Origin of the sequence: Roseospira visakhapatnamensis, assembly GCF_014197915.1 — a bacterium.
In the GTDB taxonomy this organism is placed as follows: Bacteria; Pseudomonadota; Alphaproteobacteria; order Rhodospirillales; family Rhodospirillaceae; genus Rhodospira; species Rhodospira visakhapatnamensis.
Map to the genome: position 1 here is coordinate 1 of NZ_JACIGK010000019.1, position 88537 is coordinate 88537.

An 88537-nucleotide genomic window follows, 5' to 3' on the forward strand; every position below is an offset into this window, starting at 1 on the left:
TCCGGGCTGCCGTAGAAGCGGTCTCCCATCAGCACCGGCTTGACCCCGTCCGGCAACCAGGCGGCGACGCGCTCCAGCAGGACCTTCTGCTCGGCAAAGCCAAGCGCCCCGCTCGTCTTGCGCACAATCCACGTCAGCGGAAGCGCCCGCTCCCCCAGCCGCACCGCCACCATCAGCATCTCGTGGCGATGCAGCCGTGTCGCCTGGCTCTGGTCGATGATCACGATCGGTTGAACGCCCCCCGCGCTCGACCGCTCCAGAACCTCGCGGGCATACGGCGCCATGACCTCGGCGGGATCGATCAGGCCGAGGCAGGCGAGACCGGGCAGCAGGACCGGCTCCTGCGGGGAGGATTTCGGGCCGCTCAGCCAGGAGAGATCGGTGCTGACCACAGCCTTGCGGACCTCGACGCGACCATGATCGGCGTCCGTGGTCTCGGCCGCCGGCAGGTCAGCCGCCACATCGGGCGCGGCGAATGACCCGGCGACCATCTCGTGCTCGGCGACGTCAGTAGGCCCGTTCCACGCTGAAGTCGACGATGCCGACCAGGACGTCCTTGGCGTCACCATCCGGGAAAACGTCCAAGGCGCGCCGCGCCGCCTCGGCGTACTCGTGGGCGCGCCGGACCGTCGCCGCCAGCGATCCGTGCTTGAGCAGCAGGTCCATGGCCTGGGCGAGATCGGCCTCGCCGTCCTCGTCGCTGAACGCCTGCTCTTCCAGGCAGCGCACCCAGAAGGCCCGCTCCGTCTCGTCGGCCCGGGCAATGGCATGGATCACCGGCAGCGTCAGCTTGCCGTCGCGGAAGTCGTCGCCGATGGCCTTGCCCAGGTCGGCCTCGCGCGCCGAATAGTCCAGGAAGTCGTCGGCGATCTGGAAGGCGACGCCGAGGTTCCGGCCATAGGCCTCCAGGGCATCCTTCTCGGCCTCGGGGCGGTCGGCGACCACCGCGCCGACGCGTGTGGACGCGGCGAACAGGGCGGCGGTCTTGGCGCCCACGACCTCAAGATACGCCTGCTCGGTGGTCGAGATGTCGTTGGCGGTCAGGAGCTGGTGGATCTCGCCCTCGGCGATCACGCCGGACGCCCGCGACAGGATGGCCATCACCTCCAGCGACCCGTCCTCGACCATCAACTCAAACGACCGCGAGAACAGGAAGTCACCCACCAGAACGCTCGGCTTGTTGCCCCACAAGGCATTGGCCGTGTCGCGCCCACGCCGCTTGTTGCTTTCGTCGACCACGTCATCATGCAGCAGCGTGGCGGTGTGCATGAATTCGATGGAGGCCGCGAGCCTGACGTGGCGGTCACCCTCATAGGCGCACAGCTTGGCCGCCCCCAGCATCAGCAAGGGCCGCAACCGCTTGCCGCCGGCCGCGACCAGGTGGCCGGCCATCTGGGGAATCAGGGCGACCGGGCTGTGCATGCGATCGACGATGGTCTGGTTGACGCGCACGAGGTCGCCTCCCACCAGGTCCAGCAGGGCATCCAGGGCCGCCTTTCCAGACGACGGCGCGGTCCCTCGGTCGGCGCCCGGGGCAGGGATGTTCGAGGCATTCACGGCGGTGACCACGGTGGCGGGCTCTCGCAAGCGGCGGGGAACAGGAGCCAGGGGGGATGCCCCGGCACGGCGACGGGAGCATAGGAGCGCGCTTGGATCCGGGTCAAGCGCCATCGCCGCGCGTGCCGGACCCCAACTTTTGGCAACCAGTCCGCCCTGTGAACACGCAAGACCACCCGGACTTTTGGCGGTGTCGGTCCCCGGCCTGACGGACCCGTCCGCGCGACCGCCCCCCCTGTCTTCCGGGCACCGTCGCCCCGGGGTCCGGCCTCGTCGCCCGATGCCCCCCGGAGACCGGCGGACGCGGGCTGGACCCGTGCCGCCGCGCCCCTTACTTTAGAGGCCTCGAATGTTCGAATCCCTCACGGGACCACCCCCGTTCCCGGCGTCGCGCGCCCGCGACGCCCCACGACCAAAGGAGAGGATATCCATGTATAAGGACTGGCCCGCCTACACCAAGACCCTGTCCGGCGCGATGCAGGGTGCCCGCGAAGGCATCCCCGACACCTGGGCCGCGTTCTCCAAGCTGGCGGCGGAATCCACCAAGACCGGCGCCCTGGACCCCAAAACCAAGGAACTGACCGCCATCGGCATCGCCATCGCCGTCCGCTGCGACGGCTGCATCGCCTTCCACGTGCGCGCCGCGGTGCGTCATGGCGCCACGCGGGACGAAATGCTGGAGACCATCGGCATGGCCATCTACATGGGGGGCGGCCCGGCCTCCATCTACGGGTCCCTGGCCCTGGAAGCCTACGACCAGTTCGTGGCCGCCAAGAAGGGCTGACACGCGGGTCTCGACTCCTACGGTCCTCTCACGGCGGTCCAAGGCCGCGCGCCGGACATCGGAGCCGATGAGGACACCGACACCTCCACGACTGTGATGTGTGTTCGGACGTGACGGTCCTTGTCCCCGCCGGAGCGGACGGCGCCCTGGGCGGTCACGTCCGGTCCCGATGCGGCGGACCGGGACCGCCCGTCCGCCCGCCGGCATCGCCCCCCGCCCCCACCGCCGCCGTCCCTGCCCCTTGGCGCCGCCTCTCCACCTCCCTATGATTGCCAAACCTCGCGCGGTCCCCAGGCGCCTCCCTCGGGCACGCCCCTTGGCGCTCCCTCCTGGACGACCCGCGCGCGGAGCCTGACGGGTGCGTCGATCCACCGTCGGGAACCTCTTCCTCCGGCTCGGGGATGACAGGGATCTTGCTGTTCGCGGTCGCGGCTGACGTTCACATGTGGATCACGTTGGCGCTCACCACGATCGTGGTGGTGCTGTACGTGACCGAATGGGTATCCCTGGAAATGACATCGCTGGGCACCCTGGCGGTGCTCCTGGTGTTGTTCCAACTGTTCCCGGCGATCGACGCCGCGACCGGCGAACGGCTGGTCACGGCGGCCGACCTGCTGGCGGGCTTCTCCAATCCGGCGCTGTTGACGGTGCTGGCGCTGCTGGTGGTGGGCGAGGGCCTGATCCGCGCCGGCGCCCTGGACAGCGTCGCCGAATGGGCGACGCATCCCCGGCTGTCGGCCTGGGTCTCCGTCCTGGTCATCATCGTGCTGGTGGCGGTGCTGTCGGCGTTCCTGAACAACACGCCGGTGGTGGTGATCTTCATCCCCATCCTTCAGGCCATGGCGGTGCGCCTGAACGTCAATGCCAGCCGGGTGATGATGCCGCTCAGCTACGCCGCCATCCTGGGCGGCATGACCACCCTGATCGGCTCATCCACCAACCTGCTGGTCTCCAGCGCCTTGATCGACCTGGGCCTGGAGCCCCTGTCGTTCTTCGAGATCACGCCCGCCGGCCTGCTGATGGCCGGTCTCGGCCTGTGCTACGTGATCCTGGTGCTGCCCCGGGTGCTGCCGGAACGGGCCGGCATGGCCAGCCGCATGACCCACCACGGCAAGCAGTTCATCTCCCAGATCGTGGTGCCCTCGGACTCCCATCTGGTGGGCGAGAAGGCCGTGGCCGGCGCCTTCAAGTCGCTGCCGGACATCACCGTGCGCATGATCCAGCGCGGCGAGCACGCCGAGTTGCCGCCCTTTGACGACTATGCCGTCAAGCCCGGCGACACCCTGGTGATCGCCGCCACCCGCGCCGCCCTGACCGAGATCTCCAGCCGTCACCCGGGCCTGCTGCATCCGCCGCGACGGCTGGGCGTGGACCGCGCCCGCGACCGCCTGCGCGACGGCGACACGGACACCGGCGACGCCAACGCCAACGCGCGCCGCGAGAAGGATCGCGACAAGGACCGCGACGGCGGCAAGGACCTCCAGGACCAGGAGGTCCTGGTGGAGACCATGGTCACCCCCTCGTCCCGCCTGATCGGCGCCAATCTCCAGCAACTGGGGTTTCGCCAGCGCTACCGCTGCCTGGTGATCGGCATCCAGCGCCGCGCCCGCATGATTCGCGCCAGCATGACGCAGATCCGCCTGGAGGCCGGCGACAACCTGCTCATCCAGGGGCGCTGGGCCGATACCGAGGCCCTGGGTCGCGAGCGTGACCTGGTGGTGCTGTCGGGCACCACCGGCGTGCTGCCCCGGCGCCACAACGCCGGCCTGGCCGCCGGCATCTTCATCACCGCCGTCGGCCTGGCCGCGCTCGGCATCGTGCCCATCGTGGTCGCCGCCATCGTCGCCGCCGTCTTGATGATCGCCGTGCAGGCCGTCAACCTGCGTCAGGCCACCCGTGCCCTGGACCGCAAGATCCTGCTGGTGGTGGTGGCCGCGCTGGCGCTGGGACAGGCGCTGGAAAACACCGGCGCCGCCGCCGTCGTCGCCAACACCGCCCTCGGCCTGTTCCAGGACCTGGGGCCGGCGGTGATCCTGTCCCTGTTCTTCCTGATCGTGGCCGGCTTCACCAACGTGCTGACCAACAACGCCACCGCCGTCCTGTTCACGCCGGTGGGAATCAACCTGGCCGCCGAACTGGGCGTGGACCCGCACGTCTTCGCCATCACCACGGTGCTGGCCGCCAACTGCTCGTTCGCCTCGCCGGTGGGCTACCAGACCAACCTGTTGATCATGGGACCGGGGCACTACACCTTCAGCGACTACACCCGCGCCGGCCTGCCACTGCTGCTGCTGGTGTGGGTGGCCTTCAGCCTGTTCGCGCCCTGGTACTGGAGCCTTTAGCCGCGTCGGACCGGGTCACCCCCCTGGCCTCCACCTCCGCGACACGATATCGTTGACGCCTCGGATCTGTCGCCGTGATCCGCGACACGGGCGGATAGCCCCGCCCTTCCCCTGATCAGGAGGCCGCCATGGATACCCTGGACACCTTCGGCAAGGCCGTGCTCATCACCGTGCTGCTGGCCAAAGTGTTCATGGCCTTTCAAACCGGCGGGCCGGCGATTTAGCCGGCCGGCCGCCCGTCCCGTCGATCTGCCCCGCGGAGTCGCCTCATGCCCCAGTTTCAGCGGACCAACCTGGGAATCCTGGCCGCCCTGGCCGTTGCCGGCGTCCTGGTGTTCACGGTCACGGGCGGGCCGCGCGATCGCGCCACCGCCGGGATCACGCCAACCGCGACAGCGACCACCGCACACACCCCGGCCGGCGCGGTGGTCGCCACATCGGCCATGGTGGCGGCCGCCAACCCGTTGGCCGCCGAGGCGGGCCGGGTCGTGCTGGCCGCCGGCGGCTCCGCCGCCGACGCCGCCGTGGCGGTGCAGATGATGCTGAACCTGGTGGAGCCGCAGTCCTCGGGCATCGGCGGCGGCGCCTTCGCCGTGATCTGGGATCCGGCCGAGGGTCGCCTCACCACGCTGGACGGGCGCGAGACAGCCCCGATGGCCGCCGACGACACCTATTGGCTGGACGAGGACGGCGCGCCGCTCGCCTGGTGGGACGCCGTGGTCGGGGGCCGCTCGGTCGGCGTGCCCGGCACCCTCAAGCTGCTGGAGACCCTGCACGCGCATCACGGCCGGCTGGCCTGGCCCGACCTTTTGAAGCCGGCCATCGAGACGGCCGAGACGGGCTTCGCCATGTCACCCCGCCTCGCGGCCAGCATCGCCGCCGCCCAGGACAAGAAACTCGACCTGTTCGAGGCGACCCGGGCCTACTTCTTCAACGCCGACGGCACCCCCAAGACCGCCGGAACGGTGCTGCGCAACCCGGTGTTCGCCGACACCCTGCGCCTGATCGGTCGTCACGGCTCGGCACCGTTCTACGAGGGCGAGATCGCCGCCGACATCGTCGCCGCCGTCCGCACCAACATCAACCCGGGCATCCTGACGCCGGAGGATCTGGCCGCCTACACGGTGGTGGAGCGCGCGCCCGTCTGCGTGCCCTACCGCGCCTACGAGGTCTGCGGCATGGGACCGCCCTCGTCCGGCGCCCTGACCGTGGGGCAGATCCTGGGTATGCTGGCGGGCTTCGACATGCCCGGCCTCGGCCCCTCACCCGAGGCATGGCACCTCTACGCCGAGGCCGCCAAGCTGGCCTACGCCGACCGCGCGCTGTACATGGCGGATTCGGACTTCGTCGCCATGCCCACCCGGGGGCTGGTGGATCCGGCCTATCTGGCCGACCGCGCGACGCTGATCGATCCGGCGGCGGCCATGGCCACCCCGGCCGAGGCCGGCACGCCGCCCTGGGACGAGGCCGCCCGTCTGGCGCCCGACACCCAGCCGGAACGCCCCGGCACCAGCCATTTCGTGATCGTCGATGCCGATGGCCTGATGATCTCCATGACCACCACCATCGAAACCGGCTTCGGCAGCCGGGTGATGACGCGCGGCTTCCTGCTCAACAACGAACTGACCGACTTCTCCCGCGCGCCCGAGGCCGGGGACGGCACCCCCATCGCCAACCGGGTGGAGGGCGGCAAACGGCCCCGGTCCTCCATGTCGCCGACCATCGTGTTCCGGGATGGGACACCGGTGCTGCTGATCGGCTCGCCGGGGGGCTCGCGCATCATCCACTACGTGGCCAACGCCCTGGTGGCCATCCTGGACTGGGGGATGGACCCGCAGGCGGCGCTGGACATGGGCCACGTGGTCAACCGCAACGGGCCCACCGAGCTTGAGGAGGGCACCGAGGCCGAGACCCTGGCCGGCGCGCTCAGCGCCCTGGGCCACGAGATCACGGTTCGCCCCCATGTTTCGGGTCTGCATGCCATCCAGATCCGGGACGGCCGCCTGATCGGCGCCGCCGATCCACGCCGGGAGGGCGTGGCACTCGGGGAGTAGAGGACCGAGGGGCGTGGACCGGTGCCGCTGGTATCACACCACCGCCAGCACCAGCAGGCGCGCGCCGGCGACCAGCAGGCCGGCGCGCACCAGGCGGCGGAACATGGCCTCGTCCACCCGCCGGCGCACCGCCCGGCCCAGCGGATAGGTCCCCAGCAGCACCGCCGCCAGGGGCACCGAGGCCACCAGCAACGGCCCCGTCAGCACCGCCACGGCGCCGAAGGCCGCCAGCGTCATGACGTTGGTCAGGCTCCACAAGGTACCGATGGCCGCCACGTAGGTCCCCTTGTCCAGGCGCAGCGCCGTCATGTAGGCAACGATGGGCGGGCCGAAGATGGTGGTGGTCCCGGCCAGCAGCCCGGCCACCGCCCCCACCAGGGCGCCGGTCACCCGCTCCTGGCGGGGCCGCAGGCGCAGGCGCGGCACCCGGTCGCCCATCAGCGAAAAGGCCACGACCACAAGCCCCAGCACGGCCAGGATGGCGCGCGTGGGCACGCTGGCCAGGATCAGCGCGCCGACCACCAGACCGACCCCCTTGGCGGCCAGCAGCGGCCAGAAGCGCGCCAGGATGGCGCCAACCCGGCCGCCCTCTCTCATCATGATCAGGTTGCCCGCCAGCGCCGGCAGCACCGTGAGCGCGATGGCCTCCTTGACCGGCAGCACCAGGGTCAGCACCGACAGCGTGACGATGGGCACGCCGAAGCCGATCGCCCCCTTGATGACCCCGGCCAGGGCGAAGGCCAGCACCATCACGCCCCAGTGCATCGGGGCATAGTCCGGCCAGGGGACGTCCATCACGACGGTCATCCTCGGATCAGGGGCCATCCGTGTCATGGCCCTCTTGCAACCTTCTATCCCGATCCCCTACCGTATCCGGGTGCGCATGGCCAGCCGACGCATGGCGGGGACGGCCCCGGACGCCGTGATCGCGTGGTCACGCCTGGAGTTTGTTTGCCATGGTCCTCGGGCGTTGGCCCGGGGTCATGGTTCTGGACCAGGGGCGGCGCCGGCTTCGCGCCCACCGAAAGACCGGCGTAATCACGACGGTGGCAGGCCCGGCCTGGAGTCCACGACACCCATGACCCCCGATCGCATCTCGCGGACCGCCCGTATCCTGGTGGTGGATGACGAGCCGGCGAACGTGACGCTGTTGCGCGCGGTGCTGACCAGCGCCGGCTACACCGCCTTGCGATGCTGCACCGACCCCCGCGAGGCGGTGCGCCTGCACCAGGAAGACCGGTTCGACCTGATCCTGCTCGACATCCGCATGCCGGGCATGGACGGGTTCATGGTCATGGAGACGCTGGCCCCGCTGCACAAGGACGACTTCCTGCCGGTCATCGTGCTGACCGCCCATGACGACCGGGAGACGCGGCGGCGCGCCCTGTCGCTCGGGGCCCGCGACTTCGTGACCAAACCGTTCTCCATGGACGAGGTCTTGCTCCGCGTGCGCAACCAGCTTGAGGTGCGCGCCCTGCACCAGTCCCTGGAGGAGCGGGTGCGGGCGCGCACGCAAGACCTGATGCTGGCGCAGCACGAGGTGCTCCGCCGCCTGGGCCGCGCCGGCGAGTACCGGGACAACGAGACCGGCGCCCACGTCATGCGCATGGCGCACAGTTGCCGGTTGCTGGCCCTGGCCGCCGGGCTGGGCCAGACCCACGCCGAGAACATCTTCCAGGCCAGCCAGATGCACGACATCGGCAAGATCGGCGTGCCCGACTCAGTACTGCTGAAGCCCGGCCGCCTCAGTGGTGACGAGTGGGAGATCATGAAACGCCACGTGGCCATCAGTGGCGAGATCCTGGCCGAGCCCACCTCCGAACTGCTGAAGCTGGCGCGGGTCATCGCCCTGACCCACCACGAGCGCTATGACGGCTCGGGCTACCCGGAAGGGCTGGTCGGCGACGCCATCCCCATCGAGGGGCGCATCGCCACCATCTGCGACATCTTCGACGCCCTGACCTCGGTCCGCCCCTACAAGGCAGCGTGGTCCGCGCCGGACGCCATGGCCTTTCTCCGCGAGCACGCGGGCGACATGCTCGACCCCACCCTGGTCGCCCTGTTCGAACAGATCCTGCCGCAGGTGCTGGCCTTGCGCGAGCTGTTCTCGGACTGATGACCGAGTCCCCGGCCCCGTCCACACAGCCCACCCCGGACTCCCCCGGCGCCGGTATCGCCGCGCGCGCCGACCGGCTGGCGTCCGCGCGGATCGACCGGCCCCTGCGCCTGATCACCTGGAACGTGAACTCCCTCCGCCGCCGTCTGGACCAGGTGTTGCGGCTGCTGGAGGAGCAAACGCCGGACCTGCTGTGCCTGCAGGAAACCAAGGTCATCGACGCCCTGTTTCCGGCGGCGGCGCTGGCCGACGCGGGCTATCCCCACCAGGCCGTGCATGGCATGCCCGGCTACAATGGCGTCGCCGTGGTGTCCCGCTGGCCGCTGGAGGGCATCCGGACGCAGGCCGTGCGCGGCCGGGCCGACGCCCGGTTGGTGCTGGCCTGGGTACCGGCCTTCGAGGTGGACGTGCATTGCCTCTACGTCCCGGCCGGGGGCGACGTGCCCGATCCGGACACCAATCCCCGCTTCGCCGACAAGCTGGCCTTCCTGGACGACCTGGCCGAGTGGTACGCGGGCTGGTTCGGCCGCATCGACCGCATCATCCTGTGCGGCGATCTGAACGTGGCCCCCCTGGAGCGGGACGTCTGGGACCATCGCCGCCTGTCGCGGGTGGTCACGCATACCCCGGTGGAGATCGCTCACCTGGCGCGGTTGCGCTCCAGCTTGTTGTGGGCCGACGCGGTGCGCGATCTGGCGGACCCGGACACGCCGGTGTTCACGTGGTGGAGCTATCGCACGGCCGACTGGCGCCACGCCAACAAGGGCCGCCGCCTGGACCACGTCTGGGTGACGCCGCCGCTGTCCCCGGCGATCGCCGGATTCGAGGTGTTGTCGGAAACCCGCGACTGGCGCCCGCCGTCGGACCACGCGCCGCTTCGGGTGACCCTCGATCTGACGCGCGCGGGCGTCGCGCCGGAGCGGTCCGGAAAGACGGCCCTCAGTCCTCGTTGAAACGCCGCAGCAGGTCGGCGATATGCTGGCCGTCGGGCTGCCCCAGGATCCGGTGCGCCAGGTGGGTCGCCGTGCCCACGTCGAGTCGCCGCACGCACTGCTTGACCCCCGGCAGGGCGTAGGTGGCCATCGACAGTTCCCGCAGCCCGAGGCCCACCAGCAGGGCCGTCAGCCCCGGATCACCGGCCATCTCTCCACAGACCGAAACCGGGATCCCGGCCGCCTGGGCCGCGCCGGTCGCGAAGTGCATCAGCCGGAGCACGGCCGGGTGCAGCGGATCGTAAAGATGCGCCACCGACTCGTCGGTGCGGTCGATGGCCAGGGCGTATTGCGTCAGGTCGTTGGTGCCGATGGCGAAGAACTCGGCCTCCCGGGCCAGGGCATCGGCCGACAAGGCGGCGGCCGGGACCTCGATCATCACCCCTAGCGGCGGCAGCGGATCGGGCAGCGGCCGGTTCGCGCGCCGGAACGACGTCACCACCTCGGACAACACCGCGCGGGCATCCCTCAGTTCGTGGATCGTGCTGACCATGGGCAGCAGAATGCGCACCGGCCCCAGCACCCCCGCCCGCAGGATGGCGGCGAACTGCGTGTACAGCAGGTCCCGGCGGGTCAACGACAGCCGCACGGCCCGCAAACCCAGGGCCGGATTGGCGCTGGGCTTGAGCTTCAGGGCATGGCCCAGCTTCTCGCCCCCCAGATCCAGCGTGCGGATGGTCACCGGCCGGCCGTCCATGTGCCGCACCAGATCACAGAAGGCGTTGGCCTGTTCGTCCTCGCCCGGCAGCGAGTCGCGGTTCATGAACAGGAATTCGGAGCGCACCAGGCCGATCCCCTCGGCGCCCACGTGATGCACGGAGTCCACCTCCGAGGGCAGTTCCACGTTGGCCTGGAGGTGCACCGCGACGCCGTCGCGACTGATCGACGGCACGGTGCGCAGACGCAACAGGTTGCGGCGTCCGCGCAGGAACGTGGCGCGGCGCGCCCGGTACCGGGCCAGGGTGTCCTCGTCGGGATTGAGGATGACGACGCCCTCGGCGCCGTCCACCACCACCGGGTCGCCGGCGCGGGCATGGTCCAGGATGGCCCCGGCGGCCACCACCGCCGGCAGCCCCAGCGACCGGGCCATGATGGCCGTGTGGCTCTCGCGCGCGCCGAGGGCCGTGACCAGGCCACCCACGAGGCGCGGATTGAGCAGCGCGGTATCGGCGGGGCTCAGTTCCTCGGCGATGATGACCGACCCCCGGGGCGCCCCGGAGAGCCCCTGCGGCCCGGGACGCTGCGTCAGGTTGCGGATCAGGCGGCGCCCGACCTCGCGGATATCGCCGACGCGGGCCGCGAGGTAGTCGTCTTCCATGGCCGAGAACGCGGCGATCAGCTCGGCCATTTCCGCGCGCACCGCCGCCTCGGCGTTGACCCGCTGGTCCAGGATGCGCTGGTCCACCCCGCGCAGCAGGCGGGACCCGCTCAGCATGCGCTCGTAGGCGTCCAGGATGCAGCTCAGTTCCTCGCCGGCCACCCCGGGCAGTTGGCGCGCCCGATTGCCCAGCGCGCGCAATTGCTTGGTCGCGCGATCGGCGGCGGTGGCGAAGCGGAGTCGCTCGTGCTCCACCAACCCGCTGTGGATGCGGTATTCGGGAATCGGCGCGAGGCCGACGTCATGCAGATAGACCACGCCGATGCCGACGCCCGGACCGACGGCCACGCCACGCAGCCGCGCCATCTCCGGGCGGGGCGGGGGCTCGTCGCCACCGTCGCCCCCTCCCCCGGCGCCGCCGCCACGACCGCCGCCAGGGACGGCGGCCTCCTCGGCGCCGGCCGGATGGGGCGAGTCCGCCGCCGTCCTGCGTGTCCTAGCTCTCATCGAACCCCGCGGCGATCAGCGTGGTCAGCGCCGCCAGGGCGTCCCGCGCCTGACGGCCGTCGCAAACGATGCGGATGCATGACCCCTGACCGGCGGCCAGCATCATCAGTCCCATGATGGAATGGCCGGACACCTCCTGGCCACGGTTAAACACCGTGACGGTGGCCTCGAACACCTCGGCGGTGCGCACGAAGCGGGCCGCCGCGCGCGCATGCAGGCCCCGCTGGTTGACGATTTCGCATGTGGCCGCGACGGGACCGTCGGCGGAGTCGGCCGCCCCGTCATCCCCCTCACCAGGACTGGCGTCCGCCATGGTGCTCCCGTGCTGTTGTCCAGACATGAATTTGTCCCCCACCCAACCGACCGGGCCCCCACGGGGCCCTCCTTGGCGTCCAACCGGCCCACCGGACACACTCCGGGCGGCATGCCGTGTGGAATCGAGCCACATCATTTTACGGTTTTCGTGGCTTTCCAGACGGGCCTCCGGCCCCGGACACCCGGACGTCTCTAGTCTTGCGTGAGAAGACGGGAAGCCACGTTAATATACTTGCGCCCCGCCAGCTGCGCGCTGGTCACGGCTTCCGCCAGGGGTTCGGTGGTCCGCACCGATGCCAGCTTGATGAGCATGGGCAGGTTGACGCCGGCGATCACCTCGACGCTGGCCCGGTTCATGATGGAGATGGCCAGGTTGGACGGCGTGCCCCCGAACATGTCGGTCAGCACGATCACCCCGAGACCGGACTCCACGCGCCGCACCGCCTCGACGATGTCCTTGCGCCGCTGTTCCATGTCGTCGTCAGGGCCGATGCAGATGGTCGCCACGTTCTGCTGATGTCCGACCACGTGTTCCAACGCCGCCAGCATCTCCTCGGCCAACCGGCCGTGGGTCACCAGAACCATGCCAATCATGCGCACCCGTCCCCAATCATGGACCGCCTACCGGCCGGCCCTTACGCCTAAACCCGTCCCCCGCGGTCCAGATCGCGGTGGCGCACGGTGGCCCGAACACCGTGTTCGTTCAACCACACCCCCAACCGGTCCGCCACCCGCACCGACCTGTGCCGTCCGCCCGTACAGCCGACGGCCAACGTCAGATAGCTTTTGCCCTCGCGGTGCTGACGCGGCAACACCACCTCCAGAAGCCCCGTCAGGCGCGCCCAGAACCGAGGAAAATCCTCGTCGGCCTCCACGTAGGCCGCCACTCCGGGATCCTGTCCGCTCAGGGGCCTTAACTCCGGCTCATAGTGAGGATTACGCAGGAAACGCGCGTCGAACACAAGATCGGCCTCGCGGGGCAGACCATGCCGGAAACCGAATGACACCACATTGACCAGCGTATGCTCGGCCCCCCCGGCCAGACCCAGGTGGTCCTCCAGCCGCTGCTTCAACTCGCCCAGGGTCCAGTGCGCGGTGTCGACGACCACGTCGGCGCGCTCCCGCAGGTGCCGCATGCGCTCGCGTTCCAGGGACAGGCCATCGCTCAGGGGCCGGTCCAGGGCCAGGGGATGGCGCCGCCGCGTCTCCGTGAACCGCTGGCGCAGGATGTCGTCGTCGCAATCCAGGAACACCAGCCGCACATCCAGCCCCGGGTGGGCGCGCAACTGCTCCAGGATACCCGTCAGGCGATCAACGGCGAATCCCCGGGTCCGCACATCGATGACCACCGCCAGCGGCCGATCCAGCGCGCCACCGGCGACCATGCCGTCGAGCAGGGCCAGCGGCAGATTGTCCACGGCCTCGTAGCCCAGATCCTGCAACGCGGCCAGCGCCGAGGACTTGCCGGCGCCGGACATGCCGGTCAGCACCACGAGTCGTTGCATGGCCGCGCCCGTCGGCGCAGTCGGAAGCGTCTCGTCGTGGGTTGACGAAGACACGATGGCCGGCCCCCCTCCGCCGGTGATCTGAAGAAGACGCACCGCCACGGCATGTCCGCCATCCGGGTCAAGGTCATGGCGGATATCCCGGGCCGGACGCTCGGCTGCGGCAGACAGTCCGCCCTCCAGGAACCTCAGCCGTCACCGGCGGCCCCCCGCGTCGCCCTCAATGGGCGGCGATTATAGCCCCGGCGGCGACGGCGGCGGCAAGCCGAACCTTGGCCGGCGCGCTGGCGGCGAAGGGCCACAGGACGAAACGCCGAAGCGGCGTTGCCGGTGCGCCACAGTGCGCGATCCCCTCGCGCATGGGATGAACCCAGACGGGCGCGGGCACACGCGTCTCCGCCTCCGGTCCGTCCACCAGATCGACCACCGCGACCAGCGGCGCGCGCGCCACCCAGCGCCCGGTGTCCAGGGTGAGAATGCCCACCCCGCGCACCTCCAGCAGCCCGCGCAGGGTGGCCGGGCCGGCGGCATACAGACGGTCGGTGTCGGCGTCCTGCGTCACGATCACCCGGTCGTCCGCCACCAGGCGCGCGCCCGGGGCCTCCAGCAGGCGCAAGGCAAGGTCCGACTTGCCGGATCCGGGCGCCCCCCTGAGCAGCACCCCGCCCTCCGCCAGGGCGACGCAGGTGGCATGGATACTGCGCGGTTCGGACATCGGCATGGGTGTCTGGTCCCCGTGGTCCCGGGGTCATGGTCCCGAGTTGGTATTCGTCAGTTTGCGACGGGACGGGCCAGGCGCATAATCCCCCTCCTTCTCCGTCCCTCGCCCCGTCGGGCCGCCGGCCGGCCGCTGCGGCCCGCGCGCCCCACGCGCCTTCATAGCACCCCAGAGATCATGATTTCAGCCCTCTTCGCCGTCATCGCCCCGGTGTTCCTGATCGCCGGCATCGGCTACACATGGGTTCGGCTCGGCTGGCCCTTCGACACCGACATGGTCGCCCGCCTGTCGACCACCGTGGGCGTGCCCTTCCTGGTCCTGCATGTCATGACCCGCGTGGACCTGGCGGGCGCCGCGCTGGCCACCATGGCGCTGTCGGCCGTGCTGGCCGTGCTCATCATGGGAGCCGCCGGGCTGGTGCTGCTGCGGCTGGCGCGGCTGCCCCTGCCGCCCTACCTGCCCGCCCTGACCTTCGGCAACGCCGGCAACATGGGCCTGCCGCTGTGCCTGTTCGCGTTCGGCGAGCCGGGCCTGGCGCTGGCCGTCGCCTTTTTCGTGGTCACCGCGATCCTGAACTTCACCCTGGGCGTGGCGGTGGCCTCCGGGCGGTTCGCGCTACGCGCGCTGGCACGCACGCCGGTGATCTGGGCGCTGGCCGTCGCGCTGGGACTGAAGGCCACCGACATCCCCCTGCCCGCGTTCCTGGCCAACACGGTGCAGCTTCTGGCCGGGTTCACGATTCCGATGATGCTTCTCGCCCTGGGCGCGGCCCTGGCCAACCTGCGCCCCGGCGGCCTGACGCGGGCCGCCGCCCTGTCCGCCTTCAAGCTGGGGGTGGGCCTGGGCGCCGGACTGCTGGTGGTCTGGGCGCTGGGCCTGACCGGTGCCGTCCGGGGGGTGGTGCTGATCGAGGCCGCCATGCCGGTGGCCGTGTTCAACTACCTGTTCGCGGAACGCTACGGCAACCGGCCGGAGGAGGTGGCCGGCATGGTGTTGATCTCCAGCCTGATGATCCTGGGGCTGCTGCCCGGCATTCTCTGGCTGGCCTGGGACGGCATGCCGCCGCCGCTTTAGGGACAGGCCGCCGGGGCATGCCGAGTCGCCGGGACCCAAGAGGGCCGGCCTCGTCGCGCCAGCCCGCCCGTGACGGCGGGGCTTACATTACGGAGCATGAGACCCAATCTTTCCCGACGGGGTCCTTGGCCTCCAGAGTCGGGACCGGGCCTCGCGACGCTGCGCAACAGACGGGATCAGGTGATGGGGCGACCCCGGGAGTTCGATGAGGCCCAGGCCCTGGAGCGGGCCATGGATGCCTTCTGGCGGCACGGCTACGCCGGAACGTCGTTGCCCGACCTGCTGACCGCCATGGACATCGGCCGCTCCAGTTTCTACGAGACCTTCGGCAGCAAGCGCGCGGCTTTCGAGGCCGCGCTGGAGCTTTACGACGCCCGCGTGACGGGGCGCGTGCGCGATGCCCTGAACGCGCCCGGTCCCGTGCGCGCGGTGGTCGAGGGGGTGCTGTCCGAGCTGGTGACACGGGCCCTGTCCGGCGAGGTCCGCGGCTGCATGGTGGGCAACACGGCGGTGGAACTGGCGCCCCACGACCCCGCGATCCGCGCCCGCCTGGCGGCCAGCATGGCGGGGGTCGAGGACGCCTTCGCCAAGCGCCTGACCATCGCCCGCGATGCCGGCGAACTGGCCCCCGAGACCGATCCCCGCGCCCTGGCGCGCACCTTCCTCTCGGTGATTCACGGCGTGCGGGTCGTCGCCAAGGCGCGACCCGAGAAAGAGGTTCTGGAGGACATCACCCGCACGGCGCTGGGGATGCTGGGGACGGATCCGACCGGACGAACCGACCCGCCCCCGGCACATTCGCCGTTTCCCTGACCGACCCGCCTGTGGCAGAACTCCGGCGGTGATGGGTCGGTCGAGGATCGGGCATCGGCCCTTGTCACGCCTCGCGCGACCGACCACATCCGCCCTACCCGGCCGCCGATCGCCCCGCCGCCGATCGCCCCCGCCGCGCCGCGTCGGTTTGCTGGCCCGATGTGCTCGTATGCCTCTGACCTGAATCTGGAAACCCACTCCATGGACGACCGTCTTTCCTCCGCCCCCGCCGCGTCGACCGTCGCGGCGGCGCAGTTGGCTCTTGGCTTCGGCATCGCCTTCGAGGACCTGTACGACAAGACGGGTCTGGGCCGGGTGGACGCGGCCTTCCTGGAACACCTGCGTGGCGCCGATCCCGCCCTGACGGAGCAGTTGATCGACGCCCGCCGGGATCCCGACGCGCTGGACGCCAAGGCCGAGTCCGCGCTGATCCTGGCCGCGGCGCCCCATCTTCAGGACTTCCTGGGCCTGCTGTTCGGCATCGGCGCCGAGATCCGCGCCAAGGCCACGGAGCACCATGACCTCGCCGTGCTGTTCGCCTGCAAGCGGTTGTTCGTGCAGCGCCTCGCCTTCAAGAAGATCAAGCCCGACGCGGCCGCCACCCTGGACGGCCCGGCGCTGGAGGCCGACCTGTCGGCCCACCTTGGCGGCCCGGTGACCGAACACCGGTTCGCGGATCAGGTCATGGCCTGGATGGAGGACGAGGCGGCCCATGCCGACGCCCTGGACCTGGCCCGCCGCTACGCCGCCTGGGCCGGCCTGACGCCCGCCGGACACGCCCGGTTCCCGGACGGCGTGCTGTTCCGCCAGCCGGGCAAGAACGATCCCATGGCGCTGATCCCGCTGGCGACCGACGACGCCGGCCCCCTGCCCCGGGTGCGGCTGCCCCAGGATCACCTGCGCCGCCGCGAGGGCTTCGACCTCACCGATCCGGGCGCCGATCTGGTCCACGGGCTGGACGAGGCGCATTACTGCATCTTCTGCCACCACCAGGACAACGACGCCTGCTCCCACGGGCTGAAGGACCGCAAGACCGGCGCCATCCAGGTCAACGCCCTGGGCCGCGAGACTCTGGGCTGTCCGCTGGAGGAAAAGATCAGTGAGATGAACGAGGCCGAGACCAGGGGCGTCTTCGTGGGCGCGCTCGGCATCGTCACCATCGACAACCCGCTGTGCGCCGGCACCGGCCACCGCATCTGCAACGACTGCATGGTCGCCTGCATCTACCAGAACCAGAAGCGCGACCCGGTGAACATCCCCCAGGCCGAGACCCGGGTGCTGAAGGATGTGCTGGCGTTGCCCTGGGGCTTCGAGGTCTACAGCCTGCTCACCCGCTGGAACCCGTTGAACCTGCGCCGGCCGCTACCGCGCCCGGACACGGGCAAGCGGGTGCTGGTGGTCGGGCTGGGGCCGGCCGGGTACTCGCTGGCCCATCACCTGATGAACGACGGCCACGACGTGGTGGCCATCGACGGCCTGAAGATCGAGCCCATGAACCCGTCCGTGTCGGGCGTGGACATCGTCGGCCACCGGGTTCCCTTCCAGCCCGTGCACGATATCGAGGTCCTGCGCGAGCCCCTGGGCAGCCGCGTCATGGGCGGGTTCGGCGGGGTGGCCGAGTACGGCATCACCGTGCGCTGGGACAAGAACTTCCTGACCCTCATCCGCCTGCTGCTGGAACGGCGGGCGGAGTTCGCCATGATCGGCGGCGTGCGCTACGGCAGCGCCTTGGCGCCCGAGGATGCCTTCGCCCTCGGCTTCGACCACGTCGCCCTGTGCATGGGTGCCGGCAAGCCCACCCTGGTGCCCATGGAGAACGGCCTGGCCCGGGGCGTGCGGCAGGCGTCCGACTTCCTGATGGCCTTGCAACTCACCGGCGCGGCGCGGTCGGACAGCGTCGCCAACCTCCAGGTGCGCCTGCCGGTGGTGGTGATCGGCGGCGGCCTGACCGCCGTGGATGCCTGCACCGAGGCCCTGGCCTACTACCCGATCCAGGTGGAAAAGCTGCTGGCGCGCCACGACATCCTGGTAGCCGAACGCGGCGAGGACGCCGTGCGCGCCGCCTGGACCGAGGAAGACCGCGCCATCGTCGACGAGATGCTGGGCCACGCCCGGGCCATCCGCGCCGAGCGCGCGGCGGCCGTGATCGAGGGCCGCGCCCCGCGCATCCGGGAACTGCTGGACGCCTGGGGCGGCTCGGGCATCGTCTACCGCCGCCGCCTGACCGACTCCCCGGCCTACCGCAACAACCACGAGGAGGTGGACAAGGCCCTTCAGGAAGGCATCTTCATCGCCGAACTGTGGAGCCCGGTCCGTGTCGACCTGGACCGCTTCGGCCATGCGGAAGCCCTGCTGCTGGAACACCGGGAGACGGGCGAGCAGCGCACCATCCCGGCGCGCACCATCATCGTCGCGGCGGGCACCGTGCCCAACACCACCCTCGCCCGCGAGTATCCCGGGTCGTTCGCCCTGGACGGCCGGTTCTTCCAGGCGGTGAACGAGGACGGCCAGCCGGTCAGCCCGGAGCGGCGCTCCAAGCCGGTCAACGCCGACGTTCTGATGGCCGTCCACGAGGACGGCACCTCCATGAGCTTCCTGGGCGACCTGCATCCGTCCTTCGCCGGCAACGTGGTGACGGCCTTCGGCTCGGCCTTGCGGGCCTATCCGGTCATCAGCCGCGCCCTGGCCCGCCGCCCGGCCGTCCGGCGGGACTCCCGCGACGCCCTGTTCGCGCGCCTCAACGCCGACCTGCGCCCGACGGTACACACGGTGCGGCGCCTGACGCCGACCATCGTCGAGGTGGTGGTCAAGGCGCCGCTCGCCGCGCGCCGCTTCCAGCCCGGCCAGTTCTATCGCCTGCAGAACTTCGAGCGGCTGGCCCCGCGCGTCGACGGGACCCTTCTGGCCATGGAGGGGCTGGCGCTGACCGGCGCCTGGGTGGACCGCGACGCCGGCCTGCTGTCGATGATCGTGCTGGAGATGGGGGGATCCTCCGACCTGTGCGCGCTGCTCAAGCCCGGCGAGCCGGTGGTGGTGATGGGCCCGACCGGCACCCCCACCGAGACCCCCGCCGACGAAACCGTCCTGCTGGTGGGCGGCGGGCTGGGCAACGCCGTGCTGTTCTCCATCGGCAAGGCGTTGCGGGAGGCGGGGTCCAGGGTTCTGTACTTCGCGGGCTACAAGGCGCTCCGCGACCGCTTCAAGGTCGCCGAGATCCACGAGGCCGCCGACGCCATCGTCTGGTGCTGCGACGAGGCGCCGGGCTTTGTCCCCGAACGCCCGCAGGACCGGACCTTCGTGGGGAACATCGTGCAGGCCATGGTCGCCTACGGCAACGGCATGCTGGGCGAGACCACGCTGTCGCTGGGCGACGTGGACCGGGTGATCGTCATCGGCTCCGACCGCATGATGCAGGCCGTGGGCCGGGCGCGCCACGAGGTGCTGGCCCCGGTGCTCAAGGCCGCGCACACCGGCATCGCCTCGATCAACAGCCCCATGCAATGCATGATGAAGGAAATCTGTGCCCAGTGCCTGCAACCGCATGTGGACCCCAAGACCGGCACGCCGTCGGTGGTGTTCACCTGCTTCAATCAGGACCAGGACCTGGACACCGTGGACTTCGCCGCGCTGCATGAGCGTCTGGGTCAGAACGCCGCGCAGGAAAAGCTGACCAAGGCCTGGATCGACCATTGCCTGCGCACGCTGGGCGCGCGGGGCGTGGCCGCCGAGTAGTCCCGTCCGACGGCCAACCATGACAGTGTGTGTCGGACGGACGGCGCCACGGCGCCGGCGCCGCGATATGGCGTATGCCTTTATTCCATTGGCGGATGAGTGTTACTCATCCGTCCTGGGACGCGATGCAGGCGCCCCAACTCACAAGGACGGGCACCACGACGCGGAGCCTGGACCGTATCGGTCATGGTCGATGACCGTTGGTATGATGTCCGTGCCTCCGACGGTTTCGGGGTACGGATGTCCAGAACGACCCCGCCGAGGCCGGGCACCGTCGGCCGGCGGACGCGGGGCTCTTGACGGGCGTGGGCCTCGGGCCGCCATACCGGTATGGCTCGACCGACCCTGTATCGCGCGCCCGGTGTCTCAAGCCAGGGGGGTTCCGTTCCCATGCGACACCCGTTGCGTTCCATCCCGACGCTGGCCATCGTTCGGTGGGTCGGCGTCATCGCGGTCATGGCTGTGGGCCTGGCCGGTCCCCTCACCCGGGCGCACGCCCAGGACTCGAGCGCCCGCGTGCTTGTCGGCGACATCACCACCACCGGGCGGATCGGCGAGCCGGCCCTGTCCTACCAGCGGGGTCGAGACCTCGCCCTGGGCTTCATTTCCATGGCCGGGGGCGTCATGGGCCACCGTCCGATCGAGGTGGTGAGCATTGATCCGCAGGGCGATCCGGCGGCGGCGGCCCGGGCGGTGGAAGACCTGAAGGACCAGGGCGCGGTGCTGTTCATGGGCGGCATGGTGGCCGACGTCACCCTCGCCGCCGCCCGCGCCGCCGGCGACACGCCGTTCCTGGCGGTCGACGCCCGCCTGCCCTCCGCCATGGTCGAGCAACAGCCCAACCTGTTCCAGCTCGGCCCCTCCGCCGAGGCCCTGGGGCGCGCCCTGGCCTCCGAGGTGGCCGCCAGCCCGGCGACCCACTGGGGCGTGGTGGCCCAGGACGACTACTTCGGGCGGGCGCTGGCCCATGCCTTCTGGAATGCCCTGACCCGCGCGCGCCCCGACATCACCCTGGCCATGGAGCACTACGTGCCCACCCTGTCCGGCGATGTCGGCCCCGCGCTCGACGCGATGCGCGCCGGTCAGCCGCATGGCCTGCTGGTGGGCCTGCGCGACGGCGACCTCGTGGCCTTCGTCGAGGGCGCCACCGCCCAGGGCCTGCTGGGGAGCCTGGTGGTGGCGGCCCCGCAGATGGGCAGCGCCGACCTGATGGCGGCGCTGCGCGGGCGGGTGCCGCAAGGCTGGGTGACCACCGGCTACCCCTGCTGCGCCTTCGGCGGCCAGCCGCACCGGTCCTTCGTGCGCAGCTACGAGCGCTCCTACCCCCAGGCGGGCATGCCCACCCTGGGTGCCCTCTACGGCTATACGGCGATGACCACCCTGGCCACGGCCCTGGAGCGCGCCTGGTCGGACGACCCTGGCGACATCGCCGAGGAACTGCGCCGCATGACCATGACGACGCCGGTGGCCACCATCCGCTTCGACGGCGCCACGCGACAGTCGAGCCTGCCGCTGTGGGTCGGCGGCCTCGCCGCCGACGGCCGGGGCGAGGGCAGCTTCACCGATGGACGGCGCCTGAACCCCGTCACCCTGACCCGCGAGGGCCGCTGACGCGCCGGCCCCGCTCGAGGAGAGAGCCCCCATGACCGAGCCCGCCGCCCCCAAGCCCCCCCTCGAAACTCCCGCCGAAGCCGCCGAGTCTTCCGAAAGCACCGATGACCGCCACGCGGCCAAGATGCGCAAGAAGAAGGCCGCGCGCGATCGCATGATGGCCGGCAAGGACGGCCAGAAGGGGGTGTTGCTGGTCCACACCGGTCCGGGCAAGGGCAAGACCACGGCGTCCCTGGGGATGGTGCTGCGCTGCATCGGCCACGGCATGCCGGTGGGCATCGTCCAGTTCATCAAGGGGGCCATGGACACGGCCGAGCGCCGGGTGCTGGAGGGGTTTCCCGATCTGGTCACCATTCGCGCCATGGGCGAGGGCTTCACCTGGGAAACCCAGGACCGCGCCCGGGACGTCGCCGCCGCCGAGCAGGCGTGGGACGTGGCACGCGGCATGCTCGCCGACCCCAAATTCGCCATGGTCGTGCTTGATGAACTGAACGTGGTGTTGCGATATGGCTACCTGCCGCTCGACCGCGTGCTGGAGGCCATCGCCGATCGGCCGCCGATGCAGCATGTGGTGGTCACCGGCCGCAACGCCGCCGAGCCCATGATCGAGGCCGCCGACCTGGTGACCGAGATGAAGCTCGTCAAGCATCCCTTCCGCAGCGGCGTGAAAGGCCAGAAGGGCCTGGAGTACTGATCCCGGCGGCGGACGACACGGACTCGCTCGCCCCGCGGCACCAGCCCGCGCCACTCGCCCCCGTTCGCTCGTGTTGGCCCTTGTCCGGCGCCTGTCGCCGTCGAACCGCAGGAGACCCGCCCTTGGTCCTCGCCAGGACACGCCGTTCCCGTCCCGCGACGTCCGCCGTCGCGCTCGCCGCCGTCCTGACCCTGGCCGGCGCCGCACCCGCCCTGTCGCAAACCTCGGGAACGGGCACGCCCGTCCCCCTGGTCCCGCCCCCCAACCAGAGCTGGGGACCGGCCCCCGGAGAAGCTCAGGGAGAAGCTCAGGGAGAAGCCCAGGGAGGGCTGCGGCCCGACGAACGTCAGGGCACCGCGCCCGGAGCCTGGACGCCCGCCCCAACGCCGGAGCCGACGCCCGCGCCGGCCGCCACCCCGAACACCACGCACCTGCCCGAGCCCGGCGTGCCGTCCATGCCGCCGCCCCGGGTCGTGACCGGCCCCGGGTCCGGCGCCGCCGCCAGTCCCGCCGCCGGTCCCACCGTCAGCCACGGCAGCACCGATCCGCAATGGGTCGAGGCCCTGGCCGAAGCCCGTGGCACCGTCGCCGACGCCACGGCGACGGTCAGCCGGTTGCGCACCGACAGCGGCTTCAAGGTGGAGCTCAACGACCTGCTGACCCGGGCGCGGGCGGTCCTGATCGTGCCCAGCTTCTTCAAGGCCGGGTTCGTGGTGGGCGGCGCCTACGGATCGGCGGTTCTGCTGGTGCGCGACGACCAGGGCTCGTTCTCCGACCCCTCGTTCCACACCGTCAGCGCCGGCAGCGTCGGCCTCCAGATCGGCGCCCAGGAGAACGAACTGATCCTGCTGATCATGACCGAAGCGGGCCTTCAGGCGCTGCTGCGCGACCGCTTCAAGCTGGAGGCCGGGGCCAGCCTGACGTTCGGGACCATCGGCGGCGGGCTGTCCACCGGCAGCACCACCGACATCAACCAGGACATCATCGCCTTTTCGCACAGTCGCGGCCTGTTCGGCGGCGGGGCGCTGGAAGGCGCGGCCATCGAACCCCGGCAGGACCGCAACACCGCGTTCTACGACTCGCCGCAGGCCACGCCCGAGGCCATCGTGCTGGAGCGGCGCTTCACCAATCCCGCCTCCGAGCCCCTGAAGGACGCCTTGCTGGCGACGTTCTGACACCAACGGTCATTGAGAGTGACCGTTGCAGTCCGTGGCCGGCCCACTCCCCCACCCGACCACCCCAAGTACACTGCCGTGGGTGGCCGGGTGGGGGAGTGGGCCGGGGCCGCCCTGGCACCGCTTTGCGGTGCCAAGATCTGGACCATCCGGGCGCCTGCAAGGCGCCCGGGAGCGGATGAGTCACACTCATCCGCTCCGCCGTTCCTCGCGTTCCGACAGGTGATCCGTGGCGCCGTCCAATCCCGATCCCGAGGTGAGCGTCCTTGTGGTGTCCCATGACAGTGCCGCCCTGGCGACACGGGCCCTGGACCACCTGGCGGCGCAGACCTGGACGGCGTTCGAGGTCGTGGTGGTGGAAAACGGCCCGGGCGGGGCCGCCTGGGCGCGGGCTCAGGCGGCGACGCGGCCGTTTCCCGTGACGGTGCTGGAGCCCGGCCACAACCTGGGCTTCGCCGCCGGCAACAACCTCGCCGCCCGGCACGCGCGCGGCCGCTGGCTGGCGTTGCTCAACCCCGATGCCTTTCCCGAACCCGGCTGGCTGGCGGCGCTGATGGCCGCCGCCCGGCGCTTTCCGTCGGGCACGGCCTTCGGTTCGGTCCAGGTGGACGCCGCCGACCCCGCGCGGCTGGACGGCATCGGCGATTGCTGGTGCCCGGCCGGACTCGCCTGGCGTGGCGGCTACAAGGGGGACCGCGCGACCCTGGCGCCCGCGACCGATCTGGGGGTGTTCGGCCCCTGCGCCGCCGCCGCCCTGTGGGCGCGGACCGATTTCGAGGCCCTGGGCGGCTTCGAGGACCGCTTCTTCTGCTATGGCGAGGACGTGGACCTCGCCCTGCGGCACCGGTTGCGAGGCGGGTGCTGCGTGACCGTTGCCGCCGCCATCGTCCGCCACCTGGGCAGCGGCACCACGTCGCGCCACGGGGCGTTCGGCATCTATCACGATCGGCGCAACATGCTGTGGGTGTTCACGCGCACCACCCCGACCGCCTGGCTCCTGCCGCTGCTGCCCCTGCATGCGCTGGGGCATCTGGCCATGCTGGCCCGCGCCGCGCGTCACGGCGCGGCCGGCGCGGCCTGGCGCGGGCTGCGCGACGGCCTCGCCGGCCTTTGGGGCCCCACCGGCGTGCTCGCCCAGCGCCGGGCGATCCAGCGCACGCGCCGTGTGCCCCTGGGGACCCTGGCGCGCGCGCTGACCTGGAACCCGGCACGGCTGCTGACCCGTGCGCCCAAGCACTGGCCTCCGGCGAGCGAGGGCACCGCGCATGACTGAGCCCTGGCCGACCCCGCCAGCGCCCGCGCCGGCGCCGGCGCTGCGATGCCCGGACGCGTCCCTGCACCCGACCCTCGGGACGGTGGCGGCGGTGGTGGTCACCTACCATGCCGACGCCGCCGGCATCGGTGACCGGCTGGCCCGGCTGGCCGCGCAGGTGGACGCGGTGGTGGTGGTGGATAACGGCTCCGGCCCCGACACCGTGGCCGCGTTGCGGGCGGCGGCGGAGGCCCTGCCGGCGGTCTCGCTGGTTCTCAATCCCGACAACCAGGGGCTGGCGGCGGCCCAGAACCAGGGCATGGCGGCGGCGCTGGCGGCCGGCTTCGCCTGGCTGCTGCTGATGGATGACGACAGCACCCCGGCGCCGGACATGGTGGCCGCGCTGGCGCGGGTGGAGGCGGCGCACCCGGGCGCCTTCGGCCTGCTGGCGCCACGCCTGCGCTATCCCGACAGTGGGCGCGTGCCCGGTTTCCTCACCGCCCATGGACGCGGCCTGTGGCCGCGCAAGCGACCGGCTCCCGAGTCCGGGATCCTGGCGGACCCGGTGTTCGTCATCGCCTCGGGCTCGCTGATCCGCGCCGAGGCGGTCCGCGCCGTGGGGCCGATGCGCGCCGATTTCTTTATCGACTATCTGGACGTGGAGTACTGCTTCCGCCTGACGGCCGCCGGTGTCCGGCTGGCGGTGGTGGGCGACGCGGTGCTCGATCACGCGCTGGGCCGCCAGACCGCGCACCGGGTGCTGGGGCGCACCGTGTGGTGCAGCAACCACGCGCCGTTCCGCTGCCGCGCCATGGCCCGCAACCGCCTGCGGCTATGGCGCGCCTGGGGGCGCCGTCACCCGGGCTGGATGGCGCAGGACTTGCTGGCCCTGGTGGTCCAGCTCTGGCGGGTGCTGGCGCTGGAGGACGACGGCCGCGCCAAGGCGACGGCGATCCTGCGCGGCCTGCGCGAGGGCCTGGCCTCCCCCCCGGCGTCCGCAGCCAGGTAAGGCGGCCCCCGCCTCAGGTGTCCGGCGTCGCGGTCCGGGCGATGCGCGCCAGGGCATCCAGGTCCACCACACCGGCCACGGTATCGGCCAGGGCGTCCAGGGCGGACTCGACCCGGGCCTCGAAGGCCGATCCCTCGGCGCGGCCCGGCCGCAGCAGCGCCAGCAGCGCCCGGCGCGTCTCGTCCCGGTGCAGCAGGCCATGCAGGTAGCAGCCCAGCACCCGGCCGTCATGGCTGGCCGCGCCCACGGCCGCCAGCCCCGCCGGCCCGGCCGGCCAGGGACGGCCCGTGTCCGGCCCCTCGGTGACGCCCATGTGCATCTCGTAGCCCAACGGACCCTCGCGCAGGGTCTTGCGCCGGCCGATGGTCGTCTCGACGTCCAGCAACCCCAGCCCGGGTGCCTCGCCGGGTGGTCCCTCGATGCCCTCGGGGTCGCGCACCACGCGGCCGAGCATCTGGTAGCCGGCGCACAGGCCCAGCACCGCCCCGCCGCGCCGCCAGTGGGCCATCAGGTCGATGTCCCAGCCCTGCGTCCGGAGGAACGCGAGATCCGCCAGCGTCGCCTTGGACCCTGGCAGAATCACGAGGTCCAGATCCCCCGGCAGCGCCCGCCCCGGGGCGACGAAGGTCAGCGACACGTCCGGCTCGGCGGACAGCGGGTCGAGATCGTCGAAGTTGGCGATGCGCGACAGACGAAGGACACCCACCTTGACCGGCCGCTCGGCCGCCGGCCCGGCGGTCGCCGGACGCTCCAGGGCCACGGCGTCCTCGGCCGGCAGATCGGCGGCGCGCGCGACCCAGGGGACGATGCCCAGGCAGGGCAGACCGGTACGGTCGCGCAAGATGTCCACCGCCGGGGTGAACAGGCTGGGATCGCCCCGGAACTTGTTGATGACGTAGCCCTTCAGAAGCGCCCGGTCCTCGGCTGGCAACAACGCCCAGGTGCCCACCAGCGAGCCGATCACGCCGCCCCGGTCGATATCGCCCACCAGCACCACCGGCGTTCCGGTGGCCACGGCGAAGCCCATGTTGGCGATGTCGCCGGCCCGCAAGTTCACTTCGCTGGCGCTGCCCGCGCCCTCCACCACGACGATGTCGGCCTCGGCGCGCAACCGGGCGAAGCTGTCCAGCACCGCCGGCAACAGGGTCGGCTTAAGCCCCTGGTAGTCCCGGGCGCCGGCATTGCCCCGCACCCGGCCCTGCACCACCACCTGGCTGCCCACGTCGGTCTGGGGCTTGAGCAGCACCGGGTTCATGTGCACGGACGGCGCCACCCCGCAGGCGCGCGCCTGCAAGGCCTGGGCGCGGCCGATCTCGCCACCCTCCCGGGTGACGGCGGCATTGTTGGACATGTTCTGCGGCTTGAACGGGCGCACGGTCAGGCCCCGCCGGGTCAACGCCCGGGCCAGCCCGGCCACCAGCAGCGACTTTCCCACGTCGGAGCCGGTGCCTTGCAGCATCAGCGCGGCGGCGGGGCGTCGCCCGCGAAGGTCTTCGAGGGTCATGGGGTGGCATCATGCCCGCGTGACGCGGGATTGCAACGGGCCTGTTGCCGGCGACGGCACGGGACACCGGGGGCACGCCGGACCCGCCCTGTGATCCCGGTCGCAAACCACCCCGGGGCGGACGTGGTATGGACCGTCGTTTGACCCGCCGCGACCGGCGAGCAACAATACCTGGACTTTCCTTCGGGTCGTCCGGCGCGCCACCCACGCAAAGCGCCGCGCCCACCCTCCCTGACCGGTTGCCCGACAACGGACCCCCATGCCCGATCCTCTCGCCTCCGCGCGGACGCGCACCCCGGCCTCCACCACCTCGGCGCCGTCGTCCCGCGCGCTGCTCGTGGAGGGCCTGCGCCGGCACAAGGCGGGACAGGTCCGCGAGGCGCTGGCGCTCTATCGGCGGGCCGTCATCCTGGATCCCGGACTCACCGATGGCTGGCACATGCTGGGCGCCGCGTCGTTGCAGCAAGGCGACGCGGAGGCGGCGCTCGCACCGCTGGAGCGCAGCCGCCATCTGGCACCGCGCGACGCCTTGCTTCAGGCCAATCTGGCCCACGCGTGGCGCGCGCTGGGATGTCATGCCGAGGCCGCCGCCGCCCTGGCGACGGCCATCGCGCTGGACCCGGCGCGCGCCGAACCCTGGCAGGACCTGGGGCTGATGGCCGCCGAACGGGGCCTGCGTCACGACGCCGAACGGTGCCTGGCCCATGCCGCCCATCTGCGTCCCGAGCCCGGCGCCCTGGTCCGCCACGCCAACGCCCTGCTGGCGCTGGGGCGACGCGACCGGGCCGAGAACCGCCTGGGTATCGCCCTGCGCCTGACCCCGGATCACCTGGGGGCACGCCTGGCCCGGGCCGGAGCCCGCCGGGCGCTGGGCGATATCGATGGCGCGCTCGCCGATGCCCGCGCGGCGGTGGCGCTGAGCCCCAACGCGCCCGGCCCGGCCGGCGCCCTCGGCACCGCGCATCTTCACGGCGGACGGCTGCCCGAGGCCATTCGCTGGCGGGGCCGCGCCGCCCGGCTGGCCCCGGCGAAGGGAACCTCCTGGCTGGACCTGGGACAGGCCGCCATCGCCGTGGGCCCGGGCGAGTCGGCGGCCACGGCCCTGAAACGCGCGGTGGCCGCCGATCCGGCCCTGCCGGCCGCCTACGACGCGTTGGCCGAGGTCCGCCGGCGCCAGGGCCAGTGGGCGGCGGCCCGGCGGCTGCTCGACTGGCGGCTGCGGCTGGCGCCGGACCCGGCGGTCAGCCTGCGCCGCGCCCTGCACCTGCCCGTCATGCCTGAGTCCGAGGCCGCCCTGGACGCCGCCCACGAGCGCCTGCTGGCCGACCTGGACGCGCTGGAGACCGACGCGACCCCGCGCGGTCCGAACGCCGATCCCCTGGCCGCGCTGGCCGTCTCGCCCGATGCCCTGGAGGGCCACGGCCGGGACACCGCCGCCGTCATGAGCCGCGTGGCCCAGGTGGCGCGCGGCCTGTGTCCCGGGCTGACGCATACGGCGCGCCTGGCGGCCGCGCCTCTGGCCGATGCCCCGTTGCGTCTGGTCGTGCTGCTGCCGCCCGAGGACCCCGCGCCCCAGGACAGCCTGGCCCCCCTGGCGGCCCGCCTGAGCCCGGATCTGGCGGCACGCCCCGACCTGTCGGTCACCGTGCTGCGCCCGCCGGGCGCGCCCTCGATCATCGCCACGGACCCGGCGTCGGCGGCCGGCGCGACCACGCCGCTGCCCGCCGACCTGGACCAGGCCCGGGCGATGATCGCCGACCTGCGGCCCGACGGCCTGCTGGCGGTCGACCCGATGGCGTCGCCGTTGACGTGGGCGCTGGTGTTCGGGCGCCTGGCGCCGGTGCAGGCCATGATCCTCGGCCGCCCGGCCACCAGCGGCATCGCCACCCTGGACTATGTGCTGACCGCCGCCGCGTGGCACGACGCCGAGGCCCAGCGGCGGCACACGGAACGGCTCATCCGCCTGCGGGGCCTGCCCCTGCGCCTGCCGTCGGCCCCGCCCCATGCCAGCCTCCGCCGCGCCGACCTGGGCCTGCCCCCCCCGGGCGAGGCGCGCCTGTATCTGGCGCTCGCCGATCCGGGACGGTTCCCCCCCCTCCATGACCGGGCCTGGGTCGACTTGCTGCGACGGGACACCCGCGGGGTCCTGATGCTGCCCGGGGGGCCGCACCGATCGCTGGCCCAAAGGCTGCTGGACCGCTGGCGGCGCCTTGAGGGCGGACCGGCCGTCCTGGACCGGGTGCGGGTGCTGCCGTCGCTGCGCCGGCCGCACCTGCTGGGCGTGGCCCGCCTGGCCGATGCCGTGCTGGACGCCCCCGGGGCGGGAGCGGGCGCCACGGTGATGGAAGCGATGACCCTGGGCGTGCCGGCCGTCACCTTGGCCGGGTCGCCGCCGGGCACGGGCGTCGTCGCCGGGCTGTACCGGCACTGGGGCATCACCGACCTCGTGGCCCGCGATCCCGTGCATTTCGTCAACCTGGCGCTGCGGCTCGCCCGGCACGAGGACTGGCGGCGCGAGATCGGCGCCCGGCTGGCCCAGGCCGCCCTGGATCCGGACGCGGGCGCGGCCGTCGCCGCCGAGATCGCCCTGTTCTTCCGCGTCGCCCGCGAGGCCGCCGCCGAGGGGCGTCGTCTGACCGCCTGGCCCGGCGACGATGCCTAGCGCACTTTCGATCCGTCCGGACCACCGCGCGGCCGACGCGCGCGGTTGCCAGGATGTCCGGCCCGGCCCATATTCCCGGCATCGTCGCGCCCCCGGGCGCGCAAACATGACGCCATGCGAACCCCAGCACCGACGGAAGGAGACCCATCATGTCGAACGGCGGACCGAAGATTCTCGACGATCTCGGCCGTGTCGCCGGGGGCGCCCTGGGGGCGCTGGGCGGACTGCGCAGCGAGATCGAGGAACTGGTGCGGCAGCGCGTGGAGCGGACCGCCCACGATCTGAATCTGGTCACCCGCGAGGAATTCGAGGCCGTGCACGAGATGGCCGCCGAGGCCCGCGCGGAAAACGAGCGCCTGGCCGCCCGCCTCGCCGCCCTGGAAGCCGCCCGGGACAACACGTGATCGTCCCCCATGTCACAGGCCATGTCAGGGGCCGTGTCGCGGACCCCGAGGTCCGGTCACGCGCCATGACGAAGCCCCCCTCGCGCGGCCGGCAAGACCCCGATCGAACCGGGGAATAGGCCGTTTGCTCGACTTGCATCCACCCCCTGAACCCTGCTAACCGGAGGCCACGGGTGGGCATGGCGTGTCACGATCGTTTCACGCCGCCCGCCCAGACCCGGACCTTGCACTCACGCGGGTCCTTTGACATGGTGTTCTGGTGGCCGGAGTAAGCAGTGGACCCCATATGTTGACGTCGGTCCGTTGGTGCGCGGTCGTCCGTGGGGCCGCGATACCACCGAGGACGATGGCGCGGATGATGAACCGTGGCGGTCCCATCCCGGACCTCAGGCCAAGGCGAATCGGCGACCAAAGGGTACGGCCCTCGCCGTCGCAGCGCGCGCGCGACCGCAGCAACCCCGTCCACCATGGGAGGGCGCGATGACCATCACGGCGATCCGGGCCGATTCGAAGACCGCCAACCCGCTCGACCTCATCGAACAGTTCCTGTCGGTCAAGGAGTGGGTGTTCGACCGTCGCGGCGAGGACGAGATGGTCGTGGAGGTTCCCAGCCAATGGTGCAACCTGGGTCTGTTCCTGGCCTGGTCCGAGGAACTGGGCGCCCTGCACCTGTCCTGTGCCTTCGACATGCGCGTGCCGGAAGGACGCCGCGCCGCCGTCTTCGAGTTGCTCGCGCACCTGAACGAACGCATGTGGCTGGGCCATTTCGCGCTGTGGACCGAGGAAGGCGCGCCCATGTTCCGCCACACCGTGCTGTTGGGCGAGCGCCGCATCGCCGCCGACGAGGCGCGGGAGTTGATGGACATCGCCATCGGCGAGTGCGACCGCTTCTATCCCGCCTTCCAGTTCGTCATCTGGGGCGGCAAGAGCCCCGCCGAGGCCATCGCCGCCGCGCTTCTGGATACCGCCGGCGAGGCATGAGACCATGACCGTTCCACCCGTGACGTCGTCGCCAGAGACGCCCCCGGAGGTGCTCCCCACGGCGCCCCCCTCCGAGACCGGCACGCCGGACGGCGCGCTCGACCGCGCGGCCCTGGGCGCGGCCCGCGTGTGGCTGGTGGGCGCCGGCAAGATGGGCGGCGCCCTGCTGACCGGGTGGTTGCGGCGCGGCCTGCCGCCGGCCCACCTCACCGTCATCGATCCGGCCGCGCCGACGCCGGCCGGGGGCGTGCGGGGGGTGCCCGACACCGCCGCGCTGGCCGACGCCCCGGCGCCCGACGTGGTGGTGCTGGCCGTCAAGCCCCAGCTCATGGATCAGGTCCTGCCCGCCTACCGGTCCCTGGGCGGCACGGCCACGGTGTTCCTGTCGGTGGCCGCCGGCAAGCGCATCGCCAGCGTCGAACGGATCCTGGGGCCGGAAACCCCGGTGGTGCGAACCATCCCCAACACCCCCGCCGCCGTGCATCGCGGCATGACCGTGGCCTGCGCCAACGACCGGGTGACCCCGCTGGGACGGGCGCTGTGCGAGGCGCTGTTGCGCGCCGTCGGGGACGTCGCCTGGGTCGAGGACGAAGATCTGATCGACGCCGTCACCGCCGTTTCCGGCAGCGGCCCGGCCTATGTCTTCCTGCTGGCCGAGTGCCTGGCCGAGGCCGGCGCCCAGGCGGGCCTGCCGCCCGGCCTGGCGGCCCGCCTGGCGCGGGCCACCGTCGCCGGAGCCGGCGCCCTAATGGACCACGCCACCGAGGATCCGGCGACCCTGCGGCGCAATGTGACCAGCCCGAACGGCACCACGGCCGCCGCCCTGTCCGTTCTGATGGACGAGACGCGGGGATTGCCGCCCCTGATGACGGACGCCGTCGCGGCCGCCACACAGCGGTCGCGCGCCCTGGCCGGGTAACGGAGTCTCCGCCGGGGACGGCGTCCGAGGCGTCTTGCGGACCGCCGCGACCGAGGGCCGGTGACGGCGTCTACGCGGCGACCTCGAAAAAAACGCATCGCAAGAGAAAGTCCCGATTTCTTTCGCGGACATCTCCTCGCGCCGCTGCCGTGAGCCCTGGGACCCGCACCCTATGAAGCGTAGGTTCGGGGGGCCTAACACACCATGTTGTGGGTGGAACCGCGCTCCCACGGTTCCGGCACCGCCCACACCGCAAAGCAGATCAAGGCTCCTCGAGGATTAAGGTGTGATGGTCGCCACAAACATCAAGGCAAACGGGTGGTAACCTCAGGAGCGTGCACGGATGGAGTCGGTTTTGGTTTCCGTTGGCACAAAGGTGTGGTTTACTTTTCATTAAATTGATCATTCATGCGCTCGGGTAGCGCTTGCACAGTCCTTGCCGGGCTCGATCGGGAGAGTCTCGCGGGAGATCCGCCGCAGAAGCGGCGGTCACTTGTGCGGGAGTGACGGAGAAGACGTCATGACTGTTTCTGGGTTGCCTCAATCGACCGCGCCGGTCTTACCCATCGATCCCGCCACGGCGGGACGCGGTGTCGGCGCGCGTCGCTCCCTTCTCGACCAGGGCGCCAGCGGAGCGGCGGGTCTCGCGTCGTTCCGACGTCTTGATCTGACGACCCAGACGCCTCCGCCCCCAACGCCGGCCGCCCAGACGCCGACACCGTCCACCGTCGGACGGACGGGCCCGGAGGCCCGCCCACGGCCCGACATCGCGGCGGGAGACCGACCCCGCGAGGACCGGGCGAGCCCCGACGCCCGCGAGGCGGCGACGGCGGCGCCCGGCACGACCCAGGGATCGAGCGGCCGGGGATCCAGCCTGCTGGACACCCTGCGGACGGGCCGCGTCTCGCTGCTGTCCGGTGCTCTCGGTTTCCTCGCGCAGTTGTTCGGCCAGAAGGCCGGCGCCGCCGCGCCGACGGCCGGGGCGGGCCGCGCGGACGCCGGCACCGCGACCACCCAGGCCGCCGATGTGTCCCGGGCCGTCTCGGCCGTCACAGACGACGGCGCCACCGACGCCGCCGAACGGATACCCCCGCCCTCGCGACTGGAAACCCGGACCGGCGTGGGAACCTACGACCTTGTGAACCGGCTGGTCGGTGCCTCCAGCGATACCCGCCGCGACGGCCGGATCGAACTCACGCTGTCCCTGCCGTTCGGACCGGTCTCCACGTCCATCGATCAGGTCGCCTGACATCCGCACCGGACGAGCATGACTCCGCCGGCCATCGCCGGGTCCGATGCCTCAGACTCACGGACAGACACCGCGCCTCTCGTCTCTCGCCGGTGGCTCTCCTCACGGCGGCGCCGGCATCGCGCCGGTCGCCCGACACCCGACGTCCGATCCGCTGTCGGGCGGTGCCGGGATCTTGCGCCCCCGCACGGAAGCGGCTACGCCAGGGCCATGACACACGATCCCGAGTCCATCGCCCGTCCCATCGACCGCCTTCTGGCCATCATGGCGCGCCTGCGCGATCCCCAGGGCGGGTGCCCCTGGGATGTGGAGCAGACCTTCGCCACCGTCGCCCCGCACACCATCGAGGAAGCCTATGAAGTCGCCGACGCCATCGAGCGCGACGACATGGCCGACCTGCGGGACGAGTTGGGCGATCTGCTTCTTCAGGTCGTGTTCCACGCCCGCATGGCCGAGGAAGCCGCCCTGTTCGACTTCGACGCCGTGGCGACGGCCATCGCCGACAAGCTGGTCCGGCGTCACCCCCATGTGTTCGACGCCGATGGGGTCGGCACCGTCAGCGTGATCGACGCGGCCGAACAGACGGAGTCCTGGGAAGCACAGAAAACCCGCGAGCGTGCCGAGAAGGCCCATCACGGCGTCCTTGACGGCCTGACCGTGGGCCTTCCGGCGACCACCCGCGCGCAGAAGATGGGAAACAGGGTGGCCCGTGTCGGCTTCGACTGGCCCGACCCCACCCGCCTGCTGGACAAGGTGCAGGAAGAACTGGACGAGGTGCGGGCCGAGGTCAACGCCGGCGCCGGGCAGGCGCGACTGGTCGACGAGGTCGGCGACCTGATGTTTACCTGCGTCCAGCTCGCCCGTAAGCTGAATGTGGATGCGGAGTCGGCACTCCGCCACACCAACAGAAAGTTCGAACGCCGGTTTCGCTATCTGGAAGAGCGACTGGACGCCGCCGGCCGCGACACCGACGACGCCTCCCTGGAGGAGATGGAACAGCTATGGCAACAGGCCAAGACGGTGGTCGGCTAGAGCAAATCCCGAGCGATCCGAACCGGATCGCGACGACGATTTGCTTGAATATCAGAGTGATAGAGCATGGTGCGTGAGCCCAGGATCACGCACCATGCGCTCACGGCCCCGCGCGGACGTCCCGGACCTGCACGATGGGGCCGCCGGGCGCGCGCGTGGTGGCGGATCCTCGTCACCGGACTGATCCTTCTGCCGCTGGTCGCCAGTTGCTACGTCCCCGACGACTTCCTGGTCGAGGTTCGCGTCAACCGCCAGGGCGATTTCGGCATCACCTACTCCGGCACCCTGACCTGGGCGCCGTTGTGGGCCGACATCCGCAAGGGGGCGCTGTCGCCCGACGAGATCGCCGAGAAGGTGGAGAACATCCGGCGCGACCTGGAACGCTATCCGGAGTTCAGCACGGTAGAACACGAGGGCGCGGGGCGCTTCCGCGTGTTCTACGAAACCACCGGACACGTGGACGGCGACGAAAGCTTCTACTTCCTGCGCGGTAATGCCCGCATCATCGCCATCCTGTCGCGCGAGGACGGCTTGCTCGTGGTGCGCACCCACGCCATCACCGACGACAACCGCCAGCGGCTCCAGGCCGTCGGCATGGACATGCGCGGCAAGATGCGGGTGGCCACCGACCGTCCGGTGCTGAGCCACAACGCCCAGGCCCGGGCCGACGGCCCGCAGGGCTTCGTCTATTACGACTGGGTGATCCGCAGCCTGAACGACCCGGCCCCGCGCATCGTCATGGCGCGATAGGCATCCATGGCACGACAGGCGGGCATGGCTCGACAGGCGGACATCATCGGGCCGCCCGCGCACCGCCGCGTCCTCCACGGCCCCCAGGCGGCACGCATCCCAGACCCTTGGCCGACCCGTGATCCTACGCCGCGTCGTCGTCCTTGCTGGAGCGGCTGGAGGAGTTCACGTAGGCCACGGCCGCGTGTTCCGGACAGTAGGGCTTGGTGGGGATGGCCGGCTTGCCGCAGAAGTGGAAGCCGGGCTCCTTCGGGTCGCCCACGGGCCAGCGGCAGGTGTGCGCCGACAGGTCGATCACCGAACTGATGCGGCTGTCCTGTTTGGGTTGCTTCTGCTTGACCCGCTTGATCGGCGATGGACGGCCCTTCAGCCCCAGCCGGTGCGCCTTGCCCACCACCGCGTTCTTGGAGACGCCCAGCGCCTTGCCGATCTCACCCGTGGTCAGGCCCTCGCTCCACAGCCGTCTCAGGTCCTGCACCCGTTCATCGGTCCAAACGACACTCATACCGCACCTTTCTTGCCGCGGCGCCCGCGAAGCAGGCGCGCCCTGACCATCGGCGCCACCGGCGCCGTCGGCACCACGGCCCGCGCCGATGATGCCGGACACCATCACAAGGGGCGCGTCTCTCACGCGGCTCGCCACGTGGGCCGAGTCGCCGGGACACCGCCAACCGGATAAGGGTCTCAGAATAACATCGCCCGGCGACTTCGCCCAATGCCAACGTCGGGGCCGGATGTCGGGGCGTGTCCCCCGCATGCCCCGGGACTCCCACGATCCGCAGACTCGGGAATGACCCCAAAAAAAAGGGGCCGCGCTTTAGCACGGCCCAAGTTTAGGGAGGAAACGTCCAAGATACACAACACGGCTTCGCGGAGCGAAGGGACCCCGTGCTGCAGTGCAAAAGATGGCCGATGACCGGCCTCCTGTAAAGCACCAAATTCAAAATGCCTCAGAGCGTTGCGAAAATGCCGCATCGCACCATCATACACCGTGTCCGTCATCCCGCGAATCCAGAACGGGTTCCTTGCCCGACACGCCCACTGTGACAATCAGCACAACCCCTGCTCGGGCCGGCCCAGCTTCACCCGTGCTCTTCGAGTCCCTGGTTTCCTGGACGGTCAAACCAATGTATCCAGAGGACCATTCCTTGCGGATCGCCGCATTGCGGATTCGCAACGCGATGTCCGCCGGGACTGGGTCACACAGAGTCACGGTCCCGCGTGCGGATCGGTCGCTTGGGGACGGGGACAGAATGGGGGCGCGACATGGCGCTGATCGAATGGAAAGAGCGGATGAGCGTGGGGGTCGAGGCCCTCGACAACGATCACCGCAAGCTGATCGGGCTGCTGAACCAGCTGCATGACGTCATGCGGAGTGAGCGGTCGGACGAAACGCCCTCGCAAATCGTGCGAGAGCTGGTGAAATACACGGAATACCACTTCGATTGCGAGGAACGGTTGATGCGGCTGAGCCGCTATCCGGACTATGAAGCACACGTGCGCATTCATCGCGACCTGAAGCGGCGCCTTGTCAGCTTTGAACAGAAGCTCCTGTCCGTCCCCGAGTCGGAGGCCTTGATCCTGCCGCTGTTCGACTTCCTGTCGGACTGGCTGATGCGCCACATCCTGCGCGAGGACATGAAGTACCGCCCCTACCTGACGCGCGCCACGCCCACCGCGTCGGCCCCAACCACGGACACCCCGGCGAAGGACACTCCGGCGAAGGACACCAAGGACACGACGGCGCCGCCGCCAACCGCGCCGTCCACGAGCCCCTGAGGTCCGGTCGAAACGGCCTATTCGGCGTCGGACTGTCGCTCCGGCGCCGCCGCCTGGACCGCCGGCAGGGCCTGACAGGCGGCATCGATGCGCAGGATCGTGTCCAGGCCGGACAGATCGCAGCCGAAGCGACGGGCGTTGTAGAGCTGCGGCACCAGGCAGCAATCGGCCACCGTCGGCGTATCGCCGTGGCAGAATCGGCCGGTCTCGGGCGCGTCCGCCAGCAGTCGCTCCACGCTCCGCAATCCGTCTTCCACCCAATGCCGGTTCCACCGTCCCAGGGCCTCGTCATCCATCGCCAGGGGCCCCGTCAGGTACTGCCGCACGCGCAGGTTCTGGAGCGGGTGGATCTCGCAGGCGATGGCCTGGGCGAGGGCCCGCACCCGCGCCCGTCCCAGGGCATCGGCCGGCAGCAGGGGGGGATCCGGATACGTCTCCTCCAGGTACTCGATGATCGCCAGCGACTGGATCACCAGGCCGCCGCCGTCGAGGTCGAGCACCGGCACCAGCCCTTGCGGATGGCGTGCCAGATGGGCGGCGCCGCGATGCTCGCCGCCGTTCCGCGCCAGATGCACCGGCACCATCTCGCAGGACAACGCCTTCAGGGTCAGGGCCATGCGCACCCGCATCGCCGCCGAGGACCGCCAGTAGGTATACAGCTTCATGATGTCCGTCGATGTTCAGAGGTCGGGTCCGGGAGGTCGGGCGGCTCGGGCGGGTGCCGGTCCCGCAGCGCGGCGACAACCGTCTCCAGCACGTCCCGACCGACGACCCGGATCACACTGAGGCCGAGCACCTGGACGCGGACCCAGTCGTCCATGTCCCGCGCGTCCAGCGAGGCGATCAGCCGCGCCAGCGCCTGCTGCTGCTCCGGATCGACATCCTCGGCGATCGCCAGGCAATACACCACCACGGTCCGGCTGACCGTCTGAAAGTCGAGGCCCTCCAGAAGCCGCCGGACGATGGCCGCCCGCGCCACGGCCTCGCGGCCGGCGTGGGCGTCTCGGTCGCTCTCGTCGGGTTCGGTCGCGTCGGGCGACAGGCCGGCCTTGAGATTGGTCACGGCCTTGTCGAGCACATCCCGGCCGACAATGTTCATGAGAACCAAGCCCAGGGTCTGCACCTTGATGGTGTCGTCGACATCGTCGTTCCGCAGGCTCTGAAGCGCCTTGGCGATCGCGTGCTGCTCCGCCGGGCCGACGTTCTGCATCAGCGCGAAACAGTGCGGCGCCAGACCCAGGCGTGCCTTGTCGAAGTCGAGCCCGTCCATAACCCGCGCGATGTAGACCGAGCGCCGCACGGCAAGAAGCCGGTCCACCGCCCGATCGGCCGCGCCACTGATCGCCTGCAACACGAAGCTGGGTCCGACGGGCACGTCGACGTCGTTGGCCCGCAGGGTCAGCAGGGAGCTTCGCAGGAACGCCATGGCGGACAGGCCGGCGATCAGAACGTTCGCGGCCCGGCCCGGAATGTCGGTACCGGCCGACAACTCCGGCGGCAGCCAGCGCGTGAGGACGAACAACGCCATCAGCGACGCCACGGCGTTGACCGAGACGTACAGCGCCGCCGGAATGTTGCGAAGCGCCGCCAGCGGCGCCGCCCGATAGCGCCCGACCAGTTCGGCCACCCCAACCAGGGCACCGAGGACCGCCACCGCGATCCACTCCCATAACGCCGGGTCCGGTGCGGTCTCCATGCGATCCCTCCCGCGCTCCCGCGTTACCGTCCGTCGTCGGCCAGCGCCAGCAGGCGTTGTCCGGCCTCGGTCAGGTCGAACAGGCGGGTCCCGTCCGGCCCCTCGCCGTCGCGCACCGTACCCAGGAACACCTGCCCCTTCAGGGTCTCCAGCAGGTCCGACGGCCCCAGTCCCGTGGCGGTCGCCAGCGCCGGCGCGTCTCGGTGCCCCGCCTGGAGGGCCCGCAGAACCAGGGTGGCGGGATCGGCGCCATGCGCCGCCGGCCGCCCGGCCCCCGCGCCGCGTGGCCCGTCCCCCGCAAGCCCCGCCCCCTTTAGGAACGCATCGACGGCCGGCGCGCGTGTCCCGGCGACCTTCGACAGCGTCCGAGGGTCGAGCCCGCCGGGGGACTCCCGCGCCATCAGGTCGCGCGTGGTCTCCAGGAAGGTTCCGAAGTAGTCGAAGTTCCGCATGGGCGTCGTCCCGGGCAAGGTGGACGGCGGACGGTCCGGTCCATCCCGCACGCCCTCACGATACGGCGCGAGTCCGGGACCCGCAATGCTTCAGCCGCCCCGCTCAGGCGCGATCGTAGCGCGCCACCCGCTGGTCGATGGCCCCGAAGATCGACGCCCCCGCGCCGTCCTCCATGGTGATCCGCACCCGGTCGCCGAAGCGCAGGAACGACGTCGCCGGCTGACCGTCGCGGATGGTCTCGATCATGCGCACCTCGGCGAGGCAGGAGTAGCCGACGCCGCCGTCGGCCAGGGCCGAGCCGTGACCGGTGCCCTGCCGGTTGGATACCGTCCCCGAGCCGATGATGGTCCCCGCCCCCAGTGGCCGGGTCCGGGCCGCGTGGGCGATCAGGCGCGGAAACCCGAAGGTCATGTCCCGGCCGGCATCCGGCATCCCGAAGGGCACGCCGTTGATGAACGACAGCAGCCGGCCATGCAGACGGGCGCCGTCCCAGGCATCCCCCAGGTCGTCCGGCGTCACCGCCACCGGCGAAAAGGCGCTGGACGGCTTGGACTGGAAGAAGCCGAAGCCCTTGGCCAGTTCCCCAGGGATCAGGCCGCGCAGCGACACGTCGTTGACCAGCATCACCAGCGCGACATGCCCGGCCGCGTCGGCCTCGGACACGCCCATGGGCACGTCATCGGTGACCACGGCGATCTCGCCCTCGAAATCGATGCCCCAGGGGGCGTCATCGGCCAGCACGATGTCGTCGCACGGCCCCAGGAAGGCGTCGGAGCCCCCCTGGTACATCAGCGGATCGGTCCAGATGCTGTCCGGAACGTCCGCGCCGCGCGCCCGGCGCACCAGTTCGACGTGGTTCACGTAGGCCGAGCCGTCGGCCCACTGGTAGGCCCGCGGCAACGGCGCGGCGCAGGCGGCGGGATCGAACGGCCGGGCGTCGGCCACCGCGCCGGCCTCCAGCGCCACGGCCACCTCGGCCAGACGCGGCGCACAGGCCGACCAGTCGTCCAGCGCCGCCTGCAGGGTCGGCGCGATCGCCGGCACCGGCACGCACCGGCTCAGGTCGCGGGACACGATCACCAGGCGGCCATCGCGCCCATGCTTGAGGGAGGCGAGTTTCATGGCGGTCCCGCTCCGTTGAAGAGTAGAGAGGCAGGAATCACCTGGTATTGGTCTTCCAGGAGTCGGCATAGCCCGTCCACTCCACGCCGGCGGGCAGGTCGCCGACCTCCAGGACATCGCGGGTGTCGATCATCACGGCGACCTCGTCGGTTTCCTTGCGCGCATGCCGCATGGCGGTCTGATAGGCGCCGGGATGGGGACCGTGGGGGAAACCGGCCGGGTGGAAGGTGCTCATGCCCGGATGGATGTTGTCGCGCGAGAAGAACTGACCCCGGTGATAGAAGATCACCTCGTCATAGTCGTCGTTGGAATGGTAGTAGGGCAGCTTCAACGCGCCGGGATCGCTTTCGATCGGGCGCGGGCAGAAGGTGCAGATCACCACGCGATCCGCCAGCCACGTGGTATGGGCCGAGGGCGGCACGTGATAGCGATGGCTCATCAGGGGGCGGATGTCGCGCCAGTTCAGGCGCACCGGCGCCAGGTCGCCGTGCCAGCCCACCGCGTCCAGGGGATTGAACGGATGCACGAGGGTGGTCAGTTCGTTCCGGCGCTTGACCACGGTGTGCCATTCGGCCTCGTCCTGCTGATCCAGGAACGCCGCGTCGATCGCCGGCACGTCCAGCACGGCGGGATCGAAGATCGCCTGGCGTCCCACCGGCCCCTTGAGCGGCAGGCCGAAGGCATCGTTGGTCGCCTCGACCAGCAGCACCATGGCCGACCCGTCCCAGGACACGCGCCAGGCGGTGCCACGCGGCAGCACCACGTAGTCGCCCTCCCGCACGGCCAGGTGCCCGTAGTCGCAGAACAGGTGACCGCCGCCCTCATGGATGAACAGCACCTGGTCGCCGTCGGTGTTGCGCACCAGGTGGTCCATGGCCCCGTCGGTCCGCCACAGGCGGATTTGGGTGTGGGCGTTGTGCAGGATCACCGGCGCGGCGAAGGGACTGGGACCGGCGGGCTCCAAGCGGGTCAGGTCGAAGGCGCGCGGGCGCAGGGGGCCGTCGAAACGGTTCCAGCCGGTGGGCGGATGGCGATGGTGGAACTGGGTGGCCGGGCCGAAGAACCCCTCGCGCCCGGCCTCGCGTTCGTAGGTGCCCTCGGGCAAGTCGCAATGGGCCTGGCGGCTGGCCCGGCCCTCGACGCGCGAAACGGGAATCCAGGATTTCATGGGGACGCGTCCTCTCCGAATACCGTGGGCTGGTCGTCCAGCCGCGTGGCCAAGCCGGCCGACGGTGCGCGATCATCGTCTCGGACGCAAGAATAGTTTCACATGAAACCATTTCCAAGACAAAATCGTTGGTGTTCCTCCCCCGCCCCATGACCGGCCCTCAACTGCCAGGACCCCCGATGACGACTCAGGATCCCATACCGCCCGATGCCCCGCACCCGCGCTGCGACGCCTGCGCGACCGGCCAGCCGGCCCCGACCGCCCCCGACCCGCCATCGGGCGCGGCTGGGACCACGGACGGAGAGGACGCGGGCGCGGCCCGGGTGCTGCGCCTGGAAACCTTCCTGCCCTATCGCCTGTCGGTGCTGGCCAACACCATCAGCCACGCGGTGGCCCTGGCCTACCGGGACCGCTTCGGACTCGGCGTGGCCGAATGGCGGGTGATGGCCACGCTCGGCGAGCGTTCGGCCGCCCCTCCCTCCCCGGCCGAGACCCCGCCGTGCGCGAACACCGTGGCGGCGCGCACGGCCATGGACAAGGTGCAGGTCAGCCGGGCCATCGCCCGCATGATCACCGCCGGACTGGTGTCGCGCGCGCCCGACCCGCACGACCGGCGCCGCGCCATCCTGTCCCTGACGCCGGAGGGACGGGCGATCTATGAGCGGATCGTGCCCGCCGCCCTGGACTACGAGCAGCGCCTCATGGCGTTGCTGACGGACTCGGAGCGGGCCTGCCTGTCGCGTCTAATCGACAAGCTGATGACCAACGCCCGCTCGGTGGAGGGCGCGACACCGGCGGACCTCACCCCCCCTCGGTGACCGACAGCGTCCGCTTGCGCAGCATCACCCGCATGGCATCCACCGCCCGGGGCGTGCGCAGGATATCCTCCACGGACGCGCCCTCGGCCTCCAGGCGCTCGCCCAGGCGGGTAAAGGCGAACTCCAGGCTTTGCAGGACGAAGCGCGCCCGGGTCCAGCCGATGGCCGCGTGTCCGTCGGTGAAGGCGGTGAACGCGTGCTCGTTGAAGGCGCGCACGTTGGCCGGATCCGCCCAGGCCCCATGAGACAGGTCGTAGGGCACCAGCAGTTCCAGCGCCCCGTCCTCGGCCAGCAACGCCAGACAGGTGGTCATCAAGCCCGTCAGGTCGCGTGCCCGCGCCGGCACCCAGGGCGCCAGGATACGCCGGAAGCCGCCCGCCAGCAGCGCCACCGCGCCGAAGCGCTCGGTCTCGAACACCTGCCCGACGATGCCCGGATCGCAGGGGTCGGCCAGCATGTCGGGCGACGCCGCCCCGACCGGGGTCGAGACTCCGGGCCAGTCAAGGTTGATGGCCTCCTCGACCGGGTCGCGCCCGCCGTTCAGGTTCAGCACCGCCGGCGTCCCGCCCGGCACCGACACCGCCGGCTTGGCGCCCCCCGTCGGCCGTGCCCAACCGCTCGGCCCGGGACCGACAAAGCGGCGCTCGCCACCGGTTCCCGCCTCGCGCAGGGACTCCGGCAGGCGCGCCAGGGCCCGCTTGAGGATGGTCGCCGCGTCCCGCCGCCGCACGGCGTCGAAGCCCCGCAGTTCCAGGGCATTGCGGCCGTCGATATCGGTGTTGAGGCGCTGGCAGGCGCGCGCCAGTTCGGCGAAGGCGGCGATGCGCACCCCGCCGCGCAGGATTTCATCGGCCTCCAGGTCCAGCGTCGGCTCGGCGATCACCGCCTTGCGGTTGGCCAGAAGGTAGAGCAGGCGGGTCGGCTCCGGCGCCTGGTCCTTGAGGGGCGGCAGTTCCAGCACCGCGCGCGCCCGCGCCACCAGGGCGTCGCGCTTGTGGCCGTGGACCTCGGCGACGTGGCGCACCTCCAGGCCCTTGGCCTCCAGGTCGGCCAGCAGACGCCAGCGCGCCCGGTCCATGCCGCCGATGAACAGCAGGCCGATGTCCTGGGCCCGGGCCGGCGGCACGCGTCCCAGGGCCGGCACCCAGCCCGGCGGCACGTGCGACAGGCCCTCGGCGCGGCTGGTGGCCTGAGCCAGGGAATCCAGAGACGCGCGGCTGACGTCCCACACCGGATTGCGGACCAGCAGGCGCGCATAGTCCGGGTGGGTCGCGGCGATACCACCGACGGGGATGGGCACGGCGTTGTAAACCACCACCTCCGGCGGCAGCGCCGCCAGGTCCGGTCCCGGCAGAAGGTGTCCGCCGATCAACACGGTCAGCGCCCGCGGGTCCGTGCCCCCCGTGACCCGGTCGACGGCGTGGCCCAGTTCGCGCAGCCCCTCGACCACGATCAGGGTCAGGTCGTCCAGCGCCGCCACGCCCGACACACCCGGCGGACGGGCCTGGAGGACACGGATGGTGCGACGCTGGGACATCGGCGGGGCGCCTCTCGGGCGAAAGGGATGGGGAAAGCGGAGGCCAACCGTAGCGAACGCCCGGTGGGGTCACAAGGTCACATGGGAGGGCGGGGAACGCGGAGAGTCGCGCCCTTCCCTTTCGCCGCCGGTGGAGTCATGGTCCGGGCACCCTGCCCACCCCCGCGATCCCCGAGGCTCCCATGATCACCGCTTCGCCCACACCCGACCCGTCCCTCGGCCTCGCCGGCCTGCGCGTGCTGGTGACCGGCGGGACCACCGGCATCGGCGGCGGAATCACGCGCGCCCTGGCGGCGACGGGCGCCCGGGTGGCCGCGCAGTATCACGACGGCGCCGAGACCGCCCGCGCGCTGACGGCCGAGACCGGCGACGCCGTCACGACCCGCGCCGCCGACCTGACCGCCGCCGGTCAGCCGGCCGCCGTGGTCGCCTGGGCGGTCGACGCCCTGGGCGGGCTGGACGCGGTCGTGAACAACGCCGGCGGCATGGTGGGCCGCATGCCGTTCGAAGCCATCGACGACACTTTCCTGGATCGCGTCTTCGACCTGAACGTCCGCCAGGCGGTCAAGGTCACGCAAGCCGCCCTGCCCGCCCTGACGGACAGCGCGCACGCCTCCGTGCTGTTCCTGGGGTCCATCAGCGCCCGCACCGGGGGGAGCCCGGGCTCGTCGATGTACAGCGCCTGCAAGGCGTTCCTGTCCACCCTGACGCGATCCTTGGCGCGCGAACTATCGCCACGCGGCATCCGTGTCAACGCCTTGTCGCCGGGCACCGTCGACACCGCCTTTCATCAGCGGCACTCGACACCGCAAAAGCTGGAGAGCACGCGCGCGAGCATTCCCCTGGGCCGCCTGGGCACGCCGGCCGACTGCGCCGGCCCGGCGTTGACCCTGCTTTCACCGACGCTGGGCGGATACGTGACGGGCCAGGTGGTGGAGGTCAACGGTGGTCAACTCATGGCGTGAGCCGCCACGGCGCCCTCCGCGCGCCGCCAGACCAGGCCAAACCGCGAGGCAAACCCCGGGCTATCGTCGCCCGGGCTATCGTCCCCGGAGCCGGCCATCGCGCGCGGCCCGGGCATCCTCAGGTATTGGCCACCCGCAACAACCGGCGATCGTCCTCGCGCAAAAGCTGATCGACCGTCTTGTGGTAGTCTTCCCAAGTATCGCAGAACTCTCCGATCGCCTGCACAAGGCATTCCTCGGAGGACCGTCCCGTTCGCTCCGCCAGGGACGTCAACCTGTCCAACAGAGCCTGCGGTACATTGGCGGTCATGGGCACAGTATGGGTCACGACGAAAACACCTCCTTGTTGCGAAATGGCCCCCATGCCGACCCCTGACCGACGACGATCGGGTGCGCGGTCCCCCTCCGCGCGGGCTGTCGCCCTCCGTCACCCTGGTCCCCGCGAGGTCTTGGTCCGGCCTCGATCGGAGTCCCGCCTGCCGCGACTGTTATGCCCGGAGTCGGGATGGAATGGAAAGAGGTCATGACCAAATACAGCGTGTTTTCGTGCAGGGCCAGATATGGTTTATTGTCCTGGGGTGCGGGTCCCAATATCTGGAATCTCCTTGTCAGTGTCGACCATCACTCCATCGCATTTTAAGTATATCGAAGGGAATATGAGGGGGGCGATTCGCGCCGCGCATCCCTCGCGAGGAATCGCGCGGCGGACGGTGACGGACGACTCTTCACCAATTCGTGGCGCATCGCGTCCTTATTGGATGATGGGAGCGGGCGGCTCGTCCATCAAGGGGCCGGCGCGCGGTCCCGCCAGCGCCTGGCCATGATATGCCTCATGCGCGCTTGACGTCCTGGAGACTGGAACCCATGGCGAGTCGGGGGGACCGCAATAGCGGTAGCGGAGGACGGCGCGCCGGACCCAAGGCCGGCGCCCGAGGGTCCGGCCGCGCCGCGGCGACCGGAACCCGCTCAGCCAAACGCGCGCCAAAGACACGCACGCCCCGGGGCAAGGCCCGGCCCCAGGGCGCCCCCCCCGCGCGCCCTCCGAAAAAACCGGCATCCGGGGCCGGCGCGACGCGGCGCCGGCGACGGTCGCCCCCGCCGCGGTCCCGGGCGCGCGCGTCCCGCCGCTCACCGTGGCTGCGCGCGCTCGCGCTCGGTCTGGTGGTGGTCATCTGGTCGGCCGTGGTCCTGGCCGGCGTGATCGGCTGGTACGCCTACGACCTCCCGAATGTGCAGGAAGCCGCCGCCCGCCCGCGCCCGGCCAGCATGGTCGTCCAGGCCGTGGATGGGACGCCCCTCGCCGCCGTCGGCCCGATCCATGGCGATCCGGTCTCGGTCGCGACACTGCCCCCGATCCTGGTACGGGCCGTGCTGGCCACCGAGGACCGGCGCTTCCACCACCATTTTGGCGTCGATCCCATCGGGGTCACCCGTGCCATCATCGTCAATGTGACCCAGGGGCGGTTCGTCCAGGGCGGCAGCACCATCACCCAGCAGGTGGCGAAGAACCTGTTCCTGACCCACGCCCGCACCTTACGCCGCAAGGTCCAAGAGGTGCTGCTGGCACTGTGGCTGGAGCACACCTTCACCAAGGAGCAGATTCTCGACCTGTACCTGAACCGGGTCTACCTGGGGGCCGGCACCTATGGCATGGACGCGGCCGCGCGGCGCTACTTCCGGCGCCCGGCCACGCAGGTCACCCCCTATCAGGCGGCGGTGCTGGCCGGCCTGATGAAGGCCCCCTCACGCCTCAACCCGGCCACCAGCCCCGACCGCGCCCACGCCCGCGCCCGCGAGGTGCTGGGCAACCTGGTGGAGACCGGCGACCTGGACGCCGCCCAGGCCGCGCGCATCGCCCGCGAGGGCCGGTCCGACCTGGCGCTGGCCCGGGGGCGGGGCAGCGGCGGGCGCTACTTCGCGGGCTGGGTGATGGACCGCGTGGACGGTCATGTGGGCACGCCGGGCCGTGACCTGGTGGTGGAGACGACGTTGCGACCGGCCGTCCAGCACGCCGCCGAGCAAGCCCTGTCCACGGTGCTGGAACGCGAGGGACGGGCGCGCGGGGCCACCCAGGGCGCCGTGGTGGTTCTGGATCCGGGAGGCGCGGTGCTGGCCATGGTCGGCGGGCGCGACTTCCGCGCCAGCCAGTTCAACCGCGCCGCCCAGGCACGGCGGCAACCGGGATCGGCCTTCAAGCCGGTCGTCTTCCTGGCCGGCCTGGAAGCCGGCCTGCGACCCGACACCGTGATCCCCGACGCACCGGTCCGTGTGCGCGGCTGGGCGCCCGAGAACCACGATGGCCGGTTCCGGGGGCCGATCAGCCTGACCGAGGCCCTGGCGCACTCGGTGAACACTGTCGCCGTGCGCGTCGCCGAGACCGCCGGCCGCGCCCGGGTGGCGCGCGTGGCCCGGCGCCTGGGCCTGACCGAGGTGGACACCGAGGATCCCTCCCTGGCCCTGGGCACCACCGAGGTCTCGCCCCTGAACCTGACGGCGGCCTATGCCGCCATCGCCAACGGCGGCACGGCGGCCTTCCCCCACGGCATCACCCGGATCCTGGATCGCGAGGGACGCGTGCTCTACCGCCGCCAGGCGTCCGGGACGCCCCCCCGGGTGATGGCGCCCGGGCATGCAGCGGACCTGCGCGCCATGCTGCGGGCCGTGGTCACCGGCGGCACCGGGCGCGCCGCCCAGCCTCGGGGACCCGGCCTGATCGCCGCCGGCAAGACCGGAACCACCCAGGCGTTCCGCGATGCCTGGTTCGTGGGCTTCGTTCAGGACACCACGGACGGCGGCCTCGCCGTGGCCGGGGTGTGGATGGGCGACGACCGCGCGCGCGCCATGGACGGCGTCACCGGCGGCACGCTGCCGGCGGCCGTGTTCAAGGCGCTGTTCGAGTCCTGGCGGCCGTGAGGGGAGCGTTGGGCGCTACTCCGCCGTCCGCGCCGCCTTCTCGGTCAGACCGGAGGTGCCGAAGCGGCGCGCCAGTTCGGCCCACACGCGGTCGGGCGCCACGCCCGCCTCGGCCCACAGCACGCTCAGGTGATACAGCAGGTCGGCGCTTTCCGTGACCACGTGGTCCGGCCCCTCGGCCAGGGCGGCGACGATGGTTTCGGTCGCCTCCTCGCCGAACTTCTGGCAGATCTTGCCGCGCCCCTTGGCGAACAGCTTGGCGGTGTAGGAGTCCGACGGGTCGGCGCCCTTGCGGGCCGTGACCACCTCGTACAAGCGATCCAGCACCCGGGCATCGGGGGCGGGCGCGGTCGCCTCAGGCGCGGTCATGGCATTCCTCGCGCACGGCGATGCCGTCGGCGCGCATGTGCGCCTTGGCCTCGGCGATGGAGTGCTCGCCGAAATGGAAGATGGATGCCGCCAGCACGGCGGTCGCGTGGCCGTCGCGAATGCCCTCGACCAGATGGTCCAGGGTGCCCACGCCCCCCGAGGCGATCACGGGCACGGTGACCGCGTCGGCCACCGCGCGGGTCAGCGGAATGTCGAAGCCGGCCCGGGTGCCGTCGCGGTCCATGCTGGTGAGCAGGATCTCGCCCGCGCCCAGGTCCACCATGCGCCGCGCCCAGCCGATGGCCTCGATGCCGGTCGGCTCGCGTCCGCCGTGGGTGAAGATCTCGAAGCGGTCGTCGCCCACCCGCTTGGCGTCCACGGCCACCACGATGCACTGGGATCCGAACTTCTCGGCGGCCTGGCGCACGAAGTCGGGATCGCGCACCGCCGCCGTGTTGATCGATACCTTGTCGGCCCCGGCCAGCAACAGGGTCCGCACATCCTCGACCGTGCGCACCCCGCCACCCACCGTCAGGGGCATGAAGCAGCGCTCGGCGGTGCGGGCGACCACGTCATAGAGGGTATCCCGGTTGTCGCTGCTGGCGGTGATGTCCAGGAAGCACAGTTCGTCGGCCCCGGCGGCGTCGTAGACCGCCGCCTGCTCGACGGGGTCGCCCGCGTCGCGCAGGTTGACGAAGTTGACCCCCTTGACCACGCGGCCGTCCTTGACGTCCAGGCAGGGGATGACGCGCATCTTCAGCATGGCGCGGACTCCTCGGGGACGCTCAGGACCGCCAGCGCCTGCGCGAGGTCGATGCGACCATCGTACAGGGCCCGGCCGCTGATCAGGCCGACGATGCCGCTGCGGCGGTGATTGGCGACGGCGCGCACGTCCTCCAGCGAGGCAATGCCGCCGGACAGGATCACCGGCGTGGTCAGGCGCCCGGCGATGGCCGCCGTGGCCTTGAGGTTGGGTCCCTTGAGGACGCCGTCGCGGTCGATATCCGTATGGATGATGGCGGCGACCCCGGCGTCCTCGAACCGCAGCGCCAAATCGAGAGCCGTGACCTCCGAGGTGGTCGCCCAGCCCTCCACCGCCACCCGGCCGTCGCGGGCGTCGATGCCCACGGCGACACGGCCCGGAAAGTCCCGACAGGCGCGCCGCACCAGGTCGGGATCGGTCAGGGCGACGGTGCCCAGGATGACGCGCGCCACGCCCTTGTCGAGCCAGAAGGCGACGGTCTCCAGGGAGCGGATGCCGCCCCCCAGTTGCACCGGCACGCCGCCGGCCGCCGCGAGGATGCCCTCGACCGCCGCCTCGTTCACCGGCCGGCCGGCGAAGGCGCCGTTGAGGTCCACCACATGCAGCCAGCGGCAGCCGGCCTCCACGAACACCCGGGCCTGGTCGCCCGGCCGGTCGTTGAACACGGTGGCCTGGTCCATGTCGCCGCGCAGCAGGCGCACGCACTGGCCGTCCTTCAGGTCGATGGCGGGAAACAGAATCATGGGCTCAGGGCGTCCAGCGCAAGAAGTTCGTGATCAGGCGCAGGCCGGTGGCCTGGCTCTTTTCGGGATGGAACTGGGTGCCGGCCAGGTTGTCGCGCCCCACCATGGCGGTGACCGTGCCACCGTAGGACACGGTGGCCAGGGCGTGGGCCGGGTCGTTCAGCGCGACGTGATAGGAGTGCACGAAGTAGGCGTGCTGCCCCGGATGGAGGCCGGCGAGAAGGGGATGCGCCGGAGCCTCCAGCGCGAGGTCGTTCCAGCCCATGTGCGGGACCTTGAGGGCCGGGTCGGCGGGCCGGACCGGCACGACCACGCCGTCGATCCAGCCCAGTCCGGGATGGCGGCCGTGTTCCCGGCCCTCGCGCGCCATCAACTGCATGCCGACGCAGATGCCCAGGAACGGCCGCGCGGTGACCATGACCGCCTCGGCCAGCGCCTCCCTCATACCGTCCACGGCGTCCAGGCCACGCTTGCAGTCGGCGAAGGCGCCGACCCCGGGCAGGACCACGCGATCCGCCTGGATCACCTCGTCCGGCCGATCGGTGACCCGGATCCGGGCGTCCAGGTGAGCCTCGGCGGCCGCGCGCTCGAACGCCTTGGCGGCGGAGCGCAGATTGCCGGAGCCGTAGTCGATGATGGCGACGAGCATGGGATCCTCGGTACGGGGGGCGGTCTCCAGGTCTGGACCACGAACGAGCGTCGGTGACGTCGGCCCCCATCGACTGTGGGCCGGAGGCGGCATGCACGCCATCACGGACATGGCGGGCACGACAGGACAGCGCGTGGCATCAGACGCGCCCCGGTCGGCGGGACCCGCGCCGCCCCTGACGCCGCCACAAGACACGACACCTTCTAGCAGGATGGGCCCGCGGGAGAAAGGGGCTCCACCCAAGGCACCAGGGCGTTCGCCTTTGGAGACGGCCCGTTCGGTCCCCGCCCGCGTCCCCGCGAACCGCGTCACCAGGACGACACACCCCACCCCGGCCCTCCCCGTGCCGGCTATCATGGTCACACTTCTTTTTCCCGTTGGCAGCTTACGTCCAAGGTAAAGCGGGGGCTGCCGCCCCCGACCCCCGCTTGGGAGGAGACCCCCCAAGCCCTCCTTTTTTTCTTTTCTAGAAAAAACTGGGGGTCTGGGGGCTGTTCCCCAGGTAAAAACCGGGCATAGCCCGGTTCTACTTCGATGACCCAAATTAGCATTGAGATAAAGATGTGTGAATCTGGTAGCCCCATGGAATGGGGGAGGTTGGGAGGGGGGTCCTGGAGGGGCGCACGCCCAACCGGCGGGATCAGATCCAAAGGCGATCACCCCGCCCAAGGCACGCTCGCGGGATGGATCCTGGGCGCCGGGCCCCTCGACCCATCCGAAGGGGTCTGGCCAGCGAGTCCGCAAACCGGCATACTCGCTCGAAGAATAACTATTGGTTGAAATCTAGAAATGCTAATTTCCCTATATGCGCGCCTAGATTGCCGACGTGACCAGATCCGCGTGCCCTCGCTCCTGTGGTCCCGCATCGCCCGGACGGCGGTGGTGGTGGCCGCGCCGCTGCTGGCGACCGCCTGCGGGGCCGCCCCGCCGCTGCACGATGTCCCCCCGTCGCCGCCTGTCCCGCCGCTGTCGGCGGCGCAGCGGGAGGCGGTCGGCGTGATGGCCCTGGGCCGCGTCACCCACTCGGCGGACCTTGGCGCCAGCCTGGGCGGCTATCGGGTGGACTCCTTCTGCGCGGGACCGATCTCCGGCGTGGCCGCCCGGGTCAGCGACACCGACATCGCCGCGCGCTTCCGCGCGAGCTTCGCCCGGGTCATGGGCGACCGGCTGGGGTTCCGCGTCGCCGACGCCTCCGACGATCTGTTCCGCAGGGTGAGCGCCGGAGCCAAGGCCGAGTTCCTGGTGGCCGCGCGCATCGAGAACCTGCGCCTTTCGCTGTGCCGCCAGGTCAACCTCATCGGCCGCCAGATCGGCCTGAGTGGCGAGGCCACCGCGCGGATCGTCTGGCAGATGCTGGACCAGAAGACCGACCGCCTGGTCTATGACGGCGAGACCCTCGCCCGGGGCGAGCAGGCGTCGCCGGCGCTGGTGCGCATCGAGGACGTGCTGCTCAACCGGCTGTTCGAGGACGCCCTGGTCCGGCTGGCCGCCGACAACCGCTTCCGGCGCGCCGTGGTCAGCGGCGTCCCGCGCGCCGACGCGTTGCGGCGGACCGAGGTCTCGACCGGCCCCTGGGGCACCGGACCCGGTCCGCAACCCGGCGTGTCCCCCGCGGCCTGGAGCCCGGGGGCGGCCGCCGCCTCGGGACTGCTGACCCTGACCGGACCGGCCCCGTACACACGCCCCTTCGCGGTCAACGCCGAGCGGATCCGGGCCGCGACCGTCACCGTCCTGGGCATGCAGGGGCACGGGAGCGGCTTTTTCGTGAGCCCCGACGGATGGGCGCTAACCAACGCGCACGTGGTCGACCAGGGCGACGTGGTCCGCGTGCGTCTGGTGGACGGACGCGAACTCTGGGCGCGCGTGGCGCGCCGCCATCCGATCCGCGACGTGGCCCTGTTGCGCGTCGTCGGACAGGGCCTGGCGGCCGTGCCGATCCGCCCTACCCTGGCGCGTGTGTCCGAGACCACCTATGCCGTCGGCACCCCCGTGGACCGGGACCTGGGGCAGACCGTCAGCCAGGGCATTATCAGTGCCTGGCGGCCGGGCGACCGCCACGGCATGGATGTCTATCAGGCGACGACACCGATACACAGCGGCAACAGCGGCGGCCCGCTGGTCGACGCCTGGGGCAACGTGGTGGCTATCACCGTCTCCACCATTCGCGGTGGCGGCGCCATGGGGTCCAGCCTCAGCTTTTTCATCCCCGTGCACGACGCGTTGCGCCACCTGGGCGTGGTCATCCAGCCGGCCCCGGCGGCGCCCCAGCCGCCCGCCTTCATGCCCCACCCGATGCCGCCCGCGATGGCGTCTCCGATGGTGCCCTCAATGGGGCTTCCGATGACCACCCCGATGCCGCCCGGCTTCGGGGGCATGACGGCACACCCGGGTCCGGCCGCCACGCCGCCCTGGTCCGCGCCGGGCACGCGGCGCGGCGCACCATCGATCTCAACGCCACCCCCCCTTGACCCCCGCGTCGCGCCCGTCGACGCACCGGCTTCGCTATCCATCCCCCCACCGCCCGGCGGCGCCCCCCTTGAGGCCCCGCCCCCGCCCGCCGCCACCGTGCCGGACCGGGTCACCCCCGGCCGCGTGCCCCTGTTGTGATCCCGATGTCCCCGTGGTCCCGGCCGCCCTACAGCGAGCCCCCCAGGACCCCCTTGGTCGAGGGCACGGCGTCGTCCTTGCGCGGATCGATCTCCACGGCGTGCCGCAAGGCCCGCGCCAGCCCCTTGAAACAACTTTCGGCAATATGATGCGCGTTCCCGCCATACTGAGTATCCACGTGCAGTGTGATCCCCCCGGTCTGGGCGAACGCCTGGAACCACTCCTTGAAGAGCTCCGTGTCAAAGTCACCAATTTTCGGTTGTGGAAAGTCGACACGCCATACCAAATACGGCCTGTTGGACAAATCCAGGGCCACCCGAGTCAAGGTCTCGTCCATGGGAATCAGCGCATGGCCGTAACGTCGGATGCCCATTCTGTCGCCCAAAGCCTGAGATATCACGTTGCCGAGGGCCAAAGCCGAGTCTTCGGTGGTGTGGTGAAAGTCGATATGAGTGTCGCCTTCGGCGCGTATCCTAAGATCGATCAGACTATGCCGCGCAAGCTGCTCCAGCATGTGGTCGAGAAACCCGATTCCAGTCGACACATCGTAGTGCCCACTTCCGTCGAGATTGACCGAAACGCAAATCCGGGTTTCTTTGGTGACACGTTCGAGTCTGGCTTGGCGCATGCTTTGTTTCCGTGCTGCTTCGGGCCTCATCGCCCGATGTTGGTCAGTCGTGTTAGCAAGACGTGAGCACAACCGCCAGAACTCTTAACAAGAGGGCGGCGTCCACACTGGGCGCGACCCGCCCGCCAGCACATTAACCCAAAGGGTGATGCCCACACAGGGCGTGGCCATGAAGCGAGACCAAGAACACAATGCGACTCTCGCGATTATCGATGACGTCTGCACGGATCGGAGGATGTTCACGCCGTGGTGGACGACTGCCCTCTATAGGGCTTGAAGATAGAAGAGCACAAGACAAACCGTGCTTGGGTGAGACTTGGACGGGCGAGGAGAGGACGAAAACGTGACCGAACAGATGAACGACGACGCAGCCGGTCGCAAGGGAGCACCAGACCCGGTGGACGTCTACGTGGGCAGGCGACTTCGCAAGCAACGCACCTTGTTAAAGTTGAGCCAGGAACAGCTCGCGCGTGCCGTCGGCGTCACCTTCCAGCAGATTCAGAAGTATGAACGCGGCTCCAATCGCATCAGCGCCAGCCGCCTCTATGACATCGCCAAGGTTCTGGGGGTCCCCATCAACTTCTTCTTCGACCATATCGAGGACGAGATCGACGGTCGCCCGGAGGCACACATCGACGGCCTGGCGGAACCGCCGTCGCCCACCTATGCCCAGTCGGACCTGACGCGGAGCGAGACGCTCGACCTCGTCGCCGCGTACTGGAAGCTGCCCACCGACGACATCCGCCGCAAGGCCCTCGCCCTGTTGCGTTCCATGTCCGGGTTGAAGGACAAGAAGGGGGAACCGATCCCCGACGCGCCGGAGACCACGGACTCCGGCAACGACGACGAAGGCTAGACACGGCATGCCCGACGCTTCCCAGACCGATCGCGACGACCGGCGCGGGCCGCATGTGATCATGGAACGCTGGGACCCCGTGCCAGGCTCCCCGCTGGGCCCGCTGTCCCTGGTCAGCGATGGCGACTCCTTGCTGGCCGTGGACTTCGCCCCCTTCGACACCCGCCTGAAGGACCTGTTGGCGCGCCATCACGGGGCGGTCACGACCCACCCGGGGCGGATCCCGGAGCCCATCCGCACCGCCCTGGCGGCCTGGTTCGCCGGCGATCTGGCGGCGCTGGACGCCGTGCCCACCCGCACCGGCGGCACGCCGTTCCAGCGCGCCGTGTGGGATGGCCTGCGCGCGATTCCGCCCGGCGAGACCGAAAGCTACGGAACCCTGGCCGCGCGCCTGGGCCGGTCAGGCGCGGCCCGCGCCGTGGGGCGGGCCAACGCGCTCAACCCCCTTGCCATCGTCGTGCCCTGCCATCGCGTGGTGGGGGCCGGCGGCACGCTCACGGGCTACGCCGGCGGGCTGGACCGTAAACGCTGGCTTTTGGACCACGAGGCCCGGCATCGGCGGCGATGACGGACGCCCCCGCGACGCCGTCACCGCTCCTGAAGCGCCCGGCGGGCGTCGGCGAAAGCACCCGGGGCCAGCGTCCGGGTGATGTCGGAGACGGCCACCGTCCCGATCTCGCCGGCCGGATAGTATGTCGAGAACGCCCGCACCAGCCGCCAGTCGCCCGGCAACCCCGGCGCCTCGCCCGGACCGGCCAACACCTCCACCAGGATGCGCACCGACCCCAGCCAGGTCTCGGCCACGTCGCCGGTCGTCAGCGCCGTCTGCCAGGGCTTGGGATCCGAGTCCCGCCGCTGGCTCGCCTCGGTTACCCAGGCCAGGGATGTCCTGTCGGACGCGGTTCGATCCGGGGATGCCTCCCCCCGGGCAGGATCGGGCTCGTCCAGGCGGGGGCCGGAAGACCGGGGGACTCGATGGCGGTCCATGGCATCATCCTCCTGCATGGCGGGATCCGGGCCTGACCGGGGGCCGTGCCCGACCTCCCGTCACCGCGTCGGCCCTCCATCATGCCCGCGCGACGCCCCATCGCGCCACCCGGCACTGTCCATGCGCATTCGCAACCCTGCCGACCGGATGCCGTTTTTTCTTGCCTCCGTCAGCCCCCGGGACCACCCTCATTTGACGTGGACCGTCAGCCGTCCCACCTGGATCGGCGCACCGGCCCCCTGGTCGCTCGGCCTTGACTCCCCCGGACGACCTCCCTAAAGTCCGCAGGGTTAATGGGCCGGACGCCTTCACGGAGTCCGGTTCGTGTTGTTTCTGGGGCGAGCGACACGGGGACAAGACCACGCTCAACGGCTGCGTGGTAAGCCATGTCGGGGGTGAACGGTCGTGGTCGATCATGCCCCCACGTGACGCGGCGCCAACGGTTCAACACGAGGGACCGCACTGTGGGGGAAGGCCCCCTTGGCGTGTGAGGCCCCGTCGTGGGAGAAACGCCCGCCCCGGGGACAAGCCCCGCTGCCGGCGCATAAGGCTGGAACCGGCCACGTTCGTTTTGACGCTTGGGACACATCGAACTCACGGCGATAGGCACGATTTAGCGCGCGGGGACAGCGCCCCGACGCCCCCGAAGAGCGCCGGGTAGGACACAGATACCCGCGCGGACCGCCCGCCCCGATACCGTGGGACGGCGGTTCGGCTGGACTGGGACCCGGTCTCCGTTTGGCCCGCGAGTCGGGCTCCGGCCGCAAGGACCCGGATCCGGCTCCGGTGTGACCCCGGGATCAACCCGGGGCGCGTCTCCGTCCCAACCGTGACGGCGTTTTCCGAAAGGCAAGCGATGGACATCTCCGACCTGATCACGCCGGACGGCGTTATCTGCCCTCTCAAGGTGACCAGCAAGAAGCAGGCCCTACAGGCTCTCGCGAAACGGGCGGCTGTCGTGACCGGCCTTGATGACCGGGTCATCTTCGACACCCTGCTGGAGCGGGAGCGCCTGGGCTCCACCGGCGTGGGCAATGGCATTGCCATCCCGCACGGTCGCCTGGTCGGCCTGTCGCGCCTGCATGGCGTGTTCGCCTGTCTGGCGCGACCGATCCACTTCGATGCCGTGGACGACCAGCCCGTGGACCTGATGTTCCTGTTGCTGGCCCCGGAGCTGGCCGGCGCCGATCACCTGAAGGCCCTGGCCCGGGTGTCCCGCCTGCTGCGCGACCGCGCCATGTGCGAGAAACTGCGCGGCGCCGACGGTCCGGACGGCGTGTATGGCCTGCTGACCTCCCAACGCGCCAGCCAGGCGGCCTGACCTCCCCCCCGATCACCCCCAGACCGCGGACGCGCGCCTGTGCGGGACGGCCCTCAACAAGGGTTTGACCCCCAGGCGCGCATCGGCTATGCACCGGGGTTCCATTCCCGGACAGGCGGTCTTTCCTCCGCCCGATCCCGTCTCAAGCAAGCGGGATCGCGCCGCGTCCATGGCTCCCGGGACACCAATCGGCCGAATGGCCTCCGGCGCGCAACGGCGCCGGCACACAACAACCTCTATGAAGGTGTCCGTTCATGAGCAAGCGCCTGACCTCCAAGTACAAGATCGACCGCCGCCTGGGTGTCAACCTGTGGGGACGGCCCAAGAGCCCCATCAATCGACGGGAATATGGCCCCGGTCAGCATGGCCAGCGTCGCCGCAAGCCGTCCGACTTCGGCGTGCAGTTGGCCGCCAAGCAGAAGCTGAAGGGCTATTACGGCGAAATCTCGGAAAAGCAGTTCCGGCGCATCTATGAAGAGGCCACGCGACGCAAGGGCGACACGTCCGAGAACCTCATCGGCCTGCTGGAATCCCGCCTGCTGGCGGCCGTCTACCGACTGAAGTTCGTACCCACCGTGTTCGCCGCCCGGCAGGTCATCAACCACGGCCATATCCTGGTGAACGGCCGCGTTGTGACCATTCCGTCCTATCACCTCCGCGAAGGCGATGTGATCGAGGTCAAGGAGAAGTCGCGGCAAATGATGCTGATCATGGAAAGCATCGGTCTGCCCGAACGCGATGTTCCCGACTACTTCGAGGTCGATCCCTCGGGCATGAAGGGCACCTTCGTGCGCGCGCCCAAGCTGCAGGACGTGCCCTACCCGGTCCAAATGGAACCGAACCTAGTCATCGAGTTCTACAGCCGCTAAAGCGGATACGCCCCTCGTCCAGGCGACAACACCGGACGGAGTGAGCGCGTCAAGGCACGCGTGCTCCGGTCCCGGTCCCTGCAACGAGACGACGTCCGCATGAGGCACGGCACGGGCCGACGGGTGTGAACCCTTCGGCCCGTTTGCTTAGAGCGTGTTGCGTGATTTTAGAATCACCCAAAACGCTCTACGTTTTTGTTTTTAAAGCAAATCGTCGTCGCGATCCGGTTCGGATCGCTCGGGATTTGCCCTAGCGGATGGCCAGTTGCTCCCGACCGGTCAGGATGTAGCTCTCGACGCAGGGCACTCCGACACCCAGGGGCACGGGCACCCCGATCGCCAGGGCGGGCAGCAGCGCCTCGCAGGTTTCCGGCGCCGGCATGGCCATCACCGGGCCGCCGGCGGCGGGCTCCAGCACATAGGCCCGCAGGCAGGGCGCGGCGCCCACCGGCACTGGCGTCCCGACCGCCAGATCGATCAGCGCGGCGTCGCACACCGCGGCCCGCGCCAGCGTCGGCGCGGCGAACCCAAAGGTCACCGGGAGACGGTACACCGCCTTCATCGCGGCGGCGCGGTCGGACGTGGCATCCGATTCAAGGCAGGGCGCGGCGACCGGAGACGCCATCCCCACCAGAATGCCGACGACCACGACACCGACGGTCAGGGGTGTGAAAATGGAGGACATGGCACGACCCTCCCGCTGGAGGCGGGGTCTGCCGGCACCAGCCGGACCGCCGGTCCGGCATCTCCGCCCATCGCGTTCAAGTATAGCAGAAATGGGCGCCACCACCACGTCCGTGCGCGAGCCAAGCCCACGCCAGGGTTGGGTCAATCGTCAGGTCATGCGCGAGCATTCCCCGGCAAGCCCTTGACGCGAAGGGCCGGGAGTGCCCTCGACACACCCTCGGACTCGCCTTATTCCAGGCGCGCGCGGGCCAGCGCCCGGGCCTCGTCCGCCACCCGATCAGCGGATGCGTCCGGCCCGACATCCAGACTCCGCAGCGACGCGGCCGAGATCACGGCCACACCCCATGCCTCGGCGCGCGCCGCCACGGCCGCGCGCACGGCCGCCGGCACCGACTCGGCCAGCGCCAGGACCAGGTGCATCCCCGCCGGATGGGCCGGTCCCCAGTCATCCAGCACCGCCAGGGCCAGGCCGACGGCGGCGCCACAATCCACGGCCAGCATCATCGGCACCGCCGCGCTCGCCCCACCCGGGACATCGGCCAGCGCGTCCCGCACCGCGCGAGGCCAGCCGGGTCCCAGGCTTTCCACCGCCCCGCGCGGCCCGGTCACCGGCAGCGGACCGGCCGCGCGCGGCCAGACGTCGCGCGCGGCCCGCGCCTGAACCGGGCCATGCACCCGCAGCCACAGCGTGGGGATCGTGTTGAGATCCATGGCGGACCCCGACGATGACAGGTTGGAAGCGCGCCCCATTGACGAGGGTCTCCGGCCGCCCTATTCTCAGTCGTATTCACAGAAAGCTATAATAGGCGCCTGAATTCGATAAGAAAAATGGTCACTTCACACGTTCGGTCAGGTGCGGGAAACGGTACGGCCGGCGACGGCAGGAAGGAAGGCACGCGGTGCAGCGGGTTGAGTCGGCTCTTCAGGCCCTGGGCAAGGCCATCGATCGGCTGGATACGGCCCTGGACACCCATGCCAATCAACTGGTTGAGGCCGCCGAGTCCCAGGCGCGGCTGGACCAGCATGTCGCCGGACTGCGGGGAGAGTACGACTCCCTGCGGGGGGAATATGCTCAATTGAGACAGGTGGTCACCGAGGTGAACGGGCGCCTCGACGGCACCGTGTCGCGCTTGCGCGCGTTGCTGGAGGAGTAACTCGGCCATGGCTCAAGTATCCCTGACCATCAACGGCCGCGACTACCGGATCCGGTGCGATCCCGGAGAGGAAGACCGCGTCCGCGCCCTGGGAACCATCCTGGACGCCAAGGCGCATGTCCTGGCCGGCCGTCTGGGCCATGTGAGCGAGGGCCTGCTGATGGTCATGGTCGGCCTGACCCTGGCCGACGACCTGGCCGAGGTCACCCGCGACCGGGACGAGATCCGCGCGCGCCTGGAGGCCGTCGGCGACGCCGCAGATCAGGCCGAGGCCCAGGAACGACTGCGCCATGACGCCGACGACCGCGCCGCCCAGGTGATCGAATCCATGGCCCGGCGCATCGAGGGCCTTGCGGAGCGCCTGGAGCGCCCCTAGACTCCGGGGGTGAGGCTGCCCGGTGCGTCAGGCACGCACACTCCCGGGGGCGATAGTTCAAATATGGGAGCTGTCCCTGACGGGACCCTGGTCCCGCCACACGGTGCCCACTTCGTTGCCGCGGCCCATGTGGAGGTCGCACCGCCAACGGCCAGGGTGGCTTCACACTTCATCACGGTGGTTCAGGACGGCGCGCGGTCTGGGGCGCGGAGTCCGGTCCTGGGTCCCAGCGGTCCGGGTCCGGGACCGACCACATCGAGACCGCCGTGCCCCATCCGGAAACCACCGCCGACATCGACGCCGCCGCCCTCGCCAGCATCGCCGAGCGCAAAGCCGCCCTTCGCGCACGCCTGCTGGCACGTCGCCGGGCCATCCCGGCGGAGGCGGCGGAGGCGGCAGCCCGGGCCGTCCGCGACGGCCTGATGCGCGCCACCATGCCGCCCCCCGGGGCCGTCGTCGCCGGCTACTGGCCCATCCGGGGCGAACTGGATCCGCGCCCGTCGCTGCACGCCCTGGCCGCGCGCGGCCATGTCCTCGCCCTGCCACGAACGCCCCCACCCGGCGCCGCGCCCCGGCTGACCTTCCATGTCTGGGACGGCACGGCCGGCTCCCTCGCGCCTGGCCCCTTCGCGACCCGTCACCCGCCCGGGACCGCGCCGGCGGTCACCCCCGACTGGCTGCTGGTGCCCCTGGTGGGGTTTGACCGCACGGGCGCCCGCCTCGGCTACGGCGGCGGCTACTACGACCGGTGCCTGCGCCCCGCCTCGGGCGGGCCGGCCCCGGTGGCCATCGGCCTCGCCTACGCCTGCCAGGAGGTCGGGGCGGACGACGGCGGCCTGCCGGTGGCCCCCCACGACGTGCGCCTGCGGGCCATCGTCACCGAACGCACCCTGATCCAGCCTGTAGCGGGAGATCCTTGACCATGCGCGTGCTTTACCTGGGCGACATCGTCGGACGCAGCGGGCGCGACGCGGTCTGCGCGCGGCTGCCGGACCTGCGCGCCAGCCTGACCGCCGACATGGTGGTGGCCTGTGGCGAGAACGCCGCCCACGGCTTCGGCATCACCGCGCGCATCTGCCAGGATCTCTACGACGCCGGCGTGGACGTGATCACCACCGGCAACCACGCCTGGGACCAGCGCGAGATCATTTCCCACATCGGCGGCGATCCGCGCCTGCTGCGCCCCGCCAACTACCCCCCCGGCACGCCGGGCCACACCCGCGCCCTGGTCACCGATGGCCGCGGCCGGCGGCTGCTGGTGGTGCAGGTGATGGGCCGCCTGTTCATGGACCCCCTGGACGACCCCTTCGCCGTGGTGCTGCGCGAGATCGCCACCGCCCCCCTGGGCGGCCCGCCCGGGCGCGGCGCCGACGTCATCCTGGTGGACATGCACGCCGAAGCCACCAGCGAGAAGATGGCCATGGCCCATCATCTGGACGGCAAGGTCTCGATGGTGCTGGGCAGCCACACCCATGTGCCCACCGCCGACGGCCAGATCCTGCCCGGGGGCACGGCCTGCCAGACCGACGCCGGCATGTGCGGCGACTATGACTCGGTGATCGGCATGATCAAGGAGCCGGCCACCCTGCGCTTCACCCGCAAGATGCCCACCGAGCGGCTCCAGCCGGCCGGCGGTCCGGCCACGATCTGCGGGGTGCTGATCGAGACCGACGACACCACCGGCCTGGCGACACGCATCCAGCCCCTGCGGGTCGGGGGACGCCTGGCCGAGACGAGTCCGGCGGTGTGACGGGCCAGCCCATGGTGCCGGCCCGCCCTGCCCCGGCGCGAGACGGTTACGCGAATTCCAGGATGACCTGGTCTACCGAAAGGTTGTCGCCCGGCTGAGCGCGCAGCGTCCCCACCGTGCCGTCGCGCTCGGCCTTGAGGACGTTCTCCATCTTCATGGCCTCGACCACCGCCAGCGGCTCGCCGGCCTTGACGTCCTGGCCCGCCTCGACGGCCAGCGAGACCAGCAGCCCCGGCATGGGCGACAGCAGATACTTCGACAGATCCGGCGGCTGCTTCTTGGGCATCAGCGCCGCGAAGCCGGCCGCCAGCGGCGTCATGACCACGGCGCGATCCGTGGCGCCGGCATGGAACAGGCGGTAGCCGACGCCCTCGCGGTCGATCTGCACGCACTCCGGATGGCCGTTGATCTCGCAGCGGAACAGCGACTGGCCCAGGCGCCAGTTGGTGCGCACCACCATCGGCTCGTCGTCGACCACCACGCGGAAGCCCTCGTCCATGGGCGTCACCGTCACCGGGTGGTTGGTGTCGCCCAGGCGCACCACCCAGTCGCCGCGCACCGTCTTCTCGTGGCCCGGCATCTGGCCGCTGATGCGGGCGTCGCGCTCCACGTTCTTGCGGTGCACGCAGGCGGCCACCGTCACCAGGATGGTCGGGTCCTCCGGCGGCAAGTCGCGAAGATGGAAGCCGTCTGGGTACTCCTCGGCGATGAAGCCGGTGGTCAGGTCACCCCGCACGAAGCGGTCCTTGCCCATGACCGAGGCCAGGAACGGAATATTGTGCGACACGCCGCGAATGTAGAAGGCGTCCAGGGCGCGGCGCATGTGGCGGATGGCCAGGTCGCGGGTGCCCCCCCAGGCGATCAGCTTGGCGACCATGGGGTCGTAGTACATGCTGATCTCGCCGCCCTCCATCACGCCGGTGTCGACGCGGATCAGGCCGTCTTCCTCGTCGGGCGCCACGAAGCGGGTCAACCGGCCGATCGACGGCATGAAGTTCCGGAAGGGATCCTCGGCGTAGATGCGGCTTTCGACCGCCCAGCCCCTGAAGCGCACATCGTCCTGGGCCAGGGTCAGCGGCTCCCCGGCGGCGATGCGGATCATCCATTCCACCAGATCCTGGCCGGTGATCATCTCGGTCACCGGATGTTCCACCTGAAGGCGGGTGTTCATCTCCAGGAAGTAGAAGTTCTGGTGGGCGTCGACGATGAACTCGACGGTACCGGCGCTCTTGTAGTCCACCGCCTTGGCCAGGGCGACGGCCTGGGCGCCCATCTCGGCGCGCACCTCGGGGGTGAGGAAGGGCGACGGGGCCTCCTCGATCACCTTCTGATGACGCCGCTGGATGGAGCACTCGCGCTCGCCCAGGTGGATGCAGTGGGAGCCGTCGGACAGCACCTGGATTTCGATGTGGCGCGGCTGCTCCACGAACTTCTCGATGAACACCCGGTCATCGGCGAAGCTGGAGCGCGCCTCGTTGGTGGCCGACAGAAAGCCCTCGCGGGCGCTGTCGGCATCGTGCGCCACGCGCATCCCCTTGCCGCCGCCGCCGGCCGACGCCTTGATCATCACCGGGAAGCCGATGTCCTCGGCGATGCGCACCGCCTCATCAGGGTCCTTGATGACCCCCATGTATCCGGGGACGGTGTTGACGCCGGCGTCCTTGGCCAGCTTCTTGGACTCGATCTTGTCGCCCATGGCCTCGATGGCGCGGGCCTCGGGGCCGATGAAGGCGATGCCGGCCTCGGACAGGGCGATCTGAAACGCCTTGTTCTCCGACAGGAAGCCGTAGCCGGGGTGCACGGCCTCGGCGCCGGTGTCCTTGCAGGCCTGGACGATGCGCTCGATGACCAGGTAGCTCTCCGCCGAGGGGGCGGGACCGATGGCGACCCGCTCGTCGGCCATCAGGGTGTGCAAGGCGTCGCCGTCGGCGTCGGAATGCACGGCCACCGTCTGGATGCCCATGCGGCGCGCCGTCTTGATGACGCGGCAGGCGATTTCGCCACGGTTGGCGATGAGAATCTTCTTGAACATGGCGGTCCCTGGTGCAGGCAGGTTTGAAGGGCGGAGGCGGAACGGTCGGCGACGGTCCTACAGCGGGATGTTGCCGTGTTTGCGCCAGGGGTTCTTGACGTCCTTGTTCCGCAGCATCGCCAGGCCCTTGCACACGCGCTTGCGCGTGTTGCGCGGCAGGATCACGTCGTCGATGAAGCCGCGCGCGCCCGCCACGAAGGGATTGGCGAACAGCGTGCGGTACTCCTCGGTGCGCTGGGCGATCTTCTCGGGGTCGTCCAGGTCCTTGCGGAAGATGATCTCCACCGCGCCCTTCGGACCCATCACGGCGATCTCGGCCGAGGGCCAGGCGTAGCTCAGGTCGCCGCGCAGGTGCTTCGACGCCATCACCACGTAGGCACCGCCGTAGGCCTTGCGGGTGATCACCGTGATCTTGGGCACCGTGGCCTCGGCATAGGCATAGAGCAGCTTGGCGCCGTGCTTGATGATGCCGCCGTATTCCTGCGACACCCCCGGCAGGAAGCCCGGCACGTCCACGAAGGTGATGATGGGGATGTTGAACGCATCGCAGAAGCGCACGAAGCGGGCCCCCTTGCGGGCGCTGTCGATGTCCAGGCAGCCCGCCAGCACCATCGGCTGGTTGGCGACGATGCCCACCGTGCGGCCTTCCATGCGGGCGAAGCCGGTGATGATGTTGCCGGCGTAGCGGGGCGCGATCTCGAAGAACTCGTGCTCGTCCACGACCTTCTCGATCAGCTCCTTCATGTCGTAGGGCTTGTTGGGATTGTCGGGGATCAGCGTATCCAGCGCGTGCTCCACCCGGTCGTGCGGATCCTCGGTGGGCTTGATCGGCGGCGCCTCGCCGTTGTTGGCCGGCAGGAAGTCCATGAAGCGACGCAGGTTGAGCAGCGCCTCCACATCGTTCGCGAACGACAGGTCGGCCACGCCCGAGGTTCCCGTGTGGGTCAGCGCCCCGCCCAGTTCCTCGGCCGTCACCTGCTCGTGGGTCACCGTCTTCACCACGTCCGGGCCGGTGACGAACATGTTGGAGCTGTCCTCCACCATGAAGATGAAGTCGGTCATGGCCGGCGAGTAGACGGCGCCACCGGCGCACGGCCCCATGATCATCGAGATCTGCGGCACCACCCCCGACGCATTGACGTTGCGCTGAAACACCTCGGCGTAGCCGGCAAGGCTGTCGACCCCTTCCTGGATGCGCGCGCCGCCCGAATCGTTCAGGCCGATCACCGGCGCGCCCACCTTGGTCGCCTGGTCCATGATCTTGCAGATCTTCTCGGCGTGGGCCATGGACAGCGAGCCGCCGAACACCGTGAAGTCCTGGCAGAACACGAAGACCAGCCGGCCGTTGATGGTGCCATGCCCGGTGACCACGCCGTCGCCCGGCACCCGGCTTTCGCCCATGCCGAACTCGGCGCAGCGATGCTCCACGAACATGTCCCATTCCTCGAACGAGTCCGGGTCGAGCAACAGGTTGATGCGCTCCCGCGCCGTCAGCTTGCCCCGTGCGTGCTGGGCGTCGATTCGCCGTTGTCCACCGCCCAGGCGGGCCTGGACGCGCTTGGCATCGAGCTGGCGGATGATGTTCTGCATGTCTCGGAGGTCCCCGTGGTGGCCTCGCGCCGTCCCTCGCATGGCTGCGGACCGACCGCGCCGAGTGTGTTTGAGGGCGACGAGGGATGATTCTGTGTGGGCGCGAGCGGCGTGATGGATGGTTCAATCCATACCTACTGTGCGGCGCAGAGAGTGACAATGCGGCGCAACATGAAAAAACGCAAGACCGTTATCCAAAATGCCCCTACCACGCCATTCTGTTTCGCGCACGACTTCGGGCGCCGGTATCGCGCCTGCCTTTCGGGGATGAGACGCCGGGGCACCCCCATGACGCGTTCGCGCACGCGAAACAATCCAGGTTGGCCCGGTCCATCCGGATCGCTGACGGATTCATCGCCCTTCGGACCCCATGTTCACGGAGTGTGCTGTGGACGACCCCCGGGTCGCCTCGCTTATACTGCCCGCCGCCGCCATCGAAAGGGACGCCGAGATGCCGATCAACAAACAGGCCGTCGAGGAACTGGAACGTCGCCGCCAGGCCACCGAGGCCGGCGGCGGTCGCAAGAAAATCGAGGCCCGCCACGCCAAGGGTCTCTGGACGGCCCGGGAGCGTCTGGCTCACCTGTTCACCGAAGGCACGTTCCAGGAGTACGGCCAGCACGCCCAGCACGAAAGCCGCCAGTTCGGCATGGAGGGCAAGGACCTTCCGGGCGACGCGGTGGTCACCGGCGTGGGCTACGTGGACGGCCGGCCGGTCGCCTCCTTCAGCCAGGACTTCACCGTCGCCGGCGGGTCCCTCGGCACCATGCACGCCGAGAAGATCAGCATGATCATGGACCAGGCCGAGATCGGCGGCATTCCGGTGGTCGGCTTCAACGACTCCGGCGGCGCACGCATCCAGGAAGGGGTGATGGCCCTGTCCGGGTACGGCCAGGTGTTCAACCGTAACGTCCGCCTGTCGGGCGTGGTTCCGCAGATCGCCGTCATCTCCGGCCCCTGCGCCGGGGGCGCCGCCTACTCGCCGGCCCTGATGGACTTCATCATCATGATCCGCGAGGGCGCGGAGATGTTCATCTGCGGTCCGGAGGTGATTCGCGGCGTGACCGGGCAGGCCACCACCAAGGCCGAGATCGGCAGCGCCGACGTCCACGCCAGCGTCTCGGGCAACATTCATTTCGTGGCGGAGAACGAGGAGGACGCGGTCGGGATCGTCCGGCGCCTGCTGTCCTACCTGCCGTCCAACAACATGAGCGAGCCGCCGCATCACATCGAGCCGGAACTGGATCTGGCCGAAGACCCGGCGATGAACGACATCCTGCCGGACTCGGGCAAGAGTCCGTTCGACGTCAAGGACGTGATCACCGGCCTGTCGGACCCCGACAGCTTCCTGGAGGTGCAGCGCGACTTCGCCAAGAACATCGTCGTCGGCTTCGGGCGAATCGCCGGCATGGTGGTGGGCTACATCGCCAACCAGCCGAAGGAGCTGGCCGGCTGCCTGGACATCGACGCCAGCGACAAGGGCTCGCGCTTCATTCGCTTCTGCAATGCCTTCGGCGTTCCCATCATCAATCTGGTGGACGTGCCCGGCTTCCTGCCCGGCGTGCGCCAGGAACGCGGCGGCATCATCCGCCACGGCGCCAAGATGCTGTTCTCCTACGGTGCCGCCACGGTGCCCAAGATCACCATCATCATGCGCAAGGCCTACGGCGGCGCCTACCTGGCGATGTGCAGCCGTGACATGGGCGCTGACCTGGTGCTCGCCTGGCCGACCGCCGAGATCGCCGTGATGGGCGCCGACGGGGCCGTGAACATCCTGTATCGCGGTGACCTGGACAAGGCCGACGATCGCGTCGCCCGCTCCCGGGAGCTGGCCGACGAGTACCGCGCGCATTTCGCCTCTCCGTACATCTCGGCCGGCAAGCTGTTCATTCACGACGTGATCACCCCGTCCGAGACCCGCGCCCGCGTGGCCCTGGCGCTGCGCACGCTGCTGTCCAAGCGCGAGACCCGGCCGCCGAAGAAGCACGGCAACATCCCGCTCTAACCCCCCGCGGTCGTGCCGGCCCCCGCCCCAGGCGGGGTCCGCCGCGCGGGTTCCACTTTCGCGCATCCGCCGACCGCCCGGCCGGCGGCTCGCGCATCCCAGGGAGGACCTAGCATGCTCGAGGGTTTGAAGATCCTCTTGGTCGGCATCCTCGTGGTGATGGCGGTCCTCATTATGTTGTGGGTCTCCTGTGCCGTGATCGGCCTGGCCTTCAAGGCCGCCGAGGCCATGAAGGCCCGCGCCCGGGACCGGCGGACCACCGAGGCCGCCCAGCCATCCGCGCTGCCTCCGCAGGCGGCACCGGCGACGTCGGCGGGGGCGGTGCCGGCCCATCATCTGGCGGCCATCGCCGCCGCCGCGGCGGCGGTCCTGGACCGTCCTGTGCGCGTCCTGCGCGTGCAGGTCCCCCCGCTGCAATCATCCCAGTGGACCAACCAGGGACGTCTGGACACCTTTCAGTCCCACCGCCTGCAAGGCGACTGGGGCGGTGTCGTGCCCGGCCTGACCCAGGACCAGATTCAATCACGTTGACTCTCTCACGCGGGGAACCTGACCTCATGAAGACTCTGCGCATTACGGTGGACGGCACGGCCTACGACGTGACCGTCGAAGTCCTCGACGACGGCGGCGCGGCCCCGACCCGTCCGGCCGCGCCCGCCACCCCGGCCGCGCCCGCCGCGCCCCGTCCGGTCGCGGCACCGGCCGCCGCGCCGGCCCCGGCCCCCGCCGCCGCGCCGGCCGCCGCCGCCGGATCCGGCGACGTGGTCAGCCCGCTGGCCGGCACCGTGGTTTCCGTCGACGTCAAGGTGGGCGATGCCGTCGCCGCCGGCCAGCAGCTGGTCGTGCTGGAAGCCATGAAGATGAACACACCCATCCAGGCACCGCGCGCGGGCACCGTCTCCGCCGTGTCCGCCCAGGCCGGCGAGAGCGTGGCCGAGGGCCAGGTGCTGTTGTCCCTCTCGTAAGCCGAGCCCGAGACGACACGCGGGACCGGACCAACCGAAGGGAGAGCGGCGTTCATGGAAACCTTCACCCACCTGTTCGACCTGACCGGCATCGGCGACGTCACCTGGCGGATGGCCGTCATGTGGTGCGTGGTGGCCGGTCTGATGTACCTGGCGGTCTACAAGAAGTTCGAGCCGCTGTTGCTGGTGCCCATCGCTTTCGGGGCGCTGCTCGCCAACCTGCCCGCCGAGGGACTGGTCAACGTGCCCGTCGGTGATCATCCGGGCGGATTGTTCTATTACATCCAGCAGGGCGTGCACCTGGAGATCTTCCCACCCCTGATCTTCCTGGGCGTGGGCGCGCTGACCGACTTCGGCCCCCTGATCGCCAACCCCCGCACCCTTCTCCTGGGCGCGGCGGCCCAGTTCGGCGTGTTCGCAACCTTCATGGGAGCGGTGGCCATCGGCTTCACCAGTCAGGAAGCGGCCGCCATCGGCATCATCGGCGGCGCCGACGGACCGACGTCGATTTTCCTGGCCAACAAGCTCGCCCCGGAGCTGCTGGCCCCCATCGCCGTGGCCGCCTACAGCTACATGGCGCTGGTGCCGCTGTTGCAGCCGCCGGTCATGCGCGCCCTGACCACCGAGAAGGAGCGCAAGATCCGCATGAGTTCGCTGCGTCCCGTCTCGCGACTGGAAAAGCTGATCTTCGCCCTGGTGGTCACCGTGCTGGTCATCCTGCTGGTGCCGGCGGCGGCGGCCCTGATCGGCATGCTCATGCTGGGCAACTTCTTGCGCGAATGCGGCGTGACCGAGCGTCTGAGCAAGGCGGCGCAGAACGAGGTCATCAACGCCGTGACCATCTTCCTGGGCGCCAGCGTCGGCATCACCATGACCGGCGAGCGGTTCCTCCAGGCCGAGACGCTGAAGATCCTGGCGCTGGGCGTGGTGGCCTTCGGCATCGCCACCGCCACCGGCGTGCTGATGGCCAAGCTGATGAACCTGTTCATCCGCGACAACAAGATCAACCCGCTGATCGGCTCCGCCGGCGTGTCGGCCGTGCCCATGGCGGCACGCGTCTCGCAGGTGGAAGGCCAGCGGGCCGACCCCGGTAACTTCCTGCTCATGCACGCCATGGGGCCGAATGTCGCGGGCGTGATCGGCACCGCCGTCGCCGCCGGGTACTTCATCGCCACCTTCGCGCCCTGATCCAGGGGGCTTCAGGACCCGTGGCGGATGGGCGAGGCTCATCCGCCCGGTCGGCGACCGGCGAGACAGCAAAAACCCCGGGCGGTCCGTGACAGGACCCACCCGGGGTTTTCCGTCTCCACCCCTTATACCAGTGGCGGATGAGTGTGACTCATCCGCCGAGCGGCACCGGCCCGCTCCCCCTCCCGGCCACCCCAAGTATACTGCCGTGGGTGGCCGGGAGGGGGAGCGGGCCGGCCACGGACTGCAACGGTCATTCTCAATGACCGTTGGTATAACAGCGCCACGAAGCGCCCTCGCAAATCACGCGAATAGGGTTTTCCCATGCGGACCGACCTCCTAAAGGTCAGTCCGTTGAATCATAAAATCGATCCCATGGGAATCCCTGGCGACTCAACCCGACCCCAGAGCACTCTAGAGCATGGTGCGTGAGTCTGGACTCACGGACCATGCTCTATGATTCTGATATTGAAGCATATCGTCGTCGCGATCCGGTTCGGATCGCTCGGGATTTGCTCTAGCGCCGTGGCGCGCCCCGGCCGCCGCTCAGGCCGCCGAGGTGGAGGCGCTGGCGGTCAGGGTGTTGGTGCGGCCGACGGCGCGGTCGTAGGCGTCGATCAGGGTGCGGGTCACCGCCCCCGGTGTGAACGACAGGTCGTCGATCCCGCCCACCGGGGTCACCTCGGCCGCCGTCCCGGTGAGAAACACCTCGGTGGCCCGGGCCATCTCCTCGGGCAGGATGACGCGTTCCACGACATCAATCCCCGCCTCCCGGGCCAGGCCGATGACCGTGCGCCGCGTGATGCCGTCCAGGAAGCAATCCGGGATGGGCGTGTGCAGCTTGCCGTCCGGCATCAGGAAGAAGATATTGGCCCCGGTGGCCTCGGCCACCTGGCCCCGCCAGTCCAGCATCAGGGCGTCGTGGAAGCCGGCCTGTTCGGCCTTGTGCTTGGACAGCGTGCAGATCATGTAGAGCCCCGCCGCCTTGGCATGGACCGGCGCGCAGCGCGGGTCCGGCCGGCGCCAGTCCGAGGTCGTCAGCCGGATCCCGGCCATGCGGGCCTCGGGCGAGAAGTAGGACGGCCACTCCCAGGCGGCGATGGCGAGGTTGATGCGGTTGTGCTGGGCGGACACACCCATCATCTCCGACCCGCGCCAGGCCACCGGGCGCACGTATCCGTCCGTGATGCCGTTGGCGGCCAGCACCGCGTCATGGGCGGCGTTGATCGCCTCCACGGTGTAGGGAATCTGGAAGCCCATGAGGCGCGCCGACTCGTGCAGGCGCTCGGTATGCTCGGTCAGCTTGAAGACGGTGCCGTTGTAGACCCGTTCGCCTTCGAACACGCTGGAGGCATAATGCAGCCCATGGGTCAGCACATGCACCTTGGAGTCCCGCCAGGGAATCAGGTCGCCGTTGTACCAGATGACGCCGTCGCGGTCGTCGAAGGGACGTTGTGCCATGGTCTGCCGCCTCCCGGAGATTGAAAATGTCCTACATCCGAGTGTCTGGCGTAACATCGTGAGGACAATATGTCAACAACACTGACTTATTATCGCCCCCGGAGGGGGCGCATGCCTGTCATCGACCCGAGGCATGGGAGGCCGCCGGAGGGCGGCGCCGACCGGACCGCCGCCCCCGGGGGTGCCGCCCCATGAGCGACCCGCGCCCCAGCGCGAACCCCCTGTTCCTGCGGGAAGAGGAGTTGCGCCAGGCCATCGAGATGCTGTTCTTCGCCTACCGCGACTTCACCGGCGAGGCCGACGCCATGCTCGCCCGGCACGGGTTCGGGCGCGCACATCACCGCGTCATCTACTTCGTCGGCCGCCATCCCATGATCTCGGTCAGCGACTTGCTGAGCATCCTTCGCATCACCAAGCAAAGCCTGTCGCGGGTCCTGGGCCAGCTTGTCCGTGACGGGTTCATCGTGCAACATCGCGGCACCGCCGACGGCCGCCAGCGGCTGCTGGAGCTGACCGACAAGGGCACGGCCATCGAACAGCAGCTCACGGAGGCCCAACGCCAGCGCATCGCCACCGCCTATCGCCGCGCCGGCGGCGACGCGGTGCAGGGCTTTCGCGCCGTGCTGCTGGGCATCATGGACCCGACCGTTCGCGCCCGCTTCCTGGGCAACGCCCCCCCCGGCGACGAGGGATCGCCATGACCGCCCCCGAGCCCACCGGGATGCTGGACCTGGAGAGCCGCCCCCACATCCTGGTGGTGGACGACGACGAACGCCTGCGGGCCTTGCTCACCCGCTATCTCACCGACAACGGCTGCCTGGTGAGCGCCGCCGCCGACGCCGCCGAGGCCCGCGCCCATTTGGCGGCGCTGACCTTCGACCTGCTCGTCGTGGACGTCATGATGCCCGAGGAGGACGGCCTGTCCCTGACCCGGACCCTGCGCCAGTCGAGCGGCGTGCCGATCCTCATGCTCACGGCCATGGGCGATCCCGAGGCCCGCATCCGGGGGCTGGAGGCCGGCGCCGACGACTACCTGCCCAAGCCCTTCGAGCCGCGCGAACTGTTGCTGCGCATCACCGGCATCCTGCGCCGGGTGGGCGAGCGCTCGCCGGCCGATGCGCCGCAGCCGGCCGGCGCCAACGCGCCCACGGCGCTATGCTTCGGGCCGCTCCGCCTGGACCTCACCCGCGAGGAACTGTCCCGCGACGACGAGCCGCTGCGCCTGACCACCGCCGAACGGCAGTTGCTGATGGTGCTGGCCCGGCAGGCCGGCGAGACGGTCAGCCGCGAGGACCTGGCGGACCGGACCGGCACCGCCGCCACGCCCCGCGCGGTGGACGTGCACGTCACCCGGCTGCGGCGCAAACTGGAACCCGATCCGCGCCGGCCGCGCTACCTCCAGACCGTGCGCGGGCGCGGCTACCTGCTGCGACCGGATTGACCCACGCCCCCCACCCGGGACACCGCCCCCGTGATACCGCCGACCTACCCGTTCACCCTGCTCAAGCGCATGCTGCCGCGCGGCCTGCTGGCGCGCTCCCTGCTCATCATCGTCATTCCCCTGGTGCTGTTGCAGGTCATCACCACCTACGTCTTCTTCGACCGACACTGGGACGTGGTGTCGCGCCGCCTGAACTCGGCGGTGGCCTCGGAGATCGGCCTCGTCGCCCGCCTTATCGAGACCTACCCCGACGAGGGCCTCCAGGCCTGGGCCTTCAGCATCGCCCGCATGTCCCAGTCGCTGACCTTCACCTTCTCGCCCGGCGAGGGGATGCCGCCCATCGCGCCGTCCGACAGCGACCCCATCGAACGGGCGCTGACCCGCCAGTTGGGCCCCTACCTGCCCCACCCCTTCGTGGTCGACGGCCGCCCCGGAGACACGCACCTGACCGTCTACATGCAGACGCCGCGCGGGATTCTGGAGGTCGACCTTCCCAAGAAGCGCCTGTTCACCGAGTCCATCTTCCTGTTCATGTTCTGGATCGTGGCGACGTCGCTGATCCTGTTCGGCGTGGCCACCATCTTCATGCGCAACCAGGTGCGGCCGATGCTGCGCCTGGCGCGCGCCGCCGACGCCTTCGGCAAGGGCCGCGAGGCCGCCGAGGTGCGCATCGAGGGCGCCACCGAGGTGCGCAAGGCCAGCCGTGCCTTCAAGGCCATGCGGGAGCGCATCAAGCGTCAGATCGACCAGCGCACGGCCATGCTGGCCGGCGTGTCGCACGACCTGCGCACCCCCCTGACCCGCATGAAGCTGCAACTGGCCCTGCTGGACGGCGCCAGGAAAACCGAGGACGCCGAGGACGCCAAGGGCATCGAGGATCTGCGCGCCGACGTCGCCGAGATGGAGTGCATGATCGACGCCTACCTGGACTTCGTGCGCGGCTCCGGCACCGAAACCGCCATCGAGGCCGATCTGGCCGCCACGGTGAACGACGTGGTCGGTCGTCATCGCCGGGGCGGCGGACAGGTGACCTTGTCGGCGGACAAGCCCATCATCCTGCCGCTCAAACGCCAGGCGTTCGAACGGGCCTTCGGGAACATCCTGGGCAACGCCTTGCGTCATGGCCACCAGGCCTGGGTCCGGGCCGGCGTCCGGCACGACCAGGTCGAGATCCTGGTCGACGACGACGGCCCCGGCATTCCCAAGGCCAGGCGCGAGGAGGTCTTCAAGGCGTTCTACCGCCTGGAAAGCTCGCGCAACCCCGGCACCGGCGGCATGGGGTTGGGCCTGACCATCGCCCGCGACCTGGTGCGGGGGATGGGCGGCGACGTCATCCTGACCGACAGCCCGCGCGGCGGCCTGCGGGTCAGGATGGTCCTGCCCTTGTGACGACTACAGCCTGTCGCGGATCCGGTGCAGCATCATCGCCGCGACCAGCAGCGGCGTGCGCAGCCGTGCCCCGCCGGGGAACGGCCGATGGGGAATGCGCGCCATCAGGTCGAAGCGCTCCTCCTGGCCGGCCACCACCTCGGCCATCAACGCGCCGGCCAGGCTGGTCAGGCCCACGCCGTGACCCGAGAAACCCTGCGCGAACAGCACCCGGCGCCCCAGGCGCCCGACGTGCGGCAGCCTGTTGACGGTGATGGCCACGTATCCGCCCCAGGCGAAATCCACGCGCACATCGGCCAGGCTCGGGAACACCGTCAGCATGGTCCGGCGCATGGCATCGGCGACGCTGGGCGGATCCATCCGGGAATAGCTGACCCGCCCCCCGAACAGCATGCGGTGGTCGGCGGACCGGCGGAAGTAGTTCAGCACGAAGTTGCAGTCGCTGACGGCCTCGTTGCCGGGGATCAGCGCCCGCGCGCGGACCTCTCCCAGGGGTTCGGTGGCGACGATGTAGGTGCCCACCGGCATGATGCGGCGGCCGATGGCCGGCACCCGCCGCCACAGGTAGGCATTGCCCGCCAGCAGCAGCCAGCGCGCTCGCACCACGCCGCCGGGCGTGCGCACCTCGACGCCGTTGGCCGTCTCCGTGTAGGACGTCATCGGCGCGCCCTCGTGCAGCACCGCTCCCGCCGCCTCGGCCGCCGCCGCCAGGCCCAGGGTGTAGTTGAGCGGGTGCAGATGACCGCCCCCGGGGTCGTACAGGGCGCCGACATAGGCGTCGCTGGCCACGCGATCGCGCGTCTGCACACGGTCCCACAACGCCAACCCAGGATACCCGAGGGCCGTCCAGTCCTCGGCCATGGCCTCCAGCTCGCGCACCTGGCGCGCCTTCACGGCCACGTCGATGTGCCCGGGCGCGAAGTCGCAGGCGAGTCCGTGACGGGCGATGCGATCCTTGACCAGCGACACCGCCTCCACGCCCAGGTCCCAGTAGGCTTGCGCCTTCGCCGGCGACAGATGGGCGCGCACCGACCGCATGTCGCCGCCGAACCCGGCGATCAACTGGCCGCCGCTGCGTCCCGAGGCGCCGAAGCCGATCCCGTGCTCTTCCAGCAGGCGCACCGACAGGCCACGCTCGGCCAGGTGCAGCGCCGCCGCGCACCCGGTCATGCCGCCCCCGACCACGACCACGTCGGCGCGGGTGTCGCCCCACGCGGGCGCACGGGACGGCGCGTCGATCGCGCTTTCGGTGTAGTAGGACCGAGGCAGATCGCCTTTCGGGGACACGGTAGGGGACACGGTAGGGGGCGCGGTCGGCATGGGCACTCCTGGGCGGCGACGTCCGGCCCCTGTCTTAGGTCACCCGCGCCGCCCCGTCCAGGGAGCGGCGCCGCCCCCCGGCCCGGGCGGCCCGGACCGCGCCGGGCCATTTTGGCTTGTGGCGGTCCGGTGCCGGTGGTAAACAGGGCGCGATTGTCGAAATCTGCCCATAACACCTTGTTTTTGTTGCTCTGGCGCGCATCACATCGCCTCCAGAGATGCCTCCCTGGCTCCCCCGGACCGAACAGGTTTTTCATGGCCGAGATCATCGTGCACGACGGCGACCTGCCCGCCGACGTTTCCTTCGGCACCCAGGTGGCCGTGGACACCGAAACCATGGGCCTCAACCTGACGCGGGACCGGCTGTGCCTCGTGCAGCTCTCGGCCGGCGACGGTGTCTGTCACCTGGTCCGTATCCAGCCCGACCGGCCGGCGCCGGTGTTGTGCACGCTGATGGCGGACACAACGGTCCTGAAGTTGTTTCACTTCGGCCGCTTCGACATCGCCATCATGCTGCGCCGCCTGGGCGTCCTTGCCCAACCCGTGTACTGCACCAAGCTGGCCTCGAAGCTGTGTCGCACCAATTCCGACGCGCATGGCCTGAGCGCCTTGTGCAAGCTGATGCTGGGCGTGGACATGTCCAAGCAGCAACAGACGTCCGACTGGGGCGCCGAGACCTTGAGCCAGGAGCAACTGGAGTACGCCGCCAGTGACGTCCTCTATCTGCATGCCCTGAAGGCGCAGTTCGACGCCTTGCTGGCGCGCGAGGGTCGGACGGCCCTGGCCGAGGCGTGTTTCGCGTTCCTGCCCCATCGCGCGGCCCTGGATGTGGCCGGGTGGAGCGAGACCGACATTTTCGCCCACTCGTAGGGACGGACGCGAACCAAGGGGCGCGGGCCGCCTCGTCGCCGTCGCGTGGCGGGACAGGCGCGCATGCCGGTCGACGCAGCCTGTGCGCCGTGCCGCGGCCTCCCCACCCTCAGCGGGGACACCAGCGGACCCGCATCGGACCGGAGGTCGCCATGGGGACGGACACACCGCGAGCCCTGACCGCGCGCGAGTGGGCCGCCCTGGCCCGCGCCATCGACCGGACCGACCCGGAAGCGTGCCGCGCGCTGGACCAACTGGCCCGGCATCATGGCCTCACCCTGGACGACCTGGACACCATGGCCGGTGCGGCGCGGCCGCCGGTCGCCGTGCCGGTCGTCGTGGTCCCGCCCCCACCGGAGCCCCCACCCGCCCTGGCGCTGGAGGCCGACCTGGCGCTGGAGCCGGACCTTGCCTATCCGGACGCATCGGACCCGGCCCCGCACTGGGAGGTGATCGCCGACCGGGAGGACCTGCGCATCGCCACCGCCCAGATGGGACTGGACTCCAATGTGGTGCGCCCCACGGCCGATGGGTCGGACGACGAGGCCATGGTCTCGCATCCCTCCGTCTTCTGCCCGGACGGGCCGATGTTCCTGGGGGTGCTCGCCGTTCTCGTGCGCCGGGGCGCCCTGTTCCGCCTCTATCAGGCGCGGCGAACGGAGGACGGGGCGGCCGAGACGGTGCAGGTCCGCCTGTTTCCCGAACCGGGCTCGGAGACCATGGAGATCCTGACCCTGTTTCACCCGGAGACGGCCCGCACGGTCAAGAACCTGAGCACGCGGGTCGCCGACGCCATGCGCCTGCTTCAGACCGAAAGCCCGTCGTGAGGGGGCTTGAGGGGGCGTGAGGGCGGCGGCCGCCGCCCTCCCCGGGGTCAGGCGGCCTGGGTGCCGCCCACCGTCAGCCGGTCCACCAGCAGCGTCGGTTGCCCGACGCCCACCGGCACGCCCTGCCCTTCCTTGCCGCAGGTGCCAACCCCCGGATCCAGCCGAAGGTCGTTGCCGATCATGGACACGCGCGTCATGACCTCCGGGCCGTTGCCGATCAGGGTGGCGCCCTTGACCGCCGGGCCGACCTTGCCGTCCTCGATCAGGTAGGCTTCCGAGGCGGAAAAGACGAACTTGCCGGAGGTGATGTCCACCTGACCGCCGCCGAAATTGACGGCGTACAGGCCCTTTTTCACCGACCGCAGGATCTCCGCCGGGTCCCTGTCGCCGGCCTCCATGATCGTGTTGGTCATGCGCGGCAGCACCGGATGGGCGTGCGACTGGCGCCGGCCGTTGCCCGTGGGCGCCACGCCCATCAGGCGGGCGTTCATGCGATCCTGCATGTAGCCCTTGAGAATACCGTCCTCGATCAACACCGTCCGCCCCGTGGGCGTGCCCTCGTCGTCCACCGACAGGGACCCCCGGCGATCGAGCATGGTGCCGTCATCCACCACCGTGACCCCGGGCGCGGCCACCCGGTCGCCCAGGCACCCCGAGAACGCCGAGGTCTTCTTGCGATTGAAGTCGCCTTCCAGGCCGTGCCCCACCGCCTCGTGCAACAGGATGCCCGGCCATCCCGGCCCCAGCACCACCGGCATCTCGCCGGCCGGGGCGTCGACGCTGTCCAGATTCACCAGGGCCTGGCGCAGCGCCTCGTCCACCGCCCCCTTCCACGCGTCCTCCGATACGAAGGCATCGTAGGACAGGCGTCCGCCGCTGCCATGGCTGCCGCTTTCCATGCGGTCGCCCTGGCCCACCACCACCGCCACGTTGACCCTGACCAGCGGGCGGATATCGGCCACCGTCTCGCCCCCGGGACGCAGGATCACCACCGCCTGCCACGACGCCGTCAGGCTGGCCATCACCTGGACAACACGGGGATCCCTGGCCCGCGCATAGGTGTCGATGGACGACAGGATGGCCACCTTGCGATCCATGGGCAGGCCGTCGATGGGGTTATCTGTCCCATACAGGTGACGGTTGGTGCGCTGGGGCGGCAGGGCCAGGGACCCGCCGGTTCCCAGGCGCACGGCCTTGACGGTCTCGGCGGCGCGGGCGATGGCCTGCTCGTCCAGCAGGCTGGCGTGGGCGAAGCCGACGGTCTCGCCCACCTCCGCGTGCAGCCCGAACCCCTGCGAGGTATCGAAGGCAGCGCTGCGGATCCGCCCGTCGTCCAGCGCGAAGCTCTCCGACTGCCGGTACTCCAGGAACAGCGCGCCATCATCGCAGCCGGTCAGCGCGTCATCCACCAGGGCGGTCACCCGGTCACGGTCGAGACCGGCGCGATCGAAGAACAGGGCCTCGGCCTGGGCATCATGGGGCATCGGAACACTCCGCAAGGATAACGGGACGGGACGGCGCCACGGCGTGGGCACACCCTAACAGATCTGGAGGGCGGGGTAAGCGTCAAGCCCTGGCGGTGGCCGCCGCCACACGCGCGCGGTCGATCATCCGACGTTTCACGGGATCCGGCGGCTGACCTTTCCCCGAGAAGGCTTATCCCCCTGTTTCAGGTTGGCACACCATGCGGCGCATGCCTTGTGCAAGGAACACCGATATCATGCGGTCGCCGGAACCAGGGGGATAAGCCGGTCCCCGAGAAAGTGGACCCCGGGTTATGACGAGGAAATCTCCGCTTCACGGCGAAGGCGGGACGGCATCGGCCCGGCCACCATCCGATCCAAACGCGGACCGTGACCGCTATTGGCGCACGGGCGTGTGAATGTGGCGCGCTGAGGGAACCGAAGGGGTCTCCGTTGCCGTGGCGTTCGGCAATCCATCGCCGTGGCGCTTGACTTATCCACTCCTTGCGTTGTGGATCGGCGCGCATGAGTATTCTGGTTTCCATCGGGGCACATGCCTGCATGGATCGCAAGACCGGCGGTTGGTCGGGGGAGAGCATGACCTATAGCGCGTTTTTCAAAACGGCCTTTCGGAGAACCAGCACACCCGATGCCTGGCAAGCGGCCCTGGCAGACAGGCCCTTTTGGTCGGACGTCCCGGCCGATACGCCCACGTGGCCAGACGCCCTGATCGCGCCAACCGGTCTGGGTAAGACTGCTGGCGTGGTTCTCGCGTGGGCGTGGCGCCATGCCCAGGGCGATCCGGACGTGCCGCGCCGTCTCGTCTACTGCCTGCCCATGCGCACCCTGGTCGAGCAGACGGCGGACGCGACGAAGCGTTGGATGACAGAGCTTGCCGAGTTTCCCGGTCTGCCGCGATGCGAGGACGTCCACATCCTGATGGGCGGCGCGGACGAGCCACCGTGGTACCGGGACCCAGATCAGCCCGCCATTCTGATCGGTACCCAGGACATGCTGGTTAGCCGGGCGCTGATGCGCGGCTATGCCATGAGCCGCTTCCGTTGGCCGGTGGATTTCGCCCTTCTGCACACCGACGCCCTGTGGGTGTTCGACGAGGTGCAGGCCATGGGCGCGGCGCGGCCGACCTCGACCCAGTTGGAGGCGTTCCGGCGAACCATGGGCGGCACGCGGCCGGCGCGCAGCCTGTGGGTGTCGGCGACGCTCGACCCCGCTTGGCTGAACAGCGTCGATTTCCGGGACACGCCGGCGGTCTGGCACGTGCCGGACGATTTCCCGGAGGACACCGGCGACGCCCGGATCCAGGCCATCGTCTCGGCGCGCAAGGCGGTGACCCGAGTCGAGACGCCGCCGCCCAGCCAAAAGAAGGACGAAGCGAAGGCGTATACGCAAGCCCTGGCCCAGACCGTGCAGGACCACCATCAACCCGGCCATCCCACTTTGGTCATCGTCAACACCGTGGCCCGCGCCCAGGCGGTTCACGCGGCACTGTCGGCCAGGTCGGGACCGGAAACCCTGTTGATCCACTCGCGGTTCCGGCCGGCGGAACGAGCGGCCAAGGCCAAGGCGCTGCCCGCGCCGGGCGCTCCGAAGGACCTCATCATCGTCGCCACCCAGGCCATCGAGGCCGGCGTGGACCTGTCCGCCGCCGTCATGGTGACGGAACTGGCGCCGTGGGCCTCTCTGGTGCAGCGCTTCGGCCGCGTCAACCGGCGCGGCGAGTACAGTGCCGACGGCGGCGCCCCGGTGGTCTGGATCGATGTCCTGGCCGACTCCGACGACAAGGAAGCCGCATCCCGCGCCGCGCCCTATGAGGTAAGGGACCTGGAAGAGACCCGCGACCGGCTGGCTGGTCTGACCGATGCCGCGCCGTCGGCCCTCGGGGACCCCGGCGACCCGACGCCGGTGCGCCGCGTGCTACGCCGCAAGGACCTGATCGAACTGTTCGACACCGACCCGGACCTGACCGGCTTCGACGTGGACATCTCGCCGTATGTCCGCGACGCCGAGGACACCGACGTGCGCGTGTTCTGGCGCGAGAACCTCGACAGCACGCTGGAGGATCAGCCATCCCCGACGCGCGATGAGCTGTGCGCGATTCCGATCGGGCAACGGACGACGGACTGGCTCAAGGCCCTCCGGAAAAAGGACAAACTGCCGCAGGCGGCGCGCCGGGCGTGGTGCATCGATCCGCAAGGCCGAGGGGGGCGTTCCCGAAGCGACAAGGACACCGACCGCCGGCCGACGTGGCGATCGCTGGACAGTGATCCCTGGCCCGGGCTCGTGCTGATGCTCGACTCCCGGGCGGGCGGATACGATCCGGACAGCGGCTTCAACCCGGACAGCGCGACACCGGTTCCGGTGGTGGCGCAACCGGCCGCGCCGGACACCGGCGCCGAGACCGCCGACGATGACCAGGACAGCCGCAAGGATCACGCGGTGCCGCTGACCGCGCACCTGGGCCATGTCGCCGCCGAGGCCGAGGCGCTGTGCGCGGCGCTGGGCGTGACCGGCGCGGAGCGCGATGCGGTGGTCACCGCCGCGCGCTGGCACGACGTCGGCAAGGCGCACGCCGACTTTCAGGCCCGGCTAGGCGACGCCGACCCGGCGATCCTTCTGGCCAAGGCGGCGGCCTACCATCGGGATAAGGGGCGCGCCTATTTCCGCCATGAACTGGCCTCCGCGTTGGCGTTCCTGGCCCACCACGGATGGGCGCGCGAGGCCGATCTGCCCGCCTATCTGATCGCCGCCCACCACGGCAAGGTGCGGCTGTCGCTGCGCGCCCTGCCCAAGGAACAGCCGGCACCGGAAGGCCGCCGCTTCGCCCGGGGCGTGTGGGAAGGCGATCCCCTGCCGGCCGTGGACCTGGATAACGGCACGGCTTCGCCGGAGAGGACGCTGGTTCTCTCGGTCATGGACCTGGGCCGGGACGAGGTGACCGGCGCAAGCTGGACCGAACGCACCCGCGCCCTGCTGGACCGCTACGGGCCGTTCCAACTGGCATGGCTGGAGGCGCTGGTGCGCCTCGCCGACTGGCGCGCGTCGGAAAACGAGCAGACGGCGGCCCGCCACCATGACCCGATGGGGGGCTCCGATGACTGACACACCCACGGCAACCGTGCATCAGCATCGCCTGGAGGGCTGCACGCCGACCCCCCTGGCCGGCTACCTGAAGGCGCTGGGCGTGCTGCGCCTGCTCTCCACGCCCGAAAACAGCGTGACGGGCACGGCCGCCGACCCGACCGCGCGCGGTTTCTGGCGAAACGAGGCCTTCCACCTGGAAAGCCGCCTGGACCGCGAGGCCCTGACCCGCTTCTTCCTGGAGGACTACGCCCCCTCGCCCATCGTGGCACCGTGGAATGCGGACAGTGGGTTTTATGGTGCCGCCGGAAAGACGAAGGCGACGACTCAGGTTGCAACGCTCGCGACTGCACAAGCCGGACGCTTAAAGATCCTGGCCCGAAGCATCCGCGCGATGCAGAGCATTCTGTCTGAACTTCAATACACGGAAGCTCCATCGAAGCAAAGAAAGGTAAGTTTTATTGAGAGAGTGCGCACAGAAGCAGAGAATGGGTTGGTGTCTTGGCTCGATGCGGGGATTGTTGCACTAGGGGATAACTTTGATGCTGCGGCTGTTTTAGGAAGCGGCGGAAACGATGGTCGATTGGATTATTCCAGCACATTTCATCGCAGCCTTCTGCAACTTTTTGAAGCAGAATCAGGTTCTGCCACCGACACGGCGGAAACATGTCTCGACGTGGCTCTGATGGGCGCCAACCGGGCCGCGCGGTCCCGAACAGGACTGAGCCAGTTCTCGCCCGGACGGCTTGTCGCGCCCAATGCCGGCACGGGATTTTCCGGCGATAGCGGCGAGGACCCCTGGTCTGTCACTCTACTGATCGAGGGCGCGCTAACTCTGGCCGGCACCGCGTCTCGTCATGGCGAGGCCCACCGACCGCGTGGCAGCTTCCCGTTCACGGTCTCGCATCGGGGGGCGGGGTCCGGCGCCGTTGTCCTGGCGGATGAGGACTCCAACCGCGCGCGGGAGATCTGGCTGCCCCTGTGGACCCGGCCCGCGCTGTACGCCGAATTGCGCGCTCTGTTCGCGGAGGGCCGCGCCCACATCGGTGAGCGCGCCGCGCGGGATGGCCTGTCCTTCGCGCGCGCGGTGGCGAGTATGGGCGTCAATCGGGGCATCGACTCGTTCGAGCGCGTCGGCTTCGAGGCACGTTACGGCAACATGTTCATCACCGCGCCCCTGGGCCGTTTTTACGCGCCCCGGCCGGGGCAGACGTCCGACGACCTCATCGCCGATCTGGATCGGGGCGAATGGCTGTCGCGGGTGCGATCCATGGCGCGCGGCGGCACCGCGCCGGCTCGGGCTAAGACGGCCGTCCGCCGTCTGGAGGACGCGCTGTTCCTGATGACCTCGGCCAATCGGCGCAAGGATGGCGCCCGTGCCGCCCTGATGGCGCTGGGCGAGGTCGTGGACTGGATGACCCACAGCAAGGAGGCGCGGGAGACGCTGTCGCCGCCGCCCCGCCTTCGCGCCGATTGGGTGTGGGAGGCCGATGACGGCTCCGCCGAATTCCGCGTCGCCGCCGCGCTGGCCAGCCTGGGGTGGGGCGACGGGAGCGATCCCGATGCGCCGCGTAGAAAGGCGACGGCAGATCCCGAAGACGCTGATCCGCCGACCGACTCCGCGCCCGCGCATCCACCAGACGATGGGATCGACGCCGGGGGCGACGGCGACGAACAGGACGATCGCTCGCCCTGGCCACGATGGCAGAAACAGGCCAATCGCCTTCTGCCCCTGGCCGGGCAACTCGTGCCGCTGAACCTGGGCAGCGTGTATGCCGACCGGCGGCAGTGGTACGACGCGAAATCGCCCCCCACCGACCCAACCGGGAAACGCTACCCCAGCACCGAGCCCCTGGCCGTGTGGGGCGCGGGCGGGCTCGCCCGCAACATGGTCGCGGTGCTGGAACGCCGCCTGATCGAGCAGGCCATGCGTGGGCTGGAGGACAAGCCCCTGGCCGCCGCCGCACCGGCGCGACTGGAAGATGTCCTCTGGTTCCTGTCCGGGGCGTTCGACGACGCGCGGTGCGCCCGCCTGCTGGCCGGGCTGGTGTGGGCCAAACCGACACACTTGAAGCGGGTTGAGCGTCCACCCGAATCGCTGGCCTTCGCTTACGCCGCGCTCAAACCCCTGTTCACGCCGAACGCGACCCTGCGGGCGGAAAAGATCCTGCCCGAGGGCGCCCGCCTGCCGGTGCCGCCCGGCCTGATCGCGCGCCTGCGCACCAACCGGACCGACCCGGCCATCCGCGCGGCGCTGGCGCGGGCGCGCGCCTCCGGGCTGGCCTCGCCGTTCGATCCCGCCCGCATGGGCGATACCAAGACCCTGTTCGGCGCCGGCCTGGAGGGCGACCGGCTGGCCGCCGCCCTGCTGATTCCCATCAGCCCGACGGCCCTGAAGAAACTAATCGCGGTCGCCTACGAAGACCCCAAGGACGACGAAACCCCTCCCACCGAACCGGCCCCATCCGAGGAGACCACCGATGCCGCTTGATTTCTCCGCCCTGGAAAACGAATCCCGTCTACTGATCGAGGTGCCGTTACGGCCCGTGCAGGGCACCCGTTTCCAGCCCACCGGCTTTCCCAACCTGGGGGCCGCCGTCTACAGCCATCCCGACGGCGAGGGACAGGTTGTGTTGGTGGAAAGCGCGCAGAGCATGGCCAACCGCCTGGAGGCCGTCTGCTGGGACGAGGTCGCGGACGACTGGGTGGCGCCGCTGAAGGGCCTGCCTGTGGTCAAGGTGGTAAATCCTGATGGTTCGGCATTTACGAACTCTGTCCTGGAGGCACACAGACTGAACTCGGAGTACATTGCACGGTACGTTGCGTTTCAGGAAGTAATCGGGAAAGAGATTGGATTCAAGGACAAGGAACCCTTTAGCGCAAGAAAGCAGCTGGCGCCCGTTCTTTTGCGGTACGACCCCAACGCCTTGCTTCATGGGGTATTTCTTGAAGAGATCGCGGGCGTCATTCGGCTTCCACGAACACTGACTGGCTTCATAGAGGCTGGACAGGCGAAAATCGCAACCAGTGGCGGCGTGAAGGTCAACCGGGTGGAACCTGGCCTGAAAGACGGTGACGGAAACGTGATTTATTCGCGTGACGACTATACGTCCCCGGATATACGTGCGTTTTTCAATATAGACCTTCAGCAAGTCAGAGGATACGGGTTTTCGGGCGAAGTTAATGGGCTTCTGATTGCGCTCGCATTGTTCAAGATCGGTCGTTTCCTCTGTGATGGCCTAAATCTGCGCTCGGGCTGCAAGTTGGAAATCAAAGAAGGCGAGGAAGGTCAGGAGGCCGAGTGCAACGAAAACTTTTGGGGGAATGTCAAGATATCACACCCGAAAAAGGGGTGGTCCCTTCCGAGCCTCAAATCACTTGAGAATAAAATACCCGATATGATCGAAGTCGTAGCCGGACAAAAAGACGAGAGGGGTGTGAATCGTTTCTTCCAGATGAACGAAAAAGCTGGAACGAAGGACCGGTCCTTCATTATTAAGTCCGATAGCCCCAAAACGACGAAAAAGAAAAAGGGCTAAACGCCATGTTCGCTCTGATCCTGCGCTTTCCGGCCGGGCGCTATCACGCCACGCCCTGGGGGCGGAACGTCAACGAGGCGGACGTGGCCTGGCCGCCGGAACCTTGGCGGTTGCTGCGAGCATTGGTCGCCACATGGTGGCAAAAAGGCGATCCCGACCGCTGGCCGCGCGACACCCTGGCCCGCCTGATCGAGGCCCTGGCCGAGACGCCGCCCGTCTTCCACCTGCCGGAGGACGCGGTGCACAGCCACACCCGTCACTACATGCCCGTCAATGGCGACAATCCTAAGCTCATCTTCGATGCCTTCGCCCATCTGCCCGCCGACAGCGAGATCGTCGCGGCTTGGCCGCACGTGACTCTTGACGACGACCTGCTGGACCTTGCCTGGGACCTGGCGAACGGCCTGGGATACCTGGGGCGGGCGGAAAGCTGGGTCGAGGCCGCGGTGTCGACGGACCAGAGCAAATGGCGGGCCAACTGCCACCCCGTGACCGGCTCCGAAGCCACCGGGGCGGATGGGAGTCCCGTGCGCGTGCTGGCGCCCCTGTCAGCGACCGAGTATGCCGACAAACGCACCCGCCTGATGGCCGAGACCAAGGCACGACTCACGGTGGCAGATTGCAACGCCGGCAAGAAGGCGCCAACGCCGAAAGCCCTGGCGAAGAAAGTAGACGGTGAACTCAAGGGCACGCTTCCCGAGTCCCTGCTCGACGCCCTGTCTCTGGACACCGGCGATCTGCAAAAGGTCGGCTGGACCCGCCCGCCGGCGTCGCGGGAGGTCGTCTATGTCCGGCCGCCCCTGTCCCCCACGGCCCGCCGCCGGCGCCACCGTGCCCCGGCCATCCACACCGGAAAGGCCATGCCCACCGTTGTCCGCTGGGTGCTGACCGGCCGTCCGCGCCCGCGTGTGGAGGACACCATCCGCATTGGCGAGTTGATGCGCGTGGCGGCCATGAGCACCTTCGGCCGGGACACGGACACGGGCCGGTTCAAGGCCCCGCCCGAGATCTCCGGCCATGGCGCCGACAACGGCGCCCTGCGTGACGACCCCGCGCACGCCCACGCCTTCTGGCTGCCCGAGGACGCCGACAACGACGGCTGGATCGACCATGTCACGGTCTGGCTGCCGGGTGGATTCGACGTCAAAGCCCAAGCCAAGTTGTCCGGCCTGCGCAAGCTGTGGGTCAATCCGAAAAACCGCACCGCCGAGGACGCGGAAACCCACGCCCGCGCCGTCAGGGAATGGCATCTGGTGTTGGAGGGCTTCGGCCAGCCGGAGGACTTCATGGGCTCGAAGGAGGAGCCCGCCAGCCGCCTGTTCGGAACCTTCCGCACCTGGACCAGCCTGACGCCGTTCCTGGCCGCCGGCCACCTGAAAAAGGGCGGCTACGAAGCCGAGATCCGCCGCCTGTTGGTACGGCGGGGCATTTTGGGTGACGCGGAGGCACAGGCCGTCCACGTCCACGCCGAACCGGCCATCCACCTGAAGAGCGGCAAGGACCTGCGCCCCATCCACTTCCACCGCTTCCGCTCGCGCTCTGGCGAACGACAGCCGGACAGCCAAGGCACCTTTCTGACCCTGACGTTTCCGTCGGAACGCAGCGGCCCGATGGCTCTCGGCTTTGGCAGCCATTTCGGCCTTGGCCTCTTCGGCACCGAGTCATAGATAAGCGGGATGATCAACCGTCCCGGCCTCGTTAAGGCAAACACCCTGAGGCGCACATCAGCCCGTCAGCAACGGAAGCGCGTCAGATTCGTGGCGATCGAAACAGACAGACCTTCATCTTTCCACCTGCTTACACAACGCTTGCACAGCCCCCGTCAGGAACCCGTGTAAGCAAAAACGGCCCCGCAGGGCCGTTCGTAACTCATTGGAATGTATTTGAAAAACTGGAACGGCTGATGAAATTCGAACTCAAGACCCCAACCTTGGCAAGGGTGTGATCGGCTCTACGCCTGAGTTTTCTCAAATTCTCTCTCGCACCTTATACTTTGAAAAAAAACGATTTTCGGCGCACCCTGTTTGCGACTATCTCATCCCGAGCACCCTCGATTTGCCCCTCTTCTGCTTCCCCCATGCTTCCCCGAAGAAAAGGATGGGGTCGGGGAAGCAGAGCGGAGTCCACAGGGAGGCGGGCATGCCCAGACTCACCAAGCGCCTTGTCGATGCCCTGGAGCCGGATCCCGGCCGCGACCGCTTCGTCTGGGATTCCGATGTCCGGGGGTTCGGCATCCGAGTCAAGCCATCCGGGGTGGCCAGCTACCTCGTGCAATACCGAACCGGCGCGGGTGCCACGCGGCGCATGGTGGTCGGCAAGGTCGGCACGTTGACCCCGGACGAGGCCCGCAAACTGGCGCGCGAGAAGCTGGCGGACGTCTCGAAGGGACAGGACCCGTCCGCCAACCGCCACGCCGACCGTTCCGCGATGACCGTGGCCGAGTTGTGCGACGCCTATCTGGCCGAGGCGGAGGCCGGCAAGATCCTCGGACGTACCGGCAGGACAATCAAGCCGAACACGCTGGCCTTGGACCGGGGCCGGATTGAGTGCCATGTGAAGCCGCTGCTGGGCCGACGCCAGGTCCGGAACCTCACCTTGGGCGATCTCAAGGGCATGCAGGCCGACATTGCCGCCGGACGCACGGCAACCGCGAAGCGGACCGGACGTGGCGCCTCGGCGGCGGGCGGCCCCGGCACGGCCGCCCGGACGCTTGGCATGGTCAAGACCATTCTCCAATATGCCGTGCGCCGCCGGATCATCGAGGCCAACCCCGCCGACGGTGCCCGGAAACTCGCGGACCGGCCGCGCAAGCGGTTCCTGTCGGTCGACGAGATCCGCACCCTCGGTGTTGCGCTCCACGACGCCGACGCCGAGGACGAGAACCCCGTCGGACTGGCCGCGATCCGGTTCATCCTCATGACGGGTCTTCGGCGCATGGAAGCCCTCTCCCTGCGCCTGGATGACGTGGATCCCCGGGCCGGGTGTGTGCATCTGCGGGACAGCAAGTCCGGCGAGCAGGTGCGCCCCGTCGGCCGCGCCGCATTGGCCGTGCTGGAGACGGTTCCCCGGCGGGAGGACTCGCCCTGGGTCTTCCCGGGAAGCGGGGATGGCCACTTCATCGGCCTGCCCAAGGTGTTGGATCGGGTGGCCATGCGGGCCAAGTTGACCGACGTGTCCGCCCATGTCCTGCGGCACTCCTTCGCGTCCGTGGCCGAGGAGGTTGGCATGTCCCAGATGACCATCGCCGGCCTGCTGGGGCACAGCGTGCCGGGTGTGACGGCACGGTATACCCATCTCCCTGATTCCGCGTTGGTGGCCGCCGCGAATACCGTGGCGGCTCGCATTGCCAGGCTGCTGGACCCGGCGCCTGAAGGCGATGTTGTACGGCTGCGTCCGCAGGCCACCGGGTGATTAGCCTATGCGCCACGTTGAACGCTGGTTAACCGCGTCCCGCCCCTGCCAAGCAGGCCCGCGTGCTCGGGGCCGTCAAGGACACGGCCCGCGCTCATGCGCGGGCTGGCCTGCGGCCATCCTTGACCGCCCCTGCGCGCGCCGGCTCCTGGGACGAAGGGATGGTCCCGGTCCGGTCGAACCAAGGGATATGAACAAGGGCGACGCCCCTTCGCTCGAATGCCCGAGTGCGCCTTGGAGCCAGATCTTTCACAGTCGCAAAGAGCGAGAATATCACACCTTGGAACACCTTTTAGTAATTCTTACTGGGCAAGGCGCCGGAACAACGATGCGATTCTCTCTGAAGAGCACACAGAGCAAGCGGGCGTATTTCAGCGTAGATGATATGAATTGAGTGTAGATAGGACAGGGACAGGCATTCAGAAGAACCTAGAAGGCAAGATAAAAGAGTGCCTCCGATGTCGCTTATCCTATTGTCTGCACATCCTTTTTCAGGAGGGTGCACCCCGGGTGAGGAGGGTGTTGAGCCTATCTCATTGAATCCCATGAAAATAAAATGGAGAAGGCTTATCCCTTTGCTTCCGGTGCGATCAACATATCGTAGGTGATGGGGCCTTTGGTGGTGACGATTCCCAGGAGGGATCGAAAGGCTGCGTG

Annotated in this window: 76 protein-coding genes, 1 other RNA gene and 1 pseudogene; 48 read left to right on the forward strand and 30 right to left on the reverse strand. The window is 69.9% G+C overall.

Translation table 11 applies throughout. From position 1 onward, the window contains the following. A pseudogene (locus GGD89_RS20655) lies at window positions 1-305 on the reverse strand (IS4-like element ISMmg3 family transposase); the annotation flags it as partial. 202 nt (window positions 306-507) lie between these two features. Then, on the reverse strand, window positions 508-1542 hold the full coding sequence (locus GGD89_RS12575; protein ID WP_343058599.1) for a polyprenyl synthetase family protein: 1035 nt from the start codon (window positions 1540-1542) through the stop codon (window positions 508-510). Window positions 1543-1987: 445 nt separating this feature from the next. Between GGD89_RS12575 and GGD89_RS12580 the strand changes: the two genes are divergently transcribed. The 3 genes from GGD89_RS12580 to ggt all read left to right on the forward strand — a co-directional run bounded on the left by GGD89_RS12580 (window position 1988) and on the right by ggt (window position 6737). Continuing rightward, the gene (locus tag GGD89_RS12580; protein WP_184045775.1) at window positions 1988-2341 is read left to right on the forward strand and encodes a carboxymuconolactone decarboxylase family protein; all 354 of its coding nucleotides are present in this window, start codon (window positions 1988-1990) and stop codon (window positions 2339-2341) included. Window positions 2342-2784: 443 nt separating this feature from the next. After that, window positions 2785-4683: an SLC13 family permease gene (locus tag GGD89_RS12585; protein WP_184045777.1), complete on the forward strand. Its 1899-nt coding sequence runs from the start codon at window positions 2785-2787 to the stop codon at window positions 4681-4683. A gap of 269 nt (window positions 4684-4952) precedes the next feature. After that, a complete protein-coding gene (ggt, locus tag GGD89_RS12590) occupies window positions 4953-6737 on the forward strand; it encodes a gamma-glutamyltransferase (protein ID WP_184045779.1) in 1785 nt (594 codons plus the stop codon). A 33-nt stretch (window positions 6738-6770) separates the two neighbouring features. Here the strand turns inward: ggt and GGD89_RS12595 are convergent, their stop codons facing one another. Beyond that, window positions 6771-7532, reverse strand: coding sequence for a sulfite exporter TauE/SafE family protein (locus tag GGD89_RS12595; protein WP_184045781.1), 762 nt, complete (start codon window positions 7530-7532; stop codon window positions 6771-6773). Window positions 7533-7815: 283 nt separating this feature from the next. Here GGD89_RS12595 and GGD89_RS12600 point away from each other — a divergent pair, with 283 nt between their 5' ends. Together GGD89_RS12600 and GGD89_RS12605 are read left to right on the forward strand one after the other, a co-directional pair. Then, the gene (locus GGD89_RS12600; RefSeq protein ID WP_184045783.1) at window positions 7816-8853 is read left to right on the forward strand and encodes a response regulator; all 1038 of its coding nucleotides are present in this window, start codon (window positions 7816-7818) and stop codon (window positions 8851-8853) included. Beyond that, entirely contained in the window at window positions 8853-9806 is a 954-nt protein-coding gene (locus tag GGD89_RS12605; RefSeq protein WP_343058594.1) for an exodeoxyribonuclease III, read from the forward strand. Before GGD89_RS12600 ends, GGD89_RS12605 begins: the two co-directional genes overlap by 1 nt. Here GGD89_RS12605 and ptsP read toward each other — a convergent pair. From ptsP to GGD89_RS12630, 5 genes are all read right to left on the reverse strand, one after another. Further along, window positions 9793-11670 (reverse strand): phosphoenolpyruvate--protein phosphotransferase, encoded by a 1878-nt coding sequence (gene ptsP, locus GGD89_RS12610; RefSeq protein WP_246423087.1) that lies wholly within the window; start codon window positions 11668-11670, stop codon window positions 9793-9795. The two genes, GGD89_RS12605 and ptsP, sit on opposite strands and share 14 nt — an antisense overlap. Next, entirely contained in the window at window positions 11660-12010 is a 351-nt protein-coding gene (locus GGD89_RS12615) for an HPr family phosphocarrier protein (RefSeq protein WP_425503042.1), read from the reverse strand. Before GGD89_RS12615 ends, ptsP begins: the two co-directional genes overlap by 11 nt. A gap of 167 nt (window positions 12011-12177) precedes the next feature. Continuing rightward, window positions 12178-12579 (reverse strand): PTS sugar transporter subunit IIA, encoded by a 402-nt coding sequence (locus GGD89_RS12620; protein WP_184045785.1) that lies wholly within the window; start codon window positions 12577-12579, stop codon window positions 12178-12180. Between the two features lie 47 nt (window positions 12580-12626). After that, on the reverse strand, window positions 12627-13490 hold the full coding sequence (rapZ, locus tag GGD89_RS12625; RefSeq protein ID WP_184045787.1) for an RNase adapter RapZ: 864 nt from the start codon (window positions 13488-13490) through the stop codon (window positions 12627-12629). Window positions 13491-13710: 220 nt separating this feature from the next. After that, window positions 13711-14211 (reverse strand): HPr kinase/phosphorylase, encoded by a 501-nt coding sequence (locus GGD89_RS12630; RefSeq protein WP_246423088.1) that lies wholly within the window; start codon window positions 14209-14211, stop codon window positions 13711-13713. A 174-nt stretch (window positions 14212-14385) separates the two neighbouring features. Between GGD89_RS12630 and GGD89_RS12635 the strand changes: the two genes are divergently transcribed. From GGD89_RS12635 to GGD89_RS12670, 8 genes are all read left to right on the forward strand, one after another. Continuing rightward, a complete protein-coding gene (locus tag GGD89_RS12635; RefSeq protein ID WP_184045789.1) occupies window positions 14386-15282 on the forward strand; it encodes an AEC family transporter in 897 nt (298 codons plus the stop codon). A 183-nt stretch (window positions 15283-15465) separates the two neighbouring features. Further along, a complete protein-coding gene (locus tag GGD89_RS12640; protein WP_184045791.1) occupies window positions 15466-16095 on the forward strand; it encodes a TetR/AcrR family transcriptional regulator in 630 nt (209 codons plus the stop codon). A gap of 201 nt (window positions 16096-16296) precedes the next feature. Beyond that, entirely contained in the window at window positions 16297-19827 is a 3531-nt protein-coding gene (locus GGD89_RS12645; RefSeq protein ID WP_184045793.1) for an FAD-dependent oxidoreductase, read from the forward strand. A 390-nt stretch (window positions 19828-20217) separates the two neighbouring features. Continuing rightward, window positions 20218-21438 carry an ABC transporter substrate-binding protein gene (locus GGD89_RS12650; RefSeq protein WP_184045795.1) on the forward strand — a complete coding sequence of 407 codons (1221 nt, stop codon included), beginning with the start codon at window positions 20218-20220 and terminating at the stop codon, window positions 21436-21438. Between the two features lie 31 nt (window positions 21439-21469). Next, window positions 21470-22132, forward strand: coding sequence for a cob(I)yrinic acid a,c-diamide adenosyltransferase (cobO, locus tag GGD89_RS12655; protein WP_184045797.1), 663 nt, complete (start codon window positions 21470-21472; stop codon window positions 22130-22132). 122 nt (window positions 22133-22254) lie between these two features. Beyond that, entirely contained in the window at window positions 22255-23307 is a 1053-nt protein-coding gene (locus GGD89_RS12660; RefSeq protein WP_184045799.1) for a lipid-binding SYLF domain-containing protein, read from the forward strand. Window positions 23308-23536: 229 nt separating this feature from the next. After that, window positions 23537-24580 carry a glycosyltransferase gene (locus tag GGD89_RS12665; RefSeq protein ID WP_184045801.1) on the forward strand — a complete coding sequence of 348 codons (1044 nt, stop codon included), beginning with the start codon at window positions 23537-23539 and terminating at the stop codon, window positions 24578-24580. Continuing rightward, complete coding sequence (locus GGD89_RS12670; protein WP_184045803.1) at window positions 24573-25568, forward strand: glycosyltransferase; 996 nt, start codon at window positions 24573-24575, stop codon at window positions 25566-25568. Before GGD89_RS12665 ends, GGD89_RS12670 begins: the two co-directional genes overlap by 8 nt. Window positions 25569-25581: 13 nt before the next feature. On the opposite strand, the gene GGD89_RS12675 is transcribed toward GGD89_RS12670, so the two are convergent. Then, window positions 25582-27072, reverse strand: coding sequence for a cobyric acid synthase (locus GGD89_RS12675; protein ID WP_246423089.1), 1491 nt, complete (start codon window positions 27070-27072; stop codon window positions 25582-25584). Window positions 27073-27331: 259 nt separating this feature from the next. Here GGD89_RS12675 and GGD89_RS20395 point away from each other — a divergent pair, with 259 nt between their 5' ends. From GGD89_RS20395 to GGD89_RS12710, 7 genes are all read left to right on the forward strand, one after another. Continuing rightward, window positions 27332-29734, forward strand: coding sequence for a UDP-N-acetylglucosamine--peptide N-acetylglucosaminyltransferase SPINDLY family protein (locus GGD89_RS20395; RefSeq protein ID WP_184045805.1), 2403 nt, complete (start codon window positions 27332-27334; stop codon window positions 29732-29734). 149 nt (window positions 29735-29883) lie between these two features. After that, the gene (locus GGD89_RS12685) at window positions 29884-30138 is read left to right on the forward strand and encodes an accessory factor UbiK family protein (protein ID WP_184045807.1); all 255 of its coding nucleotides are present in this window, start codon (window positions 29884-29886) and stop codon (window positions 30136-30138) included. Window positions 30139-30618: 480 nt separating this feature from the next. Further along, window positions 30619-31119, forward strand: a complete 501-nt coding sequence (locus tag GGD89_RS12690) for a type III secretion system chaperone family protein (protein ID WP_184045809.1) — start codon at window positions 30619-30621, stop codon at window positions 31117-31119. 151 nt (window positions 31120-31270) lie between these two features. Then, window positions 31271-32038: a pyrroline-5-carboxylate reductase gene (gene proC, locus GGD89_RS12695; protein WP_246423094.1), complete on the forward strand. Its 768-nt coding sequence runs from the start codon at window positions 31271-31273 to the stop codon at window positions 32036-32038. A gap of 520 nt (window positions 32039-32558) precedes the next feature. Beyond that, on the forward strand, window positions 32559-33287 hold the full coding sequence (locus GGD89_RS12700; RefSeq protein ID WP_184045814.1) for a hypothetical protein: 729 nt from the start codon (window positions 32559-32561) through the stop codon (window positions 33285-33287). A 210-nt stretch (window positions 33288-33497) separates the two neighbouring features. Next, window positions 33498-34319, forward strand: a complete 822-nt coding sequence (mazG, locus tag GGD89_RS12705) for a nucleoside triphosphate pyrophosphohydrolase (protein ID WP_184045816.1) — start codon at window positions 33498-33500, stop codon at window positions 34317-34319. 66 nt (window positions 34320-34385) lie between these two features. Next, a complete protein-coding gene (locus GGD89_RS12710; protein WP_184045818.1) occupies window positions 34386-35069 on the forward strand; it encodes a hypothetical protein in 684 nt (227 codons plus the stop codon). Window positions 35070-35193: 124 nt separating this feature from the next. Here the strand turns inward: GGD89_RS12710 and GGD89_RS12715 are convergent, their stop codons facing one another. Beyond that, a complete protein-coding gene (locus GGD89_RS12715; RefSeq protein WP_184045820.1) occupies window positions 35194-35574 on the reverse strand; it encodes a GcrA family cell cycle regulator in 381 nt (126 codons plus the stop codon). A gap of 761 nt (window positions 35575-36335) precedes the next feature. Here GGD89_RS12715 and GGD89_RS12720 point away from each other — a divergent pair. Next, window positions 36336-36848: a bacteriohemerythrin gene (locus GGD89_RS12720; RefSeq protein WP_184045822.1), complete on the forward strand. Its 513-nt coding sequence runs from the start codon at window positions 36336-36338 to the stop codon at window positions 36846-36848. Window positions 36849-36865: 17 nt separating this feature from the next. Here the strand turns inward: GGD89_RS12720 and maiA are convergent, their stop codons facing one another. From maiA to GGD89_RS12745, 5 genes are all read right to left on the reverse strand, one after another. Continuing rightward, window positions 36866-37513 carry a maleylacetoacetate isomerase gene (gene maiA, locus GGD89_RS12725; protein WP_184045824.1) on the reverse strand — a complete coding sequence of 216 codons (648 nt, stop codon included), beginning with the start codon at window positions 37511-37513 and terminating at the stop codon, window positions 36866-36868. Next, complete coding sequence (locus GGD89_RS12730) at window positions 37510-38544, reverse strand: hypothetical protein (RefSeq protein WP_184045826.1); 1035 nt, start codon at window positions 38542-38544, stop codon at window positions 37510-37512. Before GGD89_RS12730 ends, maiA begins: the two co-directional genes overlap by 4 nt. A gap of 23 nt (window positions 38545-38567) precedes the next feature. Next, the gene (locus GGD89_RS12735; RefSeq protein ID WP_184045828.1) at window positions 38568-38996 is read right to left on the reverse strand and encodes a hypothetical protein; all 429 of its coding nucleotides are present in this window, start codon (window positions 38994-38996) and stop codon (window positions 38568-38570) included. Between the two features lie 103 nt (window positions 38997-39099). Next, window positions 39100-40119, reverse strand: coding sequence for a fumarylacetoacetate hydrolase family protein (locus tag GGD89_RS12740; RefSeq protein WP_184045830.1), 1020 nt, complete (start codon window positions 40117-40119; stop codon window positions 39100-39102). A gap of 37 nt (window positions 40120-40156) precedes the next feature. Then, window positions 40157-41287 (reverse strand): homogentisate 1,2-dioxygenase, encoded by a 1131-nt coding sequence (locus GGD89_RS12745; RefSeq protein ID WP_184045832.1) that lies wholly within the window; start codon window positions 41285-41287, stop codon window positions 40157-40159. Window positions 41288-41466: 179 nt separating this feature from the next. Here GGD89_RS12745 and GGD89_RS12750 point away from each other — a divergent pair, with 179 nt between their 5' ends. Then, window positions 41467-42105 (forward strand): MarR family winged helix-turn-helix transcriptional regulator, encoded by a 639-nt coding sequence (locus GGD89_RS12750; RefSeq protein WP_184045834.1) that lies wholly within the window; start codon window positions 41467-41469, stop codon window positions 42103-42105. Here the strand turns inward: GGD89_RS12750 and GGD89_RS12755 are convergent. Beyond that, on the reverse strand, window positions 42089-43642 hold the full coding sequence (locus GGD89_RS12755; protein ID WP_184045836.1) for a hypothetical protein: 1554 nt from the start codon (window positions 43640-43642) through the stop codon (window positions 42089-42091). The genes GGD89_RS12750 and GGD89_RS12755 overlap by 17 nt on opposite strands. 182 nt (window positions 43643-43824) lie before the next feature. On the opposite strand from GGD89_RS12755, the gene GGD89_RS12760 reads away from it, so the two are divergent. Beyond that, on the forward strand, window positions 43825-44607 hold the full coding sequence (locus tag GGD89_RS12760; protein ID WP_184045838.1) for an SDR family NAD(P)-dependent oxidoreductase: 783 nt from the start codon (window positions 43825-43827) through the stop codon (window positions 44605-44607). Between the two features lie 118 nt (window positions 44608-44725). Here the strand turns inward: GGD89_RS12760 and GGD89_RS12765 are convergent, their stop codons facing one another. After that, entirely contained in the window at window positions 44726-44935 is a 210-nt protein-coding gene (locus GGD89_RS12765; protein ID WP_184045840.1) for a ribbon-helix-helix domain-containing protein, read from the reverse strand. 836 nt (window positions 44936-45771) lie between these two features. Between GGD89_RS12765 and GGD89_RS12770 the strand changes: the two genes are divergently transcribed. Next, window positions 45772-47520, forward strand: a complete 1749-nt coding sequence (locus GGD89_RS12770; RefSeq protein ID WP_184045842.1) for a PBP1A family penicillin-binding protein — start codon at window positions 45772-45774, stop codon at window positions 47518-47520. 15 nt (window positions 47521-47535) lie between these two features. Here the strand turns inward: GGD89_RS12770 and GGD89_RS12775 are convergent, their stop codons facing one another. The 4 genes from GGD89_RS12775 to hisH are packed head-to-tail and all read right to left on the reverse strand — an operon-like array spanning window position 47536 to window position 50044. After that, a complete protein-coding gene (locus tag GGD89_RS12775; protein WP_184045844.1) occupies window positions 47536-47889 on the reverse strand; it encodes a phosphoribosyl-ATP diphosphatase in 354 nt (117 codons plus the stop codon). Further along, window positions 47876-48652, reverse strand: a complete 777-nt coding sequence (gene hisF / locus GGD89_RS12780; protein ID WP_184045846.1) for an imidazole glycerol phosphate synthase subunit HisF — start codon at window positions 48650-48652, stop codon at window positions 47876-47878. The genes GGD89_RS12775 and hisF overlap by 14 nt, the downstream gene beginning before the upstream one ends. Continuing rightward, window positions 48646-49395, reverse strand: coding sequence for a 1-(5-phosphoribosyl)-5-[(5-phosphoribosylamino)methylideneamino]imidazole-4-carboxamide isomerase (hisA, locus tag GGD89_RS12785; protein WP_184045848.1), 750 nt, complete (start codon window positions 49393-49395; stop codon window positions 48646-48648). The genes hisF and hisA overlap by 7 nt, the downstream gene beginning before the upstream one ends. A gap of 4 nt (window positions 49396-49399) precedes the next feature. Then, a complete protein-coding gene (gene hisH, locus GGD89_RS12790; protein WP_184045850.1) occupies window positions 49400-50044 on the reverse strand; it encodes an imidazole glycerol phosphate synthase subunit HisH in 645 nt (214 codons plus the stop codon). Between the two features lie 840 nt (window positions 50045-50884). On the opposite strand from hisH, the gene GGD89_RS20555 reads away from it, so the two are divergent. Continuing rightward, complete coding sequence (locus GGD89_RS20555; RefSeq protein ID WP_184045852.1) at window positions 50885-52651, forward strand: trypsin-like peptidase domain-containing protein; 1767 nt, start codon at window positions 50885-50887, stop codon at window positions 52649-52651. A gap of 28 nt (window positions 52652-52679) precedes the next feature. On the opposite strand, the gene hisB is transcribed toward GGD89_RS20555, so the two are convergent. Then, the gene (hisB, locus tag GGD89_RS12800; RefSeq protein ID WP_184045854.1) at window positions 52680-53279 is read right to left on the reverse strand and encodes an imidazoleglycerol-phosphate dehydratase HisB; all 600 of its coding nucleotides are present in this window, start codon (window positions 53277-53279) and stop codon (window positions 52680-52682) included. Window positions 53280-53622: 343 nt separating this feature from the next. Here hisB and GGD89_RS12805 point away from each other — a divergent pair, with 343 nt between their 5' ends. Next, window positions 53623-54135, forward strand: coding sequence for a helix-turn-helix domain-containing protein (locus tag GGD89_RS12805; RefSeq protein WP_343058596.1), 513 nt, complete (start codon window positions 53623-53625; stop codon window positions 54133-54135). A gap of 7 nt (window positions 54136-54142) precedes the next feature. Then, entirely contained in the window at window positions 54143-54703 is a 561-nt protein-coding gene (locus GGD89_RS12810; protein WP_246423090.1) for a methylated-DNA--[protein]-cysteine S-methyltransferase, read from the forward strand. Between the two features lie 20 nt (window positions 54704-54723). Here the strand turns inward: GGD89_RS12810 and GGD89_RS12815 are convergent, their stop codons facing one another. Further along, window positions 54724-55140, reverse strand: coding sequence for a hypothetical protein (locus GGD89_RS12815; protein WP_184045856.1), 417 nt, complete (start codon window positions 55138-55140; stop codon window positions 54724-54726). Between the two features lie 839 nt (window positions 55141-55979). Here GGD89_RS12815 and ptsN point away from each other — a divergent pair. Beyond that, window positions 55980-56444 carry a PTS IIA-like nitrogen regulatory protein PtsN gene (gene ptsN / locus GGD89_RS12820; protein ID WP_184045858.1) on the forward strand — a complete coding sequence of 155 codons (465 nt, stop codon included), beginning with the start codon at window positions 55980-55982 and terminating at the stop codon, window positions 56442-56444. 254 nt (window positions 56445-56698) lie between these two features. Then, window positions 56699-57313 carry a 30S ribosomal protein S4 gene (gene rpsD / locus GGD89_RS12825; RefSeq protein ID WP_184045860.1) on the forward strand — a complete coding sequence of 205 codons (615 nt, stop codon included), beginning with the start codon at window positions 56699-56701 and terminating at the stop codon, window positions 57311-57313. 250 nt (window positions 57314-57563) lie between these two features. Here rpsD and GGD89_RS12830 read toward each other — a convergent pair whose 3' ends face one another. Continuing rightward, a complete protein-coding gene (locus GGD89_RS12830; RefSeq protein ID WP_184045862.1) occupies window positions 57564-57998 on the reverse strand; it encodes a hypothetical protein in 435 nt (144 codons plus the stop codon). Window positions 57999-58228: 230 nt separating this feature from the next. Then, window positions 58229-58711 carry a hypothetical protein gene (locus GGD89_RS12835; RefSeq protein WP_184045864.1) on the reverse strand — a complete coding sequence of 161 codons (483 nt, stop codon included), beginning with the start codon at window positions 58709-58711 and terminating at the stop codon, window positions 58229-58231. Window positions 58712-58899: 188 nt separating this feature from the next. Between GGD89_RS12835 and GGD89_RS12840 the strand changes: the two genes are divergently transcribed. From GGD89_RS12840 to GGD89_RS12855, 5 genes are all read left to right on the forward strand, one after another. Then, window positions 58900-59154 (forward strand): DUF4164 family protein, encoded by a 255-nt coding sequence (locus tag GGD89_RS12840; protein ID WP_184045866.1) that lies wholly within the window; start codon window positions 58900-58902, stop codon window positions 59152-59154. Window positions 59155-59161: 7 nt separating this feature from the next. Continuing rightward, the gene (locus GGD89_RS12845; protein WP_184045868.1) at window positions 59162-59530 is read left to right on the forward strand and encodes a cell division protein ZapA; all 369 of its coding nucleotides are present in this window, start codon (window positions 59162-59164) and stop codon (window positions 59528-59530) included. A gap of 9 nt (window positions 59531-59539) precedes the next feature. After that, window positions 59540-59697: non-coding RNA, 6S RNA (gene ssrS, locus GGD89_RS20660), on the forward strand. Window positions 59698-59796: 99 nt separating this feature from the next. Beyond that, entirely contained in the window at window positions 59797-60450 is a 654-nt protein-coding gene (locus GGD89_RS12850) for a 5-formyltetrahydrofolate cyclo-ligase (protein ID WP_343058597.1), read from the forward strand. A 2-nt stretch (window positions 60451-60452) separates the two neighbouring features. Then, window positions 60453-61280, forward strand: a complete 828-nt coding sequence (locus tag GGD89_RS12855) for a TIGR00282 family metallophosphoesterase (protein WP_184045870.1) — start codon at window positions 60453-60455, stop codon at window positions 61278-61280. A 46-nt stretch (window positions 61281-61326) separates the two neighbouring features. On the opposite strand, the gene GGD89_RS12860 is transcribed toward GGD89_RS12855, so the two are convergent. Both GGD89_RS12860 and GGD89_RS12865 read right to left on the reverse strand, forming a co-directional pair. After that, on the reverse strand, window positions 61327-63312 hold the full coding sequence (locus GGD89_RS12860) for an acetyl-CoA carboxylase biotin carboxylase subunit (protein WP_184045872.1): 1986 nt from the start codon (window positions 63310-63312) through the stop codon (window positions 61327-61329). A 57-nt stretch (window positions 63313-63369) separates the two neighbouring features. Continuing rightward, window positions 63370-64902: an acyl-CoA carboxylase subunit beta gene (locus GGD89_RS12865; RefSeq protein ID WP_184045874.1), complete on the reverse strand. Its 1533-nt coding sequence runs from the start codon at window positions 64900-64902 to the stop codon at window positions 63370-63372. A gap of 451 nt (window positions 64903-65353) precedes the next feature. Between GGD89_RS12865 and GGD89_RS12870 the strand changes: the two genes are divergently transcribed. The 4 genes from GGD89_RS12870 to GGD89_RS12885 all read left to right on the forward strand — a co-directional run bounded on the left by GGD89_RS12870 (window position 65354) and on the right by GGD89_RS12885 (window position 69060). Continuing rightward, complete coding sequence (locus tag GGD89_RS12870) at window positions 65354-66907, forward strand: acyl-CoA carboxylase subunit beta (protein ID WP_184045876.1); 1554 nt, start codon at window positions 65354-65356, stop codon at window positions 66905-66907. 114 nt (window positions 66908-67021) lie between these two features. Further along, entirely contained in the window at window positions 67022-67438 is a 417-nt protein-coding gene (locus GGD89_RS12875; RefSeq protein ID WP_184045878.1) for an OadG family transporter subunit, read from the forward strand. Between the two features lie 26 nt (window positions 67439-67464). Beyond that, window positions 67465-67872 (forward strand): biotin/lipoyl-containing protein, encoded by a 408-nt coding sequence (locus GGD89_RS12880; RefSeq protein WP_184045880.1) that lies wholly within the window; start codon window positions 67465-67467, stop codon window positions 67870-67872. 54 nt (window positions 67873-67926) lie between these two features. After that, window positions 67927-69060: a sodium ion-translocating decarboxylase subunit beta gene (locus GGD89_RS12885; RefSeq protein ID WP_184045882.1), complete on the forward strand. Its 1134-nt coding sequence runs from the start codon at window positions 67927-67929 to the stop codon at window positions 69058-69060. A gap of 546 nt (window positions 69061-69606) precedes the next feature. Here the strand turns inward: GGD89_RS12885 and GGD89_RS12890 are convergent. Continuing rightward, window positions 69607-70521 carry a branched-chain amino acid aminotransferase gene (locus tag GGD89_RS12890; RefSeq protein WP_184045883.1) on the reverse strand — a complete coding sequence of 305 codons (915 nt, stop codon included), beginning with the start codon at window positions 70519-70521 and terminating at the stop codon, window positions 69607-69609. A gap of 191 nt (window positions 70522-70712) precedes the next feature. Between GGD89_RS12890 and GGD89_RS12895 the strand changes: the two genes are divergently transcribed. From GGD89_RS12895 to GGD89_RS12905, 3 genes are read left to right on the forward strand one after another with little or no spacing between them, the layout of a single operon-like run. Then, window positions 70713-71222 (forward strand): MarR family winged helix-turn-helix transcriptional regulator, encoded by a 510-nt coding sequence (locus GGD89_RS12895; protein ID WP_184045885.1) that lies wholly within the window; start codon window positions 70713-70715, stop codon window positions 71220-71222. Beyond that, window positions 71219-71962, forward strand: coding sequence for a response regulator (locus GGD89_RS12900; protein ID WP_246423091.1), 744 nt, complete (start codon window positions 71219-71221; stop codon window positions 71960-71962). Before GGD89_RS12895 ends, GGD89_RS12900 begins: the two co-directional genes overlap by 4 nt. Window positions 71963-71992: 30 nt before the next feature. Further along, a complete protein-coding gene (locus GGD89_RS12905; protein WP_343058598.1) occupies window positions 71993-73351 on the forward strand; it encodes an ATP-binding protein in 1359 nt (452 codons plus the stop codon). 3 nt (window positions 73352-73354) lie between these two features. Here the strand turns inward: GGD89_RS12905 and GGD89_RS12910 are convergent, their stop codons facing one another. Next, window positions 73355-74671, reverse strand: a complete 1317-nt coding sequence (locus tag GGD89_RS12910) for an NAD(P)/FAD-dependent oxidoreductase (RefSeq protein ID WP_184045887.1) — start codon at window positions 74669-74671, stop codon at window positions 73355-73357. A 255-nt stretch (window positions 74672-74926) separates the two neighbouring features. Here GGD89_RS12910 and GGD89_RS12915 point away from each other — a divergent pair, with 255 nt between their 5' ends. Continuing rightward, window positions 74927-75541 (forward strand): ribonuclease D, encoded by a 615-nt coding sequence (locus tag GGD89_RS12915; protein ID WP_184045889.1) that lies wholly within the window; start codon window positions 74927-74929, stop codon window positions 75539-75541. Between the two features lie 152 nt (window positions 75542-75693). Continuing rightward, window positions 75694-76368 carry a hypothetical protein gene (locus GGD89_RS12920; RefSeq protein ID WP_184045891.1) on the forward strand — a complete coding sequence of 225 codons (675 nt, stop codon included), beginning with the start codon at window positions 75694-75696 and terminating at the stop codon, window positions 76366-76368. Between the two features lie 47 nt (window positions 76369-76415). Here the strand turns inward: GGD89_RS12920 and tldD are convergent, their stop codons facing one another. Beyond that, window positions 76416-77852 carry a metalloprotease TldD gene (gene tldD, locus GGD89_RS12925; protein WP_184045893.1) on the reverse strand — a complete coding sequence of 479 codons (1437 nt, stop codon included), beginning with the start codon at window positions 77850-77852 and terminating at the stop codon, window positions 76416-76418. Window positions 77853-78428: 576 nt separating this feature from the next. On the opposite strand from tldD, the gene cas3g reads away from it, so the two are divergent. From cas3g to GGD89_RS12950, 5 genes are all read left to right on the forward strand, one after another. After that, window positions 78429-80951 carry a type I-G CRISPR-associated helicase/endonuclease Cas3g gene (gene cas3g, locus GGD89_RS12930; protein WP_246423099.1) on the forward strand — a complete coding sequence of 841 codons (2523 nt, stop codon included), beginning with the start codon at window positions 78429-78431 and terminating at the stop codon, window positions 80949-80951. Continuing rightward, window positions 80944-83421 (forward strand): type I-G CRISPR-associated protein Cas8g1/Csx17, encoded by a 2478-nt coding sequence (cas8g1, locus tag GGD89_RS12935; RefSeq protein WP_184045897.1) that lies wholly within the window; start codon window positions 80944-80946, stop codon window positions 83419-83421. The genes cas3g and cas8g1 overlap by 8 nt, the downstream gene beginning before the upstream one ends. Then, window positions 83411-84469: a type I-G CRISPR-associated RAMP protein Csb1/Cas7g gene (gene cas7g, locus GGD89_RS12940; protein WP_184045898.1), complete on the forward strand. Its 1059-nt coding sequence runs from the start codon at window positions 83411-83413 to the stop codon at window positions 84467-84469. Before cas8g1 ends, cas7g begins: the two co-directional genes overlap by 11 nt. A 5-nt stretch (window positions 84470-84474) precedes the next feature. Continuing rightward, window positions 84475-86136: a type I-G CRISPR-associated protein Csb2 gene (csb2, locus tag GGD89_RS12945; RefSeq protein WP_184045901.1), complete on the forward strand. Its 1662-nt coding sequence runs from the start codon at window positions 84475-84477 to the stop codon at window positions 86134-86136. A gap of 472 nt (window positions 86137-86608) precedes the next feature. Next, window positions 86609-87880 (forward strand): site-specific integrase, encoded by a 1272-nt coding sequence (locus GGD89_RS12950; RefSeq protein WP_184045903.1) that lies wholly within the window; start codon window positions 86609-86611, stop codon window positions 87878-87880. The last annotated feature ends 657 nt before the right edge of the window (window positions 87881-88537 follow it).

Excerpts from the sequence above, each read along its gene's own strand:
- GGD89_RS12775 (WP_184045844.1), bottom strand. The coding sequence starts at position 47,889 with ATGACCGCGCCTGAGGCGACCGCGCCCGCCCCCGATGCCCGGGTGCTG.
- hisF (WP_184045846.1), bottom strand. The coding sequence starts at position 48,652 with ATGCTGAAGATGCGCGTCATCCCCTGCCTGGACGTCAAGGACGGCCGC.
- GGD89_RS12635 (WP_184045789.1), top strand. The coding sequence starts at position 14,386 with ATGATTTCAGCCCTCTTCGCCGTCATCGCCCCGGTGTTCCTGATCGCC.
- GGD89_RS12735 (WP_184045828.1), bottom strand. The coding sequence starts at position 38,996 with ATGCGGAACTTCGACTACTTCGGAACCTTCCTGGAGACCACGCGCGAC.
- rpsD (WP_184045860.1), top strand. The coding sequence starts at position 56,699 with ATGAGCAAGCGCCTGACCTCCAAGTACAAGATCGACCGCCGCCTGGGT.
- GGD89_RS12720 (WP_184045822.1), top strand. The coding sequence starts at position 36,336 with ATGGCGCTGATCGAATGGAAAGAGCGGATGAGCGTGGGGGTCGAGGCC.
- csb2 (WP_184045901.1), top strand. The coding sequence starts at position 84,475 with ATGTTCGCTCTGATCCTGCGCTTTCCGGCCGGGCGCTATCACGCCACG.
- GGD89_RS12845 (WP_184045868.1), top strand. The coding sequence starts at position 59,162 with ATGGCTCAAGTATCCCTGACCATCAACGGCCGCGACTACCGGATCCGG.
- GGD89_RS12715 (WP_184045820.1), bottom strand. The coding sequence starts at position 35,574 with ATGAGTGTCGTTTGGACCGATGAACGGGTGCAGGACCTGAGACGGCTG.
- GGD89_RS12745 (WP_184045832.1), bottom strand. The coding sequence starts at position 41,287 with ATGAAATCCTGGATTCCCGTTTCGCGCGTCGAGGGCCGGGCCAGCCGC.
- ptsP (WP_246423087.1), bottom strand. The coding sequence starts at position 11,670 with ATGAGAGCTAGGACACGCAGGACGGCGGCGGACTCGCCCCATCCGGCC.
- GGD89_RS12920 (WP_184045891.1), top strand. The coding sequence starts at position 75,694 with ATGGGGACGGACACACCGCGAGCCCTGACCGCGCGCGAGTGGGCCGCC.
- hisH (WP_184045850.1), bottom strand. The coding sequence starts at position 50,044 with ATGCTCGTCGCCATCATCGACTACGGCTCCGGCAATCTGCGCTCCGCC.
- GGD89_RS12755 (WP_184045836.1), bottom strand. The coding sequence starts at position 43,642 with ATGTCCCAGCGTCGCACCATCCGTGTCCTCCAGGCCCGTCCGCCGGGT.
- GGD89_RS12700 (WP_184045814.1), top strand. The coding sequence starts at position 32,559 with ATGACTGTTTCTGGGTTGCCTCAATCGACCGCGCCGGTCTTACCCATC.
- GGD89_RS12865 (WP_184045874.1), bottom strand. The coding sequence starts at position 64,902 with ATGCAGAACATCATCCGCCAGCTCGATGCCAAGCGCGTCCAGGCCCGC.
- maiA (WP_184045824.1), bottom strand. The coding sequence starts at position 37,513 with ATGAAGCTGTATACCTACTGGCGGTCCTCGGCGGCGATGCGGGTGCGC.
- GGD89_RS12640 (WP_184045791.1), top strand. The coding sequence starts at position 15,466 with ATGGGGCGACCCCGGGAGTTCGATGAGGCCCAGGCCCTGGAGCGGGCC.
- GGD89_RS12585 (WP_184045777.1), top strand. The coding sequence starts at position 2,785 with ATGTGGATCACGTTGGCGCTCACCACGATCGTGGTGGTGCTGTACGTG.
- GGD89_RS12675 (WP_246423089.1), bottom strand. The coding sequence starts at position 27,072 with ATGACCCTCGAAGACCTTCGCGGGCGACGCCCCGCCGCCGCGCTGATG.
- cas3g (WP_246423099.1), top strand. The coding sequence starts at position 78,429 with ATGACCTATAGCGCGTTTTTCAAAACGGCCTTTCGGAGAACCAGCACA.
- ptsN (WP_184045858.1), top strand. The coding sequence starts at position 55,980 with ATGGACATCTCCGACCTGATCACGCCGGACGGCGTTATCTGCCCTCTC.
- cas8g1 (WP_184045897.1), top strand. The coding sequence starts at position 80,944 with ATGACTGACACACCCACGGCAACCGTGCATCAGCATCGCCTGGAGGGC.
- GGD89_RS12835 (WP_184045864.1), bottom strand. The coding sequence starts at position 58,711 with ATGGATCTCAACACGATCCCCACGCTGTGGCTGCGGGTGCATGGCCCG.
- GGD89_RS12600 (WP_184045783.1), top strand. The coding sequence starts at position 7,816 with ATGACCCCCGATCGCATCTCGCGGACCGCCCGTATCCTGGTGGTGGAT.
- GGD89_RS12830 (WP_184045862.1), bottom strand. The coding sequence starts at position 57,998 with ATGTCCTCCATTTTCACACCCCTGACCGTCGGTGTCGTGGTCGTCGGC.
- GGD89_RS12620 (WP_184045785.1), bottom strand. The coding sequence starts at position 12,579 with ATGATTGGCATGGTTCTGGTGACCCACGGCCGGTTGGCCGAGGAGATG.
- GGD89_RS12630 (WP_246423088.1), bottom strand. The coding sequence starts at position 14,211 with ATGCCGATGTCCGAACCGCGCAGTATCCATGCCACCTGCGTCGCCCTG.
- GGD89_RS12915 (WP_184045889.1), top strand. The coding sequence starts at position 74,927 with ATGGCCGAGATCATCGTGCACGACGGCGACCTGCCCGCCGACGTTTCC.
- GGD89_RS12890 (WP_184045883.1), bottom strand. The coding sequence starts at position 70,521 with ATGGCACAACGTCCCTTCGACGACCGCGACGGCGTCATCTGGTACAAC.
- GGD89_RS12880 (WP_184045880.1), top strand. The coding sequence starts at position 67,465 with ATGAAGACTCTGCGCATTACGGTGGACGGCACGGCCTACGACGTGACC.
- GGD89_RS12650 (WP_184045795.1), top strand. The coding sequence starts at position 20,218 with ATGCGACACCCGTTGCGTTCCATCCCGACGCTGGCCATCGTTCGGTGG.
- GGD89_RS12810 (WP_246423090.1), top strand. The coding sequence starts at position 54,143 with ATGCCCGACGCTTCCCAGACCGATCGCGACGACCGGCGCGGGCCGCAT.
- GGD89_RS12870 (WP_184045876.1), top strand. The coding sequence starts at position 65,354 with ATGCCGATCAACAAACAGGCCGTCGAGGAACTGGAACGTCGCCGCCAG.
- tldD (WP_184045893.1), bottom strand. The coding sequence starts at position 77,852 with ATGCCCCATGATGCCCAGGCCGAGGCCCTGTTCTTCGATCGCGCCGGT.
- GGD89_RS12860 (WP_184045872.1), bottom strand. The coding sequence starts at position 63,312 with ATGTTCAAGAAGATTCTCATCGCCAACCGTGGCGAAATCGCCTGCCGC.
- cas7g (WP_184045898.1), top strand. The coding sequence starts at position 83,411 with ATGCCGCTTGATTTCTCCGCCCTGGAAAACGAATCCCGTCTACTGATC.
- GGD89_RS12900 (WP_246423091.1), top strand. The coding sequence starts at position 71,219 with ATGACCGCCCCCGAGCCCACCGGGATGCTGGACCTGGAGAGCCGCCCC.
- GGD89_RS12910 (WP_184045887.1), bottom strand. The coding sequence starts at position 74,671 with ATGCCGACCGCGCCCCCTACCGTGTCCCCTACCGTGTCCCCGAAAGGC.
- GGD89_RS12760 (WP_184045838.1), top strand. The coding sequence starts at position 43,825 with ATGATCACCGCTTCGCCCACACCCGACCCGTCCCTCGGCCTCGCCGGC.
- GGD89_RS12685 (WP_184045807.1), top strand. The coding sequence starts at position 29,884 with ATGTCGAACGGCGGACCGAAGATTCTCGACGATCTCGGCCGTGTCGCC.
- GGD89_RS12855 (WP_184045870.1), top strand. The coding sequence starts at position 60,453 with ATGCGCGTGCTTTACCTGGGCGACATCGTCGGACGCAGCGGGCGCGAC.
- GGD89_RS12690 (WP_184045809.1), top strand. The coding sequence starts at position 30,619 with ATGACCATCACGGCGATCCGGGCCGATTCGAAGACCGCCAACCCGCTC.
- hisB (WP_184045854.1), bottom strand. The coding sequence starts at position 53,279 with ATGCGCCAAGCCAGACTCGAACGTGTCACCAAAGAAACCCGGATTTGC.
- GGD89_RS12615 (WP_425503042.1), bottom strand. The coding sequence starts at position 12,010 with ATGTCTGGACAACAGCACGGGAGCACCATGGCGGACGCCAGTCCTGGT.
- GGD89_RS12740 (WP_184045830.1), bottom strand. The coding sequence starts at position 40,119 with ATGAAACTCGCCTCCCTCAAGCATGGGCGCGATGGCCGCCTGGTGATC.
- GGD89_RS12580 (WP_184045775.1), top strand. The coding sequence starts at position 1,988 with ATGTATAAGGACTGGCCCGCCTACACCAAGACCCTGTCCGGCGCGATG.
- GGD89_RS12750 (WP_184045834.1), top strand. The coding sequence starts at position 41,467 with ATGACGACTCAGGATCCCATACCGCCCGATGCCCCGCACCCGCGCTGC.
- GGD89_RS12710 (WP_184045818.1), top strand. The coding sequence starts at position 34,386 with ATGGTGCGTGAGCCCAGGATCACGCACCATGCGCTCACGGCCCCGCGC.
- rapZ (WP_184045787.1), bottom strand. The coding sequence starts at position 13,490 with ATGCAACGACTCGTGGTGCTGACCGGCATGTCCGGCGCCGGCAAGTCC.
- GGD89_RS12885 (WP_184045882.1), top strand. The coding sequence starts at position 67,927 with ATGGAAACCTTCACCCACCTGTTCGACCTGACCGGCATCGGCGACGTC.
- GGD89_RS12605 (WP_343058594.1), top strand. The coding sequence starts at position 8,853 with ATGACCGAGTCCCCGGCCCCGTCCACACAGCCCACCCCGGACTCCCCC.
- GGD89_RS12595 (WP_184045781.1), bottom strand. The coding sequence starts at position 7,532 with ATGGACGTCCCCTGGCCGGACTATGCCCCGATGCACTGGGGCGTGATG.
- GGD89_RS12645 (WP_184045793.1), top strand. The coding sequence starts at position 16,297 with ATGGACGACCGTCTTTCCTCCGCCCCCGCCGCGTCGACCGTCGCGGCG.
- GGD89_RS12670 (WP_184045803.1), top strand. The coding sequence starts at position 24,573 with ATGACTGAGCCCTGGCCGACCCCGCCAGCGCCCGCGCCGGCGCCGGCG.
- GGD89_RS12950 (WP_184045903.1), top strand. The coding sequence starts at position 86,609 with ATGCCCAGACTCACCAAGCGCCTTGTCGATGCCCTGGAGCCGGATCCC.
- proC (WP_246423094.1), top strand. The coding sequence starts at position 31,271 with ATGGGCGGCGCCCTGCTGACCGGGTGGTTGCGGCGCGGCCTGCCGCCG.
- GGD89_RS20395 (WP_184045805.1), top strand. The coding sequence starts at position 27,332 with ATGCCCGATCCTCTCGCCTCCGCGCGGACGCGCACCCCGGCCTCCACC.
- ggt (WP_184045779.1), top strand. The coding sequence starts at position 4,953 with ATGCCCCAGTTTCAGCGGACCAACCTGGGAATCCTGGCCGCCCTGGCC.
- hisA (WP_184045848.1), bottom strand. The coding sequence starts at position 49,395 with ATGATTCTGTTTCCCGCCATCGACCTGAAGGACGGCCAGTGCGTGCGC.
- GGD89_RS12730 (WP_184045826.1), bottom strand. The coding sequence starts at position 38,544 with ATGGAGACCGCACCGGACCCGGCGTTATGGGAGTGGATCGCGGTGGCG.
- cobO (WP_184045797.1), top strand. The coding sequence starts at position 21,470 with ATGACCGAGCCCGCCGCCCCCAAGCCCCCCCTCGAAACTCCCGCCGAA.
- GGD89_RS12895 (WP_184045885.1), top strand. The coding sequence starts at position 70,713 with ATGAGCGACCCGCGCCCCAGCGCGAACCCCCTGTTCCTGCGGGAAGAG.
- GGD89_RS12815 (WP_184045856.1), bottom strand. The coding sequence starts at position 55,140 with ATGCAGGAGGATGATGCCATGGACCGCCATCGAGTCCCCCGGTCTTCC.
- mazG (WP_184045816.1), top strand. The coding sequence starts at position 33,498 with ATGACACACGATCCCGAGTCCATCGCCCGTCCCATCGACCGCCTTCTG.
- GGD89_RS12875 (WP_184045878.1), top strand. The coding sequence starts at position 67,022 with ATGCTCGAGGGTTTGAAGATCCTCTTGGTCGGCATCCTCGTGGTGATG.